This is a genomic window from Vibrio sp. Vb2960 (genome assembly GCF_033337665.1).
Lineage (GTDB): Bacteria > Pseudomonadota > Gammaproteobacteria > Enterobacterales > Vibrionaceae > Vibrio > Vibrio alginolyticus.
Genome location: NZ_JAWORD010000023.1, coordinates 1 through 81,868 on the forward strand (window position 1 = coordinate 1; position 81,868 = coordinate 81,868).

Here is an 81,868-nt window from a genome sequence, read left to right on the forward strand (position 1 = left end):
ACTTGGCTAATTTGGCTTGCTAACCTCGACTTCGTTTCTTTCGAAGCGTTGCCGTGTCAGCGAGGTGGCATTATAGAGATTGCGATCACATTGGCAAGCCCTTTTTCACGTTTTTTTTGATTTTTTTATCGTTTGGGTGTTTTTTATTCTAAAAGGCGAGTTTTCACTACTATTCTACCTCCATACACCCTGTAATCGCCCTGAATAAGGAAAAAAGATGAGCTCAATGAGAAGCTACAAAGGTATAAAGCCTGAACTTGGTGAGCGTGTTTACGTTGACCCAACCTCTGTTTTAGTCGGTGATATCCGAATTGGCGATGATTCTAGCATTTGGCCATTGGTAGCAGCGCGAGGCGATGTAAACCACATTCACATTGGTGATCGAACGAATATTCAAGATGGCAGTGTTTTGCATGTCACCCATAAGAACGCCGAAAACCCAAACGGCTACCCATTGATTATTGGTAATGACGTTACGATTGGCCACAAAGTGATGCTGCACGGTTGTGAGATCCACGATCGTGTTTTGGTTGGTATGGGAGCTATTGTTTTAGATGCTGTTGTAATTGAGTCAGAGGTGATGATCGGAGCAGGCAGTTTAGTGCCACCTGGGAAAGTATTAGAAAGTGGCTACTTATATGTTGGAAGCCCAGTAAAACAAGCTCGCCCTCTATCAGAAAAAGAACGAGCTTTCTTGCAAAAGTCTGCCAACAACTATGTGCAGAACAAAAACGACTACTTAAATGAAGTAAAAGACTTGAACTAAAGCCCTGTTAACCGATGATGATATGGCCTTCTTCGTTGAAGGCTTCATCTTCTATTAGCTCTTCAGCCATTTCTTCTAGGTCGAATCGGTAATCAGTAAACACTTTAATTGCCGCTTGCTCAGTTTCAATCAGTGAACCACTGAGCTTTTCTAGCTTTTGTTTCGTCACAAAGCACTCTATTAGTGCGCCTGATTGTTGCGCCGAAAAGTTTACCGATTGTGATACTTCATCCCATGATTGAATATCTGGGAATAAGATGGATTGATTCATCGCTTATTGACCTTCAAGGTTCTTTCTTAGTTCTCTGAGAACTTGTTTAGCACCAGGACGTAAGCCACGCCAAAGCATAAAGCTTTCCGCAGCCTGCCCAACTAACATTCCAAGACCATCATACGCATGAGCGGCGCCATTCTCTTTTGCCCATAAGTTAAAGCTCGTCACCCCTTTGCCATAAATCATGTCATAGCTTGTACTGTTAGCGGCAAAGATGGAGGATGAAATAGTCGGTAGTTCACCACTAAGAGAAGCGGATGTGGAGTTAATGATGACATCATACTCTTCATCAATACTTGCCATCTCTTTGGCGCGGATAGGACCGTGAGAGACAAACAGCTCTGCAAGCTCCTGTGCTTTACTAAAGGTACGGTTGGAAATGGTTAAAGAGGTCGGCTTTTGATCGAGTAGTGGCTTAATAACACCACGAGCTGCACCACCAGCGCCAATAATTAGGATTCGCGCGCCTTCCAATACAACCTGATGCTGAATCAGATCTTGCACTAAACCTGCACCATCAGTGTTGTCACCGATGATTTCACCATCGTCTAACTTCTTGAGGGTATTTACCGCGCCTGCTAACTGAGCCCGTTCTGTCAATCGACTAGCAAATTGATAAGCATCTTCTTTAAATGGCATAGTGATGTTGCACCCCTTGCCACCTTCAGCAAAAAACACCTTCGCCGCGTCAATAAAACCATCAACAGGTGCACTTTCTGCGGTATACACCAAAGATTGATTAGTTTGACGAGCAAACAAGGTGTGAATGAATGGCGACTTACTGTGTCCGATAGGATTACCAAACACGGCATAGCGATCGATTTGCTGGGTCATTTCCTTACCTTTGTTCCTTACTTAGATATAGAGAAAACAGGGCCACCTGATTACAGATGACCCTATCACTATCTATCTATATAGAAAAGGAGATTCCGTGCTTACCACTCTCGTGGCGTTAGGTATCCCTCGTAAAGTTCAGCTTCTGGCGATCCCGCTTCTGGCTCGTAGCAGTACTCCCAGCGAGCGAGCGGCGGCATTGACATCAGAATCGACTCAGTACGCCCACCACTTTGTAAACCAAATAAGGTACCACGGTCATACACTAAGTTGAACTCTACGTAACGGCCGCGACGATATAGTTGGAATTCACGCTCACGCTCACCATACTCGATCTCTTTACGACGAGAAACGATCGGCAAGTAAGCCTGGCAATAGCCTTCACCGACTGCTTTGATGTAAGCAAAACACTTATCAAATTCCCACTGGTTTAGATCATCAAAGAACAAACCGCCAACACCGCGAGTTTCATTACGATGTGGTAGGAAGAAATATTTGTCACACCATGCCTTATGCTCTTGGTAAACATCGTCACCAAATGGTGCACAAAGCTGTTTTGCAGTGTCGTGCCATGATTGGCAATCTTCTTCAAATGGGTAGAACGGCGTTAGGTCAAAACCACCACCAAACCACCAAATTGGGTCTTCGCCATCTTTTTCTGCAATAAAGAAGCGGACATTGGCGTGTGAAGTCGGTACATAAGGGTTTTTAGGGTGAATAACCAAAGAAACACCCATCGCTTCAAAACGACGACCCGCTAGCTCTGGGCGATGCGCTGTCGCAGATGCTGGCATTTCTTTCCCTTCCACATGCGAGAAGTTCACGCCTCCCTGCTCGAAAACAAGGCCATCACGCAAAACACGTGAGCGACCACCGCCACCAAGACGTTCGCCCGGTTCACGATGCCATGCATCCTCGACAAAGACGGCCTTTCCATCTTCTTGTTCTAACTGCTGACAAATGGAGTCCTGAAGTGACATCAAGAACTGCTTTACGGCGTGCTTATCGATCGCTGACATACGTTATTACCTATTACGTGAAACCTAATGATGGCTGGCTAGCAGGGTTAACCCTGTCTTAATATTTGTGAAGTTTTGGCGTCACGAATCTCGCTGGGTTTATCACGACCGCTGGTCTCGCCACGAAGAATGGCGACCAGCTTATCACCCAACTGCTCTTCGACTTCTTCCGTGGTCATACACGGTGGTAAGCCGGAGAGATTCGCGCTGGTAGAGGTTAACGGCTTTCCGAATGCATTACACATTTTTTGCACCAAAGGATGATCAGTCACACGAACCGCAATTGAATCAAACTGCCCTGAAACCCAGTTGGATACTTTATCGCTCGCTGGCATGATCCAAGTGTATGGGCCTGGCCAAGTGGCATGAACAGTCTGTAATTGTTCTTCAGTCAACTGAGATTCATCAATATAAGGCAAGAGCTGATCATAACTTGCCGCGATGAGAATCAGCCCTTTTTCTACCGGACGCTGCTTGAGCTCTAATAGCTTTTGAATTGCTTCTGGGTTATCTGGATCACATCCGACACCAAAAACCCCTTCTGTTGGATAGGCAATCACTTCGCCTTGCTTGAGTGCGTTGAGCACTTGTTCAAAGTTATCCACCGATTACTTCCTATTTGTTTGACTGTGTTGTTTTCACTAAGTGTACAAATATTCATTCTCAGACACTAAAGCAATTTTTTTATAAAATGTATCAATAGCGCCAACAACTGGACGCAAACGTTTGCTTGAGATAAAAATCCCCGTATAATGCGCACAAATTTATAGCTCACCTAATTTTTTGCAGCTTAAAGGAGTTTGAGATGAAAGTCGGTATCATCATGGGTTCTAAATCCGATTGGCCAACCATGAAACTAGCAGCAGACATGCTAGACCAATTTGGCGTGCCTTACGAAACAAAAGTCGTGTCAGCACACCGAACTCCTCAATTACTGGCTGACTACGCCAGTGGCGCAAAAGAACGCGGCATCAAAGTTATCATCGCAGGCGCAGGTGGTGCAGCCCACCTACCAGGTATGGCGGCGGCGTTTACTAGTTTGCCTGTGCTTGGGGTTCCCGTTCAGTCTCGTGCACTGAAAGGTATGGATTCACTGCTTTCTATTGTACAGATGCCAAAGGGAATTGCGGTTGGTACATTGGCGATTGGCGAAGCGGGCGCAGCAAACGCCGGTATCCTAGCAGCGCAAATCCTAGGCACTCATGATGAAAACATCATGGCGAAGGTAGAAGCATTCCGTAATGAGCAAACGGAAACAGTTCTCGCAAATCCAAACCCTGCAGAGGATTAATCAGATGCATGTACTGGTTCTTGGTGCGGGTCAGTTGGCTCGTATGATGTCTCTGGCTGGTGCGCCACTGAATATTCAAATTTCAGCTTACGATGTCAGCAGCGGTGAGGTCGTTCACCCTTTAACTCAACAGGTACTTGGCCATGGCTTGGAAAATGCGATTACGCAAGTTGATGTGATTACTGCCGAGTTCGAGCATATTCCACATGACGTGCTCAAAGTTTGCGAAGCGAGCGGCAAGTTCCTACCAAGTACGCAAGCCATCAAAGCAGGTGGTGATCGCCGTATTGAAAAAGCACTGCTTGATGATGCCGGCGTGCGCAACGCGAAATACTACGTCATTGAAACTCGTGAAGACTTTGAGCGCGCAATTGAACACGTTGGTATGCCAATGGTTCTGAAAAGTGCATTAGGTGGTTACGATGGTAAAGGCCAATGGCGCTTAAAAGAAGCTTCTCAAGTCGACGACATTTGGACTGAGATGGCAGAGTGCATCGCGGCAACACCAACTCAAGCGATTGTTGCTGAAGAGTTTGTTCCTTTTAACCGCGAAGTATCACTGGTTGGTGCTCGAAGCAAAGATGGCAGTGTGGAAGTGTATCCTCTGGCAGAGAACGTCCACACCAACGGTGTATTGAGTCTTTCTACTGCGATTGATGCGCCAGGGTTACAGGAACAAGCAAAGCAAATGTTCACGGCAGTCGCAGATAGCCTAGATTACGTTGGCGTATTAGCGCTTGAGTTCTTTGATGTCGATGGGGCACTTTTAGTGAATGAGATTGCTCCACGCGTGCACAACTCTGGTCACTGGACACAGCAAGGTGCAGAAACGTGTCAGTTTGAAAACCATCTGCGCGCAGTGTGCGGCTTACCATTAGGCAGTACGAAATTGGTTCGTGAAACCTCAATGATTAATATTCTTGGTGAAGACACACTACCAGAAGCATTGTTATTAATGGATGGTTGCCACATTCATTGGTATGGCAAAGAGAAACGTGCAGGTCGCAAGATGGGACACATCAACGTGTGTGGCGACTACCCAGGAGAATTGCACCGTAGGTTGTGCGCCCTGGCAGACATCTTAGATCCAATGACATTCCCAGCCGTGCACGAGTTTGCGAAACAAGCACAACGCTAAAATCTAGCCCCAAAAACCACAAAGGGTCGCACGATGCGACCCTTTTTAATTCCTTTGATGTATTTACCCTTGTTGAGTGTGCTGGCACTTACGGTTGGCACATTGCAATTTCACACCACTGGCGAGTTTCTTCTCCACCAACAACGTAAAACCACATTCTTCGCACCTCCCCTTTACCGGAGGGAGATTCACTGCAAATTTGCATTTAGGGTAGTTATCACATGCGTAGAAAGTTTTACCAAAACGCGTCTTACGTTCAACTAAATGACCTTTACCGCATTCAGGACACGCGTGGTGCTCTTGCGACTGCTTTTCTGGCTCAGGTTGATTAATCGACTCAATATGATGGCACGCCGGATAGTTACTGCAACCAACAAACATGCCATAACGCCCTTGGCGTAATACCAACTCGTTACCACAATCTGGACAAGGAACGCCAAGCTCTTTGACGATGTGTCCATCATTGTTGTGCAGGGCTTTGATGTAATCACAGCTTGGGTAGTGGCTACAGCCAAGAAAGGGACCGTGTTTGCCATGTTTGAGGGTCAACTCGCTGCCACATTTAGGACACGGCTCGTGTTCCAATGCGTGTTCATGGGCAGAGAAAAGGGTGTTGTCGATTTTACTACTCATACTTACCGTTTCGTGAAAAACACACCAAAAGACAAGCTCGCGTTCTTGCTAGCTAAACTCGAACTTGCCTAGATTGGGTTAGTGAAGAATCCCTTGTTCTTTGGTGTACAACAGCTCTTCCATTAGCGTATAAGCGTTTTCATTACCAGGCACATTAAACAGCACCATCAAAATGATCCATTTGAGGTCTTCAAGCTCAAACTCACTCGTTTCTAATCCCATCACTCGGTCAATCACCATTTCGCGAGTTTCTGTGGTTAACACATTGATTTGCTCGAGAAACAATAGAAATCCTCGGCATTCCAAATCTAAACGCTGCATCTCTTTCGCTGTGTAGATACGAGTTGATGACGAAGCCATGCAAGTCGAGATTGCAGAAGAGGTGTCACTTTGCTGCAATGCGGCAAGCTCTTCTAACCAGACAAGGGCTTTGTAGATATCTTTTTGTTGGAAGCCTGCACGAAGCAACTCTTCTTCCAACTCGTCTTGTTCGACCTGTAACTCTGCATCGCTATGGATGTAGGTTTCGAATAGATACATCAGTATATCCATCATCATAGCTAGCCCCTCCCCTTTCGAATATAGCCACCTGAAACCGCAACGACATGCCCAGAGAGTTCTAACTCTAAGAGCTGCATCATGACTTCTTGGACAGGTATATTGGTCCTGTTTGCAAGAATATCAACCGGTGTAGCTTCACTTCCTACGTTAGCTAACAGCTGAGGAAATGGCAATTCTTCTTCATCATTTAACGTAGAAAATAAATCGGTACTCTGATTAATAGACCAATCAAGCAAGGACTGTATTTCATCTAAGACATCTTTCGTCTTTTCTACGAGGCAAGCGCCATGACGTATCAACTGGTTTCCACCGCAGGCATTGGGGGCATTGATTGACGCTGGCAGCGCAAATACTTCTCGACCTTGCTCAAGCGCGTAACGAGCTGTAATTAGCGAGCCGCTCTTTTTCGCCGCCTCGACGACCAGTACACCAAGCGATAATCCACTAATAATACGATTACGACGCGGGAAGTTTTCTGGGCGCGGCTTGGCATTAGGCCGAAACTCAGACACCAAAGCCCCATGTTCAATAACACGTTGCGCTAAACCACGATGACGTGCCGGATAAATATTTGCTAAGCCAGATCCTAGCACCGCAATCGTCTTACCACCCGCTTGCAACGCACCATCATGCGCATGGCCATCAATGCCTAAAGCGAGACCACTGGTGACAATAAAATCGTGCTGAACAAACTCTGCAGCGAACTGACGTGCATGCTGTAATCCATCAATACTCGCATTTCGGCTGCCAACCATCGCGATTTGTGGCAGAGAAAGACAAGTAGAGTTTCCTTGAACAAAAAGTAGAGGTGGCGGTGCAACGATTTGTTTGAGTTGAGGTGGATAACGCGGGTCAGTCAGTGTCAGGATATGATGGTTTGTAGAAGCCTCAAGCCAGCTTAAACAAGCATCGACTTCTTTATCTGTTGAAGCCCAAGCTTGAATTTGCTTAGTTGTTAACCCAAGTTGTTGTAGCTGTTCAGGAGAGAAGTTTACGATGTTACATGGCGTGTCTCTTGCCAGTAGCTTATTCATTTTGACGCCGCCAATGCCTGGTAAACAACTCAGTTTTAACCAGGCAGCGAGATCATCGTTATTTCGTCGATTCATCGATGGTTAATTCGTCCGCCAACGGTGACACCACCGAAATATCTTGGTTAATGGGTTTCGTACTGTTAGTGATCAGTGCCAAGCTAAAGTACTCATAAGGACGAATGACCAGCAACTCACCAACTTTGCTTTGAGGCAAAGTGATTTTCTTATCAAGCACGCCAAACTCTTTCTTGAACTCATCGCCGTCTTTGTAAACTGGGTGCGCGTCTTCTTTTAAATCAAACACACTGCCTTGCTTGAGATTGTCTGACGTGCCTTTATCAATCACCACGACTTGGTTAGTTGAACTAAAGCGAATACCTTCGATATTACCTAGCAACTTTGCAGAACTGCCTTGTGGCGACGGCAGCGGATAGAACGTAGTCGTGAAGTCAGTATTCTCAACCGATTGATTTGGCAACGCGATATCGTTACGTAGGATTTCTTGCATTTGCGATGTAAGCTTCAAACCTGAATAATCACTCGAAGCTTCAACGAGCTCGCCTTTGGCAATCAAACGCAGCGCGGTAATCTCTTCGGACACATCGTCACGCGAAAAGGTAGCTACTGGTCGGTAAATAGCCCAACCTGTCGCGGTCTGATTGCCATTGATATACAGCACATCTTCTGCAGTCAGATACTTACTGCCTTTGCTGCTACCCATCACTTTTGCTGCTCTGTTCAACGAATCTTTATCTAGCAACCGATCCGATTTGAGGTAAGGCATCACCAAACCTTCCGCGACCGTTGGTACGGCTTTCTTTTCTGTGATGCGAGCTTTCGGGCTCAGCTTCTTAACCGGTTTTAGGCTCAACACGGGCTGACCGTTAATCCACACCAAAGACAGCTTGTCTCCAGGATAAATTAAATGAGGGTTGTCGATTTCCGGGTTTACTTGCCATAAACGAGGCCACAACCACGGGCTATCCAAGTACATGGCCGAAATATCCCATAGCGTATCGCCCTTCACGACTACATACGTTTGTGGCGCATCATCTTTAACTGTCAGTGGGTTCGCATCCACATTTGCTACAGCGTTGAAAGAGAAAAGTAACGGCAACGTAACACTGGCAACGTTGCGGAAAATTCGATTCATGACCCTCGTCCTTGGTCTATTAAGCAGGAACCAGAATGGAAATTGGTGCAAGGATGCTGTCATTTAGGCTATAAAATGTCTAGAATTGAGCCAACAAGGTTTGTGCTGTTTCGGCACAGTTCAATATTTCGAGTGAATATGTCTGTATTACAAGTATTAACATTCCCGGATGATCGCCTGCGCACAGTCGCAAAGCCTGTTGAAGCGGTGACACCTGAGATTCAAAAAATCGTCGATGACATGATTGAAACCATGTACGACGAAGAAGGTATTGGCCTTGCTGCAACGCAGGTTGATATCCACAAACGTATCGTAGTGATTGATATTTCAGAAACTCGCGATGAGCCGATGGTGCTAATCAACCCTGAGATTCTGGAAAAGCGTGGCGAAGATGGCATCGAAGAAGGCTGTCTGTCGGTACCAGGTGCGCGCGCACTTGTGCCTCGCGCTGCAGAAGTTACCGTTAAAGCACTGGATCGTGATGGCAAAGAGTTCACCTTTGAAGCCGACGACCTGCTAGCGATTTGTGTTCAACACGAGCTTGATCACCTACAAGGTAAGCTGTTCGTGGATTACCTATCACCACTGAAACGCAAACGCATTCAGGACAAGCTAGCGAAAATCAAACGCTTTAACGAGAAGCAGCAAAACGCTTAATCTCGAACCATACCAATTAGAAGGAAGTCTACCTTGAGTCAGTCTTTACGAATTGTCTTTGCAGGTACTCCGGATTTCGCCGCCCGTCACTTGGCGGCGTTGTTGTCTTCGGAGCATGAAGTCATCGCGGTTTACACAAACCCAGATCGTCCAGCGGGTCGTGGCAAAAAATTGGCTGCGCCACCGGTAAAACAACTGGCGCTAGAACACAACATCCCGGTTTACCAACCTGAAAGCTTTAAGTCCGACGAAGCGAAACAAGAACTTGCCGATCTGAACGCCGATCTCATGGTTGTCGTGGCGTACGGTATGCTGCTGCCACAAGCGGTTCTTGATACCCCTAAACTGGGTTGTATCAACGTACATGGTTCTATCCTACCTCGTTGGCGTGGTGCGGCTCCAATCCAACGCTCTATTTGGGCGGGCGATGCAGAAACTGGCGTGACCATCATGCAGATGGACATCGGTCTCGACACTGGTGATATGCTGAAGATTGCAACTCTGCCAATCGAAGCGACAGATACCAGCGCTTCAATGTACGAAAAATTGGCTGAGCTTGGTCCAGAAGCCCTGATTGACTGCCTAGTAGACATTGCTGCGGGTAAAGCAGTGCCAGTGAAGCAAGACGATGAGCTAGCGAACTATGCGAAAAAGCTCAGCAAAGAAGAAGCACGCATCAACTGGAACGACGATGCGGCGCACATTGAGCGCTGCGTTCGTGCATTTAACCCATGGCCAATGAGCCACTTTGAGGCGGCAGAAAACAGCATCAAAGTATGGCAAAGCCGTGTGGCAGAGCAAACCAGTGACAAGCCAGCCGGCACCATCGTACAAGCAGATAAAACCGGTATTTATGTTGCGACAGGCAACGGCGTACTGGTGCTAGAGCAACTGCAAGTTCCTGGCAAAAAAGCCATGTCAGTTCAGGATATTCTGAATTCGCGTGCGGCTTGGTTTGAAGTGGGCACTCAGCTGGTTTAAGCCATACTAGGGGTTATTATCCCCAATTATACGAACTTTTAGAGGGCAGAGATGCCCTCCTTTACTTTAAGGTACTCATCATGAATGTTCGCGCTGCGGCTGCTAACGTCCTGTATCTTGTCGTCGACAAGGGCCACTCACTTTCAAGCGCTCTTCCAGCGGCTCAACAAACGGTACGACCTCGTGACCACGCTCTGTTACAAGAGATCTGTTACGGTGCGCTACGTTACCTCCCTCGCCTAGAAATGATCGCAAACCAGTTGATGGATAAGCCGCTCAAAGGCAAACAACGTGTATTCCATCACCTAATTCTGGTTGGTATTTACCAACTGAGCTTCATGCGTATTCCTGCGCACGCAGCAGTCGGTGAAACGGTTGAAGGCACTAAAGAGCTGAAAGGTCCTCGTCTGCGTGGTTTGATTAACGCGGTATTGCGTAACTACCAGCGCAACCAAGAAGAACTCGACCAAATGGCCGTCAGCAACAACGCTGGCAAGTACGGTCACCCAAGCTGGTTACTAAAACTGCTGCAAGAGGCCTACCCACAGCAATGGGAAAGCATTGTTGAAGCGAACAACCAAAAAGCACCAATGTGGCTGCGTGTGAACCATCAACACCACACTCGTGATGAATACCTTGCGCTGCTCAAAAATGAAAACATTGATAGCACGCCACACACAGAAGCAATGGACGCCATAAAATTGGCCGCACCATGTGACGTGATGAAGCTACCTGGTTTTGAAAAAGGTTGGGTTTCGGTCCAAGATGCGGCGGCGCAGCTCTCGATCAACTACCTAAAACCACAAGACGGCGAACTGATTTTAGATTGCTGTGCAGCGCCAGGTGGCAAGACGGCGCACATTCTAGAGCGCACGTCAGGCAGTGAAGTGGTCGCGATTGACTGCGACGACACACGCTTGAAACGTGTGCATGAAAACCTGAAGCGTCTCAACCTTCAGGCAAAAGTGGTTTGCGGTGATGCGCGTAATCCACAAGAATGGTGGCAAGGCGAGCAATTTGATCGCATTTTGCTGGATGCCCCATGTTCTGCGACTGGCGTGATTCGTCGTCATCCAGACATCAAATGGCTACGTCGTGCAGACGACATCGCCGCATTAGCAGAGCTGCAAAGTGAAATTTTTGATGCCATGTGGACGCAACTGAAGCCCGGCGGCACCATGGTTTACGCGACTTGTTCAATCACACCGCAAGAAAACGTGGAGCAAGTAAAAGCGTTTTTAGCACGTACCGCGGATGCGCAACTGCTGGATTCTGATCCCGACCAGCCTGGTCGTCAAATTCTACCAGGCGAAGAAGATATGGATGGTTTCTACTACGCAGTGCTAACAAAAACACACGCGTAACAGCATGCTAAATAGGGCGATTGAAGTGATTTCAATCGCCTTTTTCAGATACGAGAAAAGAGTATGAAGATCATTATTCTTGGTGCAGGTCAGGTTGGCGGCACACTGGCAGAAAACCTAGTGGGTGAAAACAACGACATCACCATCGTCGACAATAATGCCGACCGACTGCGTGAATTGCAGGACAAATACGACCTACGTGTGGTCAATGGCCATGCGAGCCATCCAGACGTGCTACACGAAGCTGGCGCGCAAGACGCCGATATGCTCGTCGCAGTAACCAACACTGATGAAACCAACATGGCCGCCTGTCAGGTCGCGTTCACTCTATTCAATACCCCAAACCGCGTTGCGCGTATTCGCTCTCCAGAATACTTGGCAGAAAAAGAAGCCCTGTTTAAATCTGGCGCTATTCCTGTTGATCACCTTATCGCACCAGAAGAACTCGTTACGAGCTACATCGAACGTCTGATCCAATACCCAGGCGCGCTGCAAGTGGTGAGCTTTGCTGAACAGAAAGTCAGCCTAGTGGCGGTGAAAGCCTACTATGGTGGCCCGTTGGTGGGTAATGCGCTATCTGCTTTGCGTGAGCACATGCCGCACATTGATACCCGTGTGGCAGCTATTTTCCGCCAGGGTCGCCCGATTCGCCCACAAGGCACCACGATTATTGAAGCCGACGATGAAGTGTTCTTCGTTGCAGCAAGTAATCATATTCGCTCAGTGATGAGTGAGCTTCAGCGCCTAGAAAAACCGTACCGCCGCATCATGATTGTTGGCGGGGGTAACATCGGCGCAAGCTTGGCAAAACGCCTAGAGCAAACTTACAGCGTGAAGCTGATTGAGCGTAACTACCAGCGTGCAGAAAAGCTCTCTGAGCAACTAGAAAACACCATCGTGTTCTGCGGTGATGCGGCAGACCAAGAGCTTCTCTCGGAAGAGAACATCGACCAAGTCGACGTCTTCATCGCGCTGACCAACGAAGATGAAACCAACATCATGTCTGCAATGTTGGCAAAACGCATGGGCGCTAAAAAAGTGATGGTGCTGATCCAACGTGGCGCTTATGTAGACCTGGTACAAGGCGGCGTAATTGATGTAGCAATCTCACCTCAGCAAGCCACTATTTCAGCCTTGCTAACGCACGTTCGTCGCGCTGATATCGTAAACGTATCCTCACTTCGCCGCGGCGCTGCGGAAGCGATTGAAGCCGTCGCTCACGGTGATGAAAGTACATCTAAAGTGGTTGGACGTGCGATTGGAGATATAAAGCTTCCACCTGGGACCACCATTGGTGCTATCGTTCGTGGCGAAGAAGTTCTTATTGCCCACGACCGTACGGTCATCGAGCAGGATGATCATGTGGTGATGTTCCTGGTCAACAAAAAATACGTATCAGACGTCGAAGCGCTATTCCAACCGAGTCCATTTTTCCTCTAGGATTTTCCTATGGTCAACTTACGTCCCGTACTGTTTGTTATCGGGCTGGTTTTATCCAAACTGGCCCTGTTTATGTACGTGCCGACTTTGGTCGCTTTCTTTACCGGTACGGGGGGATTCCTCGATTTCGCCCAAGCCGTTGTGATCACGCACCTTGCCGCCTTCATCTGCCTAACGATAGGTCGAACCGCCAAGTTCAAACTCAGCGTACGCGATATGTTCCTCATCACCAGTTTGGTTTGGACCATCGCGAGTGCGTTTGCCGCCTTGCCATTTGTGTTTATCAACCACATCAGCTTCACCGACGCCTACTTCGAAACGATGTCGGGTATCACCACGACGGGCTCAACGGTGCTCAGTGGCCTAGACAACATGGCGCCGAGCATCTTGCTGTGGCGCTCTATTTTACAGTGGCTTGGTGGCATTGGTTTTATCGTGATGGCGGTAGCAGTGTTACCTATGCTGAATGTCGGTGGTATGAAGCTATTCCAAACCGAATCATCAGATTGGTCGGATAAAAGTAGTCCAAGAGCGAAAACGGTCGCCAAAAACATCGTAGCGGTTTATTTGATGCTAACAGGCTTATGTATTTTGGGCTACTTGGTCACCGGCATGAACCTGTTCGAAGCAATCAACCATGCCTTTACTACGCTATCGACGGGTGGATACTCTACATCTGATGGGTCAATGAACCACTTCTCTAATGGCGCACATTGGGTGGCCACTACTTTTATGTTCTTAGGTGGTTTGCCGTTTTTGCTCTTTATCGCCGCATTACGTAAACGCCGTATTGATGTGTTGGTTAACGACGCTCAAGTTAGAGGATTTGCGTACCTGTTCGTATTCTCAAGCTTAGTGATTTCAGCTTGGCTAGTGATTCGAGATGGGTACACCATTTTGGATGCCCTGCGAGTGTCGATGTTTAATATTGTCTCTGTCGTCACCACAACTGGCTTTGGCTTAGAAGACTTCACCGCATGGGGCGCATTACCCACCACTCTTTTCGCATTCTTAATGATGGCGGGGGCATGCTCAGGCTCAACGTCTGGCGGGATCAAAATCTTCCGCTTCCAAATTGCAATGACGCTGCTAAACAAACAAATGATGAAGTTGATTCACCCTTCAGGAGTGTTTGTACAGCGTTATAACCAGCGACCGGTGAATGATGATATTGTTCGCTCAGTGGTGGCATTTGGCTTGATGTTTTTTATCACTATTATCTTTATCGCCGGTTGTTTAAGTGCACTAGGCCTCGACCCTGTGACCAGTATTTCTGGCTCAATCACCGCCGTTGCCAATGTTGGCCCTGGTATGGGCAGTGTGATTGGCCCAACAGGCAACTTCGCGCCTCTGCCCGATACTGCCAAATGGCTCTTAAGCTTTGGGATGTTAATGGGCCGCTTGGAAATTCTGACTATTCTTGTACTGTTCTTTCCTGCGTTTTGGCGCCGCTAAGCAGACTCTAATTAAAAGGTATAACAATGAAAACATGGATTACTCTGGCGACCCTACTTGCCGCCTCATCCACATACGCCGCCGAGGTCATCACTTTAGCCGATGGTCGAGAAGTGAAGTTGAACGATGACTTTACCTGGGAATACGTCATGAAAAAACCGGCGCAGCAAGCGACGGAGACACAAACAACAGCAAGCGTAGTTGAAACAATCGCAGCTCCTGCGATTGCGACAATTCCAGTGGTAACGAAAACCGTTGGCACGACCGTGGTGGTAAACGCCAAAAAGCCAACCATGCAGCTATCAGATTCAGGTGTGGATGTATTGATTGGTTCAGCAAGCTATCAAAGCGGTGAGCTTATTTTACCTACATCAATCACTAACCAAAGCTCTCAATCTGTCATTCAAGTGGAAGTTGAGGTGCAAGTGTTTGATATGTCTGGTCAGCAACTGGCAAAAGAAAACGTGACGGTTTGGCAATCCATCAAGCGCATGGCGGATACCTACCTGCGACCACAGCAAGCGGAACAAGGTAAGAGCATTAAATTGGCTGTACCGCAATCACAGCAATACCAGTTTTCTGCCAAAGTGCTAGAGGTAAAAACTCGCTAATACGTGTTTAATATTCTTTGTTGAGCCTATCGGCTAGATAGGCTCAACAAAGTAATAAATCGCAAAGAAATGGCACACGCAGCCAGCCAAAACAAAGCCGTGCCAAATCGCATGGTTAAAGGGAATGCGCTTCGCGACGTAGAAAATTACCCCTAGTGAATACACAATTCCACCAGCAGCAAGCAGTGTAAGTCCGCCGACATCCAAGTTAATAGCTAATTGATAAATCACAATCAACGATAACCATCCCATCACCAAATACGTCATCAAAGAAAGCTTTTTAAATCGATAGACGAACGCAACTTTCATGATGATGCCGATCAACGCAATGCTCCAAATAACGATCATCAACCCAAATGCTAGAGGTGTTCTTAAGCTGACTAACAAGAAAGGGGTATAGCTGCCTGCTATCAAAAGATAAATAGCACAGTGGTCGAAGGTTTTTAGCCAACGTTTCGCTTTGGGATAAGGGATCGCATGATAGAGCGTCGAGGCCAAAAATAGCACGATAATACTCGCACCATAAATCGCCATACTGGTAAGCGTTAAAGTGTCAGCTTGATGGTCTATGGCTTTAACTAACAGCAGTATCAAGCCAACAATACCAAAAATCATCCCTATACCGTGGGTGATGGTATTGGCCAGTTCTTCACGTTGACTGTATTGAGGTTTCTGCAGCTCGGACATCAATGCGCCTATACTAGAGTTTGAAATTTGCTCTAGTATGGCACATTAGGCTTACACGTGTAAGCTTAAATTAAGACTCATGAACGGCAGTAGTTTGATCGAGATAATTGAGTACCAGTTCGCCAACTTGATCTGGCTTAGTCGTGGCAGGAATGGTCAGCTCTCGCTTGAGTTTGCCACTACTCAGTAAGCTCGCGAGCATGCCACCTTGCCCCTTGCGTGTGCGGTCAACTTCAAACCACAACTTGAGCTCTTGCTCACTGCGGTGGGCAACAAATTCTAATTCGCGCCACACGCCGTGGTAAGGTCCGTCGGTTGGCACCAGTTCAAACTCTTGCACAAATGGTAGATCGAATCCTTTCACTTCCTCGCATTCCACCTGGCGAATTCGTAAACCTTGCGCTTCAAATGCAGATAGTACCGCATCCATCAGTGGATCAGGTCGAACGGTGAGGATGTCTTTATCAGTCGGATCCAAAGCAGCGGCAACGTCTAAGCCGGTTTCTAACCATACTTTGGCATCACCAATGGTGACAGGCGTGTTCCAAGGCACATCGAGCTTAACATCGAAGGTACGCTCTTCGCCGGAATGGATGGTAAATGCGTAAGGGAGACTCCACTTAGCAAGCACATGAGTTTGAGGTACTCGGCGCATGCTGTGTCCTTCTCGCGCACCACGGTCATCAGGGGCTTCTGCGATGTAGCGGCAACAGAGTTTTAAATCAATGTTGTCGATCGCTTGTTCAGTCGCACCACCATATACATGGATCGACACATCCACACTTTGACCTGGGTATAGCACGTCTTGGTTTAAGATTGAGTCTACCTTCGCGCTCCCAATCCCAAAACTGGCAAGTGTCTTCTTCAAAAATGACATAGGCACCTCCTTCATCGAGATCTCATACTACTACTGCTGATCGTGGGATCAAACAAAAATTGCCTCAAACATCGCGACAAAATGACAAAATCTAAACAATTCAATTGCTCAACTATCGACCAATTATTACAAGGATGCTAATCTTACACTTGATATGCATGCATATCGGTATTCCTGACTCATTAACTGGATTGGCGAGAGCCAGAAGAGTGATTCTTCAATCTTGTTGGAGCCTAGCTCATAATGATTCAGGCCATTACATCGGCAATGGATATGCCTGACAGTTAGGTAAATTAATGCGCCCAACAACAGTCAGGTTCGCACACACTAATACTAGTGCAATGCGCCGCCGCAGTGGCTTTACTACTGCACCAAAGGCAAAGCAAGTTGCGCCAGCAATGACATTGGTTGAGAAGACAGCAATGATGTCGAGTGTTCCGGCCAAAGTTATCAAAGCAGCTTAATCAAAAGCGCGGCGCCAGCTGCGCTTTTTTCTTTGCACGCGACTCATAAAGCTTCAAAGACTTAGAACAAACTACAGTGAAAGAGATAGTTTTTCCTATTTGGTCTTCGCAAAGCAATTTGGTACCTTTACTTCTAATTACACCTATAAATTCTGTGGAGAAAGAAATGAAGTGTCATCGCATTGAAGAGCTGCTTGAGCTACTAGAGCCTGAATGGCATAAAGAGCAAGAGCTGAACCTATTGCAGTTCATCGTTAAGCTGGCAAAAGAAGCAGGCTATGAAGGAAAGCTAGAAGATCTGACCGACGATGTACTGATCTACCACCTTAAAATGCGTAATAGCAGCAAAGATGAAATGATCCCTGGACTCAAAAAAGACCAAGAGGACGATTTTAAAACGGCGATCCTACGCGCTCGTGGCATCATCAAATAACCAGCTCAACAGCCAGTATTCTTTAAGCGACTCTCTCTGTGAGTCGCTTTTTTATAACCAAAGTTTTTAGTCCCACAATTGGTTATAACTGTTCAGCCAATTATCAGGTTAACTGTACTGATTTTTGTTGTTAAACATTGACTGCGTTAAAGAAACGGAATTGTTATTGATTGTATAATCGCCGTTCATCAGTATTTACTAAAATAATTATGTTCGGTCATCTTTATGACAGAACGAGCAGCAATGTCATCGAGCGACATCAATAGAAATGACGCCGTACATTATAAAAGCCTAAGAAGGATGAGTGCATGAGTCAGGACAAGATCGATATCAAAGATGTGACTCCTAAAACCTATAATCCCAAAACCCACAAAGGAAATGGGGATCGGTTTAACCCAAGTAATCGCATCTATGTACGCGAAAGTAAAGGAACTTACCAGAAACTACGTCGTTACGGTGGTTGGTTCTTACTACTTCTCTTCGCTTTGATACCGTGGATTCCTTACGGTGAACGTCAAGCGATCTTGCTTGATATTGGCAACCAGCAGTTCAACTTTTTCGGTACCACACTGTACCCACAAGATCTTACCCTACTCGCCTTGCTGTTTGTGATCGCGGCGTTTGGGTTGTTCTTTATTACCACCTTCTTAGGTCGGGTTTGGTGTGGCTATCTCTGCCCACAAACCGTCTGGACCTTCATGTATATCTGGTTTGAAGAGAAGCTCGAAGGTAGTGCCAATAAACGCCGTAAACAAGACTCCAATAAGCTGACAGCGAATTTAGCGATGCGTAAAACCGTCAAACATATAGCTTGGTTTGCCATTGCACTCGCCACTGGTTTTACTTTTGTTGGCTACTTCGTGCCAATGAAGCAATTGGTTATCGACTTTTTCACCTTTAACGCCAACTTCTGGCCCGTCTTTTGGGTAATGTTCTTTGCCATTTGTACTTATGGTAATGCTGGTTGGATGCGTTCCATCATGTGTATTCACATGTGTCCTTACGCGCGCTTCCAGTCTGCCATGTTTGATAAAGACACCTTCATCGTTGGCTACGATGCAAAACGTGGGGAAAAACGTGGCCCACGTCCGCGTAAAGCCGATCCAAAGCAACTTGGTTTGGGTGATTGTATTGATTGTGATTTGTGTGTGCAGGTGTGCCCAACAGGTATCGATATTCGTGACGGCTTGCAGTATGAATGTATCAACTGTGGCGCCTGTATTGATGCGTGTGACAACACCATGGATCGCATGGGCTACGAGAAAGGCCTAATTAGTTACACCACCGAGCATCGCTTATCGGGTAAGAGTACCAAAGTCATGCGTCCGAAGCTGCTAGGCTATGGTGCCGTACTACTCGTCATGGTCGGTCTTTTCTTTGCCCAAATTGCAGCGGTAGACCCAGCCGGCATGAGTGTTATTCGCGACCGTAACCAATTGTTCCGCGTTAATAGCTCGGGAGAAGTAGAAAACACCTACACCCTCAAAGTGATCAACAAAACTCAGCAAGTGCAAGAGTACTCGTTGGATGTTGAAGGGCTATCCGATGTAAGCTGGTATGGTAAGCAGACAATTCAGGTCCAGCCAGGTGAGGTATTAAACCTGCCAATGAGTCTTGGTGCCGATCCTGACAAGCTAAACTCTGCGATTACGACAATTCAGTTTATACTCACCGATAAGAGCAACGAATTCACTATTGAAGTAGAAAGCCGTTTTATTAAAAAACTATAGCGCTACTTCAGTGACTAACGGAAAAAGGCTCAGTAATGAGCCTTTTTGTTTATATGTCCCAAAGTATGTTTAACTTTGACGCCCTTACCCCAGACTTTATGTGGTACGCGTTAGAAAGCATCGGCGTTCGCGCAGAATCAGGCTTTCTTCCCCTCAATAGCTACGAAAACCGTGTTTATCAATTCACTGACGAAGAGCGTCGTCGTTATGTCGTCAAGTTTTACCGTCCTGAACGTTGGAGCAATGAACAGATCCAAGAGGAACACGACTTTACTTTAGAGCTGATTGGCAATGAGATCCCCGTCGCACCACCTGTGCGCATCAACGGTGAAACCCTGCATCACTATCAAGGCTATGCTTTTGCGCTGTTTGATAGCGTGGGTGGTCGCCAATACGAGGTTGACAATTTAGATCAGCTCGAAGGTGTAGGGCGTTTCCTTGGCCGAATCCATAAAGTCGGCAGCCGCCAAGCCTTCCAACATCGTCCTACTATTGGCTTACAAGAATACCTGTATCAACCAAGAGAGATTCTGCAAAACGCCAATATGATTCCAATGCACTTGGAGAACAGCTTCTTCAATGACTTGGATATGCTGATCAAATCAATTGAAAGCCACTGGCAAGAAGGCTTCAATATCATTCGTTTGCATGGCGATTGCCACCCAGGCAATATTTTGTGGCGAGATGGCCCTATGTTTGTTGATTTGGATGACGCTCGTAACGGCCCTGCAGTACAAGACTTATGGATGCTATTGAACGGTGAACGCCAAGACAAACTGATGCAGTTGGATATTGTTTTAGAGGCTTACCAAGAGTTTTGCGACTTTAATCCTGCAGAATTGAAACTAATCGAGCCACTTCGCGGTCTACGAATGGTGCACTATATGGCATGGCTAGCAAAACGTTGGCATGACCCTGCATTTCCTCTCGCTTTTCCATGGTTTAATGAGCCAAAATACTGGGAAGGTCAGGTCCTTGCATTTAAAGAGCAGATCGCCGCTTTAGAAGAAGCACCGCTGTCTTTAATGCCTCAATGGTAAGTCAGGCCAAAAATTCAAAAATGGAGATATTTCGATGAAAAAACTGTTCGCACTGTTTTCTATGCTGATGTTAAGCCTGTCGGCACATGCAGCGCAATTCAAAGAAGGTGAACATTACAAAGTATTGGATCTTGAGGCATCAAAAAAACCTCTTGTGACGGAGTTTTTCTCTTTCTACTGCCCGCACTGTAATAGCTTTGAACCGGTTATCCAGCAACTGAAAAAGCAGTTGCCAGAAGGTACTAAGCTATTAAAAAACCACGTTTCTTTCATGGGTGGCAACATGGGCCCATCAATGAGCAAAGCCTACGCAACGATGGTTGCACTAAAAGTGGAAGACAAAATGGTGCCAGTGATGTTTAACCGCATCCACAATCTAAAGAAAGCACCACGTAATGATGAAGAACTTCGTCAAATCTTCCTTGATGAAGGTGTAGATGCGAAAAAATTCGATTCTGCATTCAAAGGCTTCGCGGTTGATTCAATGGTTCGCCGTATGGACAAGCAATTTGAAAACAGCGGTCTAACCGGCGTTCCTGCGGTTATCGTTAACAACAAATACCTAGTTCAAGCACAAAGCATCAAAACGATGGATGAGTACTTCTCTCTGGTGAACTACTTGCTGACACTAAAATAAGCACATCGATATCAATCAAAAGGGGAGCACGTCGCTCCCCTTTTGTTTACTTGTAAATCTCTTGTAGTAACCGATCTTTTTCTTGCCACACATCACTCAGCCATTGCTGAAATTGCCGCTTATAGGGCTTATCGTTGAAGTAATCACCGAGCACTCGTTCATCAACGGGTAACACATTTACACGCACAACCACCTTGCTCATGCGGCCCATCAATAAATCCTTGAATGGTTTATGCGTATTTTCTGGGTACGCCAACGTAACGTCGATAATGCTCTCGAACTGTTCCCCCATCGCCGCTAACGTGTACGCAATCCCGCCCGATTTTGGTTGCAGCAAATATTGATAGTTTGCTTTACTCTTACGCTGCTTTTCTTCGGTAAATCGGGTTCCTTCGACATAGTTAACCACTGTGGTTGGAGTGTGTTTGAATTTAGCGCACGAGCGACGTGTCGTCTCTAAATCTTGACCTCGCTTATGAGGATTGCGGATCAGATACTCTCGCGAATAGCGACGCATAAATGGCATATCGAGCGCCCAACACGCCATCCCGATGAAAGGCACATACAGCAGTTGTTGCTTGAGGAAAAACTTCGGCATGGGAATACGGTCTTTAAACACGCAGCAAAGCACAACAATATCTGTCCAACTGAGATGATTACTGATCAGCAGATACCACCCGTCTTTTTTAAGCGCTTCACCGCCCTGAACATCCCACTCAACACGGTTAGATACCGCCAGAATGCACGCATTAACGGTAGCCCATAACCACATCACCTTATTGGCACAAACGGTCGCTAGTGCTTTTAGCTTTACGCCAGGAAGCAATATTTTAAATACAGCGATAACACAAATTGCGAGTGAACAAACCGCAGAATTGAGAATCACAAAAGAAGCGTTAAAAAAAAATAACAAATATGCCAACATGATAGTCAAACAACAGTGATAATGTGTGAAGAATAAAACAGCGTGTAATTATACTGCGCCTTTGCCACATTGGAACATGCGTGGAAATGGTCAGATTTGTTACCGCAACCAATATGTGCACCACTCATTCGACAACAAGGAGATAACGAATGAAACCAAGGCTACTTCTCTTGCCTTTGGCCTTTGTCGTCAGTTCTGCTCAGGCTCAACTCGCTGAAACCGCAGGTTTTGGCGGTGAAATTTCGCTGAATGCCGGATTCATATCATCAGAATCCAATTTCAATACAGAAAATAGTAACACCATCGATTCTCTCGATAAGCGTGCCGATAGTGACAGTTCCGTTATCGCTGCACCGCTAGGGAGTGTGACATACACCTTTGGTAGCCGACTCAACCACCAAGTTTACGCCGGTACCACACGCTCAGATGTCGCGGTAGGTACACTCGCTTTTCAGTTGGGCTATCAACACGAGCTACAATCTGGCACCGTGATCGATGTTTCCTATCTGCCGACGGTACTCAAAGGCGAAACTTGGCGCAACCCTTATCAAGTAGGAACCGCACGTAAAGAGACGGATGTTGACGGCAATGCGTATCGCTTTCAGATCAAAGGGTTAATTGATAAGAACTTCAACCTTGATCTTGCTTATGCTGATAAAGACATCGAGCAGGAGGAAGTGACAGACCGCTCACTTGCTCGCGATGCTAAACTTTACTATGTCAAAGGCGACTATCGCATTCCACTCAACCAAACGTCTATGTTGCAACCCGCTTTCACCTACATCAATCAAGATGCCGACGGTAAGGCGGAGTCATTTGATTCGTACGGGTTTGACATCAGCTGGTTTAAATTTATCAATCGCCATCGATTGGCTCTCACCGCGGGTTACGCATGGAAAGACTATCAAGCCGCTAGCCAAACTTTTGCTAAAACACGAAATGACGACACCATCAGCCTATTTGCGGCCTACGAATATCAAAACGTATTTGACTGGCAAGACTGGTCGTTCATTTCTTTAGCCGGCTATAGCCAAACTGACTCGAATATCACGTTTTATGAGGAGAAAGAGTACCTATTGTCGCTTGGTCTCAACTACACCTTCTAACGTCCTTCATCGCAACAAGGCGCTCACAACTCTTGTTGCGATGACATTTTGCATGTCTCTATACCGCTTGCGCCGTAAGCTGTTTCAGTAAACGGTCCATCGCTCGATACCCAAGCGCCTCGGCCAAGTGCGTTCGTTTAATTTGCTCCGCCCCATCCAGATCGGCGATTGTTCGCGCCACTTTGATAATACGATGATATGCACGAATCGAGAGCCCTAAACGGTGCAAAGCGGTTTCAAGAAACTCAGCATCACTCTTGTGCAAGGGACAAAACGCCTCAATTTCTCGACTACCTAGCAGTGCATTGACCTTACCACTGCGGTTTAGCATATTGTTACGCGCATGGCTCACACGCGCTTTTACGATAGCAGTCGGCTCACCGCGATCACCACCTTCTGCTAATGTCCCTTTGGGCAAAGCTGGGATTTCTAAAGACATATCAAAGCGATCTAACAGTGGTCCAGATAATCGACCAAGGTAGCGCAAAATAGCTTGTGGATTGGTGCGCGCTTGATTGCCTTCGTAATATCCTGTCGGGCTTGGGTTCAATGCTCCAACTAATTGGAAACGAGCCGGAAAGCGTGTTTTACCTTGCGCTCGAGAGATAATGATCTCGCCAGATTCGAGCGGTTCGCGTAACGAGTCCAGAACTTTACGATCAAATTCGGGCATTTCATCGAGAAACAATAACCCGTTGTGGGCTAAAGAGATCTCCCCTGGTCTGGGTACCGAACCACCGCCGACTAATGCCGCCATTGAACTTGAATGATGCGGAGAACGAAACGGACGCGACTTCCAGTTATGCTCATTAATTTCACTCTGAGTCAACGATGCCACCGAAGCGGTTTCCATTGCTTCTTCGTCACTCATTTCCGGTAATAAGTCACACAAACGCGAAGCCAACATCGTTTTTCCAGTACCTGGCGGGCCAAGGAAAAGTAAGTTGTGGTTTCCAGCGGCAGCAATCTCCAGTGCTCGCTTACCTTGTTGTTGGCCAATAATATCTTGTAAGTCTCGACCATGTTTTTCGATCGTTTTTCGCTTAGGCGTTTGAAAAAGATTCAGTCGATGTTGACCACAAAGCTCGGCACATACTTCCAGTAATGATTGGGCCGATTTATGTTGTTCCTTCCCCACTAGCGCCGCCTGATCGCCATTCACATGTGGGACGACCAAATGACGTTGAATCTTACTGGCTTCCAGCGCAGCAGGCAGCACACCTTTTACAGGTCTTAGACCACCAGATAGTGCTAACTCACCAACAAATTCGTAGTTTTTGAGCTTATCTGTCGCGATTTGCTCCGAAGCGGCCAAAATTCCCAATGCAATAGGAAGATCAAAACGCCCTCCCTCCTTGGGTAGATCTGCCGGAGCCAAGTTCACGGTGATCCGCTTAGCAGGAAATTGAAAGTTAGAATTAATGATCGCACTGCGTACGCGATCTTTGGACTCTTTTACCGTTGTCTCTGGCAAGCCTACTAAGGTAAACCCTGGCATGCCGTTGCTGATATGAACTTCTACACTAACCGATGGCGCTTGCACCCCGACGCTTGCTCGACTATGAATGATTGCCAGCCCCATACGTTCCTCAATTTTTTTGAACACTCTGTAAACAAATGTTTTATCTAGTTGGTTATGTTATATACCGCGTCCCAATTGAGAGTTAATGTGAAAAAAGAATGACTTTTTGCTTGTCATGCAGCGGAATTGTGTGATACCACTAATGACGCAAACAATTTCGTAGAACATTACACAACATTTTTTAACGAAAAAAGAACGACAGACAGATGAACCTTTTCGCTCATATCAACGCACTGCTAGCCCTGATTATCGTGGTCATTATTGGCACCGCGCGGGGTATTGTGGGCGAAAGGTAACCACAAATTACAAAAAACCCCCGCACTGAAAAGTCCGGGGGTTTTTTTACAACTACAAGTTGTCATCTGTCTAACCCTCGGACAGTTTAACGGGAAGAATGGGAGTGCACATGAAGTGCAATAAATATGGCAATCGCTACGAGCCACAACGTAGCAAAGGAGGTTTACGATGACTGGTGCACAACTTGTCGTAGCCGCTTTAAGACAGCAAGGCATCGAAACCGTTTTTGGCTACCCCGGCGGGGCCATCATGCCAATCTATGATGCTTTGTATGACGGTGGGGTGGAACACATCCTATGCCGTCACGAGCAAGGGGCCGCTATGGCTGCTATCGGGATGGCTCGTTCCACTCAAGACGTTGCTGTGTGCATGGCAACTTCCGGCCCAGGAGCCACTAACCTTGTTACCGGCCTTGCCGACGCTTTCCTTGACTCCGTACCTCTAGTTGCCATCACAGGCCAGGTAGCTAGCTCTCATATCGGTACCGATGCATTCCAAGAAATGGATGTGATCGGAATGTCCCTAGCCTGTACTAAGCACAGCTATCTCGTGACCGAAATTGAAGATCTAGCTCCGACACTTGCCGAAGCCTTTGAGGTCGCAAAAACCGGTCGTCCGGGTCCTGTCATTGTCGATATCGCCAAAGACGTTCAACTCGCTCAAGCACCCACAGACCTTCTTCCTCCATACATAGCACCAGCAATCGAAGATGTCAGCGCTGAAGATATCAAACGTGCGCAAGATGTGCTGGCAGCATCTACTCGCCCAGTGTTGTATGTTGGTGGTGGCGTGCAACTTGCGAAAGCAACCGATGCAGTACGCGAATTTCTTCGCTTAAACCCAATGCCTGCAGTTAGCACATTAAAAGGTCTCGGTACCATTGAACGCCATGATCCTCACTATCTTGGTATGTTGGGTATGCACGGCACCAAAGCCGCCAACCTAGTGGTTCAAGAAGCCGATCTATTGATTGTGGTTGGCGCGCGTTTTGATGACCGTGTGACGGGTAAGCTCGACACGTTTGCACCAAATGCGAAAGTGATTCATATCGACATTGATGCTGCGGAGATTCATAAACTGCGCCACGCCAACGCACCATTACGTGGCGACATCAACACCATTCTTCCTCAGCTAGAGCTGACTCAAGATATTTCACCGTGGGTTCATCACAGTGAAAGTCTGCGCAGCGGCTTTAAGTGGCGTTACGACCACCCGGGCGAGTTAATCTACGCACCGCTATTGCTTAAACAACTGTCTGACATGATGCCAGATAGCTCAATTGTCTCGACCGACGTCGGTCAGCATCAGATGTGGGCAGCGCAACATATCCAGCCACGCGAACCACAAAATTTCATCACTTCTGCTGGCCTTGGCACCATGGGCTTTGGCTTGCCAGCAGCGATGGGTGCTGCAGTCGCACGTCCTGATGATCAGTCTATCCTTATTACAGGTGACGGTTCATTTATGATGAACGTTCAGGAATTGGGCACGCTGAAGCGTCGGCAGATTCCAGTGAAGATTGTCCTTCTTAATAACCAACGTCTTGGCATGGTTCGCCAATGGCAGTCATTATTCTTTGACGGTCGCCACAGTGAAACCATTCTTGATGACAACCCAGATTTCGTGATGTTAGCAAAAGCGTTCGATATCCCGGGCAAAACCATCACCAAGAAAGAAGAAGTCGAACCTGCTCTCAAAGAGATGCTAGCGAGTGAAACTTCTTACATACTTCACGTTTTGATTGATGAAGAAGAAAACGTGTGGCCATTGGTGCCACCTGGCGCATCAAACAGTGATATGTTGGAAAATACATAGGAGACAATCGCATGGACAGATATTTACTCGACATCAAAGCCGATGACAAACCGGTACTGTTGGAGCGCGTTCTACGTGTGATTCGTCACCGAGGCTTCGTGATCAAACAAGTCGCTGCTACGCAAAACCACGAAAGCAAAGTAGCCAGCGTCGAGATCATCGTCGACAGCGATCGACCAATCTCGTTTTTGATCAATCAAATAGAGAAGTTGTGGGACGTTCGTAAGGTTGAGGTGCTAAAAATCCGCAACGATGAACTGCCAAATCACAACTTACAACAACACGTAAGTGCATAAGGAAGGCAACAAATGGCAACGAAAACTGCAGATTTCATTTGGTTTAATGGTGAGATGGTTCCATGGGCAGAGGCGAACGTTCACGTTCTGACTCACGCAATGCACTATGGCACATCCGTGTTTGAAGGCGTGCGCTGTTACAACACACCAAAAGGCCCAATAGTCTTCCGTCACCGTGAGCATGCACAACGTTTAAAAGATTCCGCCAAGATTTACCGCTTTCCGATCCCTTTCTCTGTAGAGGAAATCATGGAAGCGACCCGCGAAACACTGCGCCAAAACAAACTCGACAGCGCTTACATTCGTCCATTGGGTTTTGTCGGTAATGTTGGCTTAGGCGTATGTCCACCAGTTGGCACTGAGATGGATCTAATCATTGCAGCATTTCCTTGGGGCTCTTACTTAGGCGAAGAAGCGCTAGAAAAAGGTGTCGATGCGATGATTTCAAGCTGGAACCGCGCTGCGCCAAACACCATCCCAACTGCGGCTAAAGCAGGCGGTAACTACCTATCTTCACTACTGGTTGGTGGTGAAGCGCGTCGTCACGGTTACGACGAAGGTATTGCGCTAAGCGTAGATGGTTACCTATCGGAAGGGGCTGGTGAAAACATCTTCGTTATCAAAGATGGCGTAATCACCACACCACCAGCAACTAGCGCGATTCTACCGGGCATCACTCGTGACTCGATCATGACAATTGCACGCGATAAAGGCTACGAAGTACGTGAAGCGAACATTGCTCGTGAAGCCCTTTACCTTGCCGATGAAGTCTTCATGACAGGTACTGCGGCTGAGATTGTACCAGTGGCAACCATCGACAAGATTGAAGTGGGCGCTGGTAAGCGCGGCCCTATCACTAAAGAACTACAAGCAGCCTACTTTGGCCTATTTGACGGCACCACGGAAGATAAGTGGGGCTGGTTAGACTATGTGTACCCAGAACAGAAGTAAGAAGGATTAGGAAATGCCAAAATATAGATCAGCTACCACCACACATGGTCGTAACATGGCGGGTGCACGAGCACTGTGGCGTGCAACGGGTGTGAAAGAAGAAGACTTCGGTAAACCAATCATCGCCGTTGTAAACTCGTTTACTCAATTTGTTCCGGGTCACGTACACCTGAAAGACATGGGTCAGCTTGTAGCACGCGAAATCGAAAAAGCTGGCGGTATTGCGAAAGAATTCAACACCATCGCGGTTGATGATGGTATCGCAATGGGTCACGGCGGCATGCTGTACTCACTGCCTTCACGCGAACTGATCGCAGACTCTGTGGAGTACATGGTCAACGCGCACTGTGCCGATGCCATGGTATGTATCTCTAACTGCGACAAAATCACTCCGGGAATGTTGATGGCATCTATGCGTCTCAACATCCCGGTTATCTTTGTTTCTGGTGGTCCAATGGAAGCGGGTAAAACCAAGCTTTCTGATCAGATCATCAAACTAGACCTTGTAGATGCGATGATCCAAGGCGCGGATCCAAAAGTGTCTGATGAGCAAAGCGAGCAGATCGAACGCAGCGCATGTCCAACGTGTGGATCGTGTTCAGGCATGTTTACCGCAAACTCGATGAACTGTTTAACTGAAGCACTCGGTCTTTCTCAGCCGGGCAACGGTTCTATGTTGGCGACTCACGCAGACCGTGAACAGCTATTCCTTAACGCGGGTCGACGCATTGTTGAACTGACTCGTCGTTACTACGAGCAAGATGACGAATCCGCATTGCCACGCAACATCGCAACCTTTGATGCCTTTGAAAATGCGATGGCACTGGACATCGCAATGGGTGGCTCAACCAATACGATTTTGCACTTATTGGCAGCAGCGCAAGAAGGCGAAGTTGATTTTGATATGGAAGATATCGATCGCCTGTCTCGCCAAGTACCGCACCTGTGTAAAGTGGCACCATCTACCCAGAAATATCACATGGAAGACGTACACCGCGCAGGTGGCGTCATGGCAATTCTTGGTGAGTTAGATCGTGCAGGTCTTCTACACAATGATGCGCGCACCGTACTTGGTCTTTCCATGAAAGAGCAGCTCGCAAAATACGACATCATCCAAACTGAAGACGAAGAAGTACTTAAGTTCTACCGCGCAGGTCCTGCAGGTATTCGTACTACACAAGCATTCTCACAAGATTGTCGCTGGGATCGCCTTGATGACGACCGTGCGGAAGGTTGTATTCGTACTATCGATCATGCCTTTAGCCAAGAAGGTGGCCTAGCCGTTCTATCAGGCAACATCGCATTAGATGGTTGTATCGTTAAGACTGCTGGTGTGGATGAGAGCATTCATAAATTCACTGGCCCAGCCGTAGTTTTCGAAAGCCAAGAAGACGCCGTAGAAGGCATCTTGGGTGGCAAAGTAAAAGCAGGCGACGTGGTTGTTATCCGTTACGAAGGCCCTAAAGGTGGTCCGGGCATGCAAGAAATGCTTTACCCAACCACTTATCTAAAATCGATGGGCCTTGGCAAAGAGTGTGCACTTCTGACTGACGGCCGTTTCTCTGGCGGCACATCAGGTCTGTCAATCGGTCACGCCTCTCCTGAAGCAGCAAACGGCGGTGCAATTGGCCTGGTAAAAGAAGGCGATATGATCGCAATTGATATTCCAAACCGTTCAATTTCACTCCAAGTGTCTGAACAAGAACTTGCTGAGCGCCGTGCAAAACAAGACGAACTAGGCTGGAAACCAGTTGACCGCCAACGTGAAGTTTCCTTTGCACTCAAAGCGTACGCGAGTATGGCAACCAGTGCTGACAAGGGTGCAGTACGAGACAAGTCGAAGCTAGAGGGCTAGCAATGATGGAAGCTCAACCCGAAAAACAAGTGAACCAAACTGGTGCAGATTATCTGCGCCAAATCCTTCGCGCACCTGTTTATGAAGTAGCAACAGTGACGCCACTGCAAGAAATGCCTCGTTTATCTGCACGTATCGGGAATAACGTGCAGATCAAGCGTGAAGATCGCCAACCCGTACACTCGTTCAAATTGCGCGGTGCATACAACATGGTGGCGAGTTTATCTGAAGCACAAAAAGCCGCTGGTGTCATTGCAGCATCGGCAGGTAACCACGCTCAAGGCATGGCGCTCTCTGGTACTAAGCTAGGCATCAAGACCACCATCGTGATGCCCAAAACCACACCAGACATCAAAGTCGATGCGGTACGTGGCTTCGGTGGCAATGTAGTGCTGCACGGCAGCAACTTTGATGAGGCAAAAGCGGAAGCGGAACGCCTTTCTGATCTGCATGGGTACACATTTGTCCCTCCTTTCGATCACCCACTGGTGATTGCAGGTCAAGGCACCATAGGCATGGAAATGCTGCAGCAAAATGGTCACCTTGATTACATCTTCGTCCCTGTCGGTGGTGGCGGTTTGGCTGCCGGTGTTGCGGTACTCGTGAAGCAGCTAATGCCAGAAATCAAAGTGATTGCGGTCGAGCCAGAAGATTCTTCATGCCTCAAAGCGGCATTGGATGCAGGTGAACCAGTAGTATTAGACCAGGTCAGCATGTTTGCCGATGGCGTTGCAGTAAAACGCATTGGTAAAGAGACGTTTCGTCTATGCCAAAAGTACATTGATGGCCATATTGCAGTCTCTAGCGATGAAATCTGCGCAGCAGTAAAAGACATCTTTGAAGACACCCGTGCGATTGCAGAGCCTTCTGGCGCGCTTGCTCTGGCGGGTTTGAAGAAGTTTGCTGAGCAAAACAAACTGCAAGGTAAGAATTTAGGTACTGTGCTGTCTGGTGCCAACACTAACTTCCATGGCTTACGTTATGTTTCTGAGCGTTGCGAGCTTGGTGAGAAACGTGAAGGTTTGCTTGCCGTCACCATTCCTGAGCGTCAAGGTGCCTTCTTTGAGTTCTGTAACCTCATTGGCGGCCGCGCCGTAACGGAGTTTAACTACCGCTACAACGATGACGCATTGGCAAATATCTTTGTCGGTGTGCGTTTGCAAGGCGGTCAGGAAGAGCTAGAACATATCATTCACGACTTACGTGATGGTGGCTACCCAGTGGTTGATTTGTCTGATGATGAAATGGCGAAGCTGCACGTGCGCTACATGGTTGGTGGTAAGCCGTCTAAGCCGCTTAAAGAGCGCCTCTACAGCTTTGAATTCCCAGAATATCCGGGAGCGCTACTCAAGTTCTTAAGCACACTCGGTACTCATTGGAATATCAGCTTGTTCAACTACCGTAACCACGGCGCTGACTACGGACGTGTTTTATGTGGTTTCGAGTTAGATGAAAGCGATTTAGCTCAGTTTTCTGCACATTTACGTGAACTTGGCTATCAATGCAAAGACGAGACAGACAACCCATCGTATAAGTTTTTCTTGTCATAAAACGCCACATTTCAAATATATCAAAGACAACACAACACCTCGCATTAGCGAGGTGTTTTTTATGACTGTAACCAATCTTTATGTAGCTGATTAGGCGACCCAAGATAGTCCACCATCCACTGGATCAATTTATGATTATCATCTTTGCGCCATACTAAGCAGCAGTGACTGAGCGGTTTATCATCCGGCATGACCTTCTCCACCAGTGCACCATCATTGATTAAGGGTGTTGCAATATGACGTGGCATGTAACCCACGCCCACCCCATTTTTTAAACATTCAATCGCACTATACCAATTGGGCAATAATAATCGGCGCTGTTGCGGATAATGGCCAGTATGGCGTTTTGGCAGCACGTTCGAAGTATCATCAAGACAGATCGCCGGAAATTGACTCACAAACGCTTCAGTAAGCACTTGTTGTCGAACGCAAGGATGAGCGGGTGACATTACAAATGCCCAATCTAATACGCCCATATCTTTGACTTCAAAATCTCCCCCAACGGGAACCGCAGATGTCGCGCCAACGACAATGTCGGCTCGACCTTGTGCTATGGCTTCCCAAGAACCATTGAAGACCTCCATATTGATCTGCAATTCAGCAAATTCAAACTCGCGATAGAAATCTTCCACCAAAGGTTTGAGTTTTTCTAACTTCACCACGTTATCTAAGGTCAGCTTTAACGTGCTTTTCCATCCTTGAGCCGCTCGCCGCGTTTGTGCTTTCACCTCTTCCATTTGACGCAGCAAAGAGCGCGCCTCGGCCATAAAAAGTTCACCCGCTGGAGTTAGCTCGACTTTCCTTGGTAAACGTCGAAACAGCACCACATCTAAATCTTGCTCGACCTGCCTTACTCCATAGCTGATGGCTGAGGGGACTTTATGCAATACCTCAGCCGCAGCGGTGAAACTGCCTAAACGGGCAACCGTATCCAGCATTTCCAAAGACGCTTTAGAGAACATGATTTAACCTTTCAAAAAATTTGATTGATAACCAACAATTTTAGCGTTTTATTTTCTCAAAATCGAAAAATAGAATAATAAGGTAAATAAATCAGGGTTGGCGCCAACTGATGTTGATTAAAAAATGATTAAATAATTTGACTGGTTGAATCATGAAAATCTCAAAACTACAGCTCATTTATCTGGCAGCATTATCGATGCTTGGCTTCGTTGCTACCGATATGTATCTGCCAGCATTCAAAGCGATGGAAATCGACTTTGCAACAGGCCCTGAGCAAATTGCGCTCTCTTTAACGGTATTCCTCGTTGGTATGGCGATTGGTCAACTAATGTGGGGATTGGCATCCGATAAATTTGGCCATCGTAATACACTCGCAGCCGGGTTGGTGCTATTTACTATCGCGTCATTCGGTTTGGCTTTCTGTGATCAAGTATGGCAACTACTCACACTGCGCTTTATCCAAGCTATCGGTGTGTGTGCACCAGCCGTGATCTGGCAGGCTATGGTCATTAAGCGCTACTCAAGCAGTAGCCAACAAATTTTTGCGACAATCATGCCACTCGTCGCGCTATCACCAGCACTAGCACCTCAATTAGGGGTTGTGTTGGCAGATAACTTCGGCTGGCACAGTATCTTTATTACGCTAACACTAGTTGGTGTCTTCTTGGTCTTTGCGACCATGGCCCAAAAAGACGAGAAAGCAGAAATCAAACAAACCAGTATGTCTGCCGACATCAAAGCGCTGCTGAGTTCTAAAAAGTACCTTGGCAACGTGTTTATGTTTGCGACGGCTTCGGCTGCATTCTTTGCTTACCTAACTGGGATGCCAGAAATCATGGCGCAACTGGGCTACGAAGCAAAAGATATTGGTTTGAGCTTTATCCCACAAACTATCGCGTTTATGGCTGGTGGCTACTTAGGTAAAGTAGGCGTTCGAAAATTTGGTGATGAAAAGGTTCTGCGCCAACTGATTGGCCTATTTAGTGTCGCGGCATTAATGATTTTCATTGCTTCACAGTGGGAGCTGTCATCGATTTGGCCTATTCTTGCGCCATTCTGTTTGATTGCCGTTGCTAACGGCGCGCTGTACCCAATCGTGGTAAACCGTGCACTGGCCAGCGCACAACAGAGCCCTGCAACAGCAGCAGGTCTGCAAAACAGCCTGCAAATCTGTGTAAGTAGCTTCTCAAGTGCATTGGTAGCCGCAATGGCAAGCCAAGCTCAGATGGTTACTGGCATCGCAATCATCATCTGTATGGGTGGGCTGTGGATGGGATACATTCTGTCGAATCGCGAATTATCCAAGCACTTTACGACTCCTGACAACGCCCGAGTCGTGAGTGAAGACGAACTTTAATTGTTCAGATAATAAAAAGAGCCGCGCAATGCGGCTCTTTCTGTTTATAAGCTTTTCAACCCCCACTTCTTGGCAGTCTGCTTAAAAAAGCCTTGAGTCTTTTTCAACTCAACCCAGTGATTGATGTAATTAATCCATACTTGATCGTCTTGCGGCAACAACATAGCAATTGGGGTTGGTTTACGCGGTGCGGTCACTGGCACTATCGCCAACTGTTTAAACTTGTCCACCAACGTCGCAGCTTCCACATTGGACGTCACCGATACATCGGCCCTGCGAGCTAGTAGTTCTTGGAAGTCGCGCGCTGGCGCTTCAATAACAATATGCTGAGCAGACGGGAAGAACTCTTTCACCATTTTTTCTTGTACCGTACCTAACGTCGCCGCGACTTTTACTTCTGGTTTATTAAAATCCGCCCAATCAGAGAATTTGGCGAGATCTTTCTTTTGCACCACAGGTACAAAGGCAAGGTAGAAATATGGCTGGCTGTATCCAGCTACTTTCGCGCGCGACATGTTCAGAGATGCGCTGCCAGTAATATCGTATTTGTTGGCGGTAATGCCATTAACTAGCGTCTTCCAATCCGTGGGAACATACTCCACTTTTACACCGAGATCTTTAGCAAGTTCTGTTGTTACATCGATATCGAAGCCACGATAACTGTTTGTCGCGGGGTCTTTCATCGTCATCGGATTCCAATCTCCCGTCGTTCCAACTCGGAGTACGCCATTGTCTAAAATAGATTGAAGACGGCTTTCAGCGTGAGCGACTTGAGTCGCAGCAAGCAAACACATTCCTAGCACTAGTAAAATCTTTCTCATTTTTATTCCCTTAAAAATAATGACCTTATACGGTTTAATAATTAACCTTTATTAGAGCTCTACTGATAACATAGCAGTAACAAAGGAAGTTTTTTAGTTAATTCAGGGAGTAAATGTGACGTTTCGAACTCTATGGCTGTTTTCACTGCTATTACTCACTGGTTGTTCAGATTATCAATGGGGCTGGTATGTACTTGACCCTTCGACGGATCAAGGGCTCACCAATCTAAAGTTTTTAATCGCTGGGTTTAATGACACCATTCAGGTATCACTCCTCAGTATGTTATTTGCGATGAGCTTGGGCCTGATCGTTGCGTTACCCGCTCTGTCGGACTCTGCCTCTCTGAAGTGGATAAACCGTATTTATGTCGAGGTGATCCGTTCAGTGCCAGTTTTAGTCTTACTACTTTGGGTGTATTACGGCATGCCTACACTATTGGATGTCTCACTCAATCACTTTTGGGCGGGTGTTATTGCACTGACTATCGCTGAGAGTGCGTTTATGGCGGAAGTGTTTCGCGGTGGGATACAAGCTATCAGCCGTGGCCAACATGAAGCGGCTGAATCTTTGGGCTTAAGCTATTGGCAAAAGATGCGCCTGGTAATTCTTCCCCAAGCATTTCGACAAATCCTCCCTCCACTGGGCAATCAATTTGTCTACATTCTCAAGATGAGTTCTTTAGTCAGCGTGATTGGTTTAAGCGATCTCACTCGCCGTGCTAATGAGCTGGTGGTGAATGAGTACTTACCCCTAGAAATTTATACCTTCCTCGTTTTGGAGTACTTGTTGCTCATCCTATTTGTATCTCAAGCCGTTCGTTGGCTCGAAAAACGTATTGCCATTCCTAGCTACTAGCGATGAAGCCTTAGCTAGAAACAACAAAGCCGCTCTTGTTGAGCGGCTTTGACAATATAGAGACAGAGTGTAGGTAATGCTTATTTCTGTTTTACAGGACGCTGCCAGCCAGTAATTTTGCGCTCTTTGACGCGAGTAATTACTAACTCACCTTCTTCAACATCTTTTGTTAGTGTCGTGCCAGCACCGATGGTTGCGCCATCAGCGATAGTGACAGGCGCCACCAGTTGGCTATCAGAACCAACAAAAACATCATTACCGATGATGGTTTTAAACTTGTTCGCACCATCGTAGTTACAAGTGATAGTACCTGCACCGATGTTAGTACGTTGACCGATCTCTGCATCACCTAAGTAAGTTAGGTGGTTCGCTTTTGAACCTTCTCCGATGCGCGCATTTTTCACTTCAACGAAGTTACCCACATGGGAATCGTTACGCATTTCAGCACCAGGACGAAGGCGAGTAAATGGACCAACCGTACATTCTTCACCAACCGTTGCACCTTCAATCACACTGTAAGGGCGAACGATGGTGTTGTCGTCGATTTCACAATCTTTCAGTACACAACCCGCACCGATAACCACGTTATCACCCAGTGAAACTTTACCTTCGATGATAACATTCACGTCGATTTCACAGTCCATACCGCACTGTAACTCACCACGCAAATCAAAGCGTGCTGGATCGCGTAGCATGACACCTTGCTCTAGCAGCTTCTGAGCTTGCATTGACTGGAAAGCACGCTCTAGACGAGCAAGCTGTGCGCGGTCATTGACCCCTTCCACCTCAATGGCATTGACTGGGTGTACTGCCTCAACGGCACGACCTTCATCGTGTGCAGCTGCAATAACGTCAGTTAGGTAGTATTCGCCTTGTGCGTTGTTGTTGTTTAAGCCAGACAACCAACGCTTAAGATCCCCACCAGTCGCAACCATCACGCCAGTATTGATCTCTTTAATTTGTTTTTGTTCTTCTGTTGCATCTTTTTGCTCAACGATCGCCACAACAGGACCATTCTTACGGATAATACGACCATAGCCTGTCGGGTTATCTAGAATCACTGTTAGTAGTGCAATACCGCCTGTTGGCTGTGCATCTAATAGGTTTTCAATCGTTTCAGCTGAAATCAGTGGAACATCACCGTAAAGCACCAGTACTTTTTCATCGTCTTCAAACTTCGGAGACGCTTGATCAACCGCATGACCTGTACCTAGTTGCTCCGCTTGCAGTACCCAGTTTACAGGCTCTTCTGCTAGAGTTTGCTGCATTTGATCACCACCGTGACCATATACTAAGTGGATGTTTTGTGCGCCAAGACCTGTACATGTATCGATAACATGTTTTGCCATTGGCTTCCCTGCCAAAGTGTGTAGCACTTTAGGCATGTTTGAATACATACGGGTACCTTTACCCGCAGCAAGGATCACAGCACTGAATTTCATTAATAACCTATTGACGTTCTATTTTAATTGGGCGTTATTTTAAACACCTTGGAAGGATTAGTTAATGGTGGGATGTAAATTTCCAACTAAAATTAATCAAAAAGGCGACCAATTGGCCGCCTTTTTTCATGCAACGTTGCTAATTGAGCTTAGCGACGCTTTTTTGTCAGCTCGATAACTCGTAGCTGAGCAATGGCTTTAGCCAGTTCACTGGCCGCTTGTGCGAAGTCCATGTCACCATGCTGATTCTGGATTTGCTCCTCAGCGCGGCGTTTGGCTTCTTCTGCCTTCGCTGCGTCTAGCTCTTCACCACGGATAGCTGTATCAGCTAGTACAGTCGCTGTACCAGGCTGAATCTCTACCATACCACCAGAAACATAAATAATTTCTTCGTGGCCGTGCTGTTTCACAATACGCACCATACCAGGCTTGATAGCGGTCAGCAGCGGTGTGTGACCATGGAAAATACCAAGTTCACCTTCGCTACCGGTCACCTGAAACGTTTCAACACGACCAGAGAAGATTTTCTTCTCAGCGCTTACTACGTCTAGGTGAAAGGTTATTGCTGCCATATCGCCTCCTAGTTAGCCTTATAGCTTCTTCGCATTCTCAATAGCATCGTCGATGCTACCGCAGTACATAAATGCCTGCTCAGGAATGTCGTCGTATTCACCAGCTAGTAGACCTTTAAAGCCACGTAGAGTCTCTTTTAGAGGTACGTAAATACCAGGGTCACCTGTAAATACTTCTGCTACGTGGTAAGGCTGAGTTAGGAAACGCTCAATCTTACGTGCACGAGATACAACTTGCTTATCTTCTTCAGATAGCTCGTCCATACCTAGGATAGCAATGATATCTTTCAGCTCTTTGTAGCGCTGAAGCGTCTGCTGAACACCACGAGCAACTTCGTAGTGATCTTGACCAACGACTAGTGGATCAAGCATACGAGATGTTGAATCTAGTGGGTCGATCGCAGGGTATAGACCCATTGCAGCGATGTTACGGTTAAGTACAACCGTTGCATCCAAGTGCGCGAACGTTGTTGCTGGAGACGGGTCAGTCAAGTCATCCGCAGGTACGTATACCGCCTGTACAGACGTGATAGAACCTGATTTCGTTGACGTGATACGCTCCTGAAGTACACCCATCTCTTCTGCAAGAGTTGGCTGGTAACCTACCGCAGAAGGCATACGACCTAGTAGTGCTGATACCTCTGTACCTGCAAGTGTGTAACGGTAGATGTTATCAATGAACAGTAGTACGTCACGACCTTCGTCACGGAAACGCTCTGCCATTGTTAGACCAGTCAGTGCAACACGTAGACGGTTACCTGGTGGCTCGTTCATCTGACCGTAAACCATCGCTACTTTTGATTCTTCAGGCTTCTCAACGTTTACAACGCCCGCTTCCTGCATCTCGTAGTAGAAATCGTTACCTTCACGAGTACGCTCACCAACACCAGCAAATACTGATAGACCTGAGTGCTGTAGTGCGATGTTGTTGATAAGTTCCATCATGTTAACGGTCTTACCTACACCTGCACCACCGAATAGACCGATTTTACCACCCTTAGCGAATGGACAAATTAGGTCGATTACTTTAACGCCCGTTTCTAGAAGTGCAATTTCGTTTGATTGCTCTTCGTAGCTTGGTGCACTACGGTGGATAGAGTAAACCTCTTCCGCACCCACTTCACCACGCTCGTCAATCGCGTCACCTAGGACGTTCATGATACGACCTAGAGTTTTAGTACCTACTGGTACTGAAATTGGAGCGCCAGTGTTAACCACTTCGACTCCACGACGTAAACCATCAGAGCTACCCATTACGATACAACGAACTACGCCACCGCCTAGCTGTTGTTGAACTTCAAGAACTAGACGCTCTTTTGAGTCCGTTACGTTTAGAGCGTCATATACACTAGGTACATTGCTCTGTGGGAACTCTACGTCGACTACCGCACCGATGATCTGTACGATCTTACCTGTAGCCATCGTTAATCCTCTAAACTATTTCGTTTTACCTAAGCTTAAACCGCAGCTGCACCACCAACGATTTCTGATAGTTCTTGTGTAATCGCAGCCTGACGGGCTTTGTTGTACACAAGTTCCAAATCGTCAATCAAACTGGTTGCGTTATCCGTTGCAGCCTTCATCGCAATCATTCGAGCCGCTTGCTCACAAGCAAGGTTCTCAACCACACCTTGGTATACCTGAGACTCTACGTAACGCACTAATAGCGTATCCAGTAGAGGTTTTGGTTCAGGCTCATAGATGTAGTCCCATGAATGCTCACGCTGCATCTCTTCGCTGTCCGATTTAGGCAAAGGTAGCAATTGATCGATCGTTGGTTGCTGAACCATAGTATTTACAAACTTGTTGAATACTACATATAGACGGTCCAGTTCACCTTCATCGTATTTCTTCAGCATTACGCCAACAGAGCCGATTAGGTCTTGTAGGCTTGGATTATCTCCAAGACCAGAAACCTGTGCCGCAACTTTTGCGCCACCATGTTTAAAGAAAGCTGTTGCTTTTGAGCCAACAACGGCTAGCTCAATCTCAGCACCTTTCTCTCTCCATGCTTGCATGTCTGTAACGGCTTTTTTGAACACGTTAATGTTCAAACCACCACACAGACCACGGTCTGTCGAAACGATGATGTAACCAACACGTTTAGCTTCACGCTCTTCTAGGTACGGATGACGGTACTCTAGGTTTGCGTTAGCCACATGACCGATCACTTTACGCATTGTTTCAGCGTATGGACGAGAAGCTTCCATTGCATCTTGAGAACGACGCATTTTTGAAGCTGCTACCATTTCCATCGCTTTCGTAATTTTCTGAGTGCTTTTAACACTACCGATTTTATTACGTATCTCTTTTGCGCCGGCCATCGTTACTCTCCGTTAGTTGGTGGCAGAAACTGCCACCGACCTAATTACCAAGTTTGGGTTGCTTTGAAGTCGTCAGTCAGTTTCTTCAACTGAGCTTCGATTTCATCGTTGTAAGCGCCAGACTTGTCGATCTCAGCTGCTAGTTCAGCGTATTGACCGCGAGCGTACGATAGTAGAGCCGCCTCGAAATCTAGAACTTTGTTAAGTTCTACATCATCAAGGTAACCGCGCTCTGCCGCGAAGATAGTTAGAGCTTGGTCAAATACAGACATTGGAGCGTACTGCTTCTGCTTCATTAGTTCTGTAACTTTTTGACCATGGTCTAGCTGTTTCTTCGTTGCGTCATCAAGGTCAGAAGAGAACTGAGCAAATGCCGCTAGTTCACGGTATGCAGCTAGTGCTGTACGGATACCACCTGATAGTTTCTTGATGATTTTCGTCTGAGCTGAACCACCTACACGAGATACTGAGATACCAGGGTCAACAGCAGGACGAACACCAGCGTTGAATAGCTCAGTTTGTAGGAAGATCTGACCATCGGTAATCGAGATTACGTTAGTCGGTACGAATGCTGAAACGTCACCTGCTTGAGTTTCGATGATAGGAAGAGCAGTCAAAGAACCAGTCTTACCTTTCACTTCACCGTTAGTGAAACGCTCTACGTACTCTTCGTTTACACGAGCTGCACGCTCTAGTAGACGCGAGTGTAAGTAGAATACGTCACCTGGGAATGCCTCACGGCCTGGTGGACGTTTAAGTAGTAGAGAGATCTGACGGTAAGCTACCGCTTGCTTAGATAGATCATCGTAAACAATCAGTGCGTCTTCACCGCGATCGCGGAAGTATTCACCCATCGCACAACCTGCGTAAGGCGCTAGGTATTGAAGCGCTGCAGATTCAGAAGCTGATGCAACTACAACGATAGTATTTTGTAGTGCGCCGTGCTCTTCTAGTTTGCGAACAACGTTAGCGATAGTCGATGCTTTCTGACCGATTGCTACGTAGATAGAGAAAATACCAGAGTCTTTCTGGTTGATGATCGCGTCGATCGCCAGTGCTGTTTTACCAATCTGACGGTCACCGATGATAAGCTCACGCTGACCACGACCGATTGGGATCATTGAGTCAACTGACTTATAACCAGTTTGCACAGGTTGGTCTACCGATTTACGGTCGATTACACCTGGTGCGATCACTTCTACAGGCGAAGTCATTTTCGCTTCGATTGGACCTTTACCATCGATAGGCTCACCCAGCGTGTTTACTACGCGGCCTAGTAGTTCTGGACCAACTGGCACTTCAAGAATGCGGCCAGTACCTGTAACTTTCATGCCTTCCTTAAGGTCAGCATATGGGCCCATTACAACCGCACCAACCGAGTCACGCTCAAGGTTAAGTGCCAGTGCATAACGGCCACCCGGTAATTCAATCATTTCACCTTGCATCACGTCCGCTAGGCCGTGGATGCGGATGATACCATCGCTTACCGATACGATAGTACCCTCGTTGCGAGCTTCACTAACAACTTCGAAAGATTCGATACGTTGTTTGATCAGATCGCTAATTTCCGTGGAATTAAGTTGCATGCTCCAATCCCCATTAAGACTGCAATGCATCGCTCAGGCGGTTCAAACGACCACGCGCTGAGTCATCGATGACTAGGTCTCCGGCTCGAATAATAACCCCACCAAGTAGGGTCTCATCTACACTGCAATTCAGCTTCACTTTGCGTTCAAGACGCTTTTCAAGTTTGCTGCCAATGTTTGCAAGTTGTTCATCAGAAAGCTCTGTTGCTGAAATTACTTCAACATCAATTTCTTTCTCATGTTCTTTTTTCAGAGTAAAAAACTCCGTGCAAACATCAGGAAGGGCCGCTAAACGACCATTCTCAGCCATTACCTTCAAAAGGTTTTGACCGTGCGCATCAACTTGTTCGCCGCAAACTGCAACAAAAATTTCTGCCATTTTGTCAGCAGAAACCGAACCCGTTAGTAGTTCGTTCATTTGTTCGTTTTTGGCCACTTCAGCAGCAAAAGATAACATTTGGCCCCATTGGTCCAACTGGTCTTTCTCTAAAGCAAAGTCGAAGGCTGCTTTAGCATAGGGGCGTGCGATAGTAGTCAAATCAGACATATGCGCCCCCAGACTTAAAGTTTTGCAGTAATGTTGTCGAGAATATCTTTTTGCGCATCTTTATCGATAGAACGCTCAAGGATTTTCTCAGCACCAGCTACAGCCAGAGTAGCAACTTGTTTGCGCAGCTCATCGCGTGCACGATTGCGTTCAGCTTCAAGTTCTGCTTCTGCTTGCGCTAGGATTTTCTGGCGTTCTGCCTGAGCTTCCTCGCGAGCTTCATCAAGAATTTGAGACTTACGCTTGTTCGCTTGTTCGATGATCTCAGTTGCTGTGCGCTTCGCTTCTTTCAATTGATCAGAAGCGTTGGCTTGTGCTAGATCCAAGTCTTTCGCAGCACGTTCTGCTGCTTGAAGACCATCAGCAATTTTCTTCTGACGCTCTTCGATCGCTTGCATCAATGGTGGCCATACATACTTCATGCAGAACCACACAAATAGTGCGAACGAGATTGCTTGACCTAGCAGAGTTGCGTTTATGTTCACAACAGCTACCCCTCTATTTGGACTTAGTGTTAATCAGTGACAAGCGATAATCGCCCGTCCCGAGTTAAAGGTGATTAACCTAATTGACCAACGAATGGGTTTGCGAAAGTGAATAGTAGCGCGATTACGATACCGATCATTGGAACCGCATCAAGTAGACCCGCGATGATGAACATCTTAACTTGTAGCATAGGAGCCATTTCTGGTTGACGTGCAGCACCTTCTAGGAATTTACCACCTAGCAGTGCGAAACCAATCGCTGTACCAAGAGAAGCAAGACCGACGATAATACCTACGGCGATTGCAGAAAAGCTCAGTAAAGTTTCCATTACTATCTCCAATTTATAGTTGTTGGCTTAGTGCCCAAATAAAAAGCTTTAAAAAAATTAATGATCAGGATCTTCGTGTGCCATTGACAGGTAAACAATTGTCAACATCATGAATACGAAGGCTTGAATCGTAATAACCAAGATATGGAAGATTGCCCACGGTAGTGAACCCATCCATTGTAAGTACCATGGTAGCATTGCCGCACAAAGAATGAATACAACCTCACCCGCGAACATGTTACCGAATAGACGCATACCAAGTGATAGAGGTTTCGCTAATAGCGATACCACTTCAATTAGTAGGTTAAACGGAATCATCAGTGGGTGATTGAATGGATGTAGTGCAAGTTCTTTTGCGAATCCACCTAGACCTTTTACTTTGATGCTGTAGTAAATCATCAATGCAAAAACGCCTAGAGCCATAGCCATGGTGATATTCACATCAGCAGACGGTACAACCTTAAGGTAAGGAATACCTAGCCAATGCTCTGCTGGGTATGGTAAGAAGTCGATAGGAACTAAGTCCATCACGTTCATCAAAAATACCCAACAAAAGATAGTCAGTGCTAAAGGCGCGATCAGTGGGTTGCGTCCATGGAACGTGTCTTTGACGTTATCGGCGACAAATTCAACGATCATTTCTACAGCACACTGAAGCTTACCCGGTACACCCGCTGTTGTTCTCTTTGCTACTTTGTAAAAAATTCCGAGGAAGATTAAACCAGTAAACCAAGAAAAAAACAGGCTATCGATATGTACGTTCCAGAAACTTGTCTCCGACCCTACTAAACCCAACTTGTATAGCGATAGGTTAGAAAGGTGGTGGGCAATGTAACCGGACGATGTTAGCGCTTCACCTGGCGCAGCCATAACTCATCCTATTTTTTGTTGTTAATGAATAGCACTGGTGCACAGATATTAATACCTAGTACCAGCAAATAGGTTAGTTTGAGGGGAACAAGTTCCACCTGCATATACATGTAGGCAACATAGAACAGTGCAACCGTGATGAGAATTTTCAGTACTTCACCCGTATAGAAGGAAGCAGCGATGCGCTTGGCAGCGCGAGCTCCACTAAACATGAAAGCACATAGCGCGAATACTGCATTGGCAACAACAAAAATGCCTCCGCCAATCAGCGCTGAAAATCCCCAGTCAGGATTTATGGCTACCGCCATTCCTGCTGCCACAAAAATAACCGCGCCAGACTGGATCATTAACAATTGCCTTGCGAGCTCTCGTCCTGGTCTAGCTAACGCAGCTACCATGTATTCGTACCTCTAGTAATATCCACTTCGCACTTAGCTCTCTGTGCTGGGAAATTGGCGAAAATTATACGTTCAGTTCAACGTAAAGCAATTCGATTGCATCAAAAACTTACAGTTTTGTTTACAAAACGACAACTTTCGCACAAAATTCGATTAATTAGATTAATTGACCTAAATCAATTATCTCATCTAGGCCTCAAGCTTGGCAATTAGTTGGTCCAATTTGTGAGGCTCATCAAGACTTATCGTCAATTTCGCTTTTCCGTTTGCAGAACGGGTAAGAGAAACTTTTGCATCAAGCAGCTGACTCAATTTATGCGACATTTGCTCGGCTTCGGTATCCTCTTGTTGCCCTTTTTGCTCATTTTGTGGGGCTAAGCACTTTTTTACTAACTGTTCGGTTTGGCGAACAGTCATTTGTTTCTTAGCCACTTGTTGAGCTACTTCGACTTGCTGTTCGCCTTCTAACGCTAACAGAGCTCGAGCATGACCCATTTCCAATTTTTTATCTGCAACCAGACCTTTTACATCAACTTCCAACTGATTCAGACGTAATAGGTTACTCACCGTCGTTCTTGATTTACCAATCACATCGGCCACTTGCTGGTGTGTCAGCGTGAATTCATCTTGTAGACGTTCAAGCGCTTGGGCTTCCTCAATCACATTCAAGTCTTCACGTTGAATGTTTTCAATCAACGCCATGGCGATGGCGGCACGATCTTCAACTTTTTTCACCAAACACGGCACGCGTTTTAAACCCGCCTGCCTTGCAGCACGCCAGCGGCGCTCACCTGCGATGATCTCAAACTGACCATTTTCGACCTGGCGAACCACGATTGGTTGAATAATGCCTTGTGATTGAATCGAAGCCGCTAGTTCTTCTAGCGCTTCAGGCGCCATATCTTTACGCGGTTGGTATACGCCCGGTTGCAATTGACCAATCGCTAAATCGGTTAACTCACCGTCTGCCGATAATTCTTGGCTATGCGATGCAATATGCTGTTTTTCACGAGCAAACGAACTGGTCGACAATAACGCATCCAGTCCTTTTCCGAGACCACGCTTAGACATGGGATTGAATTCCTTAGGTTAGAGTTAAACTGGGATCTCTTCGCGGCGGAGCATTTCGCCCGCTAGAGCAAGATACGCTTTGGCACCTGCGGAGTACTTATCGTAGTACATTGCTGGCTTACCGTGACTTGGCGCTTCAGCCAAACGAACATTACGCGGAATGACAGTACGGTAAACTTTATTCCCAAAGTGTTTTTTAAGTTGATCGGATACTTCATTCGATAAGCGGTTGCGTGGGTCGTACATGGTACGCAATAAACCTTCGATTTTGAGGTTTTCATTCACAACAGCCGCTAACTTGCTGATTGTATCCATAAGAGCAGTTAAACCTTCTAACGCAAAGTATTCACATTGCATCGGCACCAACACAGAGTCAGCTGCCGCCATCGCATTGATTGTAAGAAGGTTTAGAGAAGGAGGACAATCAATAAAGATGAAATCATAGTTATCGCGAACTGACGACAATGCATTTTTTAGACGCACTTCACGAGCGAAAACTTCCATCAATTTGATTTCTGCCGCGGTTACGTCTCCGTTCGCCGCGATCAAATCATACTTCCCTGTTGTTTGGGTACAAACGACTTGATCGAACGGTGTATCTTCGACCAAAAGATCGTATGCGGTGGCGTCGACCATATACTTATCCACGCCACTGGCCATCGTAGCATTGCCTTGCGGGTCGAGATCGATCACCAAAACCTTGCGCTTTGTTGCCGCCATCGAAGCCGCTAAGTTAATGCACGTTGTTGTTTTGCCGACCCCACCTTTCTGGTTGGCGATTGCTACAATTTTACCCACGATTACCTCGCTAATTTTCCTTGCGCGATAAGATTACTAGATGACGATCACCTTCCAACTCAGGAACAGTCAAAGATATGATCTCTGTCACACTGCACCATTCAGGAAGCTGATCCATTTCATCTTTAGGGTGCTGTCCTTTCAGCGCTAGAAACACCCCGTGCTCTTGTTTCGGCAAATGGTGGCACCATTCCACCATGTCTGTCATTGAAGCAAAAGCTCGACTCAAAACGCCATCAAATTTTTCTTCAGGCTGGAATTCTTCGACGCGACTTTGAATTGGTGTCACGTTTTTCAGCCCTAATGTGTGCACAACTTGCTTGATAAAACGGATGCGTTTGCCAAGACTGTCGAGCAAAAAGAAGGTTTTCTCAGGGTTCATGATTGCCAAAGGGATGCCCGGTAACCCCGGACCAGTACCAACATCAATGAAGCGCTCACCGGGCAGGTGTGCGCTTACAACGATACTATCAAGAATATGTTTCACTAACATATCAAGCGGATCACGTACCGATGTTAAATTGTACGCTTTGTTCCATTTGTCGAGCAGTTCGACATAACCAACTAACTGCTCTCGTTGCTGTTCTGACACTTCCAAATCGGTTTTCGCGATCAGTGAATCCAGCTTTGTTCGCAATGCGCTCATTATTCTTCCTCACCTTTCTTCAGCAAACCATGCTTTTTCAAGTGAACAAGTAGAATAGAAATTGCAGCAGGCGTAATACCAGAAATGCGTGATGCAATACCGATGCTCTCTGGTTTGGCCTCGCTCAGTTTAGCAACGACTTCGTTTGATAAACCTTTTACATCGCGGTAATCCAAATCAGCAGGTAACTTGGTATTTTCGTGACGCAGTGATTTTTCGATCTCTTCCTGCTGACGCTTGATGTAACCATCGTATTTCACTTGAATTTCAACTTGCTCAGCCGCTTGCTGATCTTCAAGAGCAGGAGCAAACGCTTCAAGTTGCGTCAGTTGCGAATAAGTGATCTCTGGACGACGCAGAAGATCCTCACCACTCGCTTCACGGGCCATTGGGGTTTTCAGCAGCTTGTTCAACTCATCAACACCCTCTGACTTCGGATTCATCCACGTTGCTTTCAAACGCTGACGCTCCGTTTCCATATTGTTGATTTTCTCGTTAAAGCGAGCCCAACGAACATCATCAATCAAGCCTAGCTCGCGCGCTTTTTCCGTTAAACGTAAATCGGCGTTATCTTCACGAAGTAGCAGGCGGTATTCCGCACGAGAAGTGAACATGCGGTACGGCTCTTTGGTACCCATGGTCGATAAGTCATCAATCAACACGCCCATGTAAGCTTGGTCACGACGTGGGCTCCAGCCTTCTTTGTCTTGGCTAAACAAGCTTGCGTTTAGGCCCGCCATCAAGCCTTGCGCTGCGGCTTCTTCGTAGCCAGTCGTACCATTAATCTGGCCAGCAAAGAACAAACCATGGATGAACTTCGTCTCGTACGTTTGCTTCAAATCACGTGGATCGAAGAAATCATATTCAATCGCATAACCTGGGCGAACGATGTGTGCATTTTCAAACCCTTTCATTGAGCGCACGATTTGTACTTGCACATCAAATGGCAAGCTGGTCGAGATACCATTAGGGTATAACTCGTGCGTGGTTAGGCCTTCTGGCTCAATGAAGATTTGGTGGCTGTTTTTGTCAGCGAAACGCATCACTTTGTCTTCAATAGACGGACAGTAACGAGGACCAATACCTTCAATCACACCTGCGTACATTGGACTGCGATCCAAGTTACTGCGGATCACATCGTGAGTTTGTTCATTGGTGTGGGTGATGAAACATGGAATCTGACGCGGATGCTGTTCACGTTTGCCCATGAACGAGAATACAGGCGTTGGGTTATCACCGTGCTGAGCTTCTAGCACTGAAAAATCAACAGTACGAGCATCAATGCGCGGTGGAGTACCTGTTTTTAAACGATCCACACGGAACGGCAGTTCACGCAGTCGATCCGCTAATGCGATCGATGGTGGATCCCCGGCACGACCACCAGACGAGCTTTCCATACCTATGTGGATCTTACCACCAAGGAAGGTACCCACGGTTAGCACAACGGCTTTCGCATGAAAGCGAAGTCCCATTTGAGTTACCACACCAACTGCGCGATCTTGTTCAACAATCAGATCATCAACTGACTGCTGGAACAACGTTAAGTTAGGCGCATTTTCTAATGCATTACGAACGTACGCTTTGTACAGAGCGCGATCGGCTTGAGCTCGAGTTGCTCGTACTGCAGGACCTTTGGAGGCATTTAGTGTACGAAACTGAATACCTGCATGGTCGATGGCTTCAGCCATCAAACCGCCCATAGCATCTACTTCTTTTACTAAGTGACCTTTACCAATACCACCGATCGCCGGATTACAAGACATCTGGCCTAATGTATCGATGTTATGGGTAAGGAGAAGCGTTTTTTGTCCTGTGCGTGCAGATGCGAGCGCGGCTTCCGTTCCTGCGTGTCCGCCACCGACAACAATGACGTCAAAGTTTTCGTGATAAAGCATGAACTGACCTCAGGTATTCAAAGGGATTTAATGGACAGATAAAGGAGCCGTATTTTACCTGCTTTATGCCAGAGAGAAAAACGTTTTCTCGTTTTATCCGTTTTAAGCTTCAAGATAAATATATATAAGATCTATATATATGATCTTTTATTAGATCTACTATTAGGATCGACCGTTTCTGTGGATAACCTAAAAATGATCAACAAGATCATGGATCTTCTTTGGATCATATCTTGTGATCATGATTGGATCAGATCGAGGATTACCTGGGATCAAAAGTGGTGGTTATACACAGGGGGTAAAATTGATCAAAGTTGTTATTGGGATAACTAAAGGAAAATCACTGGATCTTATTGTAGTTATCCACAGTCTGTTTGGTTGGTTTTTGAGCGGTTAAACAAAATAATTTGGTGGGAGTTATTCACATGGGAGAAAACAGAGCCGAATTTCGACTCTGTTGAAGGGAAAGTCGTGAGTTTAAAAACGTTCGATATTCTCTTTTAACCACATCTCTGCGGCGTCTTCTGGCACATCATGGCTCAGTACATCGATTTTAAAGCAATCTGCGAGAGGGGTTGCACCAATATCCTCTAATAAATCATAAGCGTGTTGACCAGCGGCACAGAACGTATCGTAGCTAGAGTCACCAATCGCAATCACCGCAAATTTTACATCAGTCATTTTTGGCGGTGTATTTTGTAATGCTGCGATAAAAGGTTGGATATTATCAGGATACTCACCAGCTCCATGTGTAGAGGTGATCACCAACCACGTACCTTGATTTTCGATATCACTGAGGGAAGGCTGGTTGTGGATCGTTGTTTCAAATCCATTCTCGTTGAGTAGATCACTCAGGTGATCCCCTACGTATTCTGCGCCACCTAACGTGCTGCCTGTAATAATGTGGATCATACTTCTTCCTTATTGAATGCGACGGCTAAAGCTCATGGATGGCTTGCCGTACAAAAAGAAACGCGGTGTGAGTTAAGCTCAGCACCGCGCGTTCGATTATTTACTTCCCGATACAGAATGAAGAGAAGATTCGTCCCAGTAAGTCGTCAGAACTGAACTCACCGGTAATCTCATTGAGATGTTGTTGGGTGATGCGTAGCTCTTCAGCCAATATTTCACCAGCCATATAGCCTTCAAGCTGCTCCTGGCCTATTTGAAGGTGCTGTGCGGCACGTTCTAATGCATCGAGATGACGACGACGAGCCATAAACCCACCTTCACTGTTGCCAGAGAAGCCCATACACTCCTTGAGATGATCGCGCAGAGCTTCAACCCCTGAACCAGTCTTCGCTGACAAACGGATAAGGGTAGGGTTATTGACGTGGCAGATCCCCATATCTTCACCCGTTTGATCCGCTTTATTACGGATCACCGTTATGCCAATGTTGTCTGGTAGGCGATCCACAAAATCTGGCCAGATATCTTTCGGATCGGTGGCATCGGTTGTTGTGCCATCTACCATGAACAACACGCGGTCTGCTTGGGCTATTTCATCCCACGCACGTTCGATACCGATTTTCTCTACTTCATCGGAAGCATCACGCAAACCTGCTGTATCAATGATGTGTAGTGGCATGCCATCAATATGGATGTGCTCACGCAGTACATCACGCGTGGTTCCTGCGATGTCGGTTACGATTGCAGACTCTTTACCCGATAGTGCGTTCAGCAGGCTTGATTTGCCCGCATTTGGACGACCCGCAATCACGACTTTCATCCCTTCACGCATAATAGCGCCTTGGTTAGCTTCTTTGCGCACCGCATCTAGGTTGTCGATGATGGCTTGTAGGTCACCAGCCACTTTACCGTCGGCCAAAAAGTCGATCTCTTCTTCAGGGAAGTCGATGGCTGCTTCAACATAGATACGCAAATGAATCAGCGACTCAACTAAGGTATTAATGCGGCCTGAAAATGCGCCCTGTAAGGATTGCAGTGCCGATTTTGCTGCTTCTTCAGAACTGGCATCAATGAGGTCTGCGATCGCCTCGGCTTGAGCGAGGTCGAGTTTATCGTTCAGAAATGCGCGTTCAGAGAACTCACCAGGGCGAGCAGCTCGAATACCATCTATACCTAGAATGCGTTTTATCAGCATATCCATCACGACAGGGCCGCCATGGCCTTGCAGCTCAAGTACGTCTTCACCGGTAAATGAATGCGGGTTAGGGAAGTACAGTGCGATGCCCTGATCAAGCACAGTGCCATCTTCTGACTTAAACGGCAGGTACTCTGCGTAGCGGGGCTTTAGTGTTTTGCCAGTGACTTCTAACGCCACTTGGTTGGCTTTAGGGCCAGAAACTCGAATAATACCGACACCGCCACGACCAGGCGCGGTCGCTTGAGCGACAATCGTATCTGTAGTCATAATTTTGCCTTTTGAGCTGGGCTATAGGGAAGATACCTAGGGAGCCATCACAATTAATTAGCTGAATTGTAATCAGCCAAAAACAAAAAGGCGACCTTTTGGCCGCCTTTCTCAATCATTTCCTAAAAGGTTACTTGCTGTGTAAGCCTTTTTTCTCTAATCCTTTGTAGATCAGAGTTTGCTGAATAAGCGTTACGATGTTCGACACCAACCAGTATAGAACGAGACCTGATGGGAAGAACAAGAAGAAGAAGGTAAACATAACCGGCATAAAGGTCATGATCTTCTGCTGCATTGGATCCGTTACCGTTGTCGGGCTCATCTTCTGGATTAGGAACATAGACGCACCCATCAGTAGAGGCAGGATGTAGTAAGGGTCCTGCGCTGAAAGGTCATGAATCCAACCGAAGAATGGTGAGTGACGTAGCTCTACCGATTCCATTAGCGCCCAGTATAGTGCGATGAAAATAGGCATCTGTAGGATAAGAGGTAGACAACCACCTAGTGGGTTCACTTTCTCTTTCTTGTACAGTTCCATCATTTCTTGGCTCATGCGCTGACGGTCATCACCGATACGCTCACGCATTGCTTGCAGCTTAGGCTGTAGCATGCGCATTTTCGCCATAGACGTGTATTGCGCTTTTGTTAGTGGGTACATTGCACCACGAACGATGAAGGTCAGACAGATGATTGCCACACCCCAGTTACCAACAAAGCTCTGGATGAATGAAAGCAACATATGAAGAGGCTTCGCAATGAACCATAACCAGCCGTAGTCCACTACTAGGTCTAGGTTAGGTGCCACTTCTGCCATTTCATCTTGCAGTTTTGGACCAACCCAAAGTGTTGCTTCAAACTTAGCCTGATCGCCTGTTGCGATAGTTTTGTTTGGCATACGAACGCCGATGTCGCCTAGGTTGCCAATTACACGAGTGTATAGGTTAGTACCTGGTTCGTTACGTGGGATCCAAGCTGCGGCAAAGTAGTGCTGAATCATTGCTGCCCAACCTTGGCCATCGGCTAGGTTAAGAGACAGGTTGCGATCCTGCATATCATCAAAGCTGTACTTCTTGTAACGCGTATCTTCTGTTGAGTATGCGCCACCACGGTAAGTAGGCATTGTGATGCTACCACCATCGTCCATTAGGTTTTGACGTAGGTGAGCGTACATACCAAATGTTGCGTTGTTGCCTGAGTTGTTCACTACATCGTATTCAACATTAAGCGCGTAGCTGCCGCGTTTAAAGATGTAAGTTTTGGTGTATTCGATGCCGTTTGCAGTGAATGTCATCGGAACGCGAAGTTCATCTTGACCGTCAGCCATTGTGAAGCTGTCTGCACTTACGTTGTAGTGAGGGCGATTTGTGCTGCTCAAGTCGATACCTTGAGGACCCACTAGACCGCTTTGAGCGATAAATTGGTGACCTTGAGCGTCTTTAAGCAGAACAAAGGAATCTGATGAATCTAACTCAGCAGAGTATTCGTTAAGGTTGGCATGTACCACATCGCCACCAACGGTGTCGATCGACAGAGTTAAAACATCAGTCGTTACTGTGATAGTTTTTGCAGAAGCTTGCTGTTGACCAGGAACTGGGTCAAGTTCATCAGCAAAAGATGGTGCAGGTAGAGTGCTGCTTGATTGAGCCTGTTCAACTGCTTGAGGTTCTGGATTCTTTGCAACTTGCCATTGTTGAAACAGCAAAAAAGAAACCAGGGCCAAACCGATGAGCAGGATATTACGTTGAGAATCCATCGTTAGTTATCTCTGTCTTGTTTTTGGACTGGTGGAACGGGGTCATACCCCCCTTCATTCAAAGGGTGGCATTTTAATAGACGTTTGCCTGATAACCAACATCCTTTTACAAAACCGTGAGCTCTCAAAGCTTCTAGCGCGTAAGTGGAACAGGTTGGTGTGAACCGGCAACGAGGACCAATCAAAGGGCTGATAAACCAGCGATACAGATAAACGAGCCCAATGGCTATCCACGTGAAGGGCGAGACAGGCGTTGCCATAGCTTATCAAACAACTTAAAAATTTCCTCATTGCTTAAATCTTGCGCGCTTTTTTTCGCAATCACAACAAAATCTTTGTTTGGAAGCTGATGTTGATTGTTACGAAAGCTTTCACGAGCCAAACGCTTAAATCGGTTACGACCGACAGCCGTTTTGATTTGCTTTTTGGGAACCGCTAAACCTAATCGTGGGTGAGAAAGTTTGTTATTGCGAGCAATGATGGTGAAATGAGGCGAGCCAGCTCGATGAGCTTGCTGGAAGACGTTTTGATAATGCTCGGGAGTTAACAAACGTAACTCCCGATTAAACGCGTACGTGTTCAAAATAAACTAGCGATTATTTTGATAGGCGCGCACGGCCTTTTGCACGACGTGCGTTGATAACTTTACGACCGTTCTTAGTTGCCATGCGAGCACGGAAGCCGTGAGTACGCTTGCGCTTTAGAACTGTAGGTTGAAAAGTGCGTTTCATGATAATTACCTTTACTGATCAGTAGTTTTAGGTTCTTGTTAAACCCGGCGTGGGTATTTGCTTTCTTATATAAAGAAGCTCTTTATATAGAGAAGGACAACCGACGCCTCTCAACAAAGAGGCGGAATTGTAATCACACTCACATAATGTGTCAATGACTCAATGAGTACGAAATTCCGGCCGGGCGATTATACGTAGTGTGAGTAAAATCTCAAGGATCAATCGATCCTGATGCTTGATCGTTACTCTATTCCTACTTGGTTAAGGAATTTTTTCAAACGAGGATCTTGTGGATTATCGAAGATATCCTGTGGAGAACCTTGCTCTACGATATTGCCTTCCGCCATGAAGATCACTCTATCAGCGACTTCTTTCGCGAATTGCATCTCGTGCGTCACCACCAGCATGGTTTGATGCTGATTAGCTAACTTCTTCATTAATGAGAGAACTTCACCGACCCATTCAGGATCCAGCGCAGAAGTTGGTTCGTCAAATAACAGCAGTTCTGGTTGCAGCGCCATCGCTCGGCCGATACCCACACGTTGTTGTTGGCCGCCAGACAATGCCGCTGGATAACTATCGCCTTTATCCCCAAGGCCGATGTCATCCAGAATTTGTTGCGCTCGTTTGAGAGCATCGGCTTTTTTCCAGCCTCGAACGGTCACTAGACCTTCGGCAATGTTCTGGCGCGCATTCATGTGGGCAAACAGGGCATAGTTTTGGAACACAAAGCCAGTTCGACGACGCAGCGCTAATACTTCGGCTTTAGTGTGTTTTTGAGTATCAACGGAGATGTCATCTATCGTGATACGACCTTCATCTGCCTGCTCTAGAAAGTTCACCGTACGCAGCAAGGTTGATTTACCCGTACCACTTGAGCCGATAATCACGATGATCTCACCTTGCTTAATATCGAGGTCGATGCCTTTCAGCACTTCAGTCTCACCAAAACGTTTGTGAATATTTTCTAACTTAATCATCGTACGTACGCCTTATTCAGTTTTGCTTCTGCCCAGATTTGTACGCGAGTCAGAATCACCACCACGCCCCAGTAAATAAGAGCAACCGCAAGGAAAGCTTCAAAGAAACGGAAACTTGATGAGGCTTCCATCTGTGCTTTCGCCATGATTTCGGCCACACCAAGCGTGAAGGCGAGAGACGTTGACTTGATCATATCGATGAAATAGTTCATCAATGAAGGCAGTGCGACACGCGTTGCTTGAGGTAAAATCACTCGGCGCATTGCTTGGGATGTCGTCATACCGACCGATAAGCTCGCTTCCATTTGGCTGCGATCAATACCAATAATGGCGGCACGAATACTTTCCGCCATATAAGCGGCAAAGTGCAGCGTTAAACCGATAACCGCTGCTGAAAAGGCGTCGATACCGACCATCAATGGAAAAATTTGCGGTAAGCCGTAGTAAAGCAGGAAAAGCTGAACCAACAGTGGGGTGCCACGGAAGAAGCTGATGTACAGTTGGCTTAATTGATCCAGAACTGGCAGTTTAAATACGCGAATATTGGCTAAAATGACGGATAAAATCAGCGAAAACACCAATCCCCATGTCGCCATTTCCATGGTTGTGCCAAGATATTTCAGCAATATCGGCAACAGTTCCAACATGTAATTAAAGTCAAATCCCATACGGCTTACCTAAAGGCTAGAGAAAAGAAAAGGTGGAAAACAAGTTCCACCTTTACGTAAGTTTATTTTAGTCCGAGAGTGATACCACTTTGCGGCCTAAAGTACAAAGAGTTCTTATTTCGTGATGTCAGCGCCAAACCACTTCACGGAAATTTTCTCTACTGTACCATCTGCGCGCATCTCAGCCAGTGCTTTGTTTACTTCTTCTTGCAGTTTACGACCTTTCTCGTTGTCAACGAAAGGCCATGCGTTTTGAATGGTCTCAAACGGTTCGCCTGCCAATTCCAGAGGAAGGCCAGTTTTCTTAATCAGCTCTAACGCAGAAAGACGATCCATTACAAATGCATCTGCTCGACCGAGCGCCACGTCATGTTCGATACCTGTGTCGTACGTTTTAATGTTGATCTTGCCGTCTTTGTCGTATTGACGCAGCAGTTGCTCAAAGTTAGAGCCTAGGTTCACCGCAACGGTTTTGCCCGCAAGATCGTCAACACCTTTGATGCTGTCGTTGCCTTTACGCACGGTAATTTGTGCGCCATCTACAACGTAAGGGTCAGCAAATAGGTATTTAGCTTTACGCTCATCAGTCATGGTGATTTGGTTGGAGATCGTATCGATACGACCCGTTTCTAAAAGACCAAATAAACCAGAGAAGTTGGCTGTTACGTATTCGATTTTGTAATCGTTACGTTTACCGATTTCATCCCACATGTCGACTTCAAAGCCTTGTAGCTTGTCTTGCTTTACAAAAGTAAACGGGAAGTAGCGACCTGACATACCAACTTTGACTTCAGTAGCGGCTTGTACGGTTGCTGCCGACAGTGCAATGGCTGCAACGGCAACCTTAATCCAGTTTTTCATAATACATCTCCATAATTTTATGGTTGGAAATACTACTGTTAGTTAGCTCAATTAAATAAATAACCAAGAGCAATAACCTAGACCTGTGAGTTATTAGATAATAGAAGAAGAATGTTAAATGTGACGAAAATGCGAACTGAACCTAGCGAAATGATCGACAAAATCAGCATTGGGAATAAAATAATACACAGACTTATCACCAATCGCTCGATCTTGTGAATTTTGCCCAATTGTGGATCGTTGTGTGGGCAAATTTGGGGCAAGGTGTGTTGATCTCATCAAGTTTGCAGAAATAATTGTGAATAACTTGGATCTTATTCACTGGATCGTCGATCAATCGCTGGCGATCTTGGTTATCAACAGGTAAAATTGCCAGTCTTTTCCGATAATTCAATTACTCAGTGGGGGCACCGTGTCATCTTCGCTTTGGCTGCAATGTTTGCAGCAGCTTCAAGAAGAGCTACCAGCTACAGAATTCAGCATGTGGGTTCGTCCGCTACAAGCGGAGCTCAATGACAATACTCTCACTCTATTCGCGCCAAACCGCTTTGTGTTGGACTGGGTGCGTGATAAGTATCTGAACAATATTACTCGCTTACTGCAGGAATACTGCGGTGGCGATATTCCTAACTTACGTTTTGAAGTGGGGAGCCGACCTGTCTCTGCACCAAAACCAGCGCCGACACGTACGCCTGCAGATGTGGCTGCCGAGTCATCTGCACCTGCGCAATTACAGGCGCGTAAGCCAGTACACAAAACCTGGGATGACGACGCTCAAGCGATTGCGGCTATCAATCACCGCTCAAACATGAACCCAAAACACAAGTTCGACAACTTTGTTGAAGGTAAGTCGAACCAACTGGGTTTGGCTGCGGCGCGTCAGGTATCGGATAACCCAGGTGCAGCTTACAACCCACTATTCCTATACGGCGGCACGGGTTTGGGTAAAACCCACTTATTGCATGCGGTGGGTAACGCGATTGTGGATAACAACCCGAACGCAAAAGTGGTCTACATGCACTCAGAACGTTTTGTGCAAGACATGGTGAAAGCGCTGCAAAACAATGCGATTGAAGAATTCAAACGCTACTACCGCAGTGTGGATGCACTCCTTATCGATGACATCCAATTCTTTGCTAATAAAGAACGTTCGCAAGAAGAATTCTTCCATACCTTCAACGCACTATTGGAAGGTAATCAGCAGATCATTCTAACGTCTGACCGTTATCCTAAAGAAATTAATGGCGTTGAAGATCGTCTTAAATCTCGCTTTGGTTGGGGTCTTACTGTTGCGATCGAGCCGCCTGAGCTTGAAACGCGTGTGGCGATCTTGATGAAAAAAGCTGAAGATCACCAAATCCACCTTGCTGATGAAGTGGCATTCTTCATTGCCAAGCGTCTGCGTTCGAACGTTCGTGAGCTAGAAGGTGCATTGAACCGTGTTATCGCGAACGCGAACTTTACTGGTCGTCCAATCACGATTGATTTTGTGCGTGAAGCGCTGCGCGATCTGCTTGCTCTACAAGAGAAGCTGGTGACGATCGATAACATTCAAAAGACCGTGGCGGAATACTACAAGATTAAAGTGGCGGACTTGCTGTCTAAGCGTCGTTCTCGTTCTGTAGCGCGTCCTCGTCAGCTGGCTATGGCGTTAGCAAAAGAGCTAACCAACCACAGTTTGCCTGAAATTGGCGATGCGTTTGGGGGCCGCGATCATACGACCGTACTTCATGCTTGTCGCAAGATTGAGCAGCTGCGTGAAGAGAGCCACGACATTAAAGAAGATTACTCTAACTTGATTCGCACCCTGTCTTCGTAATCGGTTAGAATAACGGTATTCTAAGCAAATCATTTATTGAGCTGACAGCGTAAAGAGCCAAGCATGAAATTTACCATTGAACGTAGTCATTTAATCAAACCGCTACAGCAGGTTTCGGGCGCTTTAGGTGGCCGACCAACTCTGCCAATCCTGGGTAACCTACTTCTTAAAGTAGAAGAGAACGTATTGTCGATGACGGCAACCGATCTTGAAGTAGAGTTAGTAAGCAAAGTGACGCTAGAAGGTGATTTTGAAGCGGGCAGCATTACCGTTCCTTCGCGTAAGTTTCTCGATATCTGCCGTGGTTTACCGGACGATGCGATCATCACATTTGTATTAGAAGGTGATCGCGTACAAGTTCGCTCTGGTCGCAGCCGTTTCTCGTTGGCAACGCTTCCTGCGAACGATTTCCCTAATATTGAAGATTGGCAAAGCGAAGTGGAAGTATCACTGAGCCAAGCTGATTTACGTACGCTGATCGACAAAACTCAGTTCTCGATGGCGAATCAAGACGTTCGTTACTACCTCAACGGCATGTTGTTTGAAATTGACGGCACCACGCTACGCAGCGTGGCGACGGACGGCCACCGTATGGCGGTATCGCAAACTAAGCTAGGTGCGGACTTTGCGCAGAAGCAAATCATCGTGCCACGCAAAGGTGTGCAAGAATTAGTAAAGTTGATGGATGCGCCAGAGCAGCCCGTAGTACTTCAGATCGGTAGCTCCAATGTTCGTGCTGAGGTGAATAACTTTACTTTTACCTCTAAGTTGGTTGATGGTCGTTTCCCTGATTACCGCCGTGTATTGCCTCAGAGCACCAATAAGACCCTAATAGCAAGTTGTGACGAGTTGCGCCAAGCCTTCTCTCGTGCTGCGATTCTTTCCAACGAAAAATTCCGTGGCGTGCGTGTGAATCTGGCTGATACTGAAATGCGCATTACTGCCAATAACCCAGAGCAAGAAGAAGCAGAAGAAATGCTAGACGTGACCTTTGAAGGTGACGCTATCGAGATCGGCTTCAACGTTAGCTACGTGCTTGATGTGCTTAATACACTGCGTTGCGATAACGTGCGTGTGTCGATGTCAGATGCGAACGCAAGTGCGTTGATTGAAAACGCAGACGACGACAGTGCCATGTACGTGGTGATGCCAATTCGTCTATAAGCCATCTGAATGCCACTTTCTCGCCTCATCATTCAGCAGTTTCGAAACATTAAAGCCTGTGATATTGAGTTATCAGCAGGCTTTAACTTTCTTATCGGGCCGAACGGCAGCGGTAAAACCAGTGTCTTAGAAGCGGTTTATCTGCTCGGGCATGGCCGCTCATTCAAGAGCTCTCTCACCGGACGAGTGATACAAAATGAGTGTGACGAACTGTTTGTTCATGGTCGTTTTTTGAACTCGGATCAATTTGAGCTACCTATCGGCATTAATAAGCAGCGTGATGGCTCAACAGAGGTTAAAATAGGCGGTCAATCTGGACAAAAATTAGCGCAGTTGGCACAAGTTCTGCCTCTGCAGTTGATACACCCAGAAGGGTTTGATTTACTGACAGATGGCCCTAAACATCGTCGTGCGTTTATTGATTGGGGCGTGTTTCATACCGAGCCCGCTTTTTATCAAGCATGGGGAAGGTTCAAGCGCCTGAACAAGCAGCGCAACGCGTTGTTGAAAACCGCCAATAGTTATCGTGAGCTCAGTTATTGGGATCAGGAAATGGCAGGATTGGCTGAAAACATCAGCCAATGGCGAGCAAGTTACATCGAGCAGATGAAAACTGTCGCAGAAACTATCTGTCAGACATTTTTGCCAGAATTTGAGATCCAATTGAAGTATTATCGTGGCTGGGATAAAGACACTCCATACCACGAGATACTAGAAAAGAATTTTGAGCGTGATCAGGCATTGGGATACACCTTTAGTGGCCCAAACAAAGCTGATTTGCGCATTAAAGTGAACGGAACGCCCGTTGAAGATGTTCTGTCACGCGGTCAATTAAAACTCATGGTGTGTGCATTGCGTGTAGCGCAAGGGCAACACCTGACAGAGATGGCCGGTAAACAATGCATTTACCTAATTGATGACTTCGCGTCGGAATTAGATAGCCAACGTCGCAAGCGTCTTGCTGACTGCTTAAAAGAGACGGGCGCACAAGTATTTGTAAGCTCTATCACTGAAAGCCAAATCGCCGATATGTTGGACGATAACGGTAAATTGTTTCATGTGGAACATGGCAGGATAGAGTCAAACTAGAAGAGAGAAACTCATGTCTGAAAATTACGATTCATCGAGTATTAAGGTACTGAAGGGTCTGGATGCGGTACGTAAGCGTCCAGGAATGTACATCGGCGATACGGACGACGGCACCGGCCTTCACCACATGGTTTTCGAGGTGGTGGATAACTCAATTGATGAAGCGTTGGCAGGTCACTGTAAAGACATCGTTGTGACAATTCATGAGGATAACTCGGTTTCCGTTAGCGATGATGGTCGTGGCATTCCAACAGAAATCCACTCTGAGGAAAATGTCTCTGCAGCAGAAGTAATCATGACGGTTCTTCACGCGGGTGGTAAGTTCGACGATAACTCATACAAAGTATCGGGTGGTCTTCACGGGGTAGGTGTTTCAGTAGTAAACGCACTATCAGAGAAAGTTGAGCTAACGATTCATCGTGGTGGTCATATCCATACGCAAACCTACCGCCATGGTGAGCCTCAAGCGCCACTAGCCGTTGTGGGTGATACGGATAAAACCGGTACACAAATTCGTTTCTGGCCAAGTGCCGAGACGTTCTCTAACACTGAGTTCCACTATGACATTCTGGCGAAACGCCTGCGTGAACTGTCATTCCTGAACTCTGGTGTGTCGATCAAATTGGTTGATGAACGTGAAGCGGACAAACATGATCACTTCATGTATGAAGGTGGTATTCAAGCGTTCGTTGATCACCTAAACACCAACAAAACGCCAATCATCGAAAAAATCTTCCACTTTAATTCTGAGCGTGAAGACGGCATTTCAGTTGAAGTGGCGATGCAATGGAACGATGGTTTCCAAGAGAATATCTTCTGCTTTACCAACAATATCCCACAGCGTGATGGTGGTACTCACCTTGCTGGTTTCCGTGCTGCGCTAACACGTACATTGAACAGCTTTATGGATAAAGAAGGTTTCTCGAAGAAAGCGAAAACAGCGACTTCAGGCGACGATGCGCGTGAAGGTCTAACTGCGGTTGTTTCGGTGAAAGTGCCTGATCCTAAGTTCTCAAGCCAAACAAAAGACAAACTGGTTTCTTCTGAAGTGAAATCAGCTGTTGAGTCTGCAATGGGTGAAAAACTGTCTGAGTTCCTGATTGAGAACCCGACAGAAGCGAAGATGGTTTGTTCGAAAATCATCGATGCAGCACGTGCTCGTGAAGCAGCGCGTAAAGCTCGTGAAATGACGCGCCGTAAAGGTGCACTAGACCTAGCTGGCCTTCCAGGTAAACTTGCAGACTGTCAGGAAAAAGATCCGGCACTCTCTGAACTATACATAGTGGAGGGTGATTCGGCAGGCGGCTCCGCAAAACAAGGCCGTAACCGTAAGAACCAAGCGATCCTACCGCTAAAAGGTAAGATTCTTAACGTAGAAAAAGCACGTTTCGACAAGATGCTATCTTCGCAAGAAGTAGCAACACTGATCACCGCACTAGGTTGTGGTATCGGTCGTGACGAGTACAACCCGGACAAGCTTCGTTACCACAACATCATCATCATGACCGATGCCGATGTCGATGGTTCGCACATCCGTACGCTACTGTTGACCTTCTTCTACCGTCAAATGCCAGAGCTTATCGAGCGTGGCTATGTGTACATCGCTCAGCCACCACTATACAAAGTGAAAAAAGGCAAACAAGAGCAGTACATCAAAGATGAAGAAGCGATGAACCAATACCAAGTATCATTAGCTCTGGACAATGCATCGCTACACGTAAACGCAGAAGCACCAGCATTGGCTGGTGAAGCACTAGAGAAGCTTGTTCAACAGTACAATGCGGGTATTAAACTGGCGGAACGTATGAGCCGTCGTTACCCAAGTGCTTTGGTAAACGAGTTGATTTACACTCCTCGCCTAACGCCAGAGCAATGCCATGACGCATCAGTTGTGGAAGCGTGGACGAAGCAGCTTATTGAACAGCTGAATGCGAAAGAAGTGGGTGCAAGCCAGTACAGCTACGAAGTTGAGCAGCACGAAGAGCTAGGCTTAAACTTGCCTAAGATTGTGGTTCGTACTCACGGCGTGACGCACGAACATGCAATTAGCATCGACTTCCTAAACTCGAAAGAGTACGGCAAGTTGGCTGATCTATCAGAAGCACTTGATGGACTTCTGGAAGAAGGCGCGTACATCAAACGTGGTGAGCGTACTATGCCAGTGGCAAACTTTGCAGAAGCGCTTGACTGGTTAGTGAAAGAGTCAATGCGTGGCTTAAGCCGTCAGCGCTACAAAGGTCTAGGTGAGATGAACCCAGACCAACTTTGGGAAACCACCATGGACCCAGAAACTCGTCGTATGATGCAGGTAACGATTGAAGATGCGGTAGGCGCAGATCAACTGTTCACTACGCTAATGGGTGACCAAGTAGAACCTCGTCGTAACTTCATCGAAGAGAACGCACTGAAAGTAGCGAACCTAGACGTATAACGACACTGTTCGTGATAGTAAAAAGCAGCGAGAAATCGCTGCTTTTTTTGTTGTACCACCAGCTAAAATCGCCACTTTCTGCTAAAGCGGATGTTTTTCTGGTGCTAACTGCCAACAACCCGATCAAGCCTGCCATTTTATATCTGTTTTCTTTTTTTCTCGCCATTTTGTTCGCTTGAGCGCTTTTGCTTTCTTTTTTCTGCTCGCTATAGTGCTGAAGAGCTGATGATTAAGGAGACTAAGAAAATGGTGATGACTTTCCTGAACTAAGCCGGAAGTGATGCACTTCCGGTTCAATGCACTGAATTTATTTGTAAGACAAGGCATTAAGAAGGAAATAATCATGTTTGAACGCTGGTTCTCAGCGTACTGCTTGGCGCTGCGAACTTGGTGGTTAACCAGTCGCTTTTTAACCTATCAATCACCACTAAGGTTGTTATCGCTATTTGAAACCTGCGAGCAACAAGCCCATTGCCGTAACCGAGCTCGTATTGCGGTTGGGGACACGGTTCGCTTAGTGGATGTTGAACGCGCCTATCAATATCGCATGACATTGGTCAGCTCGCGCAAGGGGCAACCCATGACAGGTATGCTCGCGGTCGATTCTTATTTGGGGTCTCGACTATTAGGTCGAGCTAAAAATGATGCGCTTGAAGTGGAAATTTTTAATCAGCGACGCTGCTTTGTGATTACTGAAATTGTTCATCAATCGCAGCCTCCAGCGCAGAAAATGCTGTGTGGTTGTCTGTTGTGCCAATAAATAGAGGTGAAGTCATGAGTAAGAAAGAAAAGAAACAACCGCAGTTGAGTCTAAAAGAAAAGCGTAAATTAAAGCAGGAAAAGGCGGCAGAAAAGGGCGTTGTAAAAGCGCGTAAATCCTCCCGCAAGTAAAGTGTAGATTGAGCCCTCCAGAACGGCGGGCTTTTTATCACTGATCGCGAAGTGATGAGGAACTAAGCTGTTCAAGGGGATAGTGGATGCTTTAAAAATTTTTTATTTTTTCCCTTGAAAGTCATTTTTGACGACCTTATATCTAGTTGTGAAGAGGGTGACTGGCTTGCTAGAGACTAGAAGACCAGCCCTCTGAAATCGCTAAAACGAGATCGCTCAGAAGAGGATATGGCGTTTTAGCACACAACTTAAACCTTTAGATTCAATATCATGTCTCCGAGCCAAACCAAGGCCAGTGGAATGATAAGAATCTCTTAGTTCGGCGTTGGTTTTTGCATAAACACGCCAGTAGGATGAAACTCATCTGAACTAAGACTATTGCTTAATTAAGAGGATAGATTTATGCGTAATGTAGATTTCTCGCCACTATACCGTAATGCAATTGGCTTTGATCGTCTGCTAAACCTGATGGAAGCGAATACAGCGAAAAATACTTCTGGCGGTTACCCTCCATACAACATTGAGCAAAAAGACGAGCACAACTACCGTATTACTATGGCCGTTGCTGGCTTTGCTGAAGAACAGCTCGATCTGACTCAAAACGAAAACATGTTGATTGTGAAGGGCGAACGTAAAGCAGAAGAAGGCAAAAACTACGTTTACCAAGGTATTGCAGAACGTGATTTTGAACGTAAATTCCAGCTAGCGGATTACGTAAAAGTCGTGGGTGCATCAATGGAAAACGGTCTGCTTCATATCGATTTAGTTCGTGAAATCCCTGAAGCCATGCAACCACGTAAGATTGCTATCGGTGGCAACAACCTGATTGAGAACAACTAATCAGTTAACCACCCGGTTATAGAATGAGAAAGAGCGCCATATGGGCGCTCTTTTTAGTTTGGGGGTTTTCAAATCCGCTATTTTAAAGCCGTAATTTCAAAGAGAAGAACGGCTGAGTTCAATCCGTCTATTTACCTTCGCGGTAAGCCTTTTCCACTTCTTCAGCGATAATCGCAATGCCTTTTTGCATCATCTCATCATCTTGAACGTAGTTCATACGCAGGCATTGGTGCGCGTGATCCCACTCGTCTTGCTGACCAATAAAGAAATATTCACCAGGGACAATCAATACGCCACGCGCTTTCAAGCGTTGGTACAGTTCCATTGTTGTGATTGGCAGTTCATCAAACCATAACCACAAGAAGATAGCGCCTTCCGGCTTGTGGATGCGGAATCGCTCATCGGTAATTGCTTGTTGGAGCAGTTCAACCGCACGTTGTGATTTTTGCTTGTAGAACGGCTTAATCACCTCTGAACTCAGTTTAAGAAGATCGCCTTTGCCAATTATATGGTTTGCCAGCGCTGGACCAACACTGCCCGGCGCTAGGCTGATGATGCCGTTCATATTGGTTAACGCTTGAGTGATTTCTTCACTCGCAATCACAATGCCACAACGCACGCCCGGCAAGCCAAGTTTAGATAGGCTCATGCATAGGATGGTGTTTTCATTCCAGAACGGTTCGACATCTTCAAAGATGATGTTCGGGAAAGGTAGACCGTAGGCGTTATCGATGATCAGCGGGATGTTGTTCTCACGTGCTAGCTTGTCCAGCTTACGTACTTCTTCGTCTGTCAGTACATTACCCGTTGGGTTGGTTGGACGAGATGCACAGATTGCCGCAACAGAGTCGTCGACGGTTAGCTGCTCAAAATCGACGTGGTATTTAAACAGACCGTTATCTAACAGCTCGATTTCTGGGTGGTAAGAGATAAAGATATCTTTATCAATGCCAGCATCACCATAACCGATGTATTCAGGTGCGATAGGCAGTAGCACTTTCTTGTGCGAACCGTCTGGCTGTTTACCTGCCAACAAGTTGAACAAGTAGAAAAAGCCACTCTGGCTACCGTTAGTTAGGCTGATGTTCTTTTCGGAAATATCCCAGCCGTAAGTTTCACGGAATAACTGAGCTAGCGCTTTGACGAACGCGTCTTTACCCTGCGGGCCATCGTAGTTGGCGAGGGCGGCGACGAGCTCCCCACTGGCGAGCATTTCCTCACTGGCTTGGTGAAAGTAATCGAGCATGGCAGGAATGGCGGCAGGATTACCTCCACCGAGCATGATGGCACCTGGTGTGCGCAGACCATCATTCAAATCGTCCATTAACTGCGTAATACCTGAATACTGATTAAATTTTTCACCAAACTTTGAGAACTGCATGCTGACTTATACCTAATTCATTGTGATTGCTTTGTGTATGTTTATGCCGATGTTTTATCGGCTTATCGAGTAATCCTTGACCTTACCTCAATGTGTAATTAACGCAAAGTGTGAATTAAGCCGAAAAAGAAAAAAGTGCGTCATCAGACCAGAGGAACGAGACAAAAGGGCAAAAAGAACAATAAAAAAGGGAAGCTTATGCTTCCCTTGCTGGTGGAGAGAGTGTGATTTACTCACCGGTGTAAACAATCAGCACCTTGTCGTCTTGGTATTGGCGTTCGAATGCGTAGTAACCTTCTTGGTTGCGAGTGATGTGCTTACCTTGAGCAACTGCTGGGTGGCGTTTACGGAATTCGCCCAACTTTTGCCAATGTTGCAGTAGATCCTCACGCTCGCCATGAATCTTATCCCATGGCATATCTGAGCGTGTGCCTTGGTGGGCGTCTGAACCAGTAATGCCAAAATCACGAGCTATCTCATCACCGTAATAGATCTGTACTGCACCGGGAGCCAGCATCAGTGCATTTGCTGCACGTGCTTGGTCATCAAAGCTGCGGCTGCGAGCTGACCAGAACAGCTGTGTATCGTGTGAAGACAGGTAGCTCAACACGTTGAACTCAGGATCGGTATTGATGCGTTCTGCATAGCGGCGGTAATCATTATCAAGTTGAGCGAAACACTTCAGCGCTTTTGGTGCTACATCAGATTGGAACTCGAAGTTGATGATGGAATCGAAGCCGTTATCGAAATACGGGCTCTTCACTACGCTGTGTGCCCACACTTCACCTGTCATCCAGAAAGGTAGGTCATCCAAGGCTTTGTCCGGGTTGTTTTGCTTCCACTGAGCAAGCGCCTGAGTGGTGCTGGCTTTCAACTCTGCCCACGCTTCCATTTCTACGTGTTTAGCGGTGTCGACACGGAAGCCGTCAATGCCGTAGTCACGTACCCAATCGGATAACCAGGTAATCAGGTGTTCACGTGGGGTTTGTCGCTCATCTTGAGCATTGGTGTCTTTATTGCGGAAGAAGTTTGGTAGTCCGGTTTTCTGAGTCGATTCGGTTTTGAGATCCGGTAGGTAGTTCAAAGACATGGTGATGTCGTTGTAGCCCGGAGCATCGTAGTCGCCAATGTCGGTGCGGATCCAATCTTTACCCCACCATTTATCCCACGCTTCGCTATCACCGTATTTGATGTAGTCGTTGAAGCTGTGCCAGCTTTGTCCTGATTTTGGCTGCCAGTCGGTCCATTTTTCACCGAGGACTTCTTTGGCTTCTTGGTCATCAAGGTAAAGCTGACCAAATCCGAATTCCTGCATGTCTGCTAATGTTGCGTAGCCTGTGTGGTTCATGACTACATCCCAAATCACGCGGATGCCTTTCTTGTGGGCAGTATCGACGAAGGTTTTGAGTTCATCTTCGGTCCCCATGTTGGCATCAAGCTTGGTCCAATCTTGATGGTAGTAGCCGTGGTAGCCGTAGTGCTTAAAGTCGCCTTTATCGCCGCCGCCAACCCAGCCGTGGATCTGTTCCAGTGGTGACGTTATCCAGATAGCATTCACACCAAGTGATTCGATGTAATCGAGTTTTTTCGTTAGACCCGCTAAGTCACCACCGTGGAAGGTGCCAATCTCGTATTTTCCATCTTTGCTGCGACCGTAGCTGTTGTCGTTGTCTGGGTTGCCATTGTAGAAGCGGTCAGTCATGACGAAGTACACCGTCGCGTTATCCCAGCTGAACGGTTTATCGGCTTGCTGTTCAACCTCTTCTAGTAACAACAGACCTTGACTCATAGGACCCGGCTGCATGGTGACGCTGCCATTGGCGACGGTCGTTTCTTGTCCGGTTAAGGCATCACGAACCACAGTGCCATCATTAAAGGTTTGAGCAACGTTGATGGTTTTTGGCGCGTCAGTTGCAACAGGGCAAGAGTAGGTGATGTCCTGACTCTGTTTTGGTTTGATTTTTACCGTTAGCTCGTTGGTGGTTGGGTTGAGCGTAAATTGATAGGTATTGGCTTTGAAGATGCGCAGCGGCATTTGTGCATCAGTGGCGCAGTTATCCATTTTTAATGGACGATTGAATTTGATGCGATCTTCCTCTGCTAGGGCAAAGCTACTGCCACAGCTTTGCTTGCTGTCAGCAATGGTAAAGCTATAACTGCCTTTTTCGAGTTTTTGCTCGGCGACAAGTAAGCCTTGTGAGTTTTCCTCAAAAACAGCGGTGTCATCACCAACGCTTAATACGATGGCATTTTCTGGAATCTGGCTGCAGGCGCTCAGTAGACCGATAGAGAGTGCGAGAATTGTTTTTTTCATTGTGTCCTTCCCCCGAATAAACAGTCCAGTTATAGCAAAACTGTGCCTCTACAATCCGAGCTCTACACCAACAAGTTAAACGCGTCTCACCCTACAAATTTTAGTCTTGTTCACAAAATGAATAATAAGCGTCACCTTCATCGGTTTGAAGGCAACAAAAAAGGGAAGCATCTGCTTCCCTTTTACTTATTTCTTAATCACTCCGAAGAGTAATGAATTACTTTTGAAGCAAAGAAATGTCTGCGATCTGTAGGAACAGGTTACGCAGGTTGTTCAGTAGTGTCAGACGGTTCTTCTTAAGTGCTTCGTCGTCTGCCATTACCATTACGTTATCAAAGAACGCATCAACTGGTTCACGTAGGTCAGCTAGCTTGCTTAGGGCTTCTTGGTAGTTACCTGTAGCAAATGCTGGCTCTAGCGCTTCTGTCATTACTTCAACGCTTTCTGCTAGTGCTTTCTCTGCGTCTTCTTGTAGAAGTGCCAGGTCAATGTCTGCTGCTAGTTCGCCGTCGAATTTCGCTAGGATGTTACCTACACGTTTGTTCGCTGCTGCTAGAGACTCTGCTGCTTCTAGTTCACGGAAGTGAGAAACCGCTTTAACTCGTTGGTCGAAGTCTGCCGGTTTCGTCGGACGACGAGCTAGAACCGCTTGAATGATGTCTACGCTGAAGCCTTCGTCTTGGTACCAAGCACGGAAACGACCAAGCATGAACTCGATAACGTCTTGTTCAACGTTGTCGTTGGTTAGGCGGTCGCCAAACAGTGACTTCGCTTTCGCTACTAGGTCAACAAGATCTAGGTTGTAGCCGTATTCAACGATGATACGTAGTACACCTAGAGATGCGCGGCGTAGTGCGAATGGGTCGCTGCCTTTAGGCGCTTGACCAATACCGAAGATACCTACGATAGTGTCTAGCTTGTCTGCCATTGCAACTGCAGTTGAAACACCGTTTGATGGCAGTTCATCACCTGCGAAACGAGGCATGTATTGCTCGTTCAGTGCTACTGCAACTTCTTCTGCTTCACCGTCGTGGCGAGCGTAGTGCATACCCATAACGCCTTGAGTATCCGTGAATTCGAATACCATTGAGGTCATTAGGTCACATTTTGCTAGTAGACCAGCACGCTTTGATTTCTCAACGTCAGCACCGATTTGCTCAGCAATGTAGCCAGCAAGTTCAGTGATGCGGTCTGTTTTGTCTTTGATCGTACCCAGTTGCTTTTGGAAGATCGCTTGCTCTAGTTCAGGCAGACGGTCGATAAGCGGACGCTTACGGTCTGTGTTGAAGAAGAACTCTGCGTCAGCAAGACGAGGGCGAACTACTTTCTCGTTACCTTCGATTACGTAACGAGGCTCTTTTGATTCGATGTTCGATACGAAGATGAAGTTAGGTAGTAGCTTCTTGTTTTCGTCGTAAACAGGGAAGTATTTTTGGTCACCCTTCATGGTGTAAACCAACGCTTCAGAAGGCACTTTTAGGAACTCTTCTTCAAACTTCGCTGTTAGAACCACTGGCCATTCAACCAGAGACGTTACTTCTTCTACTAGGTCATCTTCTAGGTCAGCGATACCGCCAACCGCTGCTGCCGCTTTTTGTGCGTCAGCTAGGATGATTGCTTTACGCGCTTCGTAATCTGCCATTACTTTACCGCGCTCTTCTAGGATCGCAGGGTATTGCTCAGCAGAATCGATAGTGAACTCTTGCTCACCCATGAAGCGGTGACCGCGGATTGTGCGGTCTGAAGCGACACCAAGGATCTCGCCTTCGATTAGGTCGCTGCCCATTAGCATGGTTAGCGTCTTAACTGGACGGATAAATTGAGTCGTTTTGTTACCCCAGCGCATTGGTTTTGCGATAGGTAGGTTTGCTAGTGCTTTCGCTGCAAGTTCAACTACGATCTCAGACGTTGGCTGACCTTTCACTTCTTGTTTGAACAGTAGCCATTCACCCTTATCTGTAACCATGCGCTCTGCTTGGTCAACCGTGATGCCACAACCGCGTGCCCAACCTTGAGCCGCTTTTGTTGGGTTGCCTTCCGCGTCAAACGCTGCAGAAACCGCAGGACCACGCTTCTCAACAACTTTGTCAGACTGGCTGTCTGCTAGTGCTGCAACTTTAAGTGCAAGACGACGAGGTGCCGCGAACCATTTCACGCCTTCGTGAGCAAGCTCAGCGCCTTTTAGTTCTGCTTCGAAGTTTGCTGCGAATGCTTCAGCTAGAGTGCGAAGTTGCGTTGGTGGTAGCTCTTCTGTACCTAGCTCGATTAGAAATTCTTTTGCCATGTTACTCTACCCCTTACGCTTGTTCTTTCTTACACATTGGGAAGCCAAGAGCTTCACGCGATGCGTAGTATGCTTCTGCAACTGCTTTAGTCAGGTTGCGGATGCGCAGGATGTAACGTTGGCGTTCAGTTACTGAGATCGCTTTGCGTGCGTCTAGTAGGTTGAATGCGTGACCTGCTTTAAGGATGCGCTCGTAAGCAGGTAGTGGCAGTGGCTTTTCAAGTTCAAGCAGCTCTTTACACTCTTTCTCGCACTGTTCGAAGAAACCAAATAGGAACTCCACGTCTGCGTGCTCAAAGTTGTAAGTCGATTGCTCTACTTCGTTTTGGTGGAAGATGTCACCGTAAGTCACTTTGCTGCCGTCTGGTGCGATGTTCCAAACTAGGTCGTAAACAGAGTCTACTTCTTGGATGTACATTGCTAGACGTTCGATACCGTAAGTGATTTCACCAGTTACTGGTTTACACTCAAGACCACCAACTTGCTGGAAGTAAGTAAACTGGGTCACTTCCATGCCGTTTAGCCAAACTTCCCAGCCCAGACCCCATGCGCCTAGTGTTGGGTTTTCCCAGTTGTCTTCTACGAAACGGATGTCGTGTACAAGAGGGTCAATACCAAGAACTTCAAGGGAGCCAAGGTACAACTCTTGAATATTGTCAGGCGATGGTTTTAGCGCTACTTGGAATTGGTAGTAGTGCTGAAGACGGTTAGGGTTTTCACCGTAACGGCCATCAGTAGGACGACGTGAAGGTTGTACGTAAGCTGTCGACATTGGCTCTGGGCCAAGCGCTCGTAGACAGGTCATTGGGTGAGAGGTACCCGCACCCACTTCCATATCTAGCGGTTGAACAATGGTACAACCATTTTGAGCCCAATAATCCTGCAGCGCGAGGATCATTCCCTGGAAGGTTTTGATATCGTATTTTTGCATAAGTCAGGTTCGCGCGATTCTCTTGTTACTCGTTAATTCGTCATCTATGCCGAGTTTTTCAACTCTAACAACGGCGATAAAGAGTAATTACGGTTGAATAAATTAACAATCTAGTATAACCAGATATTGAGCATGGGAGTAGAGCTAATCTTGATTAATTCGTGGGCGATTTTCTCCTTTAATGAATTTTTACCGCGTTATCTGCTGTATTTTTCCTAAAAGGGAGTTTTTGCCTGCTTTGGCTCTTGAGAAGCGCAACAAAGGTGGCTAGAATTGCGCCTGTCTTTGGGGAGTAGCTTACCTGATGAAGTTTCTGTTTCATCTGGTTCGTCCGTCAACATAATTGGTGCAAAATCACCATGGCGTTCGAGACTTGAAGCCTTTCAAGTTTAGCAAGACCTTAGACAAATCATCACGAACCGGGGTAGGGGCGTGAGGTTTGTCTTCGGTTAAAAATAATAATCCCTGCCCCAATGAGCATGTCGTGAGCGTTTTAGCTATTTCAATTACTACTGTAGCGTTAGCAGAAATTGGCGATAAGACCCAATTGCTATCTCTATTACTCGCAAGTCGTTACCGAAAACCAATCCCAATTATTGCAGCAATCTTTTTGGCAACTATTGCCAACCACGCTTTGGCTGCATGGTTAGGTGTGGTTGTCGCAGACTATCTATCACCTGAGATTTTAAAGTGGGTGCTGGTGGTCAGTTTTGTCGCGATGGCGGCTTGGGTTCTGATCCCGGACAAACTGGATGATGACGAGCAGATTTCTAATCGAGGCCCATTTATTGCCAGCTTTATCGCGTTCTTCGTTGCGGAGATAGGCGATAAAACTCAGATCGCCACTTCCATCTTAGGGGCGCAATACGCGGATGCGTTAAGTTTGGTGATTATCGGTACCACAATCGGTATGCTGCTGGCGAATGTACCTGTGGTCCTGATTGGTAAATTGTCGGCCGACAAGATGCCTTTAGGGCTGATCCGTAAAATCACCGCATTTTTGTTTATTGCTCTGGCAATAGGGGCTGCACTGTTCTGATTTTTTGCACGTGAAATGATGTGAGTTATCAATCATTAGTGGCGTGCTGCGCGAGTTCAAACTCTGACTCTAAATCGTTCCGTTGCGTGACGGATGACATATAAGTGTCATACTTGTCATGGTAGTTTAATGGTGTGAATGATAGCGAGAGGGCAAGTTTATGCTTACACGTTACATGGGGATGTCCCCGAAGAGTCAGAGTTATTTATTCACTTTTGGTTTAGCGCTGTGTTTACTAGCGATGGTGCTAACTGATATGTGGTTACCGATTGTAGCAGGATCGTTCGTTCTTACTGGATTGACAGTAGAAGCGTGGATTCGTGTCGCTCACATCATTCCTATGCATGAAGAGATGCGGGCAATGAAGAAACAACTTAACAAGCTCCAATCAGAAGTTCGCACACTCGAATACGACGAATAAACAAACGGCAGCCAATATAGGCTGCCGTTTTTAGTTCGACCAGATTATTCCAATCCTTTCTTGATCAGGTACTGATACGGAACTTGCTCCGTTTGTGCCGCAACTAATTGGTGGTCCATAAAGCGGCAGAAACTCGGAATGTCTCGAGTCGTGGATGGATCGTCTGCTTTGACCAGCAAAATCTCACCATCTTGCATGTTGCGAATTGTCTTCCTGACCATCATCACTGGCTCTGGGCAGCGCAGTCCTTCCGCCTCTAATGTCTTGTTTGCCAGTTCAGGATTAAAGCTCATAGTGTGATTCTCGTAACTAACTGAGCGTTGAATTTTACTTTCGTTGAAAAAATATTCAATAACCACTTGGCAAACTGAATTTTTTGTTTTACCTTAAATTAACAATTTGGTAACAACTGGCAAGGGAGAGGCAATGTTAACAGCGTTAGACAGACTTACGATTTACTCAGTGCTGTGTTTTATCTCGTTTTGTGCATTGGTACTCAGGACGCCAGCTGACACCTCTTTGACGCCTCTTGTAGGCATGGTTGCCACTATTATTGGGATTTGGATCGAGATGCGCAGATGGTCTGGCGCATCTGAGCAAGAAAATTAGCGCTTCTTGCTTGGATCAGAATGCTTTTAATAACGCTCACCTATTTTTTACCGACACTTCATTCCGACACTATCCCCATTTTTCTTGGGCTTCCCCGCTGAAAGGCGGGATTTTTTTTGCCTAAAGAGTACAATTTACCCAAACACATACAAAATAAGTGGCTAATTCGTGGAACTGGAAGATATCTATCGCCGAGATTTAAATTTACTGGTTGCGTTGCGAGTACTGATAGAAGAAAACAGTGTCAGTAAGGCGGCAACACGTCTGAACTTGAGTCAATCGGCAATGAGTCGTGTGCTTGGTCGTCTACGTGACTTGTTGGGAGACCCGCTGTTTACTCGTCAGGGACAGCATTTGATCCCAACTCAGAAAGCGTTAGAGATCGATCGCTCATTGGGCGAACCATTAGAGTCTTTACGTCAGTTGTTATCTCCGGTTGAGTTTGACCCATTGCAATGCGTACAGACTTTCAACATCGTGACCACCGACTATGCCATGCAAACGATCTTACCGTTCGCTTTGCCGAGAATTTACCAAGAAGCGCCAAACGTGTCTTTCAACTTCTTACCACTGCAACACGACCGTTTATCAGATCAGCTCACTTATGAAGGTGCAGACTTAGCGATTTGTCGCCCGACAGGCCCGGTGGAGCCTCTACGCAGTGAAGTGTTGGGGCGAGTGGGGGTGCTGTGTATGCTTTCAAAACAGCATCCATTAGCGAATAAAGAAATGAGCTTGGATGATTATCTGAGTCATCCACATGCCATGATCGCCATCAGTGATGGTGTTAAGGCACTGATCGAACAAGCTTTGATGGAGAAACCTAAGCGTAAAATGGTTCTGCGGGCTTATCATTTAGAAGCCGCATTGGCGATCATGGATACCTTGCCAATTATCATCACAGTGCCAGCGGATTTGGCGTATCTGGTTGCCGAGCGTTATGACTTGGTGGTGAAACCGTTACCATTCCAATTCACGCCGTTTGAATACTCGATGATTTGGCATGCGCGTTGCGAGCATTCTCCCGCTCAAGAATGGTTAAGAACGATTGTGCGTGAAGAGTGTAGTCGTCTGATAGCTAAACGTATCGAAGATATGGGACTGAACTGCTAACAAAAAAGAGCCAGCAATGCCGGCTCTTCGTCTGTTTACACTGAGTCAGTGTTTATAGCTTGATAACCACACGACCCGTTACTTGACCGTTGGTGATGTCTTCTGCATATTTCGGTGCTTCAGCAAGAGCAACTTCAGTACACGCTTGCTCGAAGTAGCTGTCTGGTAGTAGCTCTACCAGCTTTTCCCATGCAGCGATACGTTTCTCTGTTGGGCACATTACTGAGTCCACACCTTGTAGGCGAACATTACGTAGGATGAACGGCATCACTGTGGTTGGTAGATCAAAACCACCTGCAAGACCACAAGCTGCAACTGCACTGTTGTAATCCATTTGCGCCAATACTTTTGCTAGTACTTTGCTGCCTACAGTATCAACCGCACCTGCCCATACTTGTTTTTCAAGCGGACGTGCTGGTTCTTCAAATTCAGTACGGTCGATGATGCGGCTAGCACCTAGTTTTTCAAGTAGCGGGCCATTTTTCTCTACACGACCTGTCACTGCAGCAACTTTGTAGCCAAGCTGTGCTAGAAGCGTTACTGCGACTGAGCCTACACCGCCACTTGCGCCAGTTACTAGGATTTCGCCATTTTCAGGTTTGATGCCGGCATCAAGCAGTGCTTGAACACACAGCATACCAGTGAAGCCAGCAGTACCAACCATCATTGCTTTCTTGCTGTCTAGACCTTTTGGTAGTGGTACTAGCCAATCCGCTTTTAGACGAGCACGCTGAGACATACCACCCCAGTGGTTTTCACCCACGCCCCAGCCAGTAAGGACAACTTTGTCACCAGCTTGGTAGCGGTCGTCTTCTGAGCTTACTACCGTACCTGCTAGGTCAATACCTGGCACCATCGGGAAGTTACGGATGATTTTACCTTTACCTGTGATCGCAAGACCGTCTTTGTAGTTTAACGATGAGTAATCAACGTCAATCAGAACGTCGCCTTCAGGCAGTTGTGTTTCATCGATTTGCTCGATGTTAGCGATAGTACGTTTGTCTTCTTGATTTAGAACTAGAGCATTAAACATAAGGTTCTCCGATTGTGCGGTAGCATGACTCTGGGTCACATGCAGCAAGATATCAACTGGTCTAAGTGTATGTCTTCTTTGTCTATGAATAAAATGAAACTTGAGCATTTAATGTATGCTCTTCATGCATGTTTGATGTAAAACAAAGGGCGACATCAATTGTCGCCCTTAAGTGTAATACTAAAAATTTTAGTACTAGTTCATTTGCTTATGATTGTTGGCTCGATCACTACAACAACGTCTTGAACTGTTATGGTCGTTCAAATACTGTCGCAATGCCCTGACCCAAACCGATACACATGGTGGCCAGACCGTATTTCGCGTCTTTCGCTTCCATTAGGTTGATCAACGTTGTTGAGATACGTGAACCAGAACAGCCTAGTGGATGACCCAATGCTATTGCACCACCGTTAAGGTTGACCTTCTCATCCATAACATCAAGCAGGCCTAAGTCTTTAGCACACGGCAGAGACTGCGCGGCAAATGCTTCGTTTAGCTCAACCACATCCATGTCTTCAATTGAAAGACCGGCACGCTTGAGCGCTTTTTTCGTCGCAGGTACAGGACCGTAACCCATAATAGAAGGATCGCAGCCCGCAATGGCCATGCCTTTAATACGTGCACGAATCTTCAAACCAAGCTCATTGGCTTTCTCTTCACTCATGATCAACATCGCTGATGCACCATCGGACAGCGCCGATGAAGTACCGGCTGTTACTGTACCGTTTGCTGGGTCGAACACTGGGCGAAGTTGAGATAGACCTTCAACGGATGTTTCAGGGCGAATCACTTCGTCGTAATCCAGAGTGAACAGTGTGCCGTCTGCTGCGTGGCCTTCAATTGGTAGAATTTCGTTTTTAAAACGACCCTCTACGGTTGCTGCGTGCGCACGAGCGTGAGAGCGAGCGGCAAACTCGTCTTGTTGCTCACGGCTAATACCATGTAATTTACCAAGCATTTCAGCCGTTAAGCCCATCATGCCCGCAGCTTTTGCTACGTTCTTTGACATACCTGGGTGAAAGTCTACACCGTGGTTCATTGGCACATGCCCCATGTGCTCAACACCACCAATTAGGCAGATTTCAGCATCGCCAGTCATGATGGCACGTGTACCATCGTGAAGCGCTTGCATTGATGAGCCACACAAGCGGTTCACCGTCACGGCGCCAATTTCAATCGGCAGACCAGCAAGCAGCGCCGCATTACGTGCAACGTTAAAGCCTTGCTCTAGTGTTTGCTGTACACAGCCCCAGTAGATGTCTTCAATCTCGCTTGGGTTCACTTGTGGGTTACGCGCAAGAATGCCTTTCATTAGGCGCGCAGATAGATCTTCTGCTCGTGTATGACGGAAAGCACCACCTTTAGAGCGACCCATTGGAGTACGTAGACAATCGACTACGACAACATTTCTTGTTTGATTAGTCATTTTAGAATCCCTCCTTAGATAGAACCTTGCTGTTGTGCACCGTAAAAGCTTTCACCTTTCGCCGCCATATCAATCAGCATTTGCGGTACTTGGTACATCGCACCTAGCTCGGCGTGTTGTTTTGCCATTTCAACGTATTCAGCAATACCCACGCTGTCTAGATAGCGGAATACGCCACCGCGGAATGGAGGGAAACCAAGACCATAAACCAGTGCCATATCCGCTTCCTGCGGAGTGGCAATGATGCCTTCTTGTAGGCACAGCACCACTTCGTTGATCATTGGAATCATCATACGTTGAATGATGGTCTGATCGTCAAAGTCCTGCTTATCGGCACAAACGTCAGCAAGTACCGGTAAGATCGCTTCGGAGAAGGTTTTCTTCGGCTTACCTTTTTTATCTATGGTGTAGCTGTAGAAGCCATTACCATTTTTCTGACCATATTTGTCTGCTTCGAACAGTGCATCAATCGCATCACGACCTTGTTTACCCATACGCTCAGGGAAACCCTCTGCCATCACAGCTTGTGCGTGGTGCGCGGTATCAATGCCGACTACGTCAAGTAAGTACGCCGGTCCCATCGGCCAGCCAAACTTACGCTCCATGATTTTGTCGATTTTCGTAAAGTCAGCACCATCACGAAGTAGCATGCTGAAGCCGCCAAAGTATGGGAACAATACGCGGTTAACGAAGAACCCTGGGCAGTCATTAACGACAATTGGTGATTTGCCCATTTTCGCAGCATACGCCACAACACGATTGATGGTTTCATCAGAGGTGTGCTCACCACGGATGATCTCAACAAGAGGCATACGATGCACTGGGTTGAAGAAGTGCATACCACAGAAGTTTTCTGGGCGTTTTAGTGATTTTGCCAATAGGTTGATAGGAATCGTCGAGGTGTTTGAGGTGATAACGGTGTCGTCACCGACATGGGATTCAACTTCACTTAAAACTGCTGCTTTTACTTTCGGGTTTTCAACGACAGCTTCAACAATCACATCAGAGTTTTCAATACCTGCGTAATGTAAGCTCGGTGTGATTGACGCTAAAATACCCGCCATCTTAAAGCCATCAATGCGACCGCGAGATAAGCGTTTATTCAGCAGCTTAGATGCTTCAGTCATGCCTAGGTCGAGCGACGCTTGTGCGATGTCTTTCATCAAGACTGGCACACCTTTTAGCGCTGATTGGTAAGCAATGCCGCCACCCATGATACCAGCACCTAATACGGCTGCACGTTGCGTGTCTTTACTTGCTGACTTCGCTGCTTTTTTCGCAATGCCTTTGATGTATTGATCATTAAGGAAGAGGCCAACGAGTGATTTTGCTTCTTCCGATTTAGCCAATTTCACGAAGTGCTTACGTTCAATGTCTAACGCTTCATTACGTGCAAAGCGAGCACCTTCTTCAATCGTGATAACGGCTGTCATTGGGGCAGGGTAGTGAGGACCTGCTTTTTGTGCCACCAGACCCTTCGCCATGGTGAAGCTCATCATTGATTCAAGCTTACTCAGCGTTAGCGGAGATGTTTTCTGTGCTCGGCGTGCTTGCCAGTCAAGTTTCTCGTTAATTGCAGAGTTAAGAGTTTGTAGTGCTGATTCGTATAAAGCATCAGTCTCTACAACAGCATCGAGTAAGCCAATTTTCAATGCTTCATCAGCTCGGCATGCTTTACCTTGGGTGATGATTTCCATTGCGCTGTCTGCGCCAATAACGCGAGGCAAGCGTACACAACCACCAAAGCCAGGCATGATTCCCAGTTTCGTTTCTGGTAGGCCGATGCTGGTGGTTTTGTCACCAATACGCATGTCTGTTGCTAGCACACATTCACAACCGCCACCAAGAGCGTGGCCTTTGATCACTGAGATGGTTGGAACGGGTAAGTCTTCTAATTTGTTAAAGATGCTATTAGCAAATTGCAGCCATTGGTCGAGCTCGGCATCCGTTTTAGCAAACAGACCTAAAAACTCGGTAATGTCTGCGCCTACAATGAATGCGTCTTTATCTGAAGTGAGCAACAACCCCTTGAGGCCTTGATGGGCAATGAGCGCATCAAGAGCTTTATCTAGCGATTCTAATGTCGCTAGGTCGAGTTTGTTGACGGATTTTGGAGAGCAGAAGCTTAGCTCTGCAATACCATCTTGTATTTCCTTTACCTGTAGGGTTTCGGCTTGGTAAATCATTGTCTATCTCCATGACATACAATCGTGGATTGTCTGTATACCTATTTCAACGACGCCGTGTACCTCGGCAAATAGGTATCGAGGAAGTCGTTTTATTTTTGTTCTGGTTTGACCAGTAAAGTTAGTTTGGATCGTGGATTGTTTAATTTCAATACATTTTTTAAACAAGTGTTTAACATTGTGCGCTGTGGCAGATCTTATGCGACGGGTAAATCACACTCGTGATAGACTTCAGGCAAATAGACATGAATCCATAATCCTATGAATGACAAGCCTTATCTGATTCCAGCAGAGCCCGCTCAATTTGAAGAAGAAATTAAAAAGAGCGTCTTCATTACTTATTTGGCACATACGCCAAGTATCGAAGCAGCAAAAGCATTTGTTGATCAAATCAAAGCTAAACACGCTGATGCCAGACATAACTGTTGGGGCTTTGTTGCTGGTCGCCCGGAAGATTCAATGAAATGGGGCTTTAGTGATGATGGGGAGCCGTCCGGAACAGCAGGCAAACCAATCCTGGCGCAGCTGTCTGGATCTGGGGTGGGGGAGATCACGGCTGTGGTCACGCGATACTCTGGTGGAATCAAGTTAGGTACAGGCGGCTTGGTTAAAGCGTATGGGGGTGGGGTTCAACAAGCGCTCAAGCTGCTTCAAACTATTGAGAAAAAAATAACCACAAAGCTCAGACTAACGTTAGACTATGGGTTTATGCCGATCGCACAGTCAATCATGCCGCAATTTGGTGCAATAGAAGTCGAGGCTGAATACAGCGATCAGGTGGTATTAGTGGTGGAAATTGAGCTTCGAGAAGTGAGCGCGTTTACCCAAGCAATCATCAATAAAAGCGGGGCAAAGGCAATTGTCACTCCGCTAGACGGACAATAATGAAAAACAGGAAGCAACAGGGACAGCTTCGCTAGTCAATTTATCCATGCAATTTCGTTCAATTATTCGAATCGTCGGGCTACTGCTCGCACTCTTTAGTGTCACTATGCTTGCGCCAGCACTCGTTGCGCTGATCTATCGAGATGGTGCTGGTGTGCCTTTTGTCACGACATTTTTTGTTCTGCTGTTTTGTGGGGCCGTTTGTTGGTACCCAAACCGCAGGTATAAGCACGAGCTTAAAGCTCGAGATGGCTTTCTTATTGTCGTCTTATTCTGGACAGTACTTGGCAGTGCAGGCTCGATCCCCTTTCTCATTGCTGACAACCCGAACGTCTCAGTGACAGATGCGTTTTTTGAATCGTTTTCTGCTCTCACGACGACCGGGGCGACCGTTATTGTTGGTTTGGATGAGTTACCTAAAGCGATTCTATTCTATCGACAGTTACTGCAGTGGTTCGGCGGTATGGGAATCATCGTATTAGCGGTGGCGATTTTGCCAGTACTTGGCATTGGTGGTATGCAGCTTTACCGCGCCGAGATCCCAGGTCCAGTCAAGGACACTAAAGTGACGCCGCGCATAGCAGAAACTGCTAAGGCGCTTTGGTACATCTATCTGAGCCTGACTATCGCCTGTGCTTCGGCTTTTTGGTTAGCTGGTATGACGCCATTTGACGCCATCAGTCACAGCTTTTCAACCATTGCCATTGGTGGCTTCTCTACCCACGATGCCAGCATCGGATACTTTGATAGTTACGCGATTAATCTTATTACCGTGGTTTTTCTGCTTATATCTGCATGTAACTACACACTGCACTTTGCTGCATTTGCATCAGGTGGCGTACATCCCAAGTATTACTGGAAAGATCCTGAGTTTCGTGCCTTCTTGTTCATTCAAGTGCTGCTATTTATCATTTGCTTTCTATTATTACTGAAACATCACTCTTACACATCGACATACGATGCTTTCGATCAGGCTCTGTTCCAAACCGTATCAATATCCACAACAGCGGGCTTTACGACAACAGGTTTTGCGGATTGGCCGCTCTTCTTACCTGTGCTGTTATTGTTCTCTTCCTTTATAGGTGGTTGTGCAGGTTCAACAGGCGGCGGCATGAAAGTGATCCGTATCCTGCTTCTTACCTTACAAGGTGCGCGTGAACTAAAACGTTTAGTCCATCCACGCGCGGTTTACACCATCAAAGTAGGTGGCAGTGCCCTACCGCAACGTGTTGTCGATGCGGTTTGGGGTTTCTTCTCCGCATACGCATTGGTATTTGTGGTTTGTATGTTGGGGTTGATTGCAACAGGAATGGATGAGCTCAGTGCGTTCTCTGCGGTGGCTGCGACTCTGAACAACCTCGGTCCTGGCTTGGGAGAAGTGGCGCTTCACTTTGGTGATGTTAACGACAAAGCAAAATGGGTATTAATAGTTTCTATGCTGTTTGGTCGTTTGGAAATCTTTACCTTACTTATTCTACTTACGCCGACGTTTTGGCGTAGCTAAGGGGAAATCGTGGCAAAAGCATTATTTCTATACTCTTCCCGCGAAGGGCAGACTAAAAAAATTCTCCACTATATAGATGAACAACTTCCAGACTTCGATTGTGATCTGGTGGATTTACATAATGTCGAGACGATTGACTTCAGCCAATACGACAGAGTATTGATAGGCGCCTCTATTCGCTATGGCCATCTTAATAAAAAGCTATACCAGTTTATTGAGCGAAACCTCAATCAATTGGAGCAAAATAAAGTGGCATTTTTCTGCGTAAACCTAACCGCTCGTAAAGAGGACCAAGGAAAGGATACACCTGAAGGTAGTGCCTACATTCGCAAGTTCCTAATTAAGTCGCCTTGGAAACCAACGCTAATCGGTGTTTTTGCTGGTGCACTTTATTACCCACGTTACAGCTGGTTCGACAGAACTATGATTAGGTTCATTATGTCGATGACGGGTGGCGAAACTGATACGACCAAAGAGGTGGAGTACACCAATTGGGAAAAAGTGGCTCTTTTCGCAGATAAATTCAGAGAACTGTAGAAATAACGTGCTCTTTTGACCGCTTTTGATGCAAATTTATCCGAACGATAAAAAAATCAAAAAAAACGAGAAAAAGGGCTTGCCAATGTGATCGCAATCTCTATAATGCCACCTCGCTGACACGGCAACGCTTCGAAGCTTAAGTTTCGGAAGTAAGAAGCCAAGCTAGCAAGCCAAATTAGCCAAGC

General features: G+C 46.6%; 80 protein-coding genes. 35 read left to right on the plus strand and 45 right to left on the minus strand.

Translation table 11 applies throughout. From position 1 onward, the window contains the following. Positions 1-217 precede the first annotated feature (217 nt). Positions 218-766 (plus strand): gamma carbonic anhydrase family protein, encoded by a 549-nt coding sequence (locus tag R7O03_RS18200; RefSeq protein WP_005379096.1) that lies wholly within the window; start codon positions 218-220, stop codon positions 764-766. 7 nt (positions 767-773) lie between these two features. Here R7O03_RS18200 and R7O03_RS18205 read toward each other — a convergent pair whose 3' ends face one another. The 4 genes from R7O03_RS18205 to R7O03_RS18220 form a co-directional block, all read right to left on the minus strand. Next, positions 774-1,037, minus strand: a complete 264-nt coding sequence (locus tag R7O03_RS18205; protein ID WP_005379090.1) for a DUF1488 domain-containing protein — start codon at positions 1,035-1,037, stop codon at positions 774-776. 3 nt (positions 1,038-1,040) lie between these two features. Next, entirely contained in the window at positions 1,041-1,874 is an 834-nt protein-coding gene (gene aroE / locus R7O03_RS18210; RefSeq protein WP_005386644.1) for a shikimate dehydrogenase, read from the minus strand. Between the two features lie 101 nt (positions 1,875-1,975). Further along, positions 1,976-2,893 carry an oxygen-dependent coproporphyrinogen oxidase gene (hemF, locus tag R7O03_RS18215; RefSeq protein WP_005386645.1) on the minus strand — a complete coding sequence of 306 codons (918 nt, stop codon included), beginning with the start codon at positions 2,891-2,893 and terminating at the stop codon, positions 1,976-1,978. 47 nt (positions 2,894-2,940) lie between these two features. Further along, positions 2,941-3,498: an L-threonylcarbamoyladenylate synthase gene (locus R7O03_RS18220; RefSeq protein WP_005379084.1), complete on the minus strand. Its 558-nt coding sequence runs from the start codon at positions 3,496-3,498 to the stop codon at positions 2,941-2,943. Between the two features lie 200 nt (positions 3,499-3,698). Between R7O03_RS18220 and purE the strand changes: the two genes are divergently transcribed. Together purE and R7O03_RS18230 are read left to right on the plus strand one after the other, a co-directional pair. After that, a complete protein-coding gene (gene purE, locus R7O03_RS18225) occupies positions 3,699-4,184 on the plus strand; it encodes a 5-(carboxyamino)imidazole ribonucleotide mutase (protein WP_005379082.1) in 486 nt (161 codons plus the stop codon). A gap of 4 nt (positions 4,185-4,188) precedes the next feature. Continuing rightward, positions 4,189-5,322, plus strand: a complete 1,134-nt coding sequence (locus R7O03_RS18230; protein ID WP_031781055.1) for a 5-(carboxyamino)imidazole ribonucleotide synthase — start codon at positions 4,189-4,191, stop codon at positions 5,320-5,322. A gap of 63 nt (positions 5,323-5,385) precedes the next feature. Here R7O03_RS18230 and R7O03_RS18235 read toward each other — a convergent pair whose 3' ends face one another. From R7O03_RS18235 to R7O03_RS18250, 4 genes are all read right to left on the minus strand, one after another. Beyond that, positions 5,386-5,955, minus strand: coding sequence for a type I DNA topoisomerase (locus tag R7O03_RS18235; protein WP_005386647.1), 570 nt, complete (start codon positions 5,953-5,955; stop codon positions 5,386-5,388). Between the two features lie 78 nt (positions 5,956-6,033). Further along, positions 6,034-6,513 carry a DUF494 family protein gene (locus tag R7O03_RS18240; protein WP_005379074.1) on the minus strand — a complete coding sequence of 160 codons (480 nt, stop codon included), beginning with the start codon at positions 6,511-6,513 and terminating at the stop codon, positions 6,034-6,036. Between the two features lie 2 nt (positions 6,514-6,515). Then, on the minus strand, positions 6,516-7,625 hold the full coding sequence (dprA, locus tag R7O03_RS18245) for a DNA-processing protein DprA (RefSeq protein ID WP_005386649.1): 1,110 nt from the start codon (positions 7,623-7,625) through the stop codon (positions 6,516-6,518). Then, on the minus strand, positions 7,609-8,703 hold the full coding sequence (locus R7O03_RS18250) for a LysM peptidoglycan-binding domain-containing protein (protein WP_017821578.1): 1,095 nt from the start codon (positions 8,701-8,703) through the stop codon (positions 7,609-7,611). The genes dprA and R7O03_RS18250 overlap by 17 nt, the downstream gene beginning before the upstream one ends. Before the next feature lie 138 nt (positions 8,704-8,841). Here R7O03_RS18250 and def point away from each other — a divergent pair, with 138 nt between their 5' ends. The 6 genes from def to R7O03_RS18280 all read left to right on the plus strand — a co-directional run bounded on the left by def (position 8,842) and on the right by R7O03_RS18280 (position 15,211). Beyond that, complete coding sequence (gene def, locus R7O03_RS18255; protein WP_005379068.1) at positions 8,842-9,360, plus strand: peptide deformylase; 519 nt, start codon at positions 8,842-8,844, stop codon at positions 9,358-9,360. Positions 9,361-9,393: 33 nt separating this feature from the next. After that, entirely contained in the window at positions 9,394-10,341 is a 948-nt protein-coding gene (fmt, locus tag R7O03_RS18260) for a methionyl-tRNA formyltransferase (protein WP_318131924.1), read from the plus strand. Positions 10,342-10,421: 80 nt separating this feature from the next. Next, positions 10,422-11,705, plus strand: coding sequence for a 16S rRNA (cytosine(967)-C(5))-methyltransferase RsmB (rsmB, locus tag R7O03_RS18265; protein WP_025628789.1), 1,284 nt, complete (start codon positions 10,422-10,424; stop codon positions 11,703-11,705). Positions 11,706-11,768: 63 nt separating this feature from the next. Beyond that, positions 11,769-13,145: a Trk system potassium transporter TrkA gene (gene trkA / locus R7O03_RS18270; RefSeq protein WP_005379062.1), complete on the plus strand. Its 1,377-nt coding sequence runs from the start codon at positions 11,769-11,771 to the stop codon at positions 13,143-13,145. A 9-nt stretch (positions 13,146-13,154) separates the two neighbouring features. Beyond that, positions 13,155-14,600, plus strand: coding sequence for a TrkH family potassium uptake protein (locus R7O03_RS18275; RefSeq protein ID WP_005386656.1), 1,446 nt, complete (start codon positions 13,155-13,157; stop codon positions 14,598-14,600). Positions 14,601-14,626: 26 nt separating this feature from the next. After that, positions 14,627-15,211, plus strand: a complete 585-nt coding sequence (locus R7O03_RS18280; protein WP_005379050.1) for a DUF3157 family protein — start codon at positions 14,627-14,629, stop codon at positions 15,209-15,211. A gap of 33 nt (positions 15,212-15,244) precedes the next feature. Here the strand turns inward: R7O03_RS18280 and trhA are convergent, their stop codons facing one another. Further along, positions 15,245-15,898 carry a PAQR family membrane homeostasis protein TrhA gene (trhA, locus tag R7O03_RS18285; RefSeq protein ID WP_005386658.1) on the minus strand — a complete coding sequence of 218 codons (654 nt, stop codon included), beginning with the start codon at positions 15,896-15,898 and terminating at the stop codon, positions 15,245-15,247. A gap of 70 nt (positions 15,899-15,968) precedes the next feature. Continuing rightward, positions 15,969-16,775, minus strand: a complete 807-nt coding sequence (locus tag R7O03_RS18290; protein ID WP_017821573.1) for a sporulation protein — start codon at positions 16,773-16,775, stop codon at positions 15,969-15,971. A 296-nt stretch (positions 16,776-17,071) separates the two neighbouring features. On the opposite strand from R7O03_RS18290, the gene R7O03_RS18295 reads away from it, so the two are divergent. The 5 genes from R7O03_RS18295 to R7O03_RS18315 all read left to right on the plus strand — a co-directional run bounded on the left by R7O03_RS18295 (position 17,072) and on the right by R7O03_RS18315 (position 21,079). Further along, a complete protein-coding gene (locus R7O03_RS18295) occupies positions 17,072-17,239 on the plus strand; it encodes a hypothetical protein (RefSeq protein WP_005379043.1) in 168 nt (55 codons plus the stop codon). Between the two features lie 166 nt (positions 17,240-17,405). Further along, positions 17,406-17,672, plus strand: coding sequence for a YihD family protein (locus R7O03_RS18300; RefSeq protein ID WP_033906580.1), 267 nt, complete (start codon positions 17,406-17,408; stop codon positions 17,670-17,672). A 308-nt stretch (positions 17,673-17,980) separates the two neighbouring features. Beyond that, positions 17,981-19,402 carry a cytochrome c oxidase accessory protein CcoG gene (gene ccoG, locus R7O03_RS18305; protein ID WP_033906581.1) on the plus strand — a complete coding sequence of 474 codons (1,422 nt, stop codon included), beginning with the start codon at positions 17,981-17,983 and terminating at the stop codon, positions 19,400-19,402. Between the two features lie 53 nt (positions 19,403-19,455). Beyond that, positions 19,456-20,442 carry a serine/threonine protein kinase gene (locus R7O03_RS18310; protein WP_031777274.1) on the plus strand — a complete coding sequence of 329 codons (987 nt, stop codon included), beginning with the start codon at positions 19,456-19,458 and terminating at the stop codon, positions 20,440-20,442. 34 nt (positions 20,443-20,476) lie between these two features. After that, positions 20,477-21,079 carry a thiol:disulfide interchange protein DsbA/DsbL gene (locus R7O03_RS18315; RefSeq protein ID WP_005379036.1) on the plus strand — a complete coding sequence of 201 codons (603 nt, stop codon included), beginning with the start codon at positions 20,477-20,479 and terminating at the stop codon, positions 21,077-21,079. 46 nt (positions 21,080-21,125) lie between these two features. Here the strand turns inward: R7O03_RS18315 and R7O03_RS18320 are convergent, their stop codons facing one another. Further along, on the minus strand, positions 21,126-22,004 hold the full coding sequence (locus R7O03_RS18320) for an acyltransferase (protein ID WP_086047109.1): 879 nt from the start codon (positions 22,002-22,004) through the stop codon (positions 21,126-21,128). A 149-nt stretch (positions 22,005-22,153) separates the two neighbouring features. Between R7O03_RS18320 and R7O03_RS18325 the strand changes: the two genes are divergently transcribed. Then, entirely contained in the window at positions 22,154-23,110 is a 957-nt protein-coding gene (locus R7O03_RS18325; RefSeq protein ID WP_318131925.1) for a DUF2860 domain-containing protein, read from the plus strand. Positions 23,111-23,168: 58 nt separating this feature from the next. On the opposite strand, the gene R7O03_RS18330 is transcribed toward R7O03_RS18325, so the two are convergent. Continuing rightward, on the minus strand, positions 23,169-24,692 hold the full coding sequence (locus R7O03_RS18330) for a YifB family Mg chelatase-like AAA ATPase (protein WP_206949713.1): 1,524 nt from the start codon (positions 24,690-24,692) through the stop codon (positions 23,169-23,171). A gap of 465 nt (positions 24,693-25,157) precedes the next feature. On the opposite strand from R7O03_RS18330, the gene ilvG reads away from it, so the two are divergent. The 5 genes from ilvG to ilvA are packed head-to-tail and all read left to right on the plus strand — an operon-like array spanning position 25,158 to position 31,456. Further along, the gene (gene ilvG / locus R7O03_RS18335) at positions 25,158-26,804 is read left to right on the plus strand and encodes an acetolactate synthase 2 catalytic subunit (RefSeq protein ID WP_318131926.1); all 1,647 of its coding nucleotides are present in this window, start codon (positions 25,158-25,160) and stop codon (positions 26,802-26,804) included. Between the two features lie 11 nt (positions 26,805-26,815). Then, entirely contained in the window at positions 26,816-27,100 is a 285-nt protein-coding gene (ilvM, locus tag R7O03_RS18340) for an acetolactate synthase 2 small subunit (protein WP_005378958.1), read from the plus strand. A gap of 12 nt (positions 27,101-27,112) precedes the next feature. Next, positions 27,113-28,051 (plus strand): branched-chain-amino-acid transaminase, encoded by a 939-nt coding sequence (gene ilvE, locus R7O03_RS18345; RefSeq protein ID WP_206949712.1) that lies wholly within the window; start codon positions 27,113-27,115, stop codon positions 28,049-28,051. Between the two features lie 13 nt (positions 28,052-28,064). Next, complete coding sequence (gene ilvD / locus R7O03_RS18350; RefSeq protein WP_005383859.1) at positions 28,065-29,906, plus strand: dihydroxy-acid dehydratase; 1,842 nt, start codon at positions 28,065-28,067, stop codon at positions 29,904-29,906. Positions 29,907-29,908: 2 nt separating this feature from the next. Beyond that, complete coding sequence (gene ilvA, locus R7O03_RS18355) at positions 29,909-31,456, plus strand: threonine ammonia-lyase, biosynthetic (protein WP_318131927.1); 1,548 nt, start codon at positions 29,909-29,911, stop codon at positions 31,454-31,456. Positions 31,457-31,515: 59 nt separating this feature from the next. Here the strand turns inward: ilvA and punR are convergent, their stop codons facing one another. After that, a complete protein-coding gene (gene punR / locus R7O03_RS18360; RefSeq protein ID WP_064368871.1) occupies positions 31,516-32,418 on the minus strand; it encodes a DNA-binding transcriptional activator PunR in 903 nt (300 codons plus the stop codon). A gap of 152 nt (positions 32,419-32,570) precedes the next feature. Here punR and punC point away from each other — a divergent pair, with 152 nt between their 5' ends. Then, positions 32,571-33,776, plus strand: a complete 1,206-nt coding sequence (punC, locus tag R7O03_RS18365) for a purine nucleoside transporter PunC (protein WP_005378946.1) — start codon at positions 32,571-32,573, stop codon at positions 33,774-33,776. Positions 33,777-33,820: 44 nt separating this feature from the next. Here punC and R7O03_RS18370 read toward each other — a convergent pair whose 3' ends face one another. Beyond that, a complete protein-coding gene (locus R7O03_RS18370; protein WP_005378944.1) occupies positions 33,821-34,597 on the minus strand; it encodes a transporter substrate-binding domain-containing protein in 777 nt (258 codons plus the stop codon). Between the two features lie 115 nt (positions 34,598-34,712). On the opposite strand from R7O03_RS18370, the gene R7O03_RS18375 reads away from it, so the two are divergent. Next, a complete protein-coding gene (locus R7O03_RS18375) occupies positions 34,713-35,453 on the plus strand; it encodes an amino acid ABC transporter permease (RefSeq protein WP_005383852.1) in 741 nt (246 codons plus the stop codon). An 80-nt stretch (positions 35,454-35,533) separates the two neighbouring features. On the opposite strand, the gene glmU is transcribed toward R7O03_RS18375, so the two are convergent. The 23 genes from glmU to R7O03_RS18490 all read right to left on the minus strand — a co-directional run bounded on the left by glmU (position 35,534) and on the right by R7O03_RS18490 (position 55,783). After that, positions 35,534-36,895 carry a bifunctional UDP-N-acetylglucosamine diphosphorylase/glucosamine-1-phosphate N-acetyltransferase GlmU gene (gene glmU, locus R7O03_RS18380; protein WP_017635597.1) on the minus strand — a complete coding sequence of 454 codons (1,362 nt, stop codon included), beginning with the start codon at positions 36,893-36,895 and terminating at the stop codon, positions 35,534-35,536. A 149-nt stretch (positions 36,896-37,044) separates the two neighbouring features. Beyond that, entirely contained in the window at positions 37,045-37,467 is a 423-nt protein-coding gene (locus R7O03_RS18385; RefSeq protein WP_005378937.1) for a F0F1 ATP synthase subunit epsilon, read from the minus strand. An 18-nt stretch (positions 37,468-37,485) separates the two neighbouring features. Then, the gene (atpD, locus tag R7O03_RS18390; protein WP_005383849.1) at positions 37,486-38,889 is read right to left on the minus strand and encodes a F0F1 ATP synthase subunit beta; all 1,404 of its coding nucleotides are present in this window, start codon (positions 38,887-38,889) and stop codon (positions 37,486-37,488) included. A 35-nt stretch (positions 38,890-38,924) separates the two neighbouring features. Beyond that, positions 38,925-39,791, minus strand: coding sequence for a F0F1 ATP synthase subunit gamma (gene atpG, locus R7O03_RS18395; protein WP_005378932.1), 867 nt, complete (start codon positions 39,789-39,791; stop codon positions 38,925-38,927). Between the two features lie 44 nt (positions 39,792-39,835). Next, a complete protein-coding gene (gene atpA / locus R7O03_RS18400; protein WP_005378931.1) occupies positions 39,836-41,377 on the minus strand; it encodes a F0F1 ATP synthase subunit alpha in 1,542 nt (513 codons plus the stop codon). A gap of 13 nt (positions 41,378-41,390) precedes the next feature. Beyond that, positions 41,391-41,924, minus strand: coding sequence for a F0F1 ATP synthase subunit delta (atpH, locus tag R7O03_RS18405; protein ID WP_017635596.1), 534 nt, complete (start codon positions 41,922-41,924; stop codon positions 41,391-41,393). A 14-nt stretch (positions 41,925-41,938) separates the two neighbouring features. Next, on the minus strand, positions 41,939-42,409 hold the full coding sequence (gene atpF / locus R7O03_RS18410) for a F0F1 ATP synthase subunit B (protein WP_005378929.1): 471 nt from the start codon (positions 42,407-42,409) through the stop codon (positions 41,939-41,941). A gap of 74 nt (positions 42,410-42,483) precedes the next feature. Beyond that, entirely contained in the window at positions 42,484-42,738 is a 255-nt protein-coding gene (atpE, locus tag R7O03_RS18415) for a F0F1 ATP synthase subunit C (protein ID WP_002540812.1), read from the minus strand. A 57-nt stretch (positions 42,739-42,795) separates the two neighbouring features. After that, positions 42,796-43,608, minus strand: a complete 813-nt coding sequence (gene atpB, locus R7O03_RS18420) for a F0F1 ATP synthase subunit A (protein WP_005378922.1) — start codon at positions 43,606-43,608, stop codon at positions 42,796-42,798. An 8-nt stretch (positions 43,609-43,616) separates the two neighbouring features. Next, positions 43,617-44,006 (minus strand): F0F1 ATP synthase subunit I, encoded by a 390-nt coding sequence (locus R7O03_RS18425; RefSeq protein WP_005378921.1) that lies wholly within the window; start codon positions 44,004-44,006, stop codon positions 43,617-43,619. Positions 44,007-44,195: 189 nt separating this feature from the next. Beyond that, the gene (locus tag R7O03_RS18430) at positions 44,196-45,077 is read right to left on the minus strand and encodes a ParB/RepB/Spo0J family partition protein (RefSeq protein ID WP_005383840.1); all 882 of its coding nucleotides are present in this window, start codon (positions 45,075-45,077) and stop codon (positions 44,196-44,198) included. A gap of 24 nt (positions 45,078-45,101) precedes the next feature. After that, positions 45,102-45,875 (minus strand): ParA family protein, encoded by a 774-nt coding sequence (locus R7O03_RS18435; RefSeq protein ID WP_005383838.1) that lies wholly within the window; start codon positions 45,873-45,875, stop codon positions 45,102-45,104. Positions 45,876-45,885: 10 nt separating this feature from the next. Further along, positions 45,886-46,521 (minus strand): 16S rRNA (guanine(527)-N(7))-methyltransferase RsmG, encoded by a 636-nt coding sequence (rsmG, locus tag R7O03_RS18440; RefSeq protein ID WP_318131928.1) that lies wholly within the window; start codon positions 46,519-46,521, stop codon positions 45,886-45,888. Next, positions 46,521-48,416: a tRNA uridine-5-carboxymethylaminomethyl(34) synthesis enzyme MnmG gene (mnmG, locus tag R7O03_RS18445; protein WP_005378901.1), complete on the minus strand. Its 1,896-nt coding sequence runs from the start codon at positions 48,414-48,416 to the stop codon at positions 46,521-46,523. Before mnmG ends, rsmG begins: the two co-directional genes overlap by 1 nt. A 477-nt stretch (positions 48,417-48,893) precedes the next feature. Next, the gene (mioC, locus tag R7O03_RS18450) at positions 48,894-49,328 is read right to left on the minus strand and encodes an FMN-binding protein MioC (protein ID WP_005378900.1); all 435 of its coding nucleotides are present in this window, start codon (positions 49,326-49,328) and stop codon (positions 48,894-48,896) included. 100 nt (positions 49,329-49,428) lie between these two features. Beyond that, positions 49,429-50,790: a tRNA uridine-5-carboxymethylaminomethyl(34) synthesis GTPase MnmE gene (mnmE, locus tag R7O03_RS18455; RefSeq protein WP_213867295.1), complete on the minus strand. Its 1,362-nt coding sequence runs from the start codon at positions 50,788-50,790 to the stop codon at positions 49,429-49,431. 130 nt (positions 50,791-50,920) lie between these two features. Next, positions 50,921-52,543, minus strand: a complete 1,623-nt coding sequence (gene yidC, locus R7O03_RS18460) for a membrane protein insertase YidC (protein ID WP_005383834.1) — start codon at positions 52,541-52,543, stop codon at positions 50,921-50,923. A 2-nt stretch (positions 52,544-52,545) separates the two neighbouring features. Continuing rightward, on the minus strand, positions 52,546-52,803 hold the full coding sequence (gene yidD / locus R7O03_RS18465) for a membrane protein insertion efficiency factor YidD (protein WP_005378822.1): 258 nt from the start codon (positions 52,801-52,803) through the stop codon (positions 52,546-52,548). Continuing rightward, positions 52,770-53,093 carry a ribonuclease P protein component gene (gene rnpA, locus R7O03_RS18470; RefSeq protein WP_005394102.1) on the minus strand — a complete coding sequence of 108 codons (324 nt, stop codon included), beginning with the start codon at positions 53,091-53,093 and terminating at the stop codon, positions 52,770-52,772. The genes yidD and rnpA overlap by 34 nt, the downstream gene beginning before the upstream one ends. A gap of 46 nt (positions 53,094-53,139) precedes the next feature. Further along, positions 53,140-53,274 carry a 50S ribosomal protein L34 gene (gene rpmH, locus R7O03_RS18475; protein WP_005378825.1) on the minus strand — a complete coding sequence of 45 codons (135 nt, stop codon included), beginning with the start codon at positions 53,272-53,274 and terminating at the stop codon, positions 53,140-53,142. 242 nt (positions 53,275-53,516) lie between these two features. Continuing rightward, on the minus strand, positions 53,517-54,254 hold the full coding sequence (locus R7O03_RS18480; RefSeq protein ID WP_005378827.1) for an amino acid ABC transporter ATP-binding protein: 738 nt from the start codon (positions 54,252-54,254) through the stop codon (positions 53,517-53,519). After that, complete coding sequence (locus R7O03_RS18485) at positions 54,251-54,922, minus strand: amino acid ABC transporter permease (protein WP_005378829.1); 672 nt, start codon at positions 54,920-54,922, stop codon at positions 54,251-54,253. The genes R7O03_RS18480 and R7O03_RS18485 overlap by 4 nt, the downstream gene beginning before the upstream one ends. A gap of 114 nt (positions 54,923-55,036) precedes the next feature. Then, positions 55,037-55,783 carry an amino acid ABC transporter substrate-binding protein gene (locus R7O03_RS18490; protein ID WP_005378831.1) on the minus strand — a complete coding sequence of 249 codons (747 nt, stop codon included), beginning with the start codon at positions 55,781-55,783 and terminating at the stop codon, positions 55,037-55,039. A gap of 412 nt (positions 55,784-56,195) precedes the next feature. On the opposite strand from R7O03_RS18490, the gene dnaA reads away from it, so the two are divergent. The 6 genes from dnaA to R7O03_RS18520 all read left to right on the plus strand — a co-directional run bounded on the left by dnaA (position 56,196) and on the right by R7O03_RS18520 (position 64,017). Next, entirely contained in the window at positions 56,196-57,602 is a 1,407-nt protein-coding gene (gene dnaA, locus R7O03_RS18495; protein WP_005378835.1) for a chromosomal replication initiator protein DnaA, read from the plus strand. Between the two features lie 63 nt (positions 57,603-57,665). After that, entirely contained in the window at positions 57,666-58,766 is a 1,101-nt protein-coding gene (dnaN, locus tag R7O03_RS18500) for a DNA polymerase III subunit beta (protein ID WP_318113399.1), read from the plus strand. Positions 58,767-58,775: 9 nt separating this feature from the next. Next, positions 58,776-59,855, plus strand: a complete 1,080-nt coding sequence (gene recF, locus R7O03_RS18505; RefSeq protein ID WP_005378839.1) for a DNA replication/repair protein RecF — start codon at positions 58,776-58,778, stop codon at positions 59,853-59,855. A 13-nt stretch (positions 59,856-59,868) separates the two neighbouring features. Beyond that, positions 59,869-62,286 (plus strand): DNA topoisomerase (ATP-hydrolyzing) subunit B, encoded by a 2,418-nt coding sequence (gyrB, locus tag R7O03_RS18510; RefSeq protein ID WP_005378841.1) that lies wholly within the window; start codon positions 59,869-59,871, stop codon positions 62,284-62,286. Positions 62,287-62,629: 343 nt separating this feature from the next. Further along, on the plus strand, positions 62,630-63,046 hold the full coding sequence (locus R7O03_RS18515; protein WP_025768940.1) for a GreA/GreB family elongation factor: 417 nt from the start codon (positions 62,630-62,632) through the stop codon (positions 63,044-63,046). Positions 63,047-63,579: 533 nt separating this feature from the next. Further along, on the plus strand, positions 63,580-64,017 hold the full coding sequence (locus tag R7O03_RS18520) for an Hsp20 family protein (protein ID WP_005378857.1): 438 nt from the start codon (positions 63,580-63,582) through the stop codon (positions 64,015-64,017). 127 nt (positions 64,018-64,144) lie between these two features. Here R7O03_RS18520 and R7O03_RS18525 read toward each other — a convergent pair whose 3' ends face one another. From R7O03_RS18525 to glyQ, 4 genes are all read right to left on the minus strand, one after another. After that, positions 64,145-65,398, minus strand: coding sequence for a valine--pyruvate transaminase (locus R7O03_RS18525; RefSeq protein WP_154204935.1), 1,254 nt, complete (start codon positions 65,396-65,398; stop codon positions 64,145-64,147). A gap of 229 nt (positions 65,399-65,627) precedes the next feature. Further along, positions 65,628-67,712 (minus strand): alpha-amylase, encoded by a 2,085-nt coding sequence (locus R7O03_RS18530; protein WP_318131929.1) that lies wholly within the window; start codon positions 67,710-67,712, stop codon positions 65,628-65,630. A gap of 217 nt (positions 67,713-67,929) precedes the next feature. Continuing rightward, positions 67,930-69,996 carry a glycine--tRNA ligase subunit beta gene (glyS, locus tag R7O03_RS18535; protein ID WP_005378875.1) on the minus strand — a complete coding sequence of 689 codons (2,067 nt, stop codon included), beginning with the start codon at positions 69,994-69,996 and terminating at the stop codon, positions 67,930-67,932. 13 nt (positions 69,997-70,009) lie between these two features. Beyond that, the gene (gene glyQ / locus R7O03_RS18540) at positions 70,010-70,927 is read right to left on the minus strand and encodes a glycine--tRNA ligase subunit alpha (RefSeq protein WP_005383818.1); all 918 of its coding nucleotides are present in this window, start codon (positions 70,925-70,927) and stop codon (positions 70,010-70,012) included. Between the two features lie 484 nt (positions 70,928-71,411). Here glyQ and R7O03_RS18545 point away from each other — a divergent pair, with 484 nt between their 5' ends. Both R7O03_RS18545 and R7O03_RS18550 read left to right on the plus strand, forming a co-directional pair. Further along, positions 71,412-71,966, plus strand: a complete 555-nt coding sequence (locus R7O03_RS18545; protein WP_005378877.1) for a TMEM165/GDT1 family protein — start codon at positions 71,412-71,414, stop codon at positions 71,964-71,966. Between the two features lie 160 nt (positions 71,967-72,126). Then, entirely contained in the window at positions 72,127-72,387 is a 261-nt protein-coding gene (locus R7O03_RS18550) for a hypothetical protein (RefSeq protein WP_005378878.1), read from the plus strand. A gap of 44 nt (positions 72,388-72,431) precedes the next feature. Here the strand turns inward: R7O03_RS18550 and tusA are convergent, their stop codons facing one another. Beyond that, on the minus strand, positions 72,432-72,680 hold the full coding sequence (gene tusA / locus R7O03_RS18555) for a sulfurtransferase TusA (protein WP_005378879.1): 249 nt from the start codon (positions 72,678-72,680) through the stop codon (positions 72,432-72,434). Positions 72,681-72,813: 133 nt separating this feature from the next. On the opposite strand from tusA, the gene R7O03_RS18560 reads away from it, so the two are divergent. After that, positions 72,814-72,996, plus strand: coding sequence for a hypothetical protein (locus R7O03_RS18560; RefSeq protein WP_005378880.1), 183 nt, complete (start codon positions 72,814-72,816; stop codon positions 72,994-72,996). Between the two features lie 168 nt (positions 72,997-73,164). After that, positions 73,165-74,109, plus strand: coding sequence for a LysR family transcriptional regulator (locus R7O03_RS18565; protein ID WP_017821924.1), 945 nt, complete (start codon positions 73,165-73,167; stop codon positions 74,107-74,109). A 52-nt stretch (positions 74,110-74,161) separates the two neighbouring features. Here the strand turns inward: R7O03_RS18565 and R7O03_RS18570 are convergent, their stop codons facing one another. From R7O03_RS18570 to fadB, 3 genes are all read right to left on the minus strand, one after another. Beyond that, entirely contained in the window at positions 74,162-75,142 is a 981-nt protein-coding gene (locus tag R7O03_RS18570) for an MDR family oxidoreductase (RefSeq protein WP_005378882.1), read from the minus strand. 250 nt (positions 75,143-75,392) lie between these two features. Beyond that, positions 75,393-76,568, minus strand: a complete 1,176-nt coding sequence (fadA, locus tag R7O03_RS18575; RefSeq protein ID WP_006743176.1) for an acetyl-CoA C-acyltransferase FadA — start codon at positions 76,566-76,568, stop codon at positions 75,393-75,395. A gap of 14 nt (positions 76,569-76,582) precedes the next feature. Then, on the minus strand, positions 76,583-78,754 hold the full coding sequence (gene fadB, locus R7O03_RS18580; protein ID WP_318131930.1) for a fatty acid oxidation complex subunit alpha FadB: 2,172 nt from the start codon (positions 78,752-78,754) through the stop codon (positions 76,583-76,585). 261 nt (positions 78,755-79,015) lie between these two features. Between fadB and R7O03_RS18585 the strand changes: the two genes are divergently transcribed. The 3 genes from R7O03_RS18585 to hemG are packed head-to-tail and all read left to right on the plus strand — an operon-like array spanning position 79,016 to position 81,680. After that, complete coding sequence (locus tag R7O03_RS18585; RefSeq protein WP_005378891.1) at positions 79,016-79,639, plus strand: YigZ family protein; 624 nt, start codon at positions 79,016-79,018, stop codon at positions 79,637-79,639. A 46-nt stretch (positions 79,640-79,685) separates the two neighbouring features. Beyond that, a complete protein-coding gene (locus R7O03_RS18590) occupies positions 79,686-81,143 on the plus strand; it encodes a TrkH family potassium uptake protein (protein WP_005378893.1) in 1,458 nt (485 codons plus the stop codon). Between the two features lie 9 nt (positions 81,144-81,152). Beyond that, positions 81,153-81,680 (plus strand): menaquinone-dependent protoporphyrinogen IX dehydrogenase, encoded by a 528-nt coding sequence (hemG, locus tag R7O03_RS18595; protein ID WP_005383808.1) that lies wholly within the window; start codon positions 81,153-81,155, stop codon positions 81,678-81,680. Positions 81,681-81,868 lie beyond the last annotated feature (188 nt).

Bases quoted from the DNA above. Each gene is read 5' to 3' on its own strand.
- R7O03_RS18200 (WP_005379096.1), top strand. From the start codon at position 218: ATGAGCTCAATGAGAAGCTACAAAGGTATAAAGCCTGAACTTGGTGAG.
- R7O03_RS18205 (WP_005379090.1), bottom strand. From the start codon at position 1,037: ATGAATCAATCCATCTTATTCCCAGATATTCAATCATGGGATGAAGTA.
- aroE (WP_005386644.1), bottom strand. From the start codon at position 1,874: ATGACCCAGCAAATCGATCGCTATGCCGTGTTTGGTAATCCTATCGGA.
- hemF (WP_005386645.1), bottom strand. From the start codon at position 2,893: ATGTCAGCGATCGATAAGCACGCCGTAAAGCAGTTCTTGATGTCACTT.
- purE (WP_005379082.1), top strand. From the start codon at position 3,699: ATGAAAGTCGGTATCATCATGGGTTCTAAATCCGATTGGCCAACCATG.
- R7O03_RS18230 (WP_031781055.1), top strand. From the start codon at position 4,189: ATGCATGTACTGGTTCTTGGTGCGGGTCAGTTGGCTCGTATGATGTCT.
- R7O03_RS18235 (WP_005386647.1), bottom strand. From the start codon at position 5,955: ATGAGTAGTAAAATCGACAACACCCTTTTCTCTGCCCATGAACACGCA.
- R7O03_RS18240 (WP_005379074.1), bottom strand. From the start codon at position 6,513: ATGATGATGGATATACTGATGTATCTATTCGAAACCTACATCCATAGC.
- dprA (WP_005386649.1), bottom strand. From the start codon at position 7,625: ATGAATCGACGAAATAACGATGATCTCGCTGCCTGGTTAAAACTGAGT.
- R7O03_RS18250 (WP_017821578.1), bottom strand. From the start codon at position 8,703: ATGAATCGAATTTTCCGCAACGTTGCCAGTGTTACGTTGCCGTTACTT.
- def (WP_005379068.1), top strand. From the start codon at position 8,842: ATGTCTGTATTACAAGTATTAACATTCCCGGATGATCGCCTGCGCACA.
- rsmB (WP_025628789.1), top strand. From the start codon at position 10,422: ATGAATGTTCGCGCTGCGGCTGCTAACGTCCTGTATCTTGTCGTCGAC.
- trkA (WP_005379062.1), top strand. From the start codon at position 11,769: ATGAAGATCATTATTCTTGGTGCAGGTCAGGTTGGCGGCACACTGGCA.
- R7O03_RS18275 (WP_005386656.1), top strand. From the start codon at position 13,155: ATGGTCAACTTACGTCCCGTACTGTTTGTTATCGGGCTGGTTTTATCC.
- R7O03_RS18280 (WP_005379050.1), top strand. From the start codon at position 14,627: ATGAAAACATGGATTACTCTGGCGACCCTACTTGCCGCCTCATCCACA.
- trhA (WP_005386658.1), bottom strand. From the start codon at position 15,898: ATGTCCGAGCTGCAGAAACCTCAATACAGTCAACGTGAAGAACTGGCC.
- R7O03_RS18290 (WP_017821573.1), bottom strand. From the start codon at position 16,775: ATGTCATTTTTGAAGAAGACACTTGCCAGTTTTGGGATTGGGAGCGCG.
- R7O03_RS18295 (WP_005379043.1), top strand. From the start codon at position 17,072: ATGCGCCCAACAACAGTCAGGTTCGCACACACTAATACTAGTGCAATG.
- R7O03_RS18300 (WP_033906580.1), top strand. From the start codon at position 17,406: ATGAAGTGTCATCGCATTGAAGAGCTGCTTGAGCTACTAGAGCCTGAA.
- ccoG (WP_033906581.1), top strand. From the start codon at position 17,981: ATGAGTCAGGACAAGATCGATATCAAAGATGTGACTCCTAAAACCTAT.
- R7O03_RS18310 (WP_031777274.1), top strand. From the start codon at position 19,456: ATGTCCCAAAGTATGTTTAACTTTGACGCCCTTACCCCAGACTTTATG.
- R7O03_RS18315 (WP_005379036.1), top strand. From the start codon at position 20,477: ATGAAAAAACTGTTCGCACTGTTTTCTATGCTGATGTTAAGCCTGTCG.
- R7O03_RS18320 (WP_086047109.1), bottom strand. From the start codon at position 22,004: ATGTTGGCATATTTGTTATTTTTTTTTAACGCTTCTTTTGTGATTCTC.
- R7O03_RS18325 (WP_318131925.1), top strand. From the start codon at position 22,154: ATGAAACCAAGGCTACTTCTCTTGCCTTTGGCCTTTGTCGTCAGTTCT.
- R7O03_RS18330 (WP_206949713.1), bottom strand. From the start codon at position 24,692: ATGGGGCTGGCAATCATTCATAGTCGAGCAAGCGTCGGGGTGCAAGCG.
- ilvG (WP_318131926.1), top strand. From the start codon at position 25,158: ATGACTGGTGCACAACTTGTCGTAGCCGCTTTAAGACAGCAAGGCATC.
- ilvM (WP_005378958.1), top strand. From the start codon at position 26,816: ATGGACAGATATTTACTCGACATCAAAGCCGATGACAAACCGGTACTG.
- ilvE (WP_206949712.1), top strand. From the start codon at position 27,113: ATGGCAACGAAAACTGCAGATTTCATTTGGTTTAATGGTGAGATGGTT.
- ilvD (WP_005383859.1), top strand. From the start codon at position 28,065: ATGCCAAAATATAGATCAGCTACCACCACACATGGTCGTAACATGGCG.
- ilvA (WP_318131927.1), top strand. From the start codon at position 29,909: ATGATGGAAGCTCAACCCGAAAAACAAGTGAACCAAACTGGTGCAGAT.
- punR (WP_064368871.1), bottom strand. From the start codon at position 32,418: ATGTTCTCTAAAGCGTCTTTGGAAATGCTGGATACGGTTGCCCGTTTA.
- punC (WP_005378946.1), top strand. From the start codon at position 32,571: ATGAAAATCTCAAAACTACAGCTCATTTATCTGGCAGCATTATCGATG.
- R7O03_RS18370 (WP_005378944.1), bottom strand. From the start codon at position 34,597: ATGAGAAAGATTTTACTAGTGCTAGGAATGTGTTTGCTTGCTGCGACT.
- glmU (WP_017635597.1), bottom strand. From the start codon at position 36,895: ATGAAATTCAGTGCTGTGATCCTTGCTGCGGGTAAAGGTACCCGTATG.
- R7O03_RS18385 (WP_005378937.1), bottom strand. From the start codon at position 37,467: ATGGCAGCAATAACCTTTCACCTAGACGTAGTAAGCGCTGAGAAGAAA.
- atpD (WP_005383849.1), bottom strand. From the start codon at position 38,889: ATGGCTACAGGTAAGATCGTACAGATCATCGGTGCGGTAGTCGACGTA.
- atpG (WP_005378932.1), bottom strand. From the start codon at position 39,791: ATGGCCGGCGCAAAAGAGATACGTAATAAAATCGGTAGTGTTAAAAGC.
- atpA (WP_005378931.1), bottom strand. From the start codon at position 41,377: ATGCAACTTAATTCCACGGAAATTAGCGATCTGATCAAACAACGTATC.
- atpH (WP_017635596.1), bottom strand. From the start codon at position 41,924: ATGTCTGATTTGACTACTATCGCACGCCCCTATGCTAAAGCAGCCTTC.
- atpE (WP_002540812.1), bottom strand. From the start codon at position 42,738: ATGGAAACTTTACTGAGCTTTTCTGCAATCGCCGTAGGTATTATCGTC.
- atpB (WP_005378922.1), bottom strand. From the start codon at position 43,608: ATGGCTGCGCCAGGTGAAGCGCTAACATCGTCCGGTTACATTGCCCAC.
- R7O03_RS18425 (WP_005378921.1), bottom strand. From the start codon at position 44,006: ATGGTAGCTGCGTTAGCTAGACCAGGACGAGAGCTCGCAAGGCAATTG.
- R7O03_RS18430 (WP_005383840.1), bottom strand. From the start codon at position 45,077: ATGTCTAAGCGTGGTCTCGGAAAAGGACTGGATGCGTTATTGTCGACC.
- rsmG (WP_318131928.1), bottom strand. From the start codon at position 46,521: ATGAGCGCATTGCGAACAAAGCTGGATTCACTGATCGCGAAAACCGAT.
- mnmG (WP_005378901.1), bottom strand. From the start codon at position 48,416: ATGCTTTATCACGAAAACTTTGACGTCATTGTTGTCGGTGGCGGACAC.
- mioC (WP_005378900.1), bottom strand. From the start codon at position 49,328: ATGATCCACATTATTACAGGCAGCACGTTAGGTGGCGCAGAATACGTA.
- mnmE (WP_213867295.1), bottom strand. From the start codon at position 50,790: ATGACTACAGATACGATTGTCGCTCAAGCGACCGCGCCTGGTCGTGGC.
- yidC (WP_005383834.1), bottom strand. From the start codon at position 52,543: ATGGATTCTCAACGTAATATCCTGCTCATCGGTTTGGCCCTGGTTTCT.
- yidD (WP_005378822.1), bottom strand. From the start codon at position 52,803: ATGGCAACGCCTGTCTCGCCCTTCACGTGGATAGCCATTGGGCTCGTT.
- rpmH (WP_005378825.1), bottom strand. From the start codon at position 53,274: ATGAAACGCACTTTTCAACCTACAGTTCTAAAGCGCAAGCGTACTCAC.
- R7O03_RS18480 (WP_005378827.1), bottom strand. From the start codon at position 54,254: ATGATTAAGTTAGAAAATATTCACAAACGTTTTGGTGAGACTGAAGTG.
- R7O03_RS18485 (WP_005378829.1), bottom strand. From the start codon at position 54,922: ATGGGATTTGACTTTAATTACATGTTGGAACTGTTGCCGATATTGCTG.
- R7O03_RS18490 (WP_005378831.1), bottom strand. From the start codon at position 55,783: ATGAAAAACTGGATTAAGGTTGCCGTTGCAGCCATTGCACTGTCGGCA.
- dnaN (WP_318113399.1), top strand. From the start codon at position 57,666: ATGAAATTTACCATTGAACGTAGTCATTTAATCAAACCGCTACAGCAG.
- recF (WP_005378839.1), top strand. From the start codon at position 58,776: ATGCCACTTTCTCGCCTCATCATTCAGCAGTTTCGAAACATTAAAGCC.
- gyrB (WP_005378841.1), top strand. From the start codon at position 59,869: ATGTCTGAAAATTACGATTCATCGAGTATTAAGGTACTGAAGGGTCTG.
- R7O03_RS18515 (WP_025768940.1), top strand. From the start codon at position 62,630: ATGTTTGAACGCTGGTTCTCAGCGTACTGCTTGGCGCTGCGAACTTGG.
- R7O03_RS18520 (WP_005378857.1), top strand. From the start codon at position 63,580: ATGCGTAATGTAGATTTCTCGCCACTATACCGTAATGCAATTGGCTTT.
- R7O03_RS18525 (WP_154204935.1), bottom strand. From the start codon at position 65,398: ATGCAGTTCTCAAAGTTTGGTGAAAAATTTAATCAGTATTCAGGTATT.
- R7O03_RS18530 (WP_318131929.1), bottom strand. From the start codon at position 67,712: ATGAAAAAAACAATTCTCGCACTCTCTATCGGTCTACTGAGCGCCTGC.
- glyS (WP_005378875.1), bottom strand. From the start codon at position 69,996: ATGGCAAAAGAATTTCTAATCGAGCTAGGTACAGAAGAGCTACCACCA.
- glyQ (WP_005383818.1), bottom strand. From the start codon at position 70,927: ATGCAAAAATACGATATCAAAACCTTCCAGGGAATGATCCTCGCGCTG.
- R7O03_RS18550 (WP_005378878.1), top strand. From the start codon at position 72,127: ATGCTTACACGTTACATGGGGATGTCCCCGAAGAGTCAGAGTTATTTA.
- tusA (WP_005378879.1), bottom strand. From the start codon at position 72,680: ATGAGCTTTAATCCTGAACTGGCAAACAAGACATTAGAGGCGGAAGGA.
- R7O03_RS18560 (WP_005378880.1), top strand. From the start codon at position 72,814: ATGTTAACAGCGTTAGACAGACTTACGATTTACTCAGTGCTGTGTTTT.
- R7O03_RS18570 (WP_005378882.1), bottom strand. From the start codon at position 75,142: ATGTTTAATGCTCTAGTTCTAAATCAAGAAGACAAACGTACTATCGCT.
- fadA (WP_006743176.1), bottom strand. From the start codon at position 76,568: ATGACTAATCAAACAAGAAATGTTGTCGTAGTCGATTGTCTACGTACT.
- fadB (WP_318131930.1), bottom strand. From the start codon at position 78,754: ATGATTTACCAAGCCGAAACCCTACAGGTAAAGGAAATACAAGATGGT.
- R7O03_RS18585 (WP_005378891.1), top strand. From the start codon at position 79,016: ATGAATGACAAGCCTTATCTGATTCCAGCAGAGCCCGCTCAATTTGAA.
- R7O03_RS18590 (WP_005378893.1), top strand. From the start codon at position 79,686: ATGCAATTTCGTTCAATTATTCGAATCGTCGGGCTACTGCTCGCACTC.